We start from the raw sequence: 111303 nt of genomic DNA, 5'->3' as shown, positions 1-111303 counted from the left end.
CTGGGGACCTGGGGCGGGCTGTCCTGGGGGCTGCAGCGCCTGCTCGGCCGGCTGCGGCGGAAGGTGTGACGCGGGACCCAGGGACGGTGCGCGTCCTGACCTGGAACATCCATGGCGGCGTCGGGCTCGACGACCGGTTCGACCTGGAGCGGATCATCGCCACCGTCCGGCACCATGACTCCGAGATCGTCGCCTTGCAGGAAGTCGAAGGGCGTGCGCGTCCCGGTGTCTTTGCCACGCTGTGCGAGGCCTGCGGCCGCCATGCCGCCACCGCCGTGACCATGTGGGAAGGGACGGGCGGCTATGGCCATCTCCTGGCCAGCCGCTGGCCGATCCACGACACGCGGATCCATGACCTGTCGGTGCCGGGGCGGGAGCCGCGCTGCGTGCTCGCGGCCCGGATCGCGACGCCGGTCGGGCCGCTGCACGTGCTGTCGACCCATCTCGGCCTCGCCGCGGCGGAGCGGCGATGCCAGGGCGACATGCTCGCGCGGCTGGCGGCGGCGACGCCGGATCCGTTGCTGCTGCTGGGTGATCTCAATGACTGGATCGGGCGCGGCCCGGTCTGGCGCCGGCTGCGCCGGGTGCTGCCGGCATGGACGCGGGCGCGCACCTTCCCTGCCGCCTTCCCGATCCTGCCGCTCGATCGCATCTTCGCCCGTCCCGCCGGGCTGCTCGCGGGCTGGCAGGTCGACCGTGGCGCCGCCGGCGCCTCCGACCACCTGCCGTTGCTCGGCGAGATCCGCCTTCAGACGTGCTGGCCGCCGTTGATGTGCAGTTCCGCCCCGTTGACGTAGCTTGCCTGCGGCCCGCACAGGAAACGGATGGCCGCCGCCACTTCCTCGGTGCGGCCGAGCCGGCGCATCGGCACCTCGCGCTCGGCGAAGGCGGCGGTGCCCGGCGAGAGAATCGCGGTGTCGATCTCGCCCGGGCTGATCGCGTTGGTCCGCACCCCGCGCGGGGCGAATTCCGCCGCCATCTCGCGCGTTAGCGTCAGCAGCGCCGCCTTGGAGCACGCATAGGCCGCGCCGGCATAGGGGTGCACGCGCGATCCGGCGATCGAGGTGACGTTCACGATCGTGCCCTGGGCCGCCGACAGCGGTTCGATCAGCCCGCGGGCGAGCAGGGCCACGGCGAAGATGTTGACGCTGAAAACGCTGATCCAGCCCGCGAGGTCGGTATCCAGCACGCCCAGCCGCGACCCGTCGGGGCCTTTGGGCGAGATGCCGGCGTTGTTGACCAGCGCGTCCAGCCGCCCGTTGGTCAGCCGCGAGCGGATCTCGGCGATGCCGACGCCGAGCGACACCGGGTCGCCGAGGTCGCATTGCACATGGTCCTGTGGTCCGCCCGCCCACGGACAGCGCGGCGAGAACGGTTGGCGGGAGACGGTGATGACGCGCCAGCCGTCCTCGGCGAAGGCGCGGGCCGTCGCATGCCCGATGCCTCGACTGGCGCCGGTCAGGACGAGGGTTTGTGTCGTTTCCATACTGGGAGTGTCGCCCCCCGCGCCGGGCGGAGCAAGCATCTTGAAGGGGAATGATACCGCGCGATCGAGGGAGGGAGATGCGGCCATGGCGCAACCTGCCCGTTGGGGTGCAACATGCCCGCCATCGTCGGCGTCCCGTCATGGAAGCGCCGCCGCACGCCAGGGGAGACGCCATGCTTCAGGTCGTGGAAACCCTCGCCGTCGCCACGCACGGCCGCGGCTTCTTCGAGATCACCGCGGCGTTGCGCCGTTTTGCCGGCGGGCGCGGCATCGCCACCGGCTTGCTCACGATCTGGTGCCGGCACACCTCCTGCTCGCTGCTGGTGCAGGAGAATGCCGATCCCGACGTGCGCGCCGATCTCGAAAGCTTCTTCGCCCGTCTCGCCCCCGACGGGCGTGGACGCTACGTGCATGACGTTGAGGGGCCGGACGACATGCCGGCCCATATCCGCGCCGCCCTGACCCAGACCCAGCTTTCGGTTCCCATTGTCGAGGGGGAACTGGTGCTTGGCACGTGGCAGGGCGTCTATCTCTGGGAACATCGCACCACGCCGCACCAGCGCGAGGTGGTGTTGCATCTGATCGGCGAATAGCTGGCCCCGGGGCGGCCGGTCTGGCGCCTGCCAACGGTTGCTGCTTTGCTATGGTTTTACTGCCGTGAGTTGCCCCATGCTGTACGCGCCCCTGCACCCCGATCCTGCCCTGCCGCCGGTTCGCATCAATCTTTATTCCGATACGCAGACCCGGCCGACCGCGGCCATGAAGGCGGCGATGGTGGAGGCGGAGGTCGGCGACGAGCAGGCCGGCCTCGATCCCACGGTGAACGCGCTGTGCGAGCGCATGGCGTCGTTGCTGGGCAAGGAAGCGGCGATGTTCCTGCCCAGCGGCACCATGTGCAACCAGATTGCCATCATCACGCATTGCCGGCCGGGCGACGAGATCCTCGCGCACGGAACCTCCCATATCCTCACCAGCGAAGGCGGCGGTGCGGCCGCGCTGGCGGGGGCGCAGATCACGCCGCTGCCCGGGCCGGGCGGGCAGTTCGACGCCGCCGCGGTGCGGGCGGCGCTGCGGCCGCGCACCCGCAACGCCCCGCCGCAGGCATTGCTGGAAGTCGAGCAGACCGCCAATGCCGGCGGCGGCACGATCTGGCCGCTCGCCGTGCTGAACGAGGTTGCCGCGATCGCGCAGGAAGCGGGGCTGGCCACCCACATGGACGGCGCGCGGCTGATGAACGCGGTGGTCGCCACCGGCATTCCGGCGCGGGAGATGGCGGCCGGCTACGACAGCGTCTGGCTCGACTTCACCAAGGGGCTCGGGGCCCCGCTCGGCGCCGTGCTGGCCGGCAGCCGCGACTTCATCGACGCGGCCTGGAAATGGAAGCAGCGCATGGGCGGGGCGATGCGCCAGGCCGGCATCTGCGCCGCCGCCTGCCTGTATGCGCTCGACCACCATGTCGACCGCCTGGCCGAGGACCATGACAACGCGAAGGCGCTGGCCCGTGGCCTCGCGCAGATTCCCGGCCTGACCGTCGAGGCGCCGGAGACCAATCTGGTGTTCTTCGACACCCGGGGTACCGGGCTGACCGCCGCGGAATTGTACGCGCGGGTGCGGTCGCACGGGGTGAACTTCTCGATCAGCAGCACCCATCGGGGCCGCGCCTGCACGCATCTGGACGTGACGCGCGCGCAGATCGACGAGGCCCTGCAGGTGATCCGCGCCGCGCTCGCCTGAGCGCGGCGGCCGCGGGATCAGTGCGCGGACGAGGTGGAGAACAGGTTGATCGTCAGCACGCCCGCGACGATCAACCCCATCCCGAGCAGCGCCGGGCGGTCGAGCGTCTGGCCGAACATTGCCCAGGCGATCACCGAGATCAGCACGATGCCCGCGCCCGACCACACGGCATAGGCGATGCCGACGGGAATGCTGTCCAGCGTGCGGGACAGGAAGAAGAAGGCGCCGCCATAGCCCAGGACGACCAGCAGCGAAGGCAGCAGCCGGGTGAACCCCGCGGTCGCGCGCAGGGCGGAGGTGGCGATGACTTCGAAGACGATCGCGATCGCAAGCCAGAGCCAGGCCATGTCTGCGTCTCCATTCGGGAGCGGGGGATGTCCTAGCGCGCCGGTGGGGCGAAGGCGCGCAGCCAGGTCTCTACCGCCGCCGCCACGGTTGTGTCGATCTCGGCATCGTCGGGCAGCGGCGGCACGGCGAGGCTCGCGCGCAGGAACACATCGGCCCGCAGCAGCGCGGTGAACTGGTGGGCCGCCACCAATGGATCCGCCGTCGCCACCATCCCGCGCGTCGCCAGCATGTCCAGCCAGGCGGCGAAGCGCTGGCAGAAGCGCTGCGGACCGCCCTCGTACAGCGCCCGGCCAAGCTCGGGGAAGCGGCCGCTCTCGGCGATGGCGACGCGGTAGATCGCCAGGGTCGGGGGCTGCAGCAGGAAGCGCAGCAGGCGCTGGCCGATCGCCTGCAGCACCGCGGGCAGGTCGCTGACCTCGTCGGGAAAAAGCGCTTCCTCCACCGCGCTTTCGCGCTTCCGCTCGGCGACGATGCTGGCGAACAGGCGCTCCTTGGATTCGAAATGCGCGTACAGCGTCGCCTTGGAAACGCCGGCGGTGCGGGCGATCTGGTCCATGCTGACCGCGCCGTAGCCCTGGGCGAGGAACAACGCCTCGGCGGCCCGCTCGATCTGCTGGCGCTTGGGGGAAGGGGTCTCGGGGGGCGGAGGGGGGCGATCCATGCGCCCACTCTGCCAGAGCCGGTCCGGGGGTCAATCAGTAACTGAACTGAACGGTTCAGTTTACCCTTGACGGAACGATGGTGCATCGTCAGTGTCGCCAGTCTCCGAAGCTCCGCTGCACCGCGGGATCCCGCCATGAACGCCGTCTCCGAGAAGCCTGCCGCCGTGCCGGATGCCCGCAGCGCGGCCGCTGTCCCGTCTGCCGTGCCGTCTTCCTCCCGGTTGCGTCGCCGCCTGTTGCGGGGTGGCCTGATGCTGGCCGCGCTGGTCGCGGCCGGGCTCGCCGGACGCTGGTGGCTGGTCGAGGGGCGCTGGATCGAGGCCACCGACAACGCCTATGTGCAGGGCGACATCGCGGTGCTGTCCTCGCGCATCGAGGGCGAGGTCATCGCCATCCCGGTGACCGACAACCAGGCGGTGCGGGCGGGGGATCCGCTGGTGCTGCTCGATCCCCGCGACTGGGCGGCGAAGCTGGACCAGGCGCGCGGGACGGCGGCCGAGGCGGTGGCGGCGGTCGCCACCACCCGCCGGCAGGTCGAGCAGAGCCGCGCGGCGATCGCCCAGTCCGAGGCGCTGATGGCCCAGGCCACCGCCGAGCGCACCCGTGCCGCCGCCGAGGCGAACCGCGCCGCCGCCCTGGTCGGGCCGGGATGGACATCCCGACAGGCCAACGACCAGGCGGTCGCCGACCTGCGCAAGGCCGAGGCGGCGCAGGCTTCGGCGCGGGCGCAGAATGCCGCCGCCACTCATGCGCTGGCGGTGGCCGAGGCGCAGGTGACGCAGGCGGAGGCGCGCCGGGTCGGCGCCGAGGCCGCCTTGCGGCTGGCCGAGAACAACCTGTCCTACACCGCGATCCGCGCGCCCTTCGATGGCGTGGTCGGCAATCGCGCGGCCCAGCTCGGCCAGCATGTCGCGCCCGGGCAATTGCTGATCGCCCTGGCGCCGCCGCCGGCGCGGCTGTTCGTGGTCGCCAATTTCAAGGAGACCCAGCTTCGCGCCATGCGGTCCGGGCAGGTGGTGCGGCTGGTGCCGGACATCGACAGCGCCGCCGCGGTCACCGGCCGGGTGGACAGCCTCGCCCCCGCGACCGGGGCGCTGTTCTCGCTGCTGCCGCCGGAGAACGCCACCGGCAATTTCACCAAGGTGGTGCAGCGCGTGCCGGTGAAGATCGTGCTGGCGCCGGGCGAGGCGGAGCGGGTGAGCTGGCTGCGCGCGGGGCTGTCGGTTACCGCCGAGGTGGACACGCGCGCCGGCGGCACCGGCCCGGTGGGGCTGATCGGGGTCGCCGCCGCGACGCTGGGGGTGCGGCGGGGCGACTGACCCATGGCCCCGGGCATGCCGCATGCGCTGACCTGGCGCGACAATCTCGGCTTCATGTGCATGGTCGTCGGCATGTTCATGGCGATCCTGGACATCCAGATCGTCAGCGCCTCGATCGCCGAGATCCAGGCCGGGCTGTCGGCCAGCCCCGACGAGGCCGCCTGGGTGCAGACCAGCTACCTGATCGCCGAGATCGTGATGATCCCGCTGTCGGGGTTCCTCTCGCGGGCGCTGTCCACGCGGGTCTTCTACGTGCTCAGCGCGCTTGGCTTCACCCTGGCCTCGGCGCTGTGCGCCACCGCCACCTCGCTGGAGGCGATGATCGCCTTCCGCGCGCTGCAGGGTTTCCTCGGCGGTGGCATGATCCCCACGGTGTTCGCCACCGCCTTCCTGATGTTCCCGCCGGCACGGCGGGCGCAGATGTCGGTGCTGATCGGGCTGACGGCGACGCTGGCGCCGACCATCGGTCCCACGCTCGGCGGCTGGTTGACCCAGGCGATGTCCTGGCACTGGCTGTTCCTGATCAACCTGCCGGTCGGGCTGGCCGTCGCCGCCGGCGTCTGGGCCCTGATCGACATCGACCGCCCGGAGCCCGGCCTGCTGCGCCGCTTCGACTATACCGGCCTCGCGCTGATGGCGGCTTTCCTCGGCAGCCTCGAATACGTGCTGGAGGAAGGCGAGCGGAACGACTGGTTCGAGGACGACGCGATCACCGGCTTCAGCGTGGTCGCCGCGGTGGCGGCGGTGCTGTTCTTCCACCGCATGCTGACCCACCGCGAGCCGCTGGTGCAGTTGCGCGCCTTCCACGACCGCAATTTCGCCTTCGGCTGCCTGTTCTCGGCAGTGATCGGCATTGGCCTCTATGGAGCGGTCTATGTGGTGCCGCTGTTCCTGGGGCGGGTGCGCGGCTACGACAGCATGCAGATCGGCGCCACCGTCTTCGTCACCGGCGTTGCCCAGTTCCTGACCGCGCCGCTGGCCGGGCGGCTGGTGCGGGTGCTCGATTTGCGGGTGATGCTGGCCTTCGGGCTGGCGACCTGCGGCGCCTCCTTCTGGTGGCTGGCGCATCTGACCAACCAGTCGGCGTTCTGGGAATTGTTCGGGCCACAGGCGTTGCGCGGCTTCGCGCTGATGTTCCTGTTCGTGCCGACCAATGCGCTCGCGCTCGGCACGCTGCCGCCGGCCGCGCTCAAGAACGCGTCCGGGCTCTATAACCTGATGCGCAACCTTGGCGGGGCCGTCGGCATCGCCATGATCGGCACGCTGGCCACCACGCGCACGGCGCTGCACACGCTGCACCTGCATGAACAGGTGAGCTGGGTGCGGCCGGTGGCCACCCAGGCCCTGGCCGGACTGAGCCAGACCTTCGCCCATGCCCGGGACGGGGCGGCGCTGCAGAAGCTGGCCCTGCTGGTGCGACGGGAAGCGCTGACGCTTGCATACAATGATGTGTTGCTGGTGATGGCGCTTTGCTTCTTCCTGGCAGTGCCTCTCACGTTGCTGCTGGCACGGCCGCGTCCCGCAAGCTGACGCGGCAAGTCCGGAACCGTAACATGTCCCGGATCGTGATGAAATTTATGTTCGATTTCGATTCTGTATAAATATCAAAATAGTTTTGAAATCGTAAATTTCTGATTCAATATTCACGCTCCCGTGAGCCCGATGATATGGTTTGCCCGCACGGCGCGGTGGCACGCGTGCCGGCGACCAGGAGGGCTTGCCAAATGACCAGCTCTGTCGTTCTCGCCGGGCCCGGCAATGTTGTCACGCTGGCCGCGTTCCGCCGGCCCGCCGACCCGGTGGCCGCCGAGCAACGCCCCCCGGCGGCCGACGCCTATGATCGTCGCCAGGCCATCGAGCGGCTGCGCCATGCCTTGCCGCCGGGCAGCCTGGTCTATGTCGTGCGGCGCTGGTTCCATCCGGACAATGACTGGCTGGTCTGCGACTTCTTCCGCATCGACGCCCACGAGGTAATCTGCATCACCCAGGACGTGGCGCTCGCGACCGAGCGGTTCGATCCGGCGCGCGAGGTCGGCCTCAAGCTGCACCGGTCGCAGCGCCTGGATCCGCTGACCACGCTGATCGACGGCACGCTCGCCCGCCTGCTGCATGGCGAGCCGGGGGCGGTCCAGCACGTGGTGATCGCGTAGTGCCGGGCAGGCGCGCAACGCCGGCGGAAGCCGCGGCGCAACCGGAGATCGGCGAGTCGGCCGCCTGTCAGGCCCAGGACATCCCGCCGGGCCACGAGGCCAGACGGGATGGCGGATCCAGGTCCGGTGCCGTCGCCGCGCCGGTCTGCCAGCGTCCCCATGCCATGCTCGCCCGCGGCCGCGGCGGCTGGGCGCGGCCGGGACGCTGCATCACCTGGTGAGGGCGGCCGGATCAGCCGCGCTGGGCCTCGTAGACCTGCAGATGCGCATAGGCGGCCCGCAGCAGCGTCGCCGGCAGTCCCGCCGCCTTCGCCCGCGCCAGCATGTCGCCGACGATATGGTCGGCCTCCACCCGCCCACCGCGCTGCAGGTCGCGCAGCATCGAGGCGGCGAACGGTGCCGAGGTGTCGGTCAGCATCCGGCGCGTCGCGGCCAGGAAACGCTCGCGCGGCGGGAAGCCGGCGGTGGTGGCCACGGCGAGGCAGGTGTCCAGCAATTCGAGCGTGAGGGCGGCGCCGTCCTCGGTGCAGGCGATCACGTTGGTGCCGGCGCGCATCAGGCAGCAGATGCCGGCGAGCGTGCACAGGAAGGCGAATTTCTCCCACATGTCCTGCATGATCACGTCCGACAGCCGCGGCCCGAAGCCGCCGCGCTCGAGCTCGGCGTGCAGCGCCGCGACCCGCTGTTGCTGGGCGGGGTGGCGGGCGCCGATCACGAAGCCCTGCATGCCGCTGAGATGGCGGATGGCACCGCCCTCGTCGAGGGTGACGGCGATCTGGGCCACCCCGCCGGTGACGGCCTCGGCGCCGAAGGCGGCGTCGAGCGTGTCGAGGTGCCGCAGGCCGTTGAGCTGCGGCACGATCAGCGCCCCCGGTGCGGCGGGCCGGACCGCCTCGATCGCGTCTTCAAGGTCGTAGGACTTGCAGGCGATGATGATGGCATCCCAGCCGGGCTGGACGTGTTCGCGCAGGATGGTCTTCACCGGCACCTGGGCGTCGCCGAGCGGGCTGCGGATGACCAGCCCGTCCTTCATCAACTGCTCGGCCCGCCGCGGCCGGACCAGGAAGGTCACATCCCCTCCCGCTGCCGCCAGCCGCCCGCCGTAGTAGCCGCCGATCCCGCCGGCCCCAAGCACGAGTATACGCAACGTACCGTCTCCTTCCCCCAGGGGGAGTACAGACTGCTCCGGGGGCGCGGGATTGCCAACTCGCATGGCCGGAATGATCCCGGCAGGGCGGCACGCCCAATTCCCCCCCGGCGCGGTGGGTGCTAGACACCCGCGGCCATGGACACACAAACCCTGCCCGTGATTGCGCTCGGCAGCGACCATGCCGGGTTCGCCCTCAAGCTGGTGATCGCCAACGCCCTGCGCGCGGCCGGCCACGAGGTGCACGACCTCGGCCCGGACAGCCCCGAGCGGGTCGACTACCCCGATTACGCCCATGCCGTCTGCCGCGTCGTGCAGGCCGGGCAGGCGCGGTTCGGGGTGCTGATCTGCGGCAGCGGGGTGGGGATGTCGATCGCCGCCAACCGCCATTCCGGGATACGCTGCGTGCTCGCCGCCGAACCGGTGACGGCGCGGCTGTCGCGTGCCCATAACGACGCCAACGTGCTCGCCCTCGGCGCCAGGCTGACCGGGGAGGACATGGCGCTGGAAATCCTGCGCGCCTTCCTCGGCGGCAGCTACGAGGGCGGCCGCCACGACCAACGCCTGGCCAAGCTCGCCCCGGCCTGAAGGGAATTCCGTGATGACCGACGCCGCGCTGCAGCGCTTCTTCAATGCCCCGCTCGCCGAAACCGATCCCGAACTTGCCGCCGCCATCGGCCGCGAGCTGCACCGCCAGCAGGACGGCATCGAGCTGATCGCCAGCGAGAACATCGTCTCCCGCGCCGTACTGGAAGCGCAGGGCTCCGTACTCACCAATAAGTACGCGGAAGGCTATCCGGGCCGGCGCTACTACGGCGGCTGCGTCGAGGTGGACGTCGCCGAGCAGCTCGCCATTGACCGCGCGAAACGCCTGTTCGGCGCCGAGTTCGCCAATGTGCAGCCGCATTCCGGCGCGCAGGCGAACCAGACGGTGTTCCTGGCCCTGGTGCAGCCCGGCGACACCATCCTGGGCATGAGCCTCGCCGCCGGCGGGCACCTGACCCATGGCGCCGCGCCGAACCTGTCGGGCAAGTGGTTCCGCGCCATCCAGTACGGCGTGCGCCGCGAGGACGGCCTGATCGACTATGACGAGGTCGAGCGCCTCGCCCGCACCGAGAAGCCGAAGCTGATCATCGCCGGCGGCTCCGCCTATCCGCGGGTGATCGACTTCGCCCGCTTCCGCCGCATTGCCGACGAGGTCGGTGCCTATTTCATGGTGGACATGGCGCATTTCGCCGGTCTGGTGGCCGCCGGGGTGCACCCGAGCCCGCTGCCGCATGCGCACGTGGTCACCACCACCACCCACAAGACCCTGCGCGGCCCGCGCGGCGGCATGGTGCTGACCAACGACCTGGAACTCGGCAAGAAGATCAATTCCGCCCTGTTCCCCGGCCTGCAGGGCGGCCCGCTGATGCACGTGATCGCCGCCAAGGCCGCCGCCTTCGGCGAGGCGCTGACCGAGGAATTCCGCGCCTACCAGCGCGCCGTCGCGGCCAATGCCAAGGCGCTGGCGGCGACTCTGGTGGACCAGGGGCTGGCCATCGTCACCGGCGGCACCGACACCCACCTGATGCTGGTCGACCTGCGGCCCAAGAACGTCACCGGCAAGGCGGCGGAGGCAAGCCTCGACCGCGCCCACATCACCGCCAACAAGAACGCCATCCCGTTCGATCCGCAGAAGCCGGCGATCACCTCCGGCCTGCGCCTCGGCACCCCCGCCGCCACCACCCGCGGCTTCGGCGTCGCCGAGTTCCAGGAAATCGGGCGCTGCATCGGCGAGGTGCTGGACGGGCTGTCGAAGTCCAATGACGGCAGCAACGCCGCGGCCGAGCAGGCGGTGGGAGAGCGGATCCTTGCACTCTGCAAGCGATTCCCGATCTACACCCGGTAACGCGAGTGCCGGCCCTCTCTCATCCGGCGCGCGGCCTTCCGTCCCCGCTCGAGGCGAGCCGCGCGGCGGGCCGGGGAGGGGGCCGCGCGAGGATGAGGGCCCGTCCGGGGGCGGTACGGTAAAGGCCCGTTTCATGCACTGCCCCTTCTGCGGCCACGACGACACCCAGGTGAAGGACAGCCGCCCGACCGATGACGGGTCGGCGATCCGCCGCCGCCGCTTCTGCACCGCCTGCAGCCAGCGCTTCACCACCATCGAGCGGGTGCAGTTGCGCGAGCTGACGGTGATCAAGACCGACGGGCGCCGCGTGCCGTTCGACCGCGACAAGCTCGCCCGCTCGGTGCGCATCGCGCTGCGCAAGCGCCCGGTGCAGGAGGAGCGGATCGAGCGGATCGTCAACGGCATCGTCCGCCAGCTGGAGGCATCCGGCGACAGCGACATCACCAGCAAGCAGATCGGTGAGCTGGTGATGGAGACGCTGAAGGAGGTCGATCCGGTTGCCTATGTCCGTTTCGCCTCGGTCTATCGTAATTTCCGGGAGGCCAAGGATTTCGAGACCTTCCTGGGGGAGCTGGGCGCGCCCACATAGCCGGACGGATGGATGATCTTTCACATATGCGGGCGGCCCTGGCGCTCGCGCGGCGGGGCCTGGGGGCCGTCTGGCCGAATCCGGCGGTTGGTTGCGTCATCGTACGTGACGGCCGGGTGGTCGGTCGCGCCCTGACCGCCCCGGGCGGGCGCCCGCATGCCGAGCCGCAGGCACTGGCCATGGCCGGCGAGGCCGCGCGCGGCGCCACCGCCTACGTGACGCTGGAACCCTGCTGCCATCACGGCCGCACCCCGCCCTGCACCGACGCCCTGATCGCCGCCGGCATCGCCCGGGTGGTGATCGCCGCGCGCGACTGCGACCCGCGGGTGGACGGTGGCGGCATCGCCCGGCTGCGCGCCGCCGGCATCGTGGTCGAGGAAGGGCTGCTGGCCGCCGAGGCCGAGGAGATCAATGCCGGCTTCTTCTCCCGCCTGCGCCTGGGCCGGCCGCTGGTCACGCTCAAGCTGGCCTCCACCCTCGACGGCCGCATCGCCACCCGCACCGGGGAAAGCCGCTGGATCACCGGCGAGCCGGCGCGCCGCCTGGTGCACGGGCTGCGCGGGCGGCACGACGCGGTGATGGTGGGGGTCGGCACGGTGCTGGCCGACGACCCGGACCTGACCTGCCGCCTGCCCGGCTACCGGCCGGGCAATCCGGTGCGCGTGGTGGCCGACACGCATCTGCGCACCCGCCTGACCTCACGGCTGGTGGCGACGGCGGCGCATGCCCCGACCTGGCTGCTGTGCTGCGCCGGCGCCGATTCCGCGCGGCGGGTCGCGCTGGAGGAAGCCGGGGCGGCGGTGCTGTCGGTGCCGGCCGGGTCACCGGGCATCGACCTGGCGGCCGGGTTGCGTATGCTGGCCGGGCGCGGGCTGACCCGCGTGCTGGTCGAGGGCGGCGCCAAGCTGGCCGCCGCCCTGCTGCGGGCCGATCTGGTGGACCGTATCGTCTGGTTCCATGCCCCCGCGGTCATGGGCGGCGACGGTTGGCCGGCCGCGGCCGCCTTCGGGGCCGGGCGGCTGGCCGAGATGCCGCGCTTCGTTCGTACCTCGGTCACCCCGGTGGGCGAGGACATGCTGACCGAATTGAAAAGGGCTGCCTGACAATGTTCACCGGGATCGTCACCGGCATCGGAAGCGTTCGCGAGATCACGCCGATCGGGGCTGGCGCCGACATGCGGCTGGTCATCGCCGCCCCATGGGCCGACACGGCCGCGATCCCGACCGGCGCCTCGATCGCCTGCGCGGGATGCTGCCTGACCGCGATCGAGGTCGGACCGGACTGGTTCGCGGTCAACGCCTCGGCCGAGACGCTGTCGCGGACCACGCTCGGCACCTGGACCGTGGGCACGAAGATGAACCTCGAACGCCCGTTGCGCGTCGGCGACGAACTCGGCGGGCACATCGTCGCCGGCCACGTGGACGGGGTGGGCGAGGTGCTGGCGGTGGCGCCGGAGAACGGCTCGCATCGCTGGACCTTCCGCGTGCCCGAGCCGCTGGCCCGCTTCATCGCCCCCAAGGGCAGCGTCGCCATCGACGGCGTGTCGCTGACCGTCAACGAGGTGCAGGGCGCCACCTTCGGCGTCAACATCATTCCCCATACCGCCATCGCCACGACCTTCGGCGTCCGCCGGCCCGGCGAGGCGGTGAACATCGAAATCGACACGGTGGCGCGCTACGTCGCCCGTTTGCAGGAGTGGCGATGATGGATCACGTGCTGACCCGGTCGCTGTCGGACTATCTCAGCTCGGCCGAGGACCTGATCGAGGAGGCCCGCAACGGCCGCATGTTCATCCTGGTCGACGACGAGGACCGGGAGAATGAAGGCGACCTGATCATCCCGGCGCAGTTCGCTACCCCGGATGCGGTGAACTTCATGGCCCGCCATGCCCGCGGCCTGATCTGCCTGGCGCTGGCCGGCCAGCGCGTGGCCCAGCTCGGCCTGCCGCTGATGAGCCAGTCCAACGGCACCCGCCACCAGACCGCCTTCACCGTCTCGATCGAGGCGCGCGACGGCGTCACCACCGGCATCTCGGCGCATGACCGGGCGCATACCATCGCGGTGGCGATCAACCCGGAATGCGGCCCCTCCGACATCGTCACCCCCGGCCATGTCTTCCCGCTGATGGCGCGCGAGGGCGGCACGCTGGTGCGCGCGGGCCATACCGAGGCCGCGGTGGACATCGCCCGGCTGGCCGGGCTCAACCCGTCGGGCGTGATCTGCGAGATCATGAACGACGACGGCACCATGGCGCGGCTGCCCGACCTGGTGGCCTTCGCTCAGCACCACAACCTCAAGCTGGGCACCATCGCCGACCTGATCCACCACCGCCGCCGCACCGAGCGGCTGGTGCGGCTGGTCGACCAGGGCAGCATCACCCATGCGGTCGGCGGCGAGTGGAACCTGCATGTCTACGCCAACACCGTTGAATATGCGGAACACTTGGTGCTGACCAAGGGTGATCTCTCCGCGCCCGGTCCGGTGATGGTGCGCATGCACGGGGTGGACCTGCTGAACGACGTGCTGGGCGGCTCGTCGTGGAACGCCCTGCACGGGGCGATGAAGATGATCGCCGAGGCCGGGCGCGGCGCGGTGGTGCTGATCCGCGAGACCCGCCCGACCGCGCTGTCGGAGCGCGTGCGCGGCCTGGTCGGGGCGACGCGCCCGCAGAACGAATTGCGGGATTACGGCATCGGCGCGCAGATCCTGCTCGACCTGGGGATCAAGGACGTGGTTCTGCTGTCCAACACGCAGAAGAAGACCATCATCGGCATCGAAGGCTACGACCTCAGCATCGTCGAGCGCCGGCCGATCGAGGAGGCGTAACGCCGCCATGAGTACCGCCGACGCCAAGCTGCCCACCGCCCCCCGGATCGAGGGACGGAAGCCTCACCTGCTGGTGGTGCGGGCCCCCTATTATACCGACGTGGTCGACGGGCTGCGCGACGGGGCCACGCGCCTGCTGGCCGAGGCCGGTGCCGCCTTCGACGTGCTCGACGTGTCCGGCGCGCTGGAACTGTCCGGCGCGATCCGGCTCGCGGTCCGCGGCACAAGGCCGTTCGACGGCTACGTGGCGCTCGGCTGCGTGGTGCGCGGCGAGACCGACCATTACGATCATGTCTGCCGCGAGGCGATGTCCGGGCTGACGCAGGTGACGCTGCAGTTCGGCCTCTGCCTCGGCAACGGGCTGCTGACCGTGCACACCGTCGAGCAGGCGGTGGCACGCTCCCGTCTCGACGGACACAACAAAGGGGCCGAGGCGGCCGCAGCCGCCCTGGTGCAAATCCGCGCATCGCGCTGGTTGGGGGTGGTCTGAATGTCTGGTCCGCATAAGCAGGAGGCCGGGCGAAAGCCGCAGGGGCGGCCTCGCACCGGCTCGCGCATCGCCGCCGTGCAGGCGCTGTTCCAGGCCGAACAGGCGCAGGTCAGCCCCGAAACCGTGATCGACGAGTTCGTCCGCCATCGCCTCGGCGACCTGCCGGGGGCCGATGGTTTCGAGGACGGCCGCGTGCCGGTGGCGCACGTGCCGCTGTTCACCCAGATCGTGCGCATCGCCACCCGCCAGCAGGATACCATCGACCCGCTGCTGGCCGAGGCCCTGGCCGAGGATTGGCCGCTGGCGCGACTCGACCCGGTGCTGCGCGCATTGCTGCGCGCCGGGGCGGCCGAACTGTGCATGCCGGACGGGCCGCCGGCCCGTGTGGTGATCAACGAATACCTCGACGTGGCGCACGGGTTCTTCGACGGCGAGGAACCCCGCATGGCCAACGGCGTGCTCGACCGGCTGGCACGCCAACTGCGCCCGGCCGAGTTCGCGGCCGCGACGTAGCGCGGGGCGCTGCCCCGCCCCCGCCAGGAGGCTCCGCCTCCTGGACCTCCGGCAGGGGCCAGAGGCCCCTGCACCCCGGGTGTCTGGTTCCTGGGAGGGGGGCATCCTCGCCGGTGACGGGTCCGTGCCGGTTCGCCTCCCTCCCAGGAACCAGACATGGGATCCAAGGGCCTTCGGCCCTTGGCCAGGTCCAGGGGCGGAGCCCCTGGCAGGGCCGGGGCAGCGCCCCGGGCAGCGTTGGGGGCCAGCACGATGAGTGATCTTCCCGCCGAGTTCGCCCTGATCGCCCGCCATTTCCGTCCGCTTGCCGGCCCTGGCGCGCTCGATCTCGGCGACGATGCCGCCGTGGTCGCGCCGCCGCCCGGCCGGGAACTGGTCATTGCCGCCGATGCCATGGTCGCGGGCGTGCATTTCCTGCCCGATGATCCGCCGGACCTGATCGGGCGGAAGCTGCTGCGCACCAATCTTTCCGATCTCGCCGCGATGGGGGCCGAGCCGTTCGGCTACCTGATGACCGTTTCGGTGCCGCGCGGCACGCCGGATGGCTGGTTCGCCGGCTTTGCCGCCGGCCTTGACGCCGACCAGCGCGAATTCGGCATCGCCTTGCTGGGGGGGGACACCACCTCGACTCCCGGGCCGGTCAGCCTGTCGCTGACGGTGCTGGGCCATGTGGCGCCCGGTGCTGCCTTGCGGCGGGTGGGGGCGCAGCCCGGCCATGCGCTGTACGTTTCGGGCACGATCGGCGATGCCGCGCTCGGGCTGCTGGCCTTGCGCGGCGAGGTGGCGGATGCGGACGGGGTCCTGGCCGACCGGTATCGCCTGCCGCGGCCGCGCCTGGCCCTGGGGCGGCGCCTGCATGGGATCGCCGCCGCCTGCATGGACGTCTCCGACGGGCTGGTGCAGGACGCCGGGCATCTGTGCCGGGCCGGGGGCCTCGGCTGCACCATCCTGGCGGCGGAGCTGCCGTTATCGGCCGCGGCGCGGCGGGTCGGGCGGCTGGAAACCTGCCTGACCGGCGGCGACGACTATGAATTGCTGTTCGCGGTGCCGCCGGAGCGCGAGGCGGCGCTGGCCGATGCGCCGGTCACTCGCATCGGCCATTTCCATGCCGGTCCGGCCCGCGTCGCCGTGCTGGGTCCGGACGGCGCGCCGATGCCGCTTGCCGGCGGTGGCTGGAGCCATTTCGGCTGAGGGCGGCGGGGATCAGAAATTGCCCGGGTTGGTCGCCCCGCCCTGGCGGCTGCGGGAGGTGTCGGTCTGGGTCGGGCTGAACTTGCCGACGTTGCCGATCAACTGCTGCAGGAACGAGGCGTCGTTGCCCGGGGCCGGGGTGGCGCGGGAGACCACCGCGACCGGCACCGAATCGTCCTGGTTCTTGCGTTCGACGGTGCGCAGCACGCCGCTGCCGTCGAAGGTCAGCACCACCACCTGCTGGTCGAGCACGGTATTGGTGGCGGCGATCACCGGACGGGTCACCTCGCCGATATAGAGCCAGGTGTTGTCGTCGAAGGTGGCCTTGGCGGTCGGCGAGCCGATCAGTGCGATGACGTCGGCGCGGCTGGAGGTGCCGGGCACGAGTTGCGCCAGCAGGTCCGGGTCGACCTTGTTGCCGCGCACCTGCGGCGGGAAGGCCATCCAGGCCGGCAGGCTACACCCGCCGAGCGTCCCCAGGGCGAGCAGGGCGAGAAGCGAAGCGGCGGGCAGGCGGGCAGTCAGCGGGCGCAAACGGGTCGTCCTCCTGGGGGGGCGCCGGGACGCGCGCGGGGGGCGCGCATGGCGGTGGCGCGCGTCGACGCGTTGACCGCCGGCGCGGTCGCGCTAGGTGTATCGGGTGTCACGACGGCCCGGCCGTGTCAATGAAAGCCGATCGGGCGGATCCGGTCGGAGATGCCGGCCGGGGTGGGCAAGGATCGGAAAATGGGCGTGTTCGGCTTCTTCCGTCGCAACCGGTATGAGCAGCTCGGCTATGAACTTTATGGGGCGGCCGTGGCGGCGGCGCGCGACCCTTGGCTCTATGCCTCGCTGGGCGTGCCGGACACGCTGGACGGTCGCTTCGACCTGGTGGGGCTGCACACCTTCCTGGTGATCCGCCGCCTGCAGCGCGACCCCGCGCCCGGGCCGGCGTTGGCGCAGGCGGTGTTCGACGCCATGTTCACCGACATGGACGTGAATCTGCGCGAGATGGGCGTCGGCGACCTGTCCGTCGGCAAGAAGGTCAAGATCATGTGGGAGGCGTTCCATGGCCGGGCGCAGGCCTACGGGCGTGCGCTGGACCAGGAGGACGAGGCGGAGCTGGCCGCGGCGCTGGCCCGCAATGTCTGGCGCGGCCAGCCGGATGCGGGCGGCGCGGCGCGGCTTGCGGTGCTGGCGCGGGCGCAGGATCGCCATCTGGCCGGGCAGGACCTGACCGGGGGACGTGTCGCCTTCCTGCCGGCGGCCGAGGCGGCCGGGGCGGCGCCGGCATGACCGCTCCCGTGGAGTTGCATCGTCCGGTGGCGCTCGACCGCATTCCGGCCACCGGGCTGGACGTGACGATCGAAGCCAGCCCGGCCGAGTGCGAGGCGCTGGCCGGCCGCATGGCCATTCCCGGCGTCCGGTCCCTGGCCTGTCGCTTCAGCCTGCGGCCGGAGACGGCCGGCGTGGTGGTGGCGGAGGGGCAGTTGCGGGCGGAGGTGGTGCGCAGTTGCGTGGTCTCGCTCGAGGACTTCGCCATGGCGGTGGAGGAGCGGTTTCGCGTGCGCTTCGTCCCGGCGGGGCACGAGAGCGAGGACGACGACCCGGACGCCGACGACGAGATCCCTTACGAGGGCGGCGTGCTGGATATCGGCGAGGCGACGGCCGAGCAACTGGCGCTGGCGCTCGATCCCTATCCGCGCAAGCCGGACGCGGCTTTGCCCGAGTCCGCGGGAAATGTCCCGGAATCACCTTTTGCGGCACTGGCACGGCTGCAACGTCGGGGCTAGGATAGGTGACATGCGTGGCGCAGCTTGCAGGGGGCATTGCCCTCTGCTAGACGGCGCCCCTCGCGCTATTGCCATTTTGTGACTGCGTCTGTCCGGTGGCCTCGATCGCCGCGCCGGAGGATGGGTCACACAGACCGGAGGGCTTCGTCCCATGGCTGTTCCCAAGAGAAAGACCTCGCCCTCACGGCGGGGCATGCGTCGCAGCCATCACGCGCTGACGGCCGAGGCTCATGCCGAGTGCCCGAATTGCGGCGAGCTGAAGCGCCCGCATCATGTCTGCAGCCATTGCGGCCATTACGACGGTCGTGAGGTGGTGGCTGCCGGGAAGGCCCTGAAGGGGGCCGTCCGGGTCTGATCCGGCGCGGCCGCGGACGGATCCAGACAATGTCTGAGAAGTCTTCCTCTCGGCCGCTGGCCTGGTGGGCCCGGCCTTGAACCAGCCCAATCCTCCGGTTCCCTTCACCCTCGCGATCGATGCGATGGGAGGGGACCGCGCACCCGAGATCGTCGTGCACGGCATGGCGATCGCGGCGGAGCGTCATCCGTCGGCGCGCTTCCTGCTGGTCGGCGACGAGGCGAAGCTCGCCCCGCTGCTGAAGCAGCACAAGCGCGCGGCGAATGCCTGCACCGTGCTGCACACGCCCGATGCGATCGCGGGCGATCTCAAGCCCACCGCGGCCCTGCGCATGCGGCGCGCCTCCATGCGCATCGCCATCGATACCGTGGCGGCGGGCAATGCCGCGGGGGTCGTTTCGGCGGGCAATACCGGCGCGCTGATGGCGCTGGCCAAGATCGTCATCAAGACCATGCCGGGCATCGACCGCCCGGCCATGGCCGCCATCGCGCCCTCGGTGCGTGGCGACGTGGTCATGCTCGACCTTGGCGCCAACGTTGCCTGCGACACCCGCAACCTGGTGGAATTCGCGGTGATGGGCGACGTGTTCGCCCGTACCGTGCTCGGCCTGACCGCACCATCGATCGGGCTGCTGAATGTCGGCTCGGAGGAGCTGAAGGGCGACGACCGCATCCGCGCCGCCGCCGAGGTGTTGCGCGAGACGCATATCGGTCCCCAGTTCCACGGCTTCGTCGAAGGCCACGACATCACCGCGGGCACCACCGACGTGGTGGTGACCGACGGCTTCACCGGCAATGTCGCGCTGAAGACGCTCGAGGGCACGGCCAAGCTGGTGCTGCAGTTGCTGCGCCAGGCTTTCACCGCCTCGACGCAGGCCAAGCTCGGCTACCTGCTGGCGCGCGGTGAGCTCGATCGTCTGCGCGAGGTGGTGGACCCGCGGCGCTACAACGGCGCGGTGCTGCTCGGCCTCAACGGCGTGGTGGTGAAGTCGCACGGCGGCACCGACGCGCAGGGCTTCGCCCATGCGGTCGATGTGGGGATGGACATGGTGGTCCATCGCTTCAATGAACGGATCCGCGAAGGGCTGGGTCGCATCCCGGCGCAGCCGAAGCGGCAGAACGGCCAGTCCGCGCCGGGCGGGGTGGCGGGCATGGGAGCGAAGAATGGATCAGCTGGTGGAGACGACGGCGAGCGCCTCGCGGCAGCCCGCTGAGCCTGGACCCGCTCCGGCGCCTTCCGGCTGCATCCGCGCGATGCTGGCCGGCATCGGCGCCTATCTGCCCGAAACCGTGGTGACCAACGCGGATCTCGCCACCCGCGTCGACACCTCCGACGAATGGATTCGAGAGCGTTCCGGTATCCGGCAGCGCCACATCGCCCAACCCCACGAAACCTGCACTTACATGGCGGTCCGCGCCGCCCGGGCGGCGCTGGCTGATGCCGGCGAGACCCCTGACCAGGTGGACGTGATCATCGTCGCCACCGCGACCCCCGACCAGGCGTTCCCGGCGACGGCGGTGCGGGTACAGGGCGAACTGGGCGCGGGAGGTTTCGCCTTCGACATCTCGGCGGCCTGCAGCGGCTTCGTCTATGCCCTGTCGCTGGCGGATTCGCTGATCCGCAGCGGGCAGGCACAGAATGCGCTGGTGATCGGGGCGGAGGTCTTTTCGCGGCTGCTGAACTGGCAGGATCGCGGCACCTGCGTGCTGTTCGGCGACGGCGCCGGCGCGGTGTTCCTGCGCAGCGGCCGCGGCCGCGGCCATGGCACCGATCGCGGCATCCTCTCCACCCATCTGCACAGCGACGGGCGCCTGGGCGACCTCCTGTATGTCGATGGCGCGGTTGGCCGGCCGGACCGGCCGGGCCATCTGGTGATGAACGGGCGCGAGGTGTTCCGCCACGCCGTCACCCACCTGTCCGGAGCGGTGACCGAGGCGCTGGCGGCGAACGGCCTGACCGCCGCCGATGTCGACTGGCTGGTGCCGCATCAGGCCAATGCCCGCATCATCGACGGCGTCGGCCGCAAGCTCGGCCTGCCGGCCGAGCGCGTGGTGGTCACGGTGGACCGCCATGCCAATACCTCGGCGGCGTCGATCCCGCTCGCCCTGGCCGATGCCTATGCCGCCGGCCGCATCCGGCGGGGCGACCTGGTGCTGATGGAGGCGCTGGGCGGCGGCCTGACCTGGGGCTCGGCGCTGGTACGACTGTAGCCGAAAGGCGACGTTTCTGCGGGAAAGTGAAGCCGCCCCAAAGGCTTGATCCCCAAACTTTGTTGACGAGTTGCGCCGGTATTTCTAGCGTCCGCGCATGAACACAGTGACGCGCGCGCAACTCGCCGAAAGCATCTATACCCAGGTCGGCCTGTCCCGGAACGAATCCGCCGAGCTGCTGGAGACGGTGCTCGAGCGCATGGCGAGCGCCCTCGAAGGGGGCGAGTCGGTGAAGATCAGTGGCTTCGGTACGTTCTCGGTTCGCCAGAAGGGACGCCGCATCGGCCGCAATCCAAAGACGGGGGTGGAGGTGCCGATCCTGCCGCGCCGGGTGCTGGTGTTCCGTCCCAGCCAGGTGCTGAAGGCCCACGTCAATCACACGACGCCGCCCAGGCATGGCGGAGAGGACGAATGAGTGAGGCGTCCGACCCCGAGCCCGGCGCCTCCGTGACCGAGGAAGGCGGCGAGGGTGGGGCAGCGGACGGAGGTCGTCTGAAACCAAAGAAGGCTCCCAATGCCTTCCGGACCATCAGCGAAGTCGCCGACGAGCTTCATATTCCCCAGCACGTCCTGCGTTTCTGGGAAACCAAATTTCCGCAGGTGAAGCCGCTCAAGCGTGGCGGCGGGCGACGCTATTACCGCCCCGACGACATCGCGCTGCTGCGGCGTATTTCCGATCTTCTTTATATCCAGGGCTACACCATCAAGGGTGTGCAGCGGCTGTTGCGCGAGGGAGGGGGCAAGCTGTCCGACGACATTCCACCCGCCTCTCCTGACGAGCGGGCCGAGGCGGAATCCGAACGCGGCGTGGCCGTGCCCGCGGTCGAGGACGAGGAGACGCATCTCCACGCCTCCATGGCCGGTGCCCCCGCGCCAGGGGCGGCGGTGCGGCTGGCACGCCCGAAGGCAGAGGGTGAGGCGACCCGGCTGCGGGCCGTGCTGGCGGAGATCCTGGCCGAGTTGGAAGCGCTGCGCGCATTGCTGCCCTGAGCGGCGCGGCGCGATCGGCGGCGAGCGGCGTATTCCGCGCCGATTTCTCGCATGAATCCTTGCCAAGGTGCGTTGCGTCCGGCCCGGCGCGCTGCTACATGAAGCGCCCCTGCCGCAAGGCGTGTCGGAGCGTAGCGCAGCCTGGTAGCGCATCAGTCTGGGGGACTGGGGGTCGTGGGTTCGAATCCCGCCGCTCCGACCATTTTCCACCATCATCGGTGACAATCGTCGTCTGGCCCTCGCGGGAGGGCCAGGGGCCTTTGTGGCGTCTCCACATCTGCCATGCTGACAACGCTGCCGAGGGCCCGCCGGGCAGCGATGCTGCCGCCTGGGGTCCCCCGCAGCGGTGTTCCCAGCTCTGTGCAGCAACATCTTGCATCATTCTGTAAATCAAAGACGTATGTTTTTTAACAAAATCCCAGAAGAATATTTACGTTCTCAGTAGAAATCTACATTCACAGACAGGCATAATAGCATTTAATGCGAACCACATCAGAAAACACAGCTTTTTGTTGGTAAATTACCACCCGGTGCCGTGGCCTTGGGCTAGTCTCCGGCCGAATTGATGATCCTGGCGCCGCTTCCTGGCAGTTGCGAAGCGCGGGTTTCGTCCAATTCTTCTGAAACTGGCTCATCGACTGAGCGCATCGTGAGACTGAGCAAATGCAAACGACTGCTTCTCGTAGCGAGTTCATTGGCATGCCCCGCCGTCCCGACATGAGCCATACCTTGGCCGCCGAGGCGCACGAACACGCCGCGCGAGCCCATCGTCTTGCTGCGCAAAGCCATGAGCAGGGCAATTACGCGGCGGCGGTGGAGTTCGCCGGACAGGCGGCGCAGCAGGCACGCAGCGCCGAGGAGTTGTCCCGCAATGCCCATAACTGGACCTGCGAAACGCCCGAGGTCAGCCAATAGGACGGAGCAGGGGTATGCGCCAGTCAGCCCTGCAGGCCGGTCGCTGACCGCAGCATCCGGCGTGCCGGCAGGCGGTCGCCAGGGATGGCGGGGCGCAATCCCGGGATAAAGCAAAAGCGGGCCGCGCGCTCATCGCTGCGCGGCCCGCTCCGGTTTTTGTGGCCTGGTTTTTGGTGGCGCGGAGGCTGGGGGTCAGGCCGCGGCGGGCAGGGGCATCAGCTTCGCCAGGGCGGCGGCCTTGTCGATGCCATGCACGGCGGCGAGCTCGCTTGCCAGCCGGTCGAGCGCGAGTTCGTAGACGCGTCGTTCGCTGAAGCTCTGGTCGGATTCGCCGCCCTTGCGGGTGTCGCGGGCCACCTCGGCCAGGGCGATCGGGTCACCCGTGCCGATCTTGTCGGCGAAGTCCTTTGCCTTGCGGCTCCACATGCCGCGGATGATCTTCGGCTTGCCGGTCACGACGGCGATGGCCTGCTGCAGGGTCTCGCGACTCGCGAGCGCGCGCAGCCCGGATTTCGCCGCCTTCGTTACCGGGACACGCAGCGTCATCCGGCTCTCGTCGAAGGTGATATGGATCAGCTCGAGGCATTCGCCTGCGACTGTCTCGGTCGTGATGTCGCTGACGGTCCCGACGCCATGCGCCGGATAGACGACACGCTGTCCAGGAACGAAAGGCAGCCTGGCCTGATCCGGTCGAGCCGCCGCGACCGGCGCCGCATGGGAAACCGCCTCGGACTTCATCACCAGCCTCCATGCAATGACGACAACGCAGCGGGCCTGACACCGGTGCAGGGTTGCACGTCGGTCACGGTCCGCCGCGATTGGAAGAGGAAGCATGATACCTAAAACGCCGGCCCGGCAGATACAAGAAGAACCAACACGGCGCACGGCAGCTTTGCCGCCTCCGCCGAACCGGTGAGCACGATCGCAGGCGTTCAGGCCGGGGTCAGGGGGCCTCGACCAGTTTCAACCCGATGATGCCGGCGACGATCAGGCCGATGCAGGCCACTCGCAGCACGGTTGCCGCTTCCCCGAACAGCACCATGCCGAGCAGGGCGGTGCCGACCGTTCCCACGCCGGTCCAGACGGCATAGGCGGTGCCGAGCGGCAGGTTGCGCAGCGCCAGCCCGAGCAGCAGCAGGCTGGCGACCATCGCTCCCACGGTTCCGACCGAAGGCCAGAAGCGGGTGAAGCCCTGCGTGTATTTCAGGCCGACGGCCCAGCCGATTTCGAACAATCCGGCGATGATCAGATAGACCCAGGCCATATTTCCTTCCCACAGCAAGGTTGGCGGCGGTTCCCACAGGGGGAGCGGCGAGGCAAGGCCGGATTTGGCGCGCCGCAGGGGCGGTCGCTCTGCCGCGCCGTGGGGGCGTGCAGCCGCCGGTGGCTACAGGGACGCGCGAAGAACTCGCTTTTAAATCGAAGTACAGAGTATGTATATCTCGATTGAAGCGAGAATTTCGATGCATTTCCTTAAAATTTATGGGCGTGTTCTTGGTCTGCTGCGCGCCGATGCCGGGGTGGCTGCCGTGCTCGCCCTGGCCAATCTTGCCATTGCCGGGTTGCAGTTCCTCGATCCCCTCCTGTTCGGCCGGGTGATCGATCTGTTGTCGCGGTCCGCGACGCTGCCGGGCGAGGTGCTCTGGCACGATTCCACCCGGCTGCTGGGCACCTGGGCCGGACTCGGCCTGCTGGCCATTCTCACCAGCATCCTGGTGGCGCTGTTCGCGGACCGGCTGGCGCATCGTCGCCGCCTGGAGGTGATGAGCCGCCTGCACGCGCATGTACTGGCGCTGCCGCTGGCCTTTCACGGCGCGCGGCACACCGGCCAGATCCTGCGGGTGATGCTCGGCGGCGCCGACACCCTGTTCGGGTTGTGGCTCGGTTTCTTCCGCGAACAGCTCTCGGCCATCGTTGCCGCCCTGGTCCTGTTGCCGCTGACGCTGGCGATGAACTGGCGGCTTGGCCTGGTGCTGCTGGCGCTGGTGGTGGCGTTCTGCGCCATGACCTCCTTCGTGATCCGCCGCACCGAGGGGCGGCAGCGGCTGGCGGAGCGCTATCACAACGAACTGGCCGGCACGGTGCAGGATGGCCTGGCCAATGTGCCGGTGGTGCAGTCCTTCACCCAGATCGGCCAGGAGCGGCTGCGCTTCGGCGAGGCGGCGGCCCGGTTGGTCGCCAACCAGTTCCCGGTGCTCGGCTGGTGGGCGTTCGTGACCGTCATGGGGCGGGCGGCCAGCACGCTCGCGGTGCTGGCCATCATCGTGGTGGGCACGCTGCTGCATCTGCGCGGGCAGGCCGGCGTGGGGGAGATCGTCACCTTCATGGGGCTGGCGACCCTGCTGATCGGCCGGCTGGAATCGACCATGTGGTTCGTCGCGAAGCTGTTCTCGACCGTGCCGATGCTCGACGAGTTCTTCGGCATCCTCGACACGCCCAGCAGCGTCCCGGAACGGCCAGGCGCCCCCGCGCTCGTCGTTCCGGCCGGGGAGGTCCGCTTCGAGGCGGTCCGCTTCGCCTATCCGGGCGGCCCCGAGATCCTCCGGGGTATCGACCTGGTCGTCCATCCCGGGCAGTGCGTCGCCCTGGTCGGCCAGACCGGTGCGGGCAAGTCCACCGCCATGGCCCTGCTGCAGCGGCTATGGGACCCGACCGACGGGCGGGTGCTGATCGACGGCCAGGATATCCGCGGCGTGACCCTGGACAGCCTGCGCCGCGGCATCGGCGTCGTGTTCCAGGACAGCATGCTGTTCAACCGCTCGATTCGCGAGAACCTGCTGGTCGGCAGGCCCGATGCGACGCAGGCGGAGATCGAGCGGGCCTGCGGGCTGGCCGAGGCGCATGATTTCATTCTGCGCCAGCCCGAGGGCTACGACACGATGGTGGGCGAGCGCGGCGCCACGCTCTCGGGCGGGCAGAAGCAGCGCCTGGCCATCGCGCGTGCCCTGCTGAAGGCGCCGCCCATCCTGATCCTGGACGAGGCGACCAGTGCCCTGGATGCGGCGACCGAGGCGCGGGTCGCGCAGGGATTGCGCGCCCTGATGGCCGGCCGGACCACCTTCGTCATCGCCCACCGGCTCTCGACCGTGCGCGAGGCCGACGAAATCCTGGTGTTCGAGGGGGGTGGCATCGTCGAGCGCGGTCGTTTCGAAGACCTGGTCGCCGCGGGGGGGCGTTTCGCGGCGCTGGTCGCGACCCAGCTCGGGGTCGTGCCGCCGGCCGGGCTGGCCGAGGCGGCGGATTGACCGGGGCCGGGGCGGCGAGGACGGAAGGCGGTTGGTGAAACCGGCAGGCCCTGCGGGCTGCCGATATCAATCCAGCGTCCAGGATGCCACGCCCCGCCAGCAATGCGGATCCACGGGGGCCGGGAAGTGCAGCACTTCGCACCATTCCTTGTCCCGCGGCAGGCTGGTCATGCGGGCCGCGAACCAGCGTCCCGCGCCTTCGGTCGCCATCGTGCCCAGGCCCGCGACGATCGTCACCGGAATCCGGCCCAGGAAATGCAGGTGGGCGATCAGGCCGTAGTCGCCGCCGTCACGATAGGAGTCCGCGCCGCTTCGCTGCGGGTCGGGGATGGCGAAACGGTTGCCGGAAGGATCGCGGATCGCCAGTTCCCATCCCGAGCCGATATCGAGGATGCCGCGCTGGCCGCGCATTTCCAGCAGCTTGCCCGTCGCGGTGTTGGAACGTCCGCCGAAGACGAACCCTTCGGTGATCTCGCCCGAATGCAGTGCCGCGATGAAGTAATCAGGCGTCTTGATTTCGCTGTCATGACCAAGTTTATCCATGACCGCGAAGGCAGAACGAAGTTCCCGAAGGCCAAGACCCCCCATGTAGGGGAGACAAAATACAGCACCCATGTCCGAAATACCCTCCGCTACGCGCGGGACATTAAGCGCACGCCAATGTGATGTCACGGAAAATTGAACGATGACTTGGGTAATTCTTAGAATAATTAGAATCTTACTTTCAATTGCGTAATCGCGCGGTGGGCGTGTTGTCCCACCGAATGTCCCGTGGCCCGGCGCCAGGGACGTCGACGGCTTCCGCACTTCCCGGATCGGATCTCAATACCACATTCGTGTTGTCGGCCGGGGGACCGCGGCGCCGTCCTGCACGTTGATTGCAGATGAAAATCCCCGTGCGACCCGAGTCTGGTCGTGACGGAAACCCAACGGATGCAGGATGCCCAGGAACCGGCTTTCGGCGACCGACCACGCGTTGATCGACAGGGCTGCCCGGGCCTTGCTCGCCGAGATCGTCAGGCGTCGGATCGGCCTGTTCCGTCAGGCCGTGTCCCCGCCTGTCCGGGGCGAGCCGCGGCGGCCTGGGATTCCAGTCCTCGCAGCCATGACGCGAGCAGGCAGCATATTGTTCCGGGGGCCTGCGGATCGAGCTTGTCGGCCACGGCGCCGGGGTCGAGCTGCCCCCGCTCGTGGAGATGCTGGATGACCGCGAGCAGGGCGTGCGACATGCCTTCCAGCTCCTCCAGCACGGCGTGGAGTGTCGCGTTCGGCATCGTCTGATTCGGGTCCATCACGGCCTCCGATCACGGGTCCTGGTACGATGGTGGCGTGATGGATCGCCACAGGCAACCAAATCCGGGACGTGACGGTCCCGCGGCGCCGTGCGCCCATCAGCCCGGTTCAGGGCGTGTTGAATACTGTCCTAATCATGCATGATCCCGCGATTGCCATGACCGGCATACGGGCAAGGCGCGCTTGCATGTGTTACATATTGGGGTTGTTGTAATGGTGAGCGGGTGAAAATTTTGGTTGCCCGTTCAATTCATCAGTCGCATTCCGGTTCGATATGCGGCACGATGCATTCTTCGTTCGGAAAATAACACCATTTGGTCGGTCTTGCCGACGCATGGAAACGAAATAGGGCGCAGGTGAGGGTCATCGACGAGGCGGTGCCGTTCCGCCGCGTACTCGCGGCCGCTCTGCTCGCCCTGACGGTGATGGCTGGCGCAACCGCGGAATATCTCGGGGCGCGTGCCATTGCCGCACGCGCGGCGGAAACGATGGCGCTCGCCAATGCCGCAGTCGTTGCGCCGGCGCGGGAAGTCCAGCGCCTGCTTGATACCGTTCGCTGGGTGCAGGATCTGCTCCGCCTGCGCGCCGATCTGCGCGCCGCCGGTGATGTCGCCGCGGCCGTGCGGCTCGAGGAGGAGCTGCGCCGGGCCAACCAGTCCAATCTGATGGGCATCGCGCGCATCGCCGTTGCCACCGAGGCAGGGCATATCGCCTGGGCGTCCTTCCCCGAGGTCTGTGAGGAAATGGGGGGCGCTTCCTATTTCCAGGCGTTGCGGCACGGCGGATCGGGCCAGGTCATCGCCGGGCCGGTGCCCGGTCCCTGTTCCGGCCAGCTCGTGATCATCTTCGCCCGTTCGCTGCGCCACGCCGATGGCAGCTTCGCCGGTGTGGCAATGGTTTCGATTCCGGCATTGACCCTGTCGGGCCTGCTCGGGCAGCCGGAGGGCAAGGTCGCTGTCAATCTCTACCGGCTTTCCGACGGCCGCCTGCTGGCCCGCAGCAAGGAGCCGGAAGAGGTGCTGCAGCGCGGGCTGCTCATGGCCCCGGCCCATCTGGAGTCGGCCCGCCGTGATCCCGCCGCGCTGCCCCGCGGCCCGAACTCGATCGATGGCCGCGACACTTTCTTCGCACGCCGGGTCGTGGCGGAAGGCGGCCTGCTGGTGAGCGCCAACCTCGATGCCGAAAGCGAACTCCAGCCCGCCTGTCTGTTGCGCTGGCTGTTCCGCGCCATCGCCGGCTTCGTCGTGCTCACCTACATGGCCGGGGCCGGGGTGCTGCTGGTCATGGTCTCGCGTGCCCGCGTGGCCTCGGCGCAGCGCGAGCTGGAACGGCTGATCGCGGGGCTGCCGGCGGTGGTCTATCATGGCGCCATCGCCGGCGATGGCACTTACACCCGCCTCTACCTGTCGCGGAACACCATGCTTGCCATCGGCTGCACGCCCGCCGAGGTGGCAGCCCCGTCGGACTGGTTCGCGCGCATCCATCCGGGGGACCACGACACGGCGCGGGCGCTGCGCCGGCGCCTGCTGGAAACCGGCAATGCCACGGCCGACTACCGCTTCGCCCGCTCGGACGGGCGCCATGCCTGGCTGCGCGACAGTGCCCGGCTGGTGGTGCAGAATCCGGATGGCAGCGGCGAGATCATCGGCACCGTGATCGATGTCACCGAGGAACGGGATCTCGCGGCGCAGGCCGTCATGGCGGGCAAGCTCGCCAGCCTCGGCGAGCTTGCCACCGTGATCGGGCACGAGCTCAACCAGCCGCTGACGGCGATGCGGCTGCTGGCCGATGGCATCGGCATCAGCCTCAAGACCGGGGCGATCGAGCGCACCGGGCCGATGCTGACGGAACTGGTCGGGCAGGTGGCGCGGGCTGCCGAGATCGCCGGCGAGCTGCGCCGCTTCGGGCGCAAGGACGGCGATGAGGTGATGCCGGTGCCGCTCTCCGAGGTGGTGCGGGGGGTGATGGTCCTGGCCGAGGCGCCGTTGCGGGCGGCGCAGGTGGCGGTGGAGATCGACGTGCCCGCCGATCTGCCGCGGGCCCTGGGCCGGCGCACCCCGATCGAGCAGGTCCTGCTCAACCTGGTGGTGAATGCCTGCCATGCGCTGGAGGAAATGCCATCGGACCGGCGGCGGTTGAGCATCCAGGCCTCCGCCACCGCGACCGATATCGTGCTGGAAGTTTCGGATACCGGCCCCGGCATTCCGCCGGACCTGCTGGCCCGGGTGTTCGACCCGTTCTTCACCACCAAGCAGGAAGGCAGCGGCACCGGCCTTGGCCTGTCGATCTGCCGCACCATCCTGGGGGGGCTGGGCGGCCGGATCGAGGCCTCGAGCGATCCCGGCGGCAGCTGCTTCATCGTCACGCTGCGCCGGGCGCCCGAAGGTGGGTCAGCCTACAACCAATGGGCCGGCACCCAGCGCCATCCGCCGCTGTCGCTCGCCCAGTAGCCGTCCTGCCACTGGGTGCCGTGGCCGGCCCGCTTCACCCATTGCCCCGCCGTCCAGTTGTAGCCCGTTCCGGTCCACACCCAGTGCCCCGGCTGCCAGATCAGCGGTTCCTCGGAAACGGGGGGCTTCGGCACCACCTCGGGCGGAACGGCCGGCGGCGGCGGATAGGGGGGATTGTAGGCCACTTCCCGCGTGGCGCTCACGCAGCCCGCCAGCAGCAGCAGCATGCCGCCGGCCAGCAGCGGCCGGTGACGCCTGACCAGGGAAGCCAAACGCATCTGTGGTTACCTCCAATGCCATCATTGCGCGTGCGACGCGCGATCAGGCCACGAGTTCCGTGCCGGTCAGGCCCGCGCTCGGCGTCACGGTCGCCGCGCCAAATGCCATCGTACGTGGAAGCACCTGATCGAGGAACACCGAAGCGGCCGTCCGCGCCGCCACCGGGGCATCGGGCCGGGCGAGGGTACGGGCACACAGCCAGCCCGCGGCGAGGGTGCCGACCAGGTTGAGGAACGGCGTGGCGCCGGCCTCGGCTGCGCGTGGCTCGGCCTGGCGCAGCCATGCGGCGGCGCTGCGGGTCGCCTCCGCCGCCTCGCGCAGCGCCGGGGTGACGCCCTCGGCGGCCACGATCTCGTCGAGCAGCGCGCCGAGCGCAGCGCCCTGGTCGCGCAGCAGGCCGCGCCGCAGCAGGGTCAGCGCCTGGATGCCGTTGGTGCCCTCGTAGATCGGCGTGATGCGGGAATCGCGCAGGTGCTGGGCCGCCCCGGTTTCCTCGATATAGCCCATGCCGCCATGTACCTGTACCCCAAGCGAGGCGGCCTCCACCCCGGCATCCGAGGCCCAGGATTTCGCCACCGGGATCAGCAGGGCGGCGCGGACGGGATCGCGGTGCTGCTGCTCGGCCGCGTACAGCGTCAGCAGCCGCCCGCCGAGGGCCAGCGCGCGCATGGTCCAGAGGGTGCGCCGCACATCCGGATGGATGACGATCGGTCCGCCGCTCTGCTCGCGCGTGGTGGCGAACTCGGCGGCGCGGCGGAAGGCGCGCTCGGCCACCGCCACGCCCTGCATCGCCACCCCGAGCCGGGCGGCGTTCATCATGCTGAACATGCTGGGCAGGCCGCGATGCGGCGGGCCGACGATCTCGCCGAGTGCGTCCTCGAAGGCCAGCACGCAGGTCGGGCTGGCATGGATGCCGAGCTTGTGCTCGATCGAGACGCAGCGCACCGGGTTGCGGCTGCCATCGGGCAGGAACTTGGGCACGGCGAACAGGCTGATGCCGGCGCTGCCCGCGGGCGCGTCCGGCAGGCGGGCCAGCACCATGTGCAGGATGTTCGCGGTCCAGTCGTGCTCGCCATAGGTGATGAAGATCTTCTGGCCGGTGATGCGATACAGGCCGTTGCCGTCCGGCTCGGCCTTGCTGCGCACCGCGCCGAGATCAGAGCCCGCCTGCGGCTCGGTCAGGCACATCGTGCCGGTCCAGCTGCCTGCCACCAGCGGGGCCAGCAGCCGTTCCTTCTGGTCGGCGCTGCCGTGGGTCGCCAGCAACTGGATCGCGTCCTGGGTCAGCATCGGGCACAGGCCGAAGCCCATGTTGGCCGAGGACACCGGCTCGAAGGCGGCCAGCGCCAGCACGTCCGGCAGACCCTGGCCCCCGCTTTCCTCCGGGGCGGCGGTGCCGATCCAGCCGCCCTCGGCATAGGCCTGGAACGCTTCCTTGAAGCCGGGGGGGGTGATCACCCGTCCATCGACCAGCTTCGCGCCGATGCGGTCGCCGTCGCGTTCGAGCGGCGCGAGCACGCCCTCGGCGAAGCGGGTGGCTTCCACCAGGATGGCAGCGGTGTCGCCCGGGTCGAGGGCATCGAAGCCGACCACATGGTGCAACAACCAGGCGGTCTCTTCAGGGGGCACGGTGACGGGCATGTCGGGCTCGCTGAACAAGAGGGCTTGGGCACGTGGGGCTGGTGTAGCGTAGCGGCAGCGGAATGGGGAGGGCCGGACGGCGCGGCCGGGGGGAGGGCGCAGGCATCAACACCATTTTGATGCTGTGATGTTCCCCCGCGCCCGCGGACCCCGGGGGTGTGGGCTTTCCGCTCGTTCGGGCCGGCCGATCCGGCTAAGCAGAAGGCGCGCCGTCGGCCGGATCGGGACGGACATCATGCCGGCGTGACAGGGCACACGTTTCAGGAAACTGCGCTCACGTTTCAGTAACACGTGACGTTTTGAGTACTGGCCGGATCCGAGGAGGCACCGCGGGATGTACCACATGACATGCAGGGAAACGCCGGAACCGGCAGTCCTCCGGCATCTTCCTGCGATCATCCTCCTCAGGCCATGTCGCCGATGACTTCCCGATCTGCCCCGGACGAGATCCTGATCGCCTATGTCACCTGCGCCGACCTGGAGCAGGCGCGGCGGATCGGGCGGGCCCTGGTCGAGGAACGCCTCGCCGCCTGTGTGAACATTCGCGTGCATGAAGCGATCTATCGCTGGCAGGGTGCCGTCGAGCAGGCCCCGGAGGCGGCGTTCCTGGCCAAGACGACCCGTGCCGCCTGGCCGGCGCTGCAGGCCCGGGTGCGCGCGCTGCATTCCTACGAGCTGCCCTGCATCGTGGCCTGGCCCCTCGCCGAGGGCCTGCCGGAGTATCTTGGCTGGATCGCCGGGGCCGTGACGACGCCATGACCGAAGGTCCGGCCAATCCCGCCGCGCTCAAGGAAGTGCTGATCGTGCTCGGCGCGGCCGGGGTGGTGATCCCGCTGTTCCATCGCCTGCGCGTCAGCCCGGTGCTGGGTTTCATGCTGGTCGGCATGGTGGTCGGACCGTTCGGGCTCGGCCGCGTCGCCGACCTCGCGCCCTGGGTGGGCTGGGTCACCATCGCCAATGCCGAGGCGATCGCGCCGATTGCCGGCTTCGGCGTGGTGCTGCTGCTGTTCATGATCGGGCTCGAACTGTCCTTCGAGCGGCTATGGGTGATGCGCCGGCTGGTGTTCGGCCTGGGCGCGGCGCAGGTGGCCATGAGCACGACCTTGCTGGCGGGGGTCGGCCTGCTGGCGGGGATGGACCCGGCCGGGGCCGTCGTGGTCGGGCTGGCCGGGGCGATGTCCTCCACCGCCGTGGTGATCCAGGTGCTCTCCGAGGAGCGGCGGCTCGCCACCCTGCTCGGCCGGCTCTGCTTCTCCGTGCTGCTGTTCCAGGACATCGCCGTGGTGCCGATCCTGGTGGCGCTGGGCCTGCAGGGGACGGGGCCGGAGGGCGGGCCGGGGATGAGCCTGTGGCTGGCCGTAACCAAGGCGGTGCTTTCGCTCGGGGCGATCGTCGGGCTGGGGCGGCTGGGGCTGCGTCCATTGTTCCGCAGCGTCGCCCGCACCCGTAGCCCCGAGTTTTTCATGGCGGCCTGCCTGCTGGTGGTGATCGCGACCGCCCTGGCTGCCTCCGCCGCCGGGCTCTCGCCCGCGCTTGGCGCGCTGGTGGCGGGGTTGCTGCTGGCCGGCACAGAATTCCGCCGCGAGATCGAGGTCACCATCGATCCGTTCAAGGGCCTCGCGCTCGGGGTGTTCCTGATCTCGGTCGGCCTGCAGTTCGATCCCGTCCGGCTGGTGTCCGATCCGCTGGGGACGCTCGGGGGGGCGGCCACGCTGGTGCTGCTCAACGGCCTGCTGATCGCGCCGCTGACCCGGCTGTTCGGCGCGCCCTGGTCGGTCGCGCTGCAGGCGGGGCTGCTGCTGGGGCCGGGGGGCGAGTTCAGCCTGGTGCTGCTCGGCATCGCCGCGGGGGAGGGGCTGGTGGAACGGGCCGCCGCCGAGCAGGCGCTGCTGGCGGTGGCGCTGTCGATGGCGGCGATCCCGCTGCTCTCGGCGGTCGGGCGGCGACAGGTGCAGCGCCTGGTCGCCACGCCGAAGGTGATCGATCCGGCGCTGCTGCCGCCCGACACCGTGGCGAGCGGGCCGCGCGTCATCGTCGCCGGCTTCGGTCGGGTCGGGCAGATGGTGGCGTCGATGCTGCAGGCGCATGCGGTGCCCTATGTCGCCATCGACCGCGATCCGGACCGCGTCGCCCGCGAGCGGCATGCCGGCCAGCCGGTCTACTGGGGCGATATCGGCCAGCCGGCCCTGATGCGCCGCCTGGGCATCGGCACCGCGCGGGCGCTGGTGGTCACCATGGATGAGCGCAGCGCGGTCGACACCGTCGTGGCGGTGGCGCGCGCCGAGCGGCCGGACCTGCTGATCGTCGCGCGCGCCCGCGATGCCGCGCATGCCGCCCATCTCTATCATGGCGGCGTTTCCGATGCGGTGCCGGAAACGGTGGAGGCCAGCCTGCAGCTCTCGGAGGCCGTGCTGGTGGATATCGGCGTGCCGATGGGGCCGGTGATCGCCTCCATTCACGAAAAGCGCGCGGAAATCCAGGCCGTCATCAAGGCCGCCGCGCCGCAGGCCGAAATCCGCACGCTCGGCCGTCGCCGCCTGCGCGATGCCAGGCGGCGGGAAGAGGCGCGGGAAGGGTAGGCCGGGGGCGGTTGAGCTCCCTGGACTTGCAGTCGTTGCCCCGGTAAACCGCTCAGCCCGGGGATAAGACTGCGCGATGCTCCGGGGCCGCCAAGGGGGGTCTGCCGCATGCAGTTCGATATCGTCGTCGTCGGGGCCGGTCCCGCCGGGCTATCCTTCGCCTGCTCGCTCAAGGGCTCCGGGCTGCGCGTGGCGCTGATCGAAAAGCAGTCGGCGCCGGCCCTGGCCGATCCGGCCTTCGATGGCCGCGAGATCGCGCTGACGCATCTGTCGATGGCGCTGCTGCGCGCGCTCGGCGTCTGGGACCGCATCCCGCCGGCCGAGATCGCCTCGCTGCGTCGGGCCCGCGTGCTGAACGGTCGTTCGGCCTTCGCGCTGAATTTCGAGCCGCCGCCGCGCGGCGAGGACCGGCTCGGCGTGCTCATCCCCAATCACCTGATCCGCCGCGCCCTTTATGAAGAAGTCGCGGGCATGGAGCATGTGCGCCTGATCACCGGCGCCACCGTCACCGCCCTGCGCACCGACCGGCAGGGCGCCACCGTCACGCTCGGCGACGGCACGGAGATCGGCGCGGGGCTGGTGGTGGCCGCCGACACCCGTTTCTCCGAGACCCGGCGGCGCATGGGCATTCCGGCGCAGATGCAGGATTTCGGCAAGATCATGCTGGTCTGCCGCATGGCGCACGAGAAGCCGCATGACGGCGTCGCCACCGAATGGTTCGACTACGGCCAGACCTTCGCCATCTTGCCGCTGAACGGCGATGTGTCCGGGGCCGTGCTGACCCTGCCGGCGCGCGAGATGGACGGGCTGCTGGCGCTGCCGGAGCCGGCGTTCAACGCCGAGATCACCCGTCGCTACCGCAACCGCCTCGGCGCGATGCACCTGGTGTCGACCAAGCATGTCTATCCGCTGGTGGGCGTCTACGCGCAGCGTTTCACCGACCGGCGCTATGTGCTGCTCGGGGACGCGGCGGTGGGCATGCATCCGGTGACGGCGCATGGCTTCAACCTGGGCCTGCGCGGCGCGCATGTCCTGGCCTCCGAGATCCGCGCCGCGGTCGAGCGGGGGCGCGACGTGGCGGATGCGCATGCGTTGCGCCGGTACGCCTTCGAGCACCGCCGCGCGAGCTGGCCGCTGTACTTGGCGACCAACGCGACCGCGCTGTTCTATACCGACGACCGGCTGCCGGTGCGGCTGATGCGCAGCGCTGCGCTGCGCCTGGGGCAGTTCCTGCCGCCGGTGCGCCGGACGGTGGTGCGCAACCTGATGGACGACGCGCCGGTCTCCCGGATGTCTTGATCTCGCATCTTTCCATCGCCGTCGCCGATTACGCCCGCGCCCGCGCCTTCTACGACGCGGCGCTGGCGCCGCTCGGCCTGCGGGTGCGGTTGGAACTGCCGCAGGCGGCCGGCTACGGGCCCGCGGAGATCGAGGCCTGGGATGATCCGGGGGGCGCCTTCTGGATCACCAGCTCAGGCGATCCCGCCGAGCGGATCGCCGGGGCGCGCGGCTTCCACATCGCCTTCACCGCCCGCACGCGCCGCATGGTGGACGGGTTCCACGCCGCCGCCCTGGCGGCGGGCGGGCGCGACAACGGCGCGCCCGGGCTGCGCGCACAGTATCATCCACAGTATTATGCCGCCTTCGTGATCGACCCGGATGGCTGGCGCCTGGAAGCGGTGTGCCATCGCCCGGAGCCGTGACCCGGCGCCGGTCAGCCCGGCACCAGCACCGTCACCGCCGCCTGCGCCGCGATCCCTTCCATCCGCCCGGTGAAACCGAGCTTCTCGGTGGTGGTCGCCTTCACCGAGATCCGGCCGGGATCGACCTCCAGCAGTTCGGCAAGGCGGGCGATCATGCGCGGGGCGTGCGGTGTGATCTTCGGCCGCTCGCAGATCAGCGTCACGTCGGCATTGGCCAGCACCCCGCCGCGCGCGGCGATGCGCCCGGCGGCATGGCGCAGGAACCGCGCCGAATCCGCGTCCTTCCAGGTCGCCTCGCTCGGCGGGAAATGGCGGCCGATATCGCCCTCGGCCAGCGCGCCATAGATCGCGTCGCACAAGGCGTGGATGCCGACATCGGCATCGGAATGACCGGCGAGCCCACGGTCATGCGGCACCTCGATGCCGCAGAGGATGAGCTTGCGCGCCTCCGCCATGGCATGGACGTCGTAGCCCGTGCCCACGCGCGGGATCATCGTCCCCAGCAGCACCCGCTCCAGCCGCACCAGATCCTCCTTGTAGGTCAGCTTGATGTTCTGCTCGTCGCCGGGCACCAGGGCAACCGCGTGGCCTGCCTCTTCCAGGATGGCGGCATCGTCGGTGGCGCCTTCGGGGGCGGCGCGGTGCAGTTCCAGCAACAGCGGGAAGCGGAAGGCCTGCGGCGTCTGCGCGCGGAACAACCCGGCACGCGGCACCGTTCCGGTGATCCGGCCGGCCTCGCCACGCTTGAGCGTGTCGGCGACCGGCACCGCCGGAATGGCACCGGGGACCTCCCGCAGCGCCGCGAGCAGCGCCGCCACGGTGCCGGCCGGGATGAAGGGGCGGGCGGCATCGTGCACCAGCACCACCTCCGGCGCGTGCGGCGCCAGCGCCTCGAGCCCGGCGCGCACGCTCTGCTGGCGGGAAGCGCCACCGGGCACCGGCGGCAGATGCGGGATGTCGCCGAGTGCCGCGACAATCGGGGCGGCGTCTCCGACAGGCTGGATCAGGTCCACCTCCGGCGCGAGCCGCGCGGCGGCATGGCGCATCACCGGCTGGCCGGCGAGCGGGAGGAACTGCTTGGGCGTCTCGGCGCCGAGTCGGCTGCCAGTGCCGGCGGCGACGAGGAGAAGGGCGGTGCGGGGACGGCTCATGGCGCACCCATAACGTGATCGCCGGCGGCGTCAACGGAGCATGACAAGGAATAAGGGTAAGGCAAGGGCTTCGCCCTTGACCCAGCAGGGGTCAGGGGACCCCTGCACCCCAATTCGTGCTGCGCGGCAAAGAATGGGATCCAAGGGCCTCTGGCCCTTGGTGGAGGTCCAGGAGGCAAAGCCTCCTGGTGGGGTGCGGGGCAACGCCCCGCCACTCTTGCATGCAAATGCATGCCAAGGCTGCATCTCCGGTGGAGGTCAAAGCGGCCGGCACGCGACCTCCCGCATTGCGTCGGCGCAGGGCGCAGTCTAACTTGCCTAAATCATGGGCAGCCCCTTGCAACACATGCCGCGTCTGCGGCCGATTGAACTTGGCAATGGCGTGCGCCTGGACATGCCGGTCATTCTCGCACCGATGTCCGGCGTGACGGATTTGCCGTTTCGCCGGCTCGCCCGTGCCCTTGGCGCGGGCCTGGTGGTTTCCGAGATGATCGCTTCCTGGGCGATGGTGCGCGAGAATCGGGCGACCTTGCGCATGGCCGAACTGGACGGAAAGCCGTCCTCCATCCAGCTTGCCGGCTGTGATCCGGTGGCGATGGCCGAGGCCGCGCGGATCGCGGTCGGCCGCGGCGCGGACATCGTCGACATCAATTTCGGGTGCCCGGTGAAGAAGGTGGCGGTCGGACAGATGGCCGGCAGCGCGCTGATGCGCGACGAGCTTGCCGCCGCCCGCATCCTGGAGGCGACGGTGCGCGCGGTCGACGCCCCGGTCACGCTGAAGATGCGCATGGGCTGGGACCACGCCAGCCTGAACGCGCCGCGCCTGGCCCGCATTGCCCGGGAGAGCGGCATCCGCATGGTCACCGTGCACGGCCGCACCCGCCAGATGTTCTATACCGGCACCGCCGACTGGGACTTCATCGCCGAGGTGAAGGCGGCGGTGGACATCCCCGTCATTGCCAATGGCGACATCGTCACCGAGGACGACGCCGCCGAGGCGCTGCGGCGCTCGGGGGCGGACGGGGTGATGATCGGCCGCGGCTGCTACGGCCGCCCCTGGTTCCCCGCCCAGGTCGCCCATTTCCTGCAGACCGGCCAGCGGCGGCCCGAGCCGTCGCTGGCCGAGCAGAAGCGCATCATGCTCGAGCATTACCACGCCATCCTGGCGCATTTCGGCACCGAGGCCGGGGTGCGGCTCGCCCGCAAGCACCTATCTTGGTATTCGCGCGGCCTGCCGGGCTCGGCGGAGTTCCGGTCCACCGTCAACCGCCTGCCCGACGCCGCCGCGGTCGAGGCGCTGATCGGGCGCTTCTACGATCCGCTGATCGCCCGTGGCGTCACTCGCGTGGCCTTGCGCGAGGCCATGCTCGCGGAGGCGGCATGAGGTTCGGCCGTCGCGCGGCCCTGGCCGTGGTAGAGCGGGGCGAGCACCGGCGTCCACCCGAGGCGGCGGCGCTGATGTCGGCGCTGCCGCTGCCGGTGGTGGTGCTGGACCGGGAAAACCGTTTCACCTACGTCAACCACGCCGCCGAGCAGTTCCTGGGGGTGTCCGCCTCGCAACTGGCGCAGATGGCGCTGGTGGACCTGCTGCCGCAGGACAACCCGGTGTTCCTGCTGATCGACCAGGTACGCCAGGGCGATGTCATCGTCGCCGACTACGACATGAGCTTCGAGAGCCCGCGGCTGAAGAAATCCGGCATCGCCGTGCAGGGCACGCCGTTGCCGGATGATCCGGGGGCGGTGCTGCTGGTGATGCAGGACGTCTCGGCCGCGCGCACGCTCGACCGGCAACTGACCTTCCGCAGTGCCGCCCGCAGCGTCACCGGCATGGCGGCGATCCTCGCGCACGAGGTGAAGAACCCGCTGTCCGGCATCCGCGGCGCGGCGCAATTGCTCGAGAGCAGCGTCGGGCCGGCCGACCAGGAACTGACCATCCTGATCCGTGACGAGGCCGACCGGATCCGTGCCCTGGTCGACCGCATGGAGATGTTCAACGAGAAGCCGATCGAGCGCGGCGCGGTCAACATTCACCGCGTGCTGGAGCATGTCCGGCGGCTCGCGCAGAGCGGCTTCGCCGCCGGCATCCGCTTCCACGAGGTCTACGATCCCAGCCTGCCGCCGGTGCACGGCAACCGCGACCAGTTGGTGCAGGTTCTGCTCAACCTGGTGAAGAACGCCGCCGAGGCGATCGTCGGCGGCAACGTCGCCAATGGCGAGATCACCCTGGTCACGGCCTTCCAGCATGGCGTGCGGCTCGCCATCCCCGGCACCGACCGGCGGATGCACCTGCCCATGGTGGTGATCGTGCGCGACAACGGGCCGGGCATCTCCGAGGACATCCGGCCGCATCTGTTTGATCCCTTCGTCACCTCCAAGCCTGCCGGCAGCGGCCTCGGCCTCGCTTTGGTCGCGAAGATCGTCAATGACCACGGCGGGCTGGTGGAGGTGGAAAGCCGGCCGGGACGCACCGAGGTGCGCATGCACCTGCCGATGCTCATCGACGAGACACCCCCGCTGGTGTGACTGCCTCCCTCTTTCGTGACGCCCTCGTCTTTGACACGCCTTTGTTCACACCCTTGCCTGTGACGCCCGCGAATTGACCGGACCTGACCTGATGTTGCCACTGATGCCTGCCACGCGCCGGGGGGTTGCCCCGGTTTTCCCGCCGCGGGCCGCACGCTGCCGCGTGACGGCTTCGTCCGGGGGTTGCCGGGGGCGGGACGCATGCGCATGTCGCCGGCCCGCGCGGGTGGGCCGGCCATGACCCCGCCCACCGTCCTGATCGCCGATGACGACCGCTCCATCCGGACCGTGCTGACCCAGGCGCTCGGGCGTTCCGGCTACCAGGTGCGCAGCACCTCCAACGCCGCGACGCTGTGGCGCTGGGTGGAGGATGGCGAGGGCGACCTGGTGATCACCGATGTCGTCATGCCCGACGAGAACGGGCTCGACCTGATCCCGCGCATCAAGCGCGTGCGCCCCGACCTGCGCGTGGTGGTGATGAGCGCGCAGTCGACGCTGATAACCGCGGTGAAGGCGGCACAGCGCGGCGCCTTCGAATACCTGCCCAAGCCCTTCGACCTGAAGGAGCTGCTGGCCGTGGTCGGGCGCGCCCTGGCCGCCCCGGCGCCCGAGCCGGTCGCCGCCGAGACGCCGCGCGAGGCGGAGGAGCGGCTGCCGCTGATCGGCCGCAGCCCGGCGATGCAGGAGATCTACCGGACCATCGCCCGCCTCACTACCGCCGACCTGACGGTGATGATCAACGGCGAGAGCGGCACCGGCAAGGAACTGGTCGCGCGCGCCCTGCACGATTACGGCCGCCGCCGCGGCGGTCCCTTCATCGCCATCAACATGGCGGCGATCCCGCGCGAGCTGATCGAAAGCGAGCTGTTCGGCCACGAGCGCGGCGCCTTCACCGGGGCGATGAACCGCAATGTCGGCCGCTTCGAGCAGGCCAATGGCGGCACGCTGTTCCTCGACGAGATCGGCGACATGCCGCCCGAGGCGCAGACGCGGCTGCTGCGGGTGCTGCAGGAAGGAGAGTTCACCACGGTCGGCGGCCGCCAGCCGGTGCGCGCCAATGTGCGCATCATCGCCGCCACCCATCGCGACCTGCGCGCGGCGATCCGGGCCGGCGCCTTCCGCGAGGACCTGTTCTATCGCCTCAACGTCGTGCCGATCCGCCTGCCGCCGCTGCGCGAGCGCACCGAGGACGTGCCCGACCTCGCCCGCCATTTCCTCGAGCGCGCGCGGGCCGATGGCCTGCCCACGAAGTCGCTCGACGCCGGTGCGATGGAGGCGCTCAGGGCGTGGCGCTGGCCGGGCAACGTGCGCGAGCTCGAGAACCTGATGCGCCGGCTGGCCGCGCTCTGCCCCGACGAGGTGATCACCGCCGAGACCGTGCGCGCGGAACTGGCCGAGGCCGAGCCGATGGCGCTGCCCGGCGCGCCCGCCGCCGTGGCGGAGGGGCCCGAGCCGCTGTCGGCCGCGGTGGAGCGCCATATCCGGGCCTTCCTGGCCGCCCATCGCGACGGCATGGCCCCCTCCGACATCTATGACCGCGTGCTGGCCGAGGTGGAGCGGCCGCTGATCCAGTTGACGCTGGCGGCGACCAGGGGCAACCAGATCAAGGCGGCTGCCATGCTGGGCCTGAACCGCAACACGCTGCGCAAGAAGATCCGTGATCTCGACATCCCCGTCGTCCGGGGCATTGCCTGATCGCGGCCAGGAGGGAAGGACCGCCGGAGGTGAACGTCGCGCCGTCCCGTGACGCGCTTGCCGCCCGCGAGCGGCTGCCGGCCGACCCGCCGCCGCGCTCGCGGCTGCGGCGGGTCGTCGACATCCTGCTCGGCAAGATCGTCACGCTGGTGCTCGCCGCCTTCGCGCTGGCGCTGGGCATCGCCACCTTCGTGGCGATCGCGCAGGGCGTGCCCGGGCCGAACCTCGTGTTCGCCATGGTGCTGGCGAACCTGGTCGTGGTGCTGCTGCTCGGCGCGGTGCTGCTCGGGCGGCTCACCCGCGTCTGGGTGGAGCGCCGGCGCGGCTCGGCGGGTTCGCGGCTGCATATCCGGCTGGTGCTGCTGTTCTCCGGCGTCGCGGTGGCGCCGGCCATCGTGGTGGCGGTGTTCGCCACCGCCTTCTTCCATCTCGGCGTCCAGGCCTGGTTCAACGAGCCGGTGCGCACCGCGCTGCAGGAAAGCCTGCAGGCCAGCCGGGGGTACCTGGAAGAGCACCGCAACAACATCCGCGCCGACGCGCTGGGCATGGCCAACGACCTGGTGCGGGCCAGCGACTTCCTCGGCAACAGCGCCGGCGCCTTCGCCCAGGTGCTCGGGGCGCAGACCGCCCTGCGCGGGCTGACCGAGGCGGTGATCTTCGAGCCAGTCACCGGGCAGGTGATGGCCTCGGTCGGGCCACCCGCCGATCCGCCGCCGCTCTGGGCCACCGAACTCGCGCGCAGCGGCGAGGTCGGCGTGCTCGGCAGCGAGGATTCGAACCGGGTGCGCGCGGTGGTGAAGCTCGACATCACCCCCACCCTGATGCTGCTGATCGGCCGCCCGGTCGATCCCGCCATCCTCGAGCACATGCAGCGCACCGAGCAGGCGGTCAGCGAATATCACCGGCTCGACGACAGCCGTTCCGGGTTGCAGATCACCTTCGCCCTGATCTTCGCGCTGATCGCGCTGCTGATCCTGTGCGCGGCGGGGCTGATCGGCCTGGTGATGGCCAACTCGATCGCCCGCCCGGTGGGGCGGCTGATCACCGCCTCCGAGCGCGTGCGCGCCGGCGACCTCTCGGTGCGGGTGCCCGAGGAAGTGACGGGCGACGAGGTCGCCGGGCTGTCGCGCGCCTTCAACCGCATGATCGGGCAGCTTTCCGCGCAACGCCGCGAGCTGATGGATGCCTACAGCCAGCTCGACGCGCGGCGCCGCTTCACCGAGGCGGTGCTGTCCGGCGTTTCCGCCGGGGTGATCGGCCTGGACGCCGAGGGGCGGATCGAACTGCCCAACCGCGTCGCCAGCGCCTTGCTCGATGTCGACCTGCTGGGTGCGATCGGCCGCGATCTCGGCGAGATGGTGCCGGAATTCGCCCCGCTGCTGGCCGAGGTGCGGGCCGCCCCCGACCGGACCCGCACCGCGGAGCTGCAGATCGGTCCGCCGGCACGGCGGCGCATGCTGCTGGTGCGCATCTCCGCCGATCCCCCGCGCGAGGGCGGCCCGGACGGCGCGCGCGGCTTCGTCGCCACCTTCGATGACATCACCGAACTGCAATCGGCCCAGCGCAAGGCGGCCTGGGCGGACGTGGCCCGGCGCATCGCCCACGAGATCAAGAACCCGCTCACCCCCATTCAGCTTTCGGCCGAGCGGCTGAAGCGCCGTTTTGCCCGGGAGATCACCTCCGATCCCGAGACTTTCACCCAGTGCGCCGATACGATCGTGCGCCAGGTTGGCGATATCAGGCGCATGGTCGACGAGTTCTCCGCCTTTGCCCGCATGCCGCATCCGGTGATCCGGCCGGAGGATGTCGGGCGCGTCGCCCGCGAGGCGCTGGTGCTGCAGAAACAGGCGCATCCGCAGATCCATTGGGACACCGATATCCCCGAACGCGGGCCGGTGGCGCCGTGCGACCGCCGGCTGGTCGGCCAGGCCCTGACCAACCTGCTGCAGAATGCCGCCGATGCGGTGGCGATGCGCCCGCGCGCGCCGGACGAGCCGGTGGGGCGGATTGCCGTGCAGGTGGCGCTGGCGGGCGATGACGTGGTGATCCGGGTCGCCGATGACGGCATCGGCCTTCCCGAGGAGGATCGCGCCCGCCTGACCGAGCCCTACGTGACCCACAAGCCCAAAGGCACGGGGCTTGGGCTTGCCATCGTCAAGAAGATCATGGAGGACCATGGTGGCCGGGTCGCGCTGGAGGATCGTCCCGACGGTCCGGGGGCGATCGCCATCCTGAAGCTTCCCTTGCAGACCGAGTCGTGAGTTTCCGTGATGGCGCATGACATCCTGATCGTCGACGACGAGCCGGACATCCGGATGCTGGTGGACGGCATCCTGCGCGATGAAGGCTACGAGACCCGCGGGGCCGGTGACTCGGATTCGGCCATCGCCGCTTTCCGCCTGCGCCGGCCATCGCTGGTGATCCTGGACGTGTGGCTGCAGGGCTCGCGCCTGGACGGGCTGGGGCTGCTGCAGACCTTCCACGGCGAGGAGCCGCAGGTGCCGGTGGTGATGATCTCCGGCCACGGCACCATCGAGACCGCGGTGCAGGCGATCCAGCAGGGCGCCTATGACTTCATCGAGAAGCCGTTCCAGTCCGACCGCCTGTTGCTGGTGGTGCGGCGCGCGCTGGAAGCGGCCCAGCTCGCCCGCGAGAACGCCGAGCTGCGGCTGCGCGCCGGCCCCGAGACCGAGCTGACCGGCGACAGCCCGGCGGTCTCGATGCTGCGGGCGGCGGTGGAGAAGGTGGCGCCGACCGGGTCGCGCGTGTTGATCAGCGGGCCGGCCGGGTCGGGCAAGGAAGTGGTGGCGCGCATGATCCATGCGCGGTCGCGCCGGACCTCCGGCCCCTTCGTGGCGCTGAACTGCGCCATCCTCAACCCCGCCCGCTTCGAGGAGGAGCTGTTCGGCGTGGAGGCCGGCGCCGATCCGCTGCTGCAGCCGCGCCGGGCCGGCGTGCTGGAGCGGGCGCATGGCGGCACGCTGCTGCTGGACGAGGTGTCGGACATGCCGCTGGAGACCCAGGGCAAGATCGTCCGCGCCCTGCAGGACCAGACCTTCGAGCGCATCGGCGGGTCGCAGCGGGTGAAGGTGGATGTGCGGGTGCTGTCCACCACCAACAAGGACCTGCATGCCGAGATCGCGTCCGGGCGGTTCCGCGAGGACCTGTACTACCGGCTGGCGGTGGTGCCGCTGCGGGTGCCGGCGCTGAAGGAGCGGCGGGAGGATATTCCCGCGCTCGCCAGGTTGTTCCTGCTGCGCTCGGCCGAGGCCGCGGGCATGCCCTCGCGCGAGCTGTCCACCGATGCGGTGACGGCGCTGCAGGCGTACGACTGGCCGGGCAATGTGCGGCAGTTGCGCAACCTGGTGGACTGGCTGCTGATCATGGCGCCGGGGGGGCATGCCGACCCGATCCGCGCGGACATGCTGCCGCCGGAGATCGGCTCGGCGGCGCCGGCCTTGTTCAACGCCGACCCGAGCGCCGATGTGATGGGGCTGCCGCTGCGCGAGGCCCGCGACCTGTTCGAAACCCAGTACCTGCAGGCGCAGTTGTTGCGCTTTGGCGGCAACATTTCCCGGACGGCGCAGTTCGTGGGCATGGAGCGCAGCGCCCTGCACCGCAAGCTCAAGCAACTGGGCGTGGGCGGAGAGGACCGGGGCGGCGGCTGACCGGCGCCTCTCCCGACCCACATATCTACGTTTATTTACGGTATATTATTATATATAGCATACGCCGATGTGAATATCGTCGGCCGGATTGCTTCGCTAGCATCAGGGTGTCTCGGTCCGCCATCCGGTGATGGGCGGCCGGTGCTCTGGACAGCCACGCGAAACAAAAGAGTCGGGTGATGCTGACATTATGCTGTCCATGCTGTCCGTAAGAAGCGCGGACAGAAGATGAGCGGGCAGGCGCTGTAGCGCCCCGCGGCACATCCAGCGACTGATTTTTGCCCGGGGATTTCGGGGCGTCTGCCCTTGTCCGTTATTTCCGGGCGCATGCTGCGGCCCGCGCCCAATGTGCATTGGATTGGCTGCAATAAAACGAGTTGTTCAAATAAATCGTATCGAATAGGCCGATATTTAAGCGGGCTGAAGAGTGCATTAACGAAAATATAGTGCTGATTTTTGCTATAATTATAAATCATTAACACTAAACGCAATGTTTAATTTGCAATCAAGTGACATGAATTGCACGAAGAAAGAATATTATCATGATAAAATTATCGATAATTTGCTATTGGTTATTTAATAACAAACGGTTCGATTCCAAAATATGAATAGTTTTGACTATAGTAATCAAGATTAATTTATAAGTATTATAACAGAGACGTTGCTATATTCATGCTGCCATGTGCCAAATAATGGCAAATAGTTCTGACCAAGAATAGCAACATTGACAGGAAGGAAGGCGCAAATGTCAGGAAACATACTTGGGAATGCTTTCGGCGGAATTGGCGGTCAAGGCTTTGGCGGCCAGGGCCTTACGGGGACGGGGGGAGGCCAGCAGCAATTCGGCAATCCCCAGAACCTGACGGATATTGCCGGAAGGGTGGCGCAGCTCGCCGTTCCCGTCATCCTTTCGGCCCTGCAGAACAATCCGCAGATCGCGCAGCAGGCCGGAGGTTTCCAGGGCTACCCTGGTGCCCAGGCCCAGGGATTGCAGGGACACCAGGGATTGCAGGGATTGCAGGGATTGCAGGGACAGTTGAACCCGCAGCTCAATCCGTTCGCGGCGACCCTGCAGCAACAGAACGGAGGCGCGGATATCAACCGCCTGCTGGCCGGGGTGGGGCAGCAGGGACTGCAGGCCCAGCATGCGCAGCAACTGGCGATCGCCCTCAGCCAGCATATCACCCAGCAGCTTCCCCACATCATCGCCAACCTGATCGCCACTCTCGCGGCCACCCAGCAATTCCGGGCCCAGCAGAGCGGCCTGGGCGGTCAGTTCGCGTCGCAGGGGACGGGCGGCGAGTTCGGCGTGTGGCTTGGCGGGGCCGCGCAGGTGATCGGCCAGGCGGCAGCCCAGCAGATCACCCAGCAACTGCCGCAGGTCATTGGCGGGGTTCTCTCGGCCCTGCAGCAGGCCCAGGCGCAGCAATTCGGCGCACAGCCCTTCGGGGCGCAGGGGCTCAACAATCCCTGGCTGTCCGTGCCGCAATCCGCCCAGAGCAACTACGCCTATCACTGACCATCCGGCCCGGCCGGGGGGACCCGGCCGGGCGCCCATCTCGCGCAGCTCCGTGCCGCCGAGGCGCGGGGCCCTCTGTCGTGCCGTACGCCACGGTCACACATGCAATGCCCCCGCACAGAAGGCAGGTCCCCATGAGCGAAACCAAGGAAAGAGATGGTGCGAACAAGGACAGCGCCACCCGGAAGGCAGGCTCCGGACCGGCCCCGCAGCATCCCGAGACCGCTTCGCCACACCCCCTGGCCGCGGAGGCCCTGTCGCCGGGTGGGGTCGCGTCCCGCAGGGTCGAAATCCTGATCGCGCACCGCGAGGGGGCGTTGCACCCCCAGAGTACGGACCAGATCGCCCAGGCCCTGGCGGCGCTGCCCGATTTCAAGGTCAGGAAAGCCCTGCGCCCGAGCGGCCTTGCCGTGCTGGCGGCCGATGCCGCGGGGGCATCGGATGTGCTGGTGGCGGAAACCTCCTTATCGCAGGAACTGGAACTGCGCCTGAACGCCGGCCCCGCCCTCATTGTCGAGCGTAACCTCGACCTCGAGCATTTCGGCGGCATCACCCTGCCCGGGCCCCAGCCCGTTGCCGGGCCGGTCGTGGCGACGGCGACATCCGCCATCACCGTGCCGGTGAAGGTGCAGGACACGCAGGGACGACCGGTCGGCAAGGCCCTGGTCACGGTGGTCGGGCACGGGCTCACCCAGGCCGTCACCAATGCCCAGGGGCTGGCGACCTTGTCGATCTTCGGCACCGCCGTGACCGGCATCACCGGTCTGCATGTCAAGCCTTCCGCGGAGTACTGGGACATCTGGATCCCCAATCCCGAGCTGAGGCAGGCCGGGCCGAATACCGTCACCCTCGAACCCCTCAAGGCCTTCCAGCCGGCCGGCTTCAACGAGCAGCACTTCATTGGCTGGGGGCAGCGCCTGATCGGGCTCGGCGAAGGGGCGACGGAGCTGACCGGGCAGGGGGCCAGGGTGGCCATCATCGATTCCGGGGCGGACAACACCCATCCCAGCCTGACCCATCTGCGCATCGGCCGCGATTTCACCAATCCCGACGCCGATCCGCAGGGCTGGACCCAGGACACGCTGGGGCTCGGCACCCATCTCGCCGGCATCGTCGCCGGCAATGGTCACGGCATCCGCGGCTTCGCGCCGCAGGCCGAGCTGCATGTGCTGAAGCTGTTTCCCGGCGGTCGGCTCGACGGGCTCATTTCGGCCCTGGCCTATGCGGTCGACAATCGCATCGACGTGGTGCTGCTGTCGCTGGGGACCAGCCAGGTGTCCGAGGCGGTGGCACGACGGCTGGACCAGGCCCGCAAGGCCGGGGTCGCCGTGGTCGTGGGCGCGGGCAACACCGCTGGTCCGTCCCTGTTCCCGGCGAACCTGCCGGGTGTCTTCGCGGTCTCGGCCATCGGCCAGCGCAACATCGCCCCGGACCACACCACGCATGCGCGCGCGCAGGCCGGCCCGGGGGGCATCAACGGGATCTTCGCGGCCGGGTTCACCTCCGGCGGCCCGCTGATCCGGGTGGCGGCACCGGGGGTTGCGATCATCAGTTCGGTGCCGGGGGGCGGCTACGGCGCCTGGGACGGCACCGGCCCGGCCGCGGCGCATGTCGCCGGCCTGCTGGCCTTGATCGCCGCCCATCATCCCGCCCTGGGCGAGCGTGGGCTCCCGCGCAATGCCGCCCGGGTCGAGCGCCTGTTCCAGATCCTGACCCAGGCCACGGTGCCGCTCGGGCTCGATCCGATCTATGGCGGGGCGGGGCTGCCTTTGCTCGCCAGGCTGCTGCAGCCTTCAGCCCTGCCGCCAGGCCCATGGGCGGAGCCCGTCGCCCCGGCCGGACAGGACGTCGATGCGATCATCCGCCAGCAGGTCTATACGGCCGTGCAGCAGCAGGGGCTGGCGCCCGGCGGGTTCCACGGGCCTGGTCCCGCCGGGTTACCCTGGGTCGTGCGTCCATAGGGGGCGTCCAACCAGGGGCTCCCGGTTGAGTGCGGCGGGGTGGCCTGTGCCACCCTATGCCGTTGGTTGCGTGCGCATTTCCGCCAGGAACCGCCCCATTTCCTGGCGCAGGGCGTTCGCCGAGCCCGACAGCTTCCCGGCGGTGCCGAGCACCACCGTCGCGGTGGTGTTCACGGTGCCGGACGTGTCCTGCAGCGCGGTCACGCTGTCCGAGACCACGCCGGTCGCCTGGGCCGCCCGGCTGACATTGCCGGCGATCTCGCGGGTGGCGGCGCCCTGTTCCTCGACCGCGGCGGCGATGGTGGTGGAGATGCCGTCGACCTCGGTGACGGCTTCGGCAATGCCCTCGACCGCCGCCACGGCACGTTCGGTCGACGACTGGATGCGCTCGATCTGGCCGCGGATGTCCTCGGTCGCGCGGGCGGTCTGCGCCGCCAGCGCTTTCACTTCGTTGGCCACCACCGCGAAGCCGCGGCCGGCTTCCCCGGCGCGGGCGGCCTCGATGGTCGCATTCAGCGCCAGCAGATTGGTCTGGCCGGCGATGGTCTGGATCAGTTCCACCACCCGGCCGATCTCGCCGGCCGCCCCGGCGAGTTCGGCGACCTGCGTGCTGGTGGTCGAAACCCGGCCGGACGCCTTGCGCGCCACCGCCGCGGCCAGGGCCACGCGCTGCGAGATCTCGTCGATCGAGCGGCTGAGTTCCTCGGCGGCGGCCGCCACGGCCTGGACGTTGCCGGTGGCCTCGCCCGCGCCCTGGGCGGCGGTATTGACCCGCGTGTTCACCTCGCCGGCGGTCCGTGACAGCAGGCCCGCCGCCGATTCCATCTCGGTGGCCTCGCTTTGCAGTTCCCGCAGCACGCCGCCCACCGCGCGCTCCAGCGCGTCCGCGAGGCCGGACAGGGCCGCCATGCGATCCGCCTCGGCCCGTTGCTTCAGCGCCTCGCGCTCGCCGCGCAGCCGGTCGGCTTCGGCCGCCCCCTGCCGGACCACCTCCAGCGCCCGGGCCATCGCGCCGATTTCGTCGCCGCGCCCGGTCTGCGCCACGGGGCTCGCGTGATCGCCCTCGGCCAGGCGTTGCAGCCGTTCCTGGGTGCGCCGCATCGAACCGGTGATGTCGCGTCCGATCACCACCGCCATCGCCCCGGCCAGTGCCAGCCCGCCGAGCAGGATCAGGCCGACCAGCCGCAGATAGGCGGCGAACTCGGTGTCGATGTCATCGATGTAGACGCCGGTGCCGATCATGATCTGCCAGGGGGCGAAGGCCGTCGCGTAGCTGCGCTTGGGCAAGGGATCGCCGCCGTTGCCGCGGGGATACCAGTATTCGACCACTCCGCCGCCGCTGCGGGCCACGGCGATCAGGTCGCGGATGAGATAGGTTCCCCTCGCATCCTGGACCTGCAGCCGGTTCTGCCCTTCCGCCTGCTGATGCGGCCCGGACGCAACCATGCGCCCGTCGAAATCATAGGCGAACAGATACTCGTCTTTTTCATATCGCGTGGCGTAGATCAGCTTGCGGAAGCGGCTGAGTGCCTCCGCCCGGTCGATGCGCCCGGCCACCACCTCGGCTTCCAGTTGCGATGCCGCGCTGACCGCAACATCGACCAGGGCCCGCAGCTTGGCGGTGCGGTCGTTGATCATGCGCTCGTGGGTCAGCCGTGCGGAGACAGCGAGAACGACAACCGTCGCCAGCACCAGGATGCCGAGCAGCAGCATGAGCTTGGTTGGCAAACGACGGTTGTGGAGGAAATGCATCTCGGAACTTCCGGCTGGTGCCGCGGTCAGTCAATAGCTCAAAAGTTGATAAATGGTCAACGGAAGAACCGGACTATCGCAAGTCGTCATTTATTAATCATTCAACCAAATACTGCTTCCGCATCCATGCCCAGGCTGCCGTCGCTGCGCTGGGCCCACAACGCCGCTTTCTCACCTTCCACCCGGCCGCACGTCGTGAAGGGGGCGATGTCGAAGACCGGGTTCTGCGCCCGGAAGCGAAAGCCCGTGATCGGGCGCGGATCATTCCGTCGCGCCAGGTCCACCAGCAGTGTCGCCAGCAGCGGGCCGTGCACGACCAGCCCCGGATAGCCTTCTGCCTCGGTCCCGTAGCGACGGTCGTAATGGATCCGGTGGCTGTTGAACGTCAGGGCCGAGTAGCGGAACAGCAGCACCGGGTCGGGCAGGATGTCACGGTGCCAGCCGGCTCCGGACGGCGCCGGTCGCGCCGGCGGCGGCGCGTCCCCGGGCCTTGCCGCGTCGCGATAGACGATGTCCTGCTCCTCGGTGATGGCGAGCCCGCCGGGGCCGGCGATCTCGTGGCGCACCAGCACGAACACCAGCGCGCCGCTGCGGCCTTCCTTGAAGGTCACGTCGGCGATGGTGGAGGTGCGGGTGATGGTATCGCCGATGCGCAACGTGCCCGGGAAGGTCAGTCGCCCGCCGGCCCACATGCGTCGCGGCAGGCTGACCGGTGGCAGGAAGCCGCCCCGCCGGGGATGCCCGTCCGGGCCGATCTGCGACTGCGGCGCGCGCGGGAGGAAATACAGCCAATGCCACAGGGGCGGCAGCGGATCGCCGTCCCGTGGCGCGGGGTCGTCGCGATCCAGCGTGGCGGCCAGGGCGGCGACCGGGAAAGGCGTGACGATGTCGGTCAGCGTCTCCTGCCGGCCGATCCAGCCGCGCAACTGCGCGATGTCGATGTCCATTGCAGCTTCCCTCCCGCCTGTCCGTGGCGCAACGACAGCATGTTCCGGCGCAACCGGTTCATGCAATCGGATGAGGTTCCCGCCGCTGTCAGACCGTCTGGCGGACGCTGTCGGCGTTCAGCGTCAGCGCGATGCGCCGGCGCAGCGGCGTGCCGCGTGCCAGCGCCTCGGCCATCGCCGCCGCCTGCTGCAGCGTCACCTTGGGCGGCATCGGCGGTTCATTGGGATCGACGACCGCCTCGATCAGCACCGGGCCGGGGGTGGCGAGCGCGCGCTCGATCACCTCGCCGCATTCCTCCGGCTGGTCGGCGGTGAAGGCCGGCATGCCGAAGGCCCGGGCGACCGCGGCGAAATCCACCGGCTGCAGCGCGCAGCCATATTCGGGCGTGCCCGCGAACACCATCTGCTCCCAGCGCACCGCGCCCAGCGTATCGTTGCGCAGGACCAGGAGCTTCACCTCGAGCGCATGGCGCACGCAGGTGGCGAGCTCGCCGAGCGACATGGTCAGCGCGCCGTCGCCGCTCACCGCCACCACCATCCGCCCGGGATGGGCGAGGGCGGCGGCGATCGCGTAGGGCAGGGCACAGCCCGCCGTCGCCATCGTGCCGGAGGTGGTGAAGCGACGGCGGTCCAGCATGCGCAGGTAGCGGGCGGCCCAGGTGGTGCAGGTGCCGCAATCCGCCACCAGGATCGCATCCTCGGGGGCCAGGCGGTCCAGCTCGCGCAGCACCACCTGCGGCTTCATCGGCGAATCCCCCCGCGTCGCCTGTTTGTCGAGTTCCTCGCGCCATTCCACCATGGTTGCCTGCGCGCCTTCGAGGAAGCCCGGCTCCTGCTGCTGCGCGAGCAGCGGCAGCAAGGCCCGCAACACCGCGGCGGCATCGCCGGTCAGCGCCGCTTCCACCGGCACGCGCAGGCCGATCCGCCGTGCATTGGCATCGATCTGCACCACCCGCGCCTGGCCGGGACGCGGATAGTACTCAAGGTAGGGGAAGCCGCTGCCGACGATCAGCAGCGTGTCGCAGCTCTCCAGCGCATCCTGGCTCGGGCGCGTGCCGAGCAGGCCGGCCCCGCCAATACCATAGGGGCTGTGATCGGGCAGCACCCCCTTGCCGAGCAGCGTCTCGGTCACCGGCGCGGCCAGCCGTTCGGCGATGGCGGTGAGCTCCGCCCGGGCCCCGAGCGCCCCGCGTCCGGCCAGGATGCAGATCCGGCGCCCCGCATTCAGCACGGCGGCCGCGCGGGCGAGCGCATCCTCGGCCGGCAGCAGCGCCGGCGGCGCCGGCAGCGATGCTGCTACCGTTCCGTTGCGTCCGGCGCGCAGGTTGCGCCCGAGCGTGGCGGACTGGATATCGGACGGGATGGTCAGATGCGTCGCCGTCGCGTCGGCGAGCGCGATCCGGCACGCCTGGTTCACCGCCGCCTCGGCATGGGCGGGCCCCTGCACCTGGATGCTGAAGCCGCAGGCATCGGCGAAGACACGGTCGAGCGGCACGTCCTGCTGGCCCGCGGTGCCGATCAGGTCATGGGGCGGCAGCCCGGTCAGGGCCAGCACCGGCGCGCCGTCCGCCCGGGCGTCATACAGGCCGGCCAGCAATTGCAGCCCGCCCGGTCCGGCACTGGCCAGGCACACGCCGAGCCGCCCGGTCAGCCGGGCATGACCGCTGGCCATCAGCGCGGCGGTCGATCCCTGGCGGGTCTGCACGAAACGGATGCGGTCGGCGCGGCGGCGCAGCGCCTCGACGATGCCGGCCACGCCATCACCGGGAAGGCCGAACACGGTGTCGGTTCCCCAGTCGAGCAATCCCTGCACGAGCACATCGCCTGTCGTTTCGGCCATCACTGCCTCCTGGACACGGAACAGGAACAAGGCGTCCCTGCGACAGTTCCGGGCTCAGTCGCCACGGGACGCGGTGGAAAGCCCCGTAAGCGTGGGCCCCGGGGAACGTTCGTCACCTTGCATCTTCCCGCATGCAGGCGTCTTTCTCCAGGGAGTCATGCCGCTGTCGCGACCATGACGTTGCCTGTTCTGATGGTCGTACCGCCCTGCATGACTGATCTGATCCAGGCAAACGGGACCGGGTCGGGGGCGGATTTGTTTGTCGTGTCAATCGAAACACCGGAAAACCGCTTCGACATACGCCCGCGCTTCGGCGTGGAGCGGACGCGACGGCTATGGTAAGAACGTGATACGGCGCCAGAAGCGCTGGCGCGGTTGTCCCTGTGGCCGTGCCGGGTTTGCCGAGGGTGGCGTGGCTTGCCTGCGGGATCGTGGGGTGTTCCCGGACCCGTCGGTCGCCGGTATCCCTCGCTGGCGGTACACGGTACCGCCTTCAGGGGGAAGGTGACTGGTCATCTGACGCCGTGCGCGGCCGAGCCACGCCCGCGCGGCGGCGCCTGAATCGGGTTCCGGAGCAATCCGGGACCAGCAACAACAAGAAGGATCACGTCGTGGCCAACGAGAAATCGCAGAATGTTCAGGATGTCTTCCTGAACCATGTGCGCAAGAACAAGACCCCTGTCACCGTCTTCCTGGTGAACGGCGTCAAGCTGCAGGGCATCATCACCTGGTTCGATAATTTTTCCGTCCTGCTGCGCCGCGACGGGCATACGCAGCTCGTCTACAAGCACGCCATCAGCACCGTGATGCCGGGGGCGCCGATCCAGCTGTTCGATGCCACGAGCGCCGGCGCCGGGGCCTCTGCCAAGGAGCCCTCCAGTACTACGCTGACCATGCCGCAACGCGATCGGGAGACGGTCTCTGCCCGCGGAGACTGAGCGGCAAGCCAACGGGCTTATGCCGCCGACCCGCGCCGCCGTCATTCTCCCCTGGGAGAAGCCGGCGAGCGGCGCGGAGGCGACCCGTGCCGCCGAGGCGCGCCTGGCCGAGGCGGTCGGGCTCGCCGCCGCCATCGGCCTGGTGGTGCTGCATACCGCCATCCTGCCACTGCGGGCCCGCCGGCCTGCGACCCTGCTGGGCGAAGGCCAGGTCGCACAACAAGGCCAGGAGCTCGCCGCGTCCCAGGTGACGGTGGCGGTGGTCGACGCCCAGCTTTCCCCGGTGCAGCAGCGCAACCTGGAAAAAGCCTGGAACTGCAAGGTCATCGATCGCACCGGACTGATCCTGGACATCTTCGGCGAGCGGGCCGCCACCCGCGAAGGCACGCTGCAGGTCGAACTTGCGCATCTCGAGTACCAGCGCTCGCGGCTGGTGCGATCCTGGACTCACCTGGAACGCCAGCGCGGCGGCTTCGGCTTCCTCGGCGGCCCCGGCGAGACGCAGATCGAGGCCGACCGCCGCCTGATCGGCGAGCGCATCGTCCGGCTCAAGCGTGAACTGGAGCAGGTCCGCCGCACCCGCGGGCTGCACCGCAGCGCGCGCAAGCGCGTGCCGTTCCCGGTGGTGGCGCTGGTCGGCTACACCAATGCCGGCAAGTCGACGCTGTTCAACACCATGACCGGTGCCGGCGTGCTCTCGCGCGACCAGCTTTTCGCCACGCTCGATCCGACCATGCGCGGGCTGCGCCTGCCCTCCGGCCGGCGCGCCATCCTCTCCGACACGGTCGGCTTCATCAGCGAACTGCCGACCGAACTGGTCGCCGCCTTCCGCGCCACGTTGGAGGAAGTGGCGGAAGCCGACGTCATCCTGCACGTGCGCGATGCCGCCCATCCCGATTCGGCGGCACAGCGCGCCGACGTGCTCGCGGTGCTCGATGGCATGGTGGCCGACGGCACGCTGGACGAGGACTGGCGCACCCGCACCATCGAGGTGCTGAACAAGGCCGACCTGCTCGGCGGCGTTGCGCAAGTGCCCTCCCGGGAGGGCGCGGTCGCCGTTTCCGCCGTCACCGGCGAGGGATTGTCCGAACTGGCCGCGGCGATCGACCTGCGCATCGCCGCGGGGATGGAGATCGCCGACTACGCCATCCCGCCGGCCGATGGCGCGCGCCTGGCCTGGCTCTATGAACATGGCGAGGTGATCGGCCGCGCCGACGACGAGGACGCCATCCACGTGACAGTCCGCCTGCTGCCTGCCGACCGCGCCCGGTTCGAACGCCCGGATTTCTCACGCTGATGCGCCTGTCCCTGCACGAGCTGACTGTCCTCGGGACGGTGCTGCGCGACGCGGCCGCGCGCGAGGTGATGCCGCGCTTCCGCCGTCTTCCTGCCTCCGGGGTGCGCACCAAGTCGGGGCCGCTCGACCTGGTCACCGAAGCCGACGAGGCCGCCGAACGCGTCATCACCGCGGGACTGCAGCGCGCCTTCCCCGGCTGCGTCGTGATCGGCGAGGAAGCGACCGCCGCCGACCCCTCGCTGCTGGAGCGGGTGGGGGAGGCGGAGCTCGCCTTCGTGGTCGATCCGGTGGACGGCACCGCCAATTTCGCCGCCGGTCTGCCGCTGTTCGCCACCATGGCGGCGGCGATCGTGCGCGGCGAGGTGGTGGCGGCGGTGATCCACGACCCGGTCGGCGATGACAGCGCCTTCGCCCTGCGCGGCGAGGGCGCCTGGATCGCCGCCCCGGACGGGCGCCGCCAGGAGCTGCGTGTCGCCACCCCGGCACCGGTGGCGTCCATGACCGGCACCACCTCCTGGCGCTTCCTGCCGGCGGAGCTGAAGGCCACCGTCTGCCGCAACCTGCCGCGGATCGCGGCAAGCTGGGATTACCGCTGCGCCGGCCATGAATACCGGCTGCTCGCCAGCGGCCAGTGCCACTTCCTGCTGTTCAACCGGCTGATGCCCTGGGACCATGCCCCCGGCTGGCTGCTGCACCAGGAAGCCGGGGGATACTCGGCCCGGTTCGACGGATCTCCGTACCGGCCGGCCCTGCACGGCGGCGGACTGATCTGCACCCCCGACGCCGCAAGCTGGCACGCCCTGCACACGGCGCTGCTGCAGCCCTGACAGCGCGGGGCGTTGCCCCGCCCCCACCAGGAGGCTCCGCCTCCTGGACCTCTGCCAAGGGCCGAAGGCCCTTGGATCCCATGTTTGGTTCCTGGGAGGGGGGCGTCCTCGCTGATGACGGGTTCGTGCCGGTTCGCCCCCCTCCCAGGAACCAAACACATGGGGTGCAGGGGCCTCTGGCCCCTGCCGGAGTCCAGAGGCGGAGCCTCTGGCGGGGCCGGGGCAGCGCCCCGGGCTATCCGCGCAGCAGCTTCGCCGCGGCCGGGGCGAAGTAGGTCAGCACGCCGGCGGCGCCGGCGCGCTTGAACGCGAGCAGGCTTTCCAGCATGGCCTTGTCATGGTCGAGCCAGCCGTTGCGGATGGCGGCCATGATCATCGCGTATTCGCCCGACACCTGGTAGACGAAGGTGGGCACGTGGAAGCGTTCGTGCACGCGGCGGACGATATCCAGGTAGGGCATGCCCGGCTTGACCATCACGGAATCCGCGCCTTCCTGCAGGTCGAAGGCCACTTCGCGCAGGGCTTCGTCGGTGTTGGCCGGATCCATCTGGTAGGTTTTCTTGTCGCCCTTCAGCGACCCGCCGGAGCCGAGCGCGTCGCGGAACGGGCCGTAGAAGGCCGAGGCGTATTTCGCCGCGTAGCTCATCAGCCGGACATGGATGAAGCCTTCGGCGTCGAGCCCGGCGCGGATCGCGCCGATGCGCCCGTCCATCATGTCCGAGGGGGCCATCACGTCGATGCCCGCGCGCGCCTGGTTGATCGACTGGCGCACCAGGACTTCCACCGATGCGTCGTTGGCGACGTAGCCTTCGCGCAGCACGCCGTCATGGCCGTGGTTGGTGTAGGGATCGAGCGCGACGTCGCCGATCAGCCCCATCTGCGGGAATTCGCGCTTGAGCAGCCGGGCGGCCTGGCAGATCAGGTTGTCCGGGTTGCCGGATTCGGTGCCCTCGGCGTCCTTCTTCTCGTTCGGCGTCACCGGGAACAGGGCCAGCGCCGGGATGCCCAGGCGCGCGGCCGGCTCCACATGGGCGGCCAGGCGGTCGACGGTGACGCGCTGCACGCCCGGCATGGAGGCGACGTCGGTGACGGCATTGCTGCCATCCATGACGAAGATCGGCCAGATCAGGTCATCGATCGAAAGCCGGGTCTCGGCAACCAGGCGGCGCGTCCAGGCGTCGGTGCGGTTGCGGCGCAAACGGGTGGTGGGGAAGCGGCCAAGCGACGTGGCGTCGTTCATTTCGCCCTCCTGCGATTGCCGGCAGCGTATGCACCCGGCGCAAAAGGGTGCAAAGCCGGCAGCCAGGAGATTACGGTTTCCTCATGCGCATTGGTGCTTTGCTTTTCCTGATGGTTGTGGTGGCGGGGGGCGTTCGCGCCGAAACCGTGCGGTTCGCGGGCGGTGGGGGCGCGTTGCTGGAGGCCGTGCTGTTCCGGCCGGAGGGGCCGCCGCGTGCCCCGGCCGTGGTGGCGCTGCACGGCTGCGCCGGGCCGCTGCCGGCGCGCGATCACGCCTGGGCGCGGCATCTGGCCGGGCTTGGCCATCTCGTGCTGTTGCCCGACAGCTTCGGCAGCCGTGGACTCGGGTCGCAGTGCCGTACGGGGAATCGGTCGGTGACGGCGTCTGGATTGCGGCGCGATGATGCCCTGGCCGCCGCGCGCTGGCTTGCTGATCAGCCCGGCACCCCGGCCGGCGGCGTTGCCGTGCTCGGCTGGTCGGACGGGGGCAGCACGGTGCTGGCGACGGCGGCGTGGCGGCAGGATAACCCGCCCGGATTGTTGCGTGGCTTCGTTGCCTTTTATCCGGGGTGCCGGCAGGCCGCGTTGAACCGGGGGGCCAGACCGGTGGCCCCGGTGCTGCTGCTGATCGGCGAGGCGGATGACTGGACGCCGGCCGCACCTTGCCGGGATCTGGCCGGGCGCGTCGGGCCGCGCATCACCCTGGTAACGTATCCAGGCGCCTGGCACGACTTCGATGCGGCCGCGCCGCTGCACCGGATGCGTGACATTCCACGCAGCCAGAACCCCGACCACGGCGTCCATGCCGGCCAGGATCCCGCGGCGCGGGAAGATGCATTCCAGCGCGTGCCGGCGTTTCTCGACGCGTTGCCGCCGGCCCCCTGAGTCGCCCGACGGGGCCTGGGGCGCCAGCTTCAGTATTTTCATAACGCACTACCAGCATGCGTAGCGTCATGGTAAGTACCTGACTGCCACAGCGTGATCTGATCAATGACACGCAGGCAGAGGGAGGACGTCGAAATGAAGAAATCAACCATTGCGCTTGCCGCAAGTCTGTCGCTGTTGGTCCTGCCGGCGCTGGCTGCCGACAACGGCACGGCCCCTGAAGCCAAGGCCATGCTGGAAAAGGCCGTCACCGCGGTGAAGACCGACAAGACGAAGGCGCTCGGCCAATTCTCCAGTGGCGAGGGCGGCTTCAAGGACCGCGACCTTTATGTCTTCTGCATCGGCAGCGACGGCACCTTCAACGCGCATCCCAACAAGGCGCTGCTGGGCAAGGACGCCCGCGGCCTGAAGGACAGCACCGGCAAGGCCTTCGCCGTCGAGATGATCAGCGTCGCCAGCGAGGGCAGCTTCAGCCAGGTGGACTACACCTTCCCCCGGCCCGGCGGCACCGATCCGGCGCCGAAATCGTCCTATGTGACGAAGATCTCCGACGAGGTCTGTGGCGTCGGATACTACAAGTAAAGACGGGCCGGGCCGCGCTCGTCGTCCGTGTCGCGCGGCCCGGCGTGCCAGGGGCCATGGTGCCCCTGGTGCGTCCGGGCCTTGCCGCCTACACCGGCAGTGCCGCGATCCCGAAGATGCGTTGGTGGAAGATCAGCATCTCCACCCAGATCGCCAGCCCGATGGCCGGAACCAGCCAGCCGATTTCGGAGAAGACCAGACGGTTCCGTCGCGTCAGGATGGCCATGAACGGCACGATGGAGGTGGTGGCGGACAACTGTGCCCAGGCGGCGGCGTCGCGTTCCTTCGTCTTGATGTCGACCGAGGGCATGCCGACCACGCAGGTGATCAGGAACGCGCCGAAGAACAGCAGGCTGGCGACATCGCCGCGACCGATGCAGTGCACCGCCGCCCAGATCGTGTAGGACACCATCATCGGATGGCGGGTGATGCGCTGGATGCCGGTGATGTCCTGGCCGAGGTATTTCTCGCCTCCCGCGGCCGTCGGATTGCGCACGAAGGACGCCACGAACAGCACGAAGGCCGGCAGCATCACCAGCGCGAGCACCCAGTGCAGCCAGGCCGGCGCCGTCCATAGTTGCACCGTGGGGGCGGCGTTGTAGCTCAGCACCAGCCAGATGATCGCGGCGATCGAGGCGATCGAGAAGATGCCGCGGAAGCCGTTCACGCCGATGCGCGTCACGATGACGCGGCGCAACGTGGTGCCGGCGATGCCGAGATGCACCGCCAGCCAGAGGATGGCCGCGAGGCTGAGCTGGATCATGCCGCCGGCTCCGCGACGACGGCACGGTGGGTGGACGCCCGGATACAGGGCGCAGGGCAGGGGCCGGGCACGGGCAGGCCGGGCGTCTGCGGCAGGGCATGGGCAGAGGGTGGCATGATGGTGCACTCCAGCACGAAGGCTCCGAGATCGGGTCGTTTCACACCAGCTTCCGTCCTGCGTCCAGAACCTCTCCGGGCAATTGCGGCGCGCGGGGCGGGAGGAGAGACTGGCCCGGCACGCCCGACCGAGGAGATGCCCCATGACGAACCGCCCCTTCACCGCGGCTGATCTCGAGACATTGCGGCAATGGGATACCCCGACCATCTGCAACGGCCTGGAGCTGCTGGTGCCGGAGCGGCGCGCGGTGGGCTTCACGGTCGAGCCGATGGTGCCGGTGGACCGCAGGTTCCCGCCGATCGTCGGCCTCGCCCGCTCCGGCCTGATCCGCGCCCGGGAAAAGCCCTGCGGCGCCATTCCGCCGCGCGAGGACTGGTACGAGTACGTCGAGGCGCAGGGCCTGCCGACCATCGCGGTGCTGCAGGACATCGACGACCGGCCCGGCTTCGGCGCCTTCTGGGGCGAGGTGCAGACCACCGTGCACAAGGCCCTGGGCTGCATCGGCTGCGTGACCAATGGCTCCTTCCGTGACCTGGACATGCTGGCGCCGGGTTTTCAGATCATCGGCGGGCGGGTGGGGCCGAGCCATGCCCATGTGCACATGGTGCAGATGAACTGCCAGGTGAACGTGTTCGGGATGCTGGCCGGACATGACGACGTGATCCATGCCGACCATCATGGCGCCGTCGTCGTGCCGGACGATTGCGTCACGAAATTGCCGGCGGCGATCGAGCTGGTGTCGCGGCGCGAGCGGGTGATCCTCGACATGGCCCGCAGCCCGGGCTTCACCGCGGCGAAGATGCGCGAGGCGTTGCGGGTGGCCGGCGAGATTCATTAGGGCATCATCCGAACGGACCAGGAGGCGTTTGCATCGACGGGGCCGGTATGGTTGGTTCCGCGCCCCGTTGCCGAGGCCAGGAATGTCCACCGCCGTCACCCTCATTGTCCCGGGCTTCGCGCAGGAGGCGCGGGCCACGCTTCGGCTCGCCCTGCCGCTGGTGGCGGGGCAGGTCGCGCAGATGGGGGCGGGCGTGATCGAGTCCATGCTGGCCGGTCATCTCGGGGCGCAGGTGCTCGGTGCCGTCGCGGTGGGCAATTCGGTCTGGGCGCTGGCCTTCATGGCGCTGGTGGGCGTGATGATGGCGCTGTCGCCCTCGGTCGCGCAGCTCGACGGGGCGCGGCGCCGGCGCGAGGTCGCGCCGGTGTTCGTGCAGGCGGTCTGGCTGGGCCTGGGCCTCGGCGTGGTGCTGGGGGCGGCCACCTATCTGTTCGGGCCGTCGCTGGCGGTCCTGACCGGTGTCGATTCCGCTCTGCTGCCGGATATCCGGCGCTTCCTGCACGCGGTGGCGTTCGGCGCGCCCGGGCTCGGCCTGTTCCTGGCCTGTCGCGGCCTGTCGGACGGGCTGTCGCTGACCCGCGCGAGCATGGTGTTTTCCTCGATCGGCCTGCTGGTGCTGGCGCCGCTCGGCTGGGCGCTGATGTATGGCCGGCTCGGCCTGCCGGCGCTGGGCGCGCAGGGGGCGGGCATCGCCTGGGCGGTGCTGGGCTGGGTGGAGGGGCTGGCTTTCGCGGCCTGGATCGCGGTTTCGTCGCGCTATGCGGGCCTTGGCTGGCAGGCCGCCCGGGGCCGCCCCGATCCGGCCGGCATCGCGGCGTTGCTGCGGCTGGGGGCGCCGATGGCTGTGTCCGTGCTGCTGGAAGTCGGGTTGTTCAGCGCCGCGGCCCTGGTGATCGGCGGCTTCGGACCGACCATGGTGGCGGGGCACCAGATCGCGCTGAACGTGGCCGGGCTCTGCTTCATGGTGCCGCTCGGGCTGTCGATGGCGATGACGGTTCGCGTCGGCAACGCGGTCGGGCGGGGCGATCCGGTGGGGGTGCGCCTGGCGGCGATGGCGGGGCTCGCCCTGGTGCTGGTGACGCAGGCCCTGTCCTGCACCATGCTGGCCGTGCTGTCGCAGGTGATCGCCGGGCTTTACACCGCTGATGCCGATGTCATCGCCGCCTCCGCCGGGTTGCTGCTGCTGGCCGCCGTCTTCCAGTTCTCCGACGGCATCCAGGTGGCGGCGGCCGGCGCGTTGCGCGGGCTGAAGGACACGCGGGTGCCGATGCTGATCACCGCGTTCAGCTACTGGGGGGTGGGCATGCCGCTGGGGCTGGTGCTGGCGTTTCCGGGGGGATTGGCGGCTCCGGGCGTATGGATGGGCCTGATCGCCGGGTTGACCTGCGCGGCCGTGTTGCTCGGGAGACGCCTGCATCTGCGCACGCGCCTCGGCTGAGGAATGCGTGGCTCTGGTGCTGTGGCACGGCGGGGAGTACCGTCGCGCCACGGGACTCTCGCGTGATCGGGTGTTCCGGCGTGACCTGACAGGCGGGCGCGGCTGCCATGGCCGGACCACGAAGCTGCGGGAGCATGACGGGAGGCGGATGAGCGGGAAGATCGACCTGTTCCGGCAACACGCCGACGAATACCTGGCGCGGCCGGAGCCCTCCGTCGTCGAGGTGGCGCCCGCCAGCTACATCGGCATCCAGGGGGGCGGCGCGCCCGAGGACATGCCGTTCCAGGGCGGGTTGGCGGCCTTGTTCGCGCTGGCCTTCACCCTCAAGTCGGTGGTGCGCGAGGCGGCGGGATATGACTTCGCCGTGGGCAAGCTGGAAGCGCTGTGGTGGACGGATCGTCCGGGGGCGTTCTGGCAGGCGCCGCGCTCCGCCTGGCGGTGGTGCCTGTTGATCCGCGTGCCCGACATGGTCGACCAGCCTGCCATTGAAGCGGCACGGGCCCATCTCGCCGCGCGCCGGCGGGCCCCCGATGCGGCCCGGGCTGCCCGGGTGCGGCTCGAGGAAGGGCGCTGCCTGCAGGTGCTGCATGTCGGCCCCTATGCGACCGAGCCGGAATCCATTGCCCGGCTGGAACAGGCCGCCACCGCCGCCGGCATGGCCTTTGCAGGGCATCATCACGAAATCTACCTGTCCGATCCCCGCCGCACTGTCGCCACCAAGTTGCGTACGATCCTGCGCCGGCCCGTCCGCTGAGTCCGCCAGCCGGCCCGGGGCCTGGACGCAACCGCGTGGAATCCTTTCGCTTTGCCTTCGGTCCGGGGTGTCGCCGGGACGGGCAGGCAATAGGCACTATGCCGCAGTTTACGGGACTCGGGACCGCTCGCTCAGATGGATAAATGGCCTATATTATCAACCGTTCGTGATGTCCTGACCCTTGAATTCTGATGACACATCCTCGCGCCGTGCCTTTTGATGCGAATCGGAAGCGACGGCTCTTCGGCTGACCCGCGTTGGCTCCATGGAGGAGGAATGATGCGACCGCGTTCCTGCACCGTCCTGGGTCTGCTGCTGCTGCTGGCTGCCGCCCCGGTGCGGCCGGCTGCCGCCACCCTGGAGCCCGTGGAGCCGGTGAAGATGTACGTGGCCCAGGCGGAACTCTATTCCCCTGCCCATCGCGTGCTGTCAGGCGTCAAGACGGCGATGGCCTCGCAACGCAGCGCCCTGGCCGCCGAGGCGATGCTGGCGCTGGCCCTGCCGTTGTTCGGGCCTGGCCTGGCGCGGACCATGGCCAACCGGTCGCTGGTCGCGGCCTATGTGCCCGCCCGGGTGCTCGGGCGGCTGCCGACGATCGTCAGCGGGCCCGATCCCACGGTGGCATGGAACCCGTTCTCACCCACCCCGGTGCGGCAGGCGCTGGACCTGCTGGTGGCGCGCCGGCCGGTGCCGGCGATCCTGTTCGGCCAGGATGGCCCGCAGGCCGCCGACCTCAATGTGACCACCCGCCATCCCGACCCCTTCGCCGAGGAAACGGGGGGCGTGTTCGTCGCCGACCTCAACCTCGCCCACCGCAACGCCAGCGGCGAGACGGCGATCGATCCCCGGCCGCTTCGCCTGGTCGGCATGGGGCTGGTCTGCCTTGCACCCGCCCCGCGCCGCAACGGGCGCGTGCGCAGCCGGGGCCATGTTCCGCTCAGTCTGGCACGCCGGCTGCGCCTGCATCAGAGATAGTTTCGATGTAAACGGTTTCGCCCTGGATCTCTTTGCGGGGGCGGACCGGGGTTTCACCAGGGGCGCACCACCAGCCGCTGCTTTTGCCGGCCCGGATCGTTACTTGTCCTTGCCGTGGACCCGCTCGACTACGGCGACCGCCAGGGTGGAAAGCAGGAAGACGATGTGCACGCCCGCCAGCAGCGGCAGCCGTTCGGCCGGCGTATCCATCATGAAGGCCCGCAGCAGGTTGATCGCCGAAACCATCACGATCGACAGCGACACCTTCATCTTGACGTTGGAGGCGTCCATCTTGCCGAGCCATTCCGGCTTCTCACGATCCACGTCGATGCGCGAGACGAAGCTTTCGTAGCTGGAGATCGCCACCATCACCACCAGATTGGCCACCAGCACCAGGTCCAGGATCGAGAGGATGACCAGGACCAGTTCCGCCTCGCTGATCGTGGTCAGGCTGGTGACAAGGTGAAGAAGCTCGCGTCCGACCATGGCGTAGATGCCCAGCACCGATGCCAGCAATCCCAGGTAGAGCGGCACGAGCAGCCAGCGCGTGGCCAGCAGCAGGATCTCGATGTTGCGTTCCATCACCTCTCCGTTGCGTTCCGGGCGCATCTCGACGGCGGTGGTATGCCAGCTTGGATCCGCCGCGCCAATCGATGCGGACCCGCCGGTGACCGGATGACCCCGGCGACGTTCAGGCCGGCATGACCGGGCTGCTTTCGATCGAGGGCCTGCGCACGGTGTTCCCGTCCGGGCGGCAGGATGTCGCCGTGGTCGACGGCGTCTCGCTCGCGGTGGGGAAGGGGCGCACCCTGGGCATCGTCGGCGAGAGCGGCTGCGGCAAGTCGATGCTGTCGCTCTCGCTGCTGCGCCTGGTGCCGCCGCCCGGCCGGATCGCCGGCGGGCGGGTGGTGTTCGACGGGCGCGACCTGCTGGGGCTGCCCCCCGAGCAGATGCGCATGCTGCGCGGCCGGCGCATCGCCATGATCTTCCAGGAGCCGATGACCAGCCTGAACCCGGTGTTCACGGTCGGCGCGCAGATCGTCGAGGCGATGCGGGCGCATGACCGCGGCAGCCCGATGGCCGCCCTGCGCGCGCGCGCGATCGCCGCCCTGGAGCGCGTGCGCATGCCGGCCCCGGAACGGCGCTTCGACGAATACCCGCATCAACTCTCCGGCGGCATGCGCCAGCGGGTCATGATCGCCATGGCCCTGGCCTGCGAGCCCGACCTGCTGATCGCCGACGAGCCCACCACGGCGCTGGATGTCACCGTGCAGGCGCAGATCCTCGACCTGCTGCGCCGGTTGCAGGCGCAGACCGGCATGGCGATCATCCTGATCACCCATGACCTGGGCGTGGTGGCCGAGATGGCCGACGAGGTGGCGGTGATGTATGCCGGCCGCGTGGTCGAGCGCGCCGCCGTCGCCGACATCTTCGCCGATCCGCAGCACCCCTACACGCTGGGGTTGCTCGGCAGCATGCCGCGGCTGGAGGAGACGCGGGCGCGGCTGCTGGCGATCGAGGGCACGGTGCCGGCCCCGGCGGCGCTGCCGCAAGGCTGCCGCTTCCATCCCCGCTGCGTGTTCGCCGCGCCGCGGTGCCGTACGGTCGATCCGCCCTTGCTGGAGGTCGCGCCCGGCCATGGCGCCGCCTGCATCCGCGCCCCGCTGGAGGCGGCCATCCCGTGAGCCCGCTGCTGGAAGTCGAGGATCTCGCCCGGCACTACCCGGTGCGCCGCGGCCTGCTGTGGTCGCGCCGCGTCGGCACCGTGCGCGCGGTCGATGGCATCTCCTTCACCCTGCATCACGGCGAGACACTGGCGCTGGTCGGGGAATCGGGTTGCGGCAAATCCACCACCGCGCGGCTGGTGCTGCGGCTGATCGAACCGAGCGCCGGCACGGTGCGGTTCGAGGGCACCGACATCACCCGCCTGGACGGGCCCGCGCTGCGCCGCCTGCGCCGGCGCATGCAGATCGTCTTCCAGGATCCCTTCGCCAGCCTCAACCCGCGCATGACGGTGGGCGAGATCATCGAGGAGCCGCTGATTGTCCATGCGGCCGGCGACCGCGCCGCGCGCCGGGCCCGGGTGGAGGAACTGCTCGGGCTGGTCGGCCTGGCCGCAGCCCATGCCGGGCGCTACCCGCACGAATTCTCCGGCGGGCAGCGCCAGCGCATCGGCATCGCCCGGGCGCTGGCGTTGTCGCCGGCGCTGGTGGTGTGCGACGAGCCGGTCTCGGCGTTGGACGTGTCGGTGCAGGCACAGGTGGTCAACCTGCTCAAGGACCTGCAGGAGCGGCTGGGCCTGTCCTACCTGTTCATCGCCCACGACCTCGCGGTGGTGAAGCATGCCGCCGACCGGGTCGCGGTGATGTATCTCGGGCAGATCGTCGAACTCGCGCCACGGGCGGCGCTGTTCGACGACCCGCGCCATCCCTACACGCGGACCCTGCTCGCGGCGATCCCGCGCCCCGATCCGCGCCGGCGTGGATCGGGGCGGCCGATCCCCGGGGGCGACGTGCCGAGCCCGATGGCGCCGCCGCCGGGTTGCCGTTTCCACACCCGCTGCGGCTTCGTCACCGAACGCTGCCGCGCCGAGGCACCGCCGCTCCGCGCGGTCGCGGATGGGCATTGGTCCGCCTGCCACTACGCCGAAACCCTGCCGCCGGCCTCCGCCCTGGACGAGGTGCCCGCGCCGTCGCCCGCGGCGGCACGGCGGATGGCATTGTACGCCGGGCGGCGGGCGGGGCAGGCCGTGTCGACGGGGTAACAGGGGCACGGCGCGGGAGATATTCCAGCCACATTGGCAACCGCGCGCAGGGCCGTGCATTCTTCATCGGGTTGTGATCCGCCATCCCGGCTGGTCGGTGGTCACGCATGAGGAGGTGCGGATGGCCTTCACCCTGGTTGCTCCTCGCCTGATCGAGGTGGGCGGTGGCAGCATCGCCCGGATCGCCGCCGTGCTGCAGACATTCGGGCTGTCGCGCCCGCTGGTGGTGACCGATCCGTTCATGGTGTCCTCCGGCCTGGTGCGGTGCTGCCTCGATCCGCTGCGGGCCGCCCGTATGCGGCCGGTGGTGTTCAGCGACACCATCCCCGAACCGACCGACACCGTGGTCGAGGCCGGGCTGCGCGTGCTGCGCCAGGGCGAGTACGACTGCCTGATCGGCTTCGGGGGCGGCTCGCCGATCGACACCGCCAAGGCCATGGCGATCCTGGCGCTCGGGCAGGAGAAGATGCGCGCCTACAAGGTGCCCTTCGTGGCCGATCATGCGGCGCTGCCGGTGATCGCCGTGCCCACCACCGCCGGCACCGGCAGCGAGGCGACCCGCTTCACCGTCATCACCGATGCCGAAGGCGGCGAAAAGATGCTGATCGCCGGCCTCGGTGCCCTGCCGCTCGCCGCCATCGTCGATTACGAGCTGACCTTCTCGGTGCCGCCGCGCACCACCGCCGATACCGGCGTCGATGCGCTCAGCCACGCGCTGGAAGCCTTCGTGTCGCGGCGGGCCAACCCGTTCAGCGATGCGCTGGCGCTGCAGGCGATGGAACGGATCGGCCCCTATCTGCGCACCGTCTATCGCGAGCCGCGCAACGCCGCGGCGCGCGAGGCGATGATGCTGGGCGCCAGCCTCGCCGGCCTCGCCTTTTCCAATGCCTCGGTGGCCCTGGTGCATGGCATGTCGCGGCCGATCGGCGCGCATTTCCATGTGCCGCACGGTCTGTCCAACGCCATGCTGCTGCCGGCGGTGACCCGCTTCGGCCTTGCGGCGGCGCCGGCGCGCTACGCCGAGGCGGCCCGGCGCATCGGCTTCGCCGCGCCCACCGACGACGACGCGGTCGCGTCCGCGCGGCTGGCCGAGGGGCTGGTCGCGCTGAACCAGGAGCTCGGCGTGCCCACGCCGCGGGCCTGGGGCATCGACGCGGCGGCCTGGGAGGAGAAGCTCGAGCTGATGGCCGCGCAGGCGCTGGCATCCGGCAGCCCGGCGAACAATCCGCGCGTGCCGGACCCGGCGGAGATCATCGCGCTGTACCGCGCGGTCTTCACCGGCGACGGGGCCGCATAACGAGAGAACGAGGCACGCAAATCGCGCCGGCGTCATCTGCCGGAGCGATGCTTGGCCGGGCCGTGGTCTCCCTGCACGTTACGGGATCTGATCAGGATCGGTTGAGATGCACGACACCAGGCCCCCGGCGGCGCCGCCGCAATCGGCATTGCAGCTTTTCATCATTTTCAGTCGCATCGGCCTGACGAGTTTCGGCGGTGGGCTCAGCGGCTGGTTCTTCCGGGAATTCGTGCGGGACCGCGGCTGGATGACGGAGGAGGAATTCCTCAACGGGCTCTCGCTGGCGCAGGCGTTGCCCGGCGTCAACGTCACCAACATGGCGATCTGGATCGGCTACCGCCTGCTCGGCGTGCGGGGCGGCGTGGCCGGATTGCTGGGCATCGTCGTGCCGCCCGCCATCCTCATCATCGTCCTCGCGGTTGGCTTCGCCGCGGTGGCGCGGTTCCCGCTGACGCATCTGGCGCTGGACGGCGCGGCGGCGGCGGCGATCGGCCTGTCGCTGTCCATGGGGATCACCGCGGCGTGGCGCGTGCCCCGCCGGGCCTTCCCGCTCGCCACCATGGCGGCGACCTTCGTCGCCGTCGGGCTGCTGCACTGGCCGCTGCCCTGGGTCGTGCTGGTCGGCGGCACGGTGAGCGTGGGCATCACCTATCTCCGCCTGGCGCGGGCCTGAGCCGGTGGTCGGCCTGCTCTGGGCGCTCGCCCTGGTTTTCGTGCCGCTGTCGCTGGTCACCGTCGGCGGCGGACAGGCCGTCGTCGCCGACATCCAGCGGCAGATCGTGGACGTGCATCACTGGATGACGCAGGGCGAGTTCGTGAACGCCTTCGCGATCTCGCGCATGGCGCCGGGGCCGGGCTCGCTGCTGGTGACGCTGGTCGGCTGGCAGGTGGCCGGCGCCTGGGGCGCGGTCGTGGCCACGATCGCCATCTTCGGCCCGACCACCTTCCTGATCTTCGGCATTTCCCATCTGTGGAAACGCTACCGCGGCGCGCTCTGGCAGCAGGCCCTGGAAGCAGGGCTGCGCCCCATCGCCGCCGGCATGATCCTCGCCTCGGTCTACGTGCTGATGCAGGCGCTGGAAGGCGGGTGGCTGGCCCAGGGGGTCGCGCTGGCCTCGACGGCGGCGCTGATGCTCACCCGCGTCAATCCGATGCTGCTGCTGACGATCGGGGCCATGATCTTCGTTGGCTGGGGGCTGGTGTGACAGGAAGGCCAGGGCTCTGGACCCGGCAGGGGCCACAAGGCCCCTGCACCCCATAAGCGCTGCGCGGCAAGGAATGGGATCCAAGGGCCTACGGCCCTTGGTGGAGGTGCAGGAGGCGAAGCCTCCTGCCGGGGCCGGGGCAGCGCCCCGGAACTCAGGGCTGCATGCTGGTCGGTGGCACCCCGGCCTTGGCCAGCGCCTCGGCCTGGCGCCGGGCCAGGGTGTCGGTATCGAAATCCGCGATCAGCTCGCGGAACAGCCGGCTCCAGTTCAGTTCCGCCTTCAGCCGCAGGAACACGCTGCCCAGGCCGATGGCGCTACGGTCCATCAGCACGAACTCGCGCGGCGGCGTGACCCCGCCGGTCTTCTTGAGCCCTTCGTGCACCCGCATGGCGATGGCCCGGCCGTAATTCGGGTCATCGGTGAGCTGGATCGGGCGCACCCTGTCGTCGAGCAGCGGCTCGTAGAGGAAGCGCGCCCACTGGTTCAGCACCTCCATTTTCTCGCGCCCGAGATCGGTGAAGCCCCAGCTCGCATAGGCCTGCTGGGCCTTGTCGAGGTCGTTGTCGCGCACGGACTCGAACAGGTCGATCACGCCGCGCACGAATCGGGGGTGGAACACCCGGATGGTGCCGAAATCGAGCAGGTTCAACGAGCCGTCCGGCCGCGCCTGATAGTTCCCCATATGTGGGTCGCCGTGCAGGATGCCGTAGCGGTACAGCGGCACGTACCAGGCGCGGAACAGCGCCTCGGCGATGCGGTTGCGTTCGTCCTGGGGCGGGTCTTCCTCAAGCCGCTTCAGCAGCGGGCGGCCGTCGAGCCAGGTCATGGTCAGCAGCCGCCGGGTGGACAGTTCCGGGACCGGCTCGGGCAGGTGAACCATGGGCTCGTTGGCCAGCATCGCCCGATAGAGCCGCATCTGCGCGGCTTCCCGGGTGTAGTCGAGTTCTTCCCGCAGGCGCTCGGAGAGTTCCTTGATGATCTCGTCCTGGCGGATGGCGCCGTCCATGCGGTGATAGACCGCCATGGCCAGCTTCACCTGGCGCAGGTCGGCTTCCACCGTGCTTGGCATATCCGGGTATTGCAGCTTGCAGGCGACCACGCGGCCGTCCTTCAGTCGGGCCTTGTGCACCTGCCCGAGCGAGGCGGCGGCGGCGGCTTCCTGGCCGAACTCGGCGAACCGTGACTGCCAGTCCGGCCCAAGCTCGCCCTGCATGCGCCGGCGCACGAAGGCCCAGCCCATCGGCGGGGCGTTGGACTGCAACTGCGCCAGCTCGGCCGCATATTCATCCGGCAGCGCGTCCGGCACGGTGGAGAGGAACTGCGCCACCTTCATCAGCGGGCCCTTGAGCCCGCCGAGGATGACCTTCAGGTCCTCGGCATGGGCCGAGCGGTCGGTCTTCACGCCGAAGGCGCGGGCGCCGACCATGCGGGCGGCGATGCCGCCGACCGCGCCGGAGGTACGGACCATCCGGCGGAACTCGCCGAACAGGGTCGAACGATCCTCGGCGGTAGACATCAGGACGTTGCCTCCAGTTCATCGATGAAGCCCGCGATGACGTCGAGCCCCTTCCGCCAGAAGGCGGGGTCGGAGGCGTCCAGGCCAAACGGTGCCAGCAGCTCGCGGTGGCGCAGGGTACCACCTGCGCGCAGCATGTTGAGATACTTGGCCTGAAAACCGGGATGGCCGGACTGGAACACGCCATACAGGGCGTTCACCAGGCAGTCGCCGAAGGCATAGGCGTAGACGTAGAAGGGCGTGTGCACGAAATGCGGCACATAGGCCCAGAACACGCGGTATTCGGGGGTGAATTCGAAGGCCGGCCCCAGGCTCTCGGTCTGCACCTGCAGCCAGATCTCGCCGATTCGCTCCGCCATCAGTTCGCCGGAGCGGCGCTCGTCGTGCAGCAGGGTTTCGAAGCGGTAGAACGCGGTCTGGCGCACCACCGTGTTCAGCATGTCCTCGACCTTGGAGGCCAGCATGATGCGCCGCCGCCGTGGATCGGTCTCGGCGTCGAGCAGGGCGCGGAAGGTCAGCATTTCCCCGAACACGCTGGCGGTCTCCGCCAGGGTCAGCGGGGTGCCGGCCATCAGGTAGCCCTGCTGCCCGGCCAGCACCTGGTGCACGCCATGGCCGAGTTCGTGGGCCAGCGTCATCACATCGCGGGTACGACCGTGATAATTCAGCAACAGATAAGGATGCGCCGAGGGAACGGTCGGGTGGGCGAAGGCGCCGCCCGCCTTGCCCGGACGCAGCGCGGCGTCGATCCAGGGGCGGTCGAAGAAGCGCTTTCCCACCTCGGCGAGGTCGGGGGAGAAGGCGCCATAGGCCGAGAGCACGCGGTTGCGGGCCTCGGTCCAGGGGATCTCGTGGTCATCGTCGCCGGGCAGGGGGGCGTTGCGGTCCCAGTGCTGCAGCTTCGGCAGGCCGAGCCAGCGTGCCTTCAGCTGGTAGTAGCGGTGCGACAGCCGGGCGTAGTCGGCGGTGACGGCGCCGACCAGCGCGTCCACCACCTCGTCCTCGACCATGTTGGCGCGGTTGCGGTAGCTGCCCGGACGCGGGTAGCGCCGCCAGTTGTCGACGATTTCCTTGTCCTTGATCAGCGTGTTGGTGACCAGGGAGAACAGGCGGATGTTGGTGCCGAAGGCGTCCCCGATGGCACGCCCGGCGGCCTCGCGCAGGTCGCGGTCGCGGTCGGAGAGCTTGTTCAGCGCCGCCGAGACGGTCAGGTCCTCGCCGCGCAGCTTGATGCGCATGCCGGCGATGGTCTCGTCGAACAGACGTGACCAGGCGGAGCGGCCGGTGACTTCCTTTTCATGCAGCAGCTTCTCCACCTCGTCGGAGAGCTGGTGCGGGCGGAAGACCCGCAGGTCGCGCAGCCAGGGGCGCCAGCGGGTCAGCGCCGGGTCGATCAGCTTGTCCTCGAGCACCGCGTCGTCCAGCCGGTTCAGCTCCAGCGTGAAGAACAGCAGGTGGCTGGAGATCGCCGTCACCCGTTCGTTCATCGACTGGTAGAACCGGCCGATCGCGGGATCGTTGGAGTCCGCGCTGAACAGAAGCTGGGCGTAGGACATCGCCCGGCCCAGCACTTCTTCGATACGTTCGTATTCAGAAATCGCGGTGGCCAGCGCGCGGCCGGAATGGCCGGCGAGCCGCCCGGCGTGGCTGGCGGCGAAGTCGCGGGCATCCGCCTCGGCCCGGTCGAGGTCGGTGGCCAGTTCCGGGCTGTCGGGACCGGGATAGAGGTCGCGAAGGTCCCAGCTGGGCAGCCCGGGCTGTGCCGGCAGGGAATGCGCGGGGGAACTGGGCAGCGTGTTGGCGCCAGCCGGAGCGTGGGGCATTGCGGGTCGTTCGTCCTGATATCTGGTCCCAGGGGCAGACATAAGTTATGCGGGGGCGACGTCAAAGGGCTGGACAGGCTCGGGAGGGCAGCCTCCGGCCCAGGCGGTGAGGAAATGCGCTTGGACAGCTACGACCGGTGGCCGAACCTGGCCACGATGATGTTCGATCGTGCCCGGGCGTGGGCCGATCGGCCGATGCTGAGGTGGTTCCGCGACGGGACGTGGCAAGGCATGTCCTGGGGCGTGTTCGCGCGCCAGGCTGCCAGCGTGGCCCGGGCCTTGCGCGCGGCCGGGGTTTCCCCGGGCGATCGCGTGCTGATCGTCAGCGAGAACCGGCCGGAATACCCGATCGCCGAGACCGCGCTGATGGCCATCCGGGCGGTGCCGGTGCCCACGTACATCACCAACACGATCGCCGATCACGCGCATATCCTGCGCGATTCCGGGGCGCGGGTGGCGATCGTTTCCGGCGCGCAGCTGGCGCGCCGGGTCGCGCTGGCGGGTGAGCTTGATCTGCTGGTGACGATGGAGCCCTTCACCCATCCCGGGCTGAAGGTGGCGGCCTGGTCGTCGCTGACCACCGACACGCGCGGCTTCGACGACATCGCCGCCGAGGCGCGGACCATTTCGCGGGATGCGCTGGCCTGCCTGATCTACACCTCCGGCACCGGCGGCAACCCGAAGGGCGTGATGCTGCCGCACCGGGCGATCCTGTCCAACTGCAAGGGGGCGGCCGACCTGCTGCACGCCCTGCCGCGCCAGGACGAGGTCTATCTGTCCTTCCTGCCGTTGTCGCACAGCTATGAGCATACCGCCGGGCAGTTCTTCCTGCTCAGCGAGGGTGCCGAGGTGGTGTACGCGCGCGGGGTGGAAACCCTGGCCGCCGACATGCTGACGGTGCGGCCGACCATCATGACCATGGTGCCGCGCATCCTGGAGGTCATCCGGGCCCGCATCCTCGGCCAGGTCGCGCGCGAGCCGGCCTGGCGGCGGCGCCTGTTCGACCGGGCCATCGAGCTTGGCCGCCGGCGCGTCGACGGGGAACGGCTCTCGGTCCTGGAGCGGCTGCAGGACGTGGTGCTGGAGCGGATGGTGCGCCGCAAGGTGCTCAAGCGCTTCGGCGGGCGCCTGCGCGCGACGATCTCCGGGGGCGCGCGGCTGGAGCCGGAGGTCGGGCGGTTCTATCTCGGGCTCGGGCTGAACCTGTTGCAGGGCTACGGCCAGACCGAGGCGGGGCCGGTGATCGCGGCCAATGCGCCGGGTGCCACCCGGATCGAGACGGTGGGGCGGGCGCTGCGCGGGGTGGAACTGCGCATCGCCGATGACGGCGAGATCCTGGTGCGTGGCGACCTGGTGATGCTGGGCTACTGGGGCCGGCCGGACGAGACCGCGGCGGCGATCCGCGACGGCTGGCTGCACACCGGCGACATCGGGGAGCTGGACGAGGACGGCTACCTGCGCATCACCGACCGCAAGAAGGACATGATCGTGCTGTCGGGGGGCGAGAACGTTTCCCCCGCCCGCATCGAGGGCATGCTGATCGCCGAGCCGGAGATCGCCCAGGCGGTGGTGCTCGGCGAGGGGCAGGCGGGGCTGACCGCCCTGGTCGTGGCGGCGGATGGCTGCGACGAGGTGGCGGTGGCGGCGACGGTCAGCAACGTCAACAAGCGACTGTCCGTGACCGAGCGCATCCGTCGGCATGCGATCGTCAAGCCCTTCACCATCGACAACGGCATGCTGACCGCGACCCAGAAGATTCGCCGCCATGTGGTGACGCGCGAGCACGCCGGCCTGCTGCAGAAGCTGAGTGCCTGATCAGTCGCCGAGCAGCCGGCGGGCCGCTGCGGCGACCTCGGAGGGCAGGTAGGGCTTGGAGATGATGGCGTCGCGCGGCCCCCGGCCCGCGCCCGCCATCGAATCGGGCCGTCCGGTCACGAAGATCACCGGCAGGTCCGGATGACGTTCGCGCGCGCGGTGGGCCAGTTCCATGCCGTCGAGGCCGCCGGGAATCTGGATGTCGGTCAGCAGCAGGTCGATCCCGTTTCCGGCCTGCAGCTTCGTCAGCGCCTCGTCGGACGCCCCGGTCTCGATGACGTCGAATCCCTCGTCGGCGAGGGCCTCCGCCAGGGTGAGGCGGATCAGGAACTCGTCCTCGACGATCAGGATCTTGCGGCCGGGCATGGTTCCCCCCGTAGAAGAGCCGCGCCGGCAGGGCAAGCCACGTCTGCGTGTTCCTGATCCCCGGAGCGTGTTCACCTTATTGGTTGATTGCGGGACCGGTTGATCCGTCGGGGAACGGCGGCCTGAAGCTGCGTGTCCGGTCGCCGGGGGCATTTCATATTAATATCGAATTATTATGAAATCATAAAATTACGTCTTGCGCTTGTATGGAGGCTTTGCGGGAAGGCAAGCAGGTCAATTTTGCCTTTCGCGTCTGGTTGAAATTCGATGCGACATTGTTATTTATATGAAACACTATAATAATAAATCATGATAGATTCCATAATCTTTTCAAGATAATAGCTAGTTAATTATAATATTTTAAATGAATTAGCAGAAAATTAGTGAAATCCTATCCAAAATACGTGAGAATGAAAGATTCTTACAAAAGATTGATACACAAAAGTTACAAAATTACTGCCGGATTAAATCGATGGTGTTTCGGTACGCTCTTGTTCAGTTAGGGCGGGATTTATGGATATCCTCCTCCTCAAATCTTGATCTCATATTTCCGTGAGATCGTCCTGAGCTGGAGCGTGAATGCCATGGCTGCTCTCGACCTTTCAAATTACCAGGTCGTCTTCAATGCTGATTTTCAAAATGCCACCAGCCTCGATCGCACCGTGTTCTCGCATGTATGGGGAAATCCCAGCAGCGATCTTGCCTTCACCAATGGTGGCATCACGCTGACCTCCCGGGCTTCGGAAGGCTGGTCCGATATCGGCTTCGGTACTGCGACGACGGGCGGTCTGGCTGGTTGGACTTACGGATTATTCCAGATCACGGTGTCATTGAATGCCGGCGAGGGGGTGGGACCCTGCATTTGCCTGTGGCCGGCAAACAATGTCTGGCCAGGACCCGAAGTCGACCTGATGGAATCCGTCGATCCAACCCGTCAAACCGGGTGGTACACCATACATTGGAAAGGGGATGACGGCGGTAATTCCTACAGCACCCAAACAATTAACATTGACCTGACACAAAAGCACACATTTGCTGTCGATTGGCAGCCAACACAACTTATCTATTACATCGACGGCGTGCAGGTACATTCGACCACCCAGCATGTTCCGGCCGCGCCTGAAGCCATCGGGGTGGAAGTCGTCGCTGCCGGGACCAACCCGGTCAGCAGCAGCGTCAGCATGACCGTCTACGGCATCAGCGTCTCCGAACGGAAGGATGCCCAGCCACAGCTCATACCGGGGACAACCACGGTGGTGATCCCGGCGGCGCAGGTGAACTACGCCACGGCGGTCGATGGCCAGACGGTGGTCGCCAGTTCCAGTGGCCACGGCTTCACCTTGTCAGGCAACGACCAGATCCTGCGGGCCTCGGGCGGGGTGGATACGGTGACGGCGAGCGGCAACCGGGCCTCCATCACCCTCGGCGCGGATAATGACCAGGTCACGCTCGGCGGCACCGGCAGCGTGGTTGATACCGGTGCCGGGATCAACACGGTCAATGACAACGGCCGTGAAAGCGTCTTCATGCTGGCGCCGGCGGGACAGGGCGTGATGCGGATCTACGGCAACGTGTTCGCCAACGGGGCCCGGTTCGATTTGCGGCCGGCGCTGACCGCGGCGGGATGGAACGGCCAGATGTCGAGTCTGGCGGATTACCTGAGCGTCCGGGCGATCAACAACGGCGCGGACCTGCAGATCGCGGTGCGGCCGACGGGGTGGGGATGGACCGGGGTGGCGACGCTGTACGGCCAGGGAGGGCAGACCCTGGACGCCCTGCTGGCGCGCGCCATGCTGCCGGGCCAGCCCGTGCCGGATCCGGTCTATCCGCCGTCGAACACCGTGACCCTGCTGGCAACGCAGACGAATTTCACCGGCACCACCGATGGCCTGTCGGTGATCGCGACCGCGGGGGACCACACCATCCTGCTGTCGGGCAATGACCAGACGCTGAAGGCCTCGGGCGGCATAGAGACGGTGACGGCAAGCGGCGATCGCGCCCGCATCACCACCGGGGCGGCCAATGATCAGATCACCGTCAGCGGGGCCGGTGACGTGATCGATCCGGGCATCGGCATCAACACCATCACCGACAACGGCTTCGGCAACACCTTCGTGCTGCCCGCGGCCGGACAAGGGGCCAACCGGATCTTCGGGTCGGAGTTCGCCAACGGCGCGAAGTTCGATCTGGGGGCCGCCCTGAAGGCCGCCGGCTGGAACGGCGACATGACGCAGTTGTCGAATTACCTGACCGTGCGGGCCATCAACAACGGGGCCGATCTGCAGGTTGCGCTGCGGCCGACAGGGTGGGGCTGGACCGGGGTGGCGACCCTGTATGGGCAGGGCAGCCAGACCATGAGCAGCTTCCTGGCCCGCGCCCGGCTGTCCCCGCCGCCGGCTTCGCCGCCCACCCCGACGACGGTGACCGTGGCGTCAACCCAGGCGAGCTATACCGCGACCAGCGACTGCCAGACCGTCCTCGCCACCGCCGGTGACCATGGTTTCGTGATGTCGGGCAGCGACCAGGTCCTGACGGCCACCGGAGGCATAGAGACGGTGACGGCGAGCGGTGACCGCGCCCGGATCACCACCGGCGCCGCCAACGACCAGATCACGGTCAGCGGGGCCGGCGACGTGATCGATCCGGGCACCGGCATCAACACCATCACCGACAACGGCTTCGGCAATACCTTCGTGCTGCCCGCGGCCACGACCGGGGCCGACCGGATCTTCGGGGCGGTGTTCACCAACGGGGCGAAGTTCGACCTGCGCACGGCGCTCAAGGGCATCGGCTGGGGCGGGCAGGTGGCCGACCTCGGAACCTATCTCACGGTGCGGCAGATCAATTCCGGCGCCGACCTGCAGGTGGCGGTCAAGCCGGCGGGCTGGGGATCCTGGACCGGGATCGCGACGCTGTATGGGCAGGGCGCGCAGAGCATGACCGCGTTCCTTCAGCACGCCATCCTGCAATAGACGGCGCCGGCCCCGGTCTCCTTCGGGATCCGGGGCGAACCGCCATCCGCGGACGGACAGGCCGGCGTCGGCATGACGCCGGCCTTCGGCTGTCCCGCAGGGGCATGGCCTGGCCCCGGATCGGCACGGGCATCCAGGCAGATGCAAAACCGAATCAGATAACAGTATGAAATTGTCACACGGCATGTAAAATGCGGCGGGGAGCTTTGTTCCTCGTTCAACATTTATTTGTCGCCAGTGCAGAACATGCTTGCTGGTTTTCGGATTTTTGTGCTGATCCTGTCCTGTGTGCTGATCGGCTGTTCCCCGGCGCGGATGATCGGCTGGGACAGCCTGGAGCAGCCTGCCGGGCCCGCCACGCCGGAGGAGCCGATGATTGGCCAGGGGGAGGCTCGCCTTGCTGCCGTCCCGGGCGGCGGCGATGCCGCGCCGGGGGAGTCGGGCGAAGCGGCGGGAGAGGCCGGCGGCACGGGGGGCAATGGCTTCGACCTGCCGAAAGCCGGCCAGGTGCTCGCGGCGATGGGGGCAAGCGGGGCGGGGGCGATGCTGGTGGTGCTGCCGCCTCTGTTCAGGGGCCGGAAGGATCGGCGCGCCCGCGTGCGGCCATGCCGGTTTTATCGCACCAGCAACCGCCGCCAGGCCGCCCGCATCCTGGCCTGTCCGCCGTTCCGGGTCGGCCTGGCCGATATCGGCGGCAAGCCACGCGGCGCACAGGTCGAGAATGTCTCGCTCGGCGGGGCGGCGCTGCACTGGCCGGGCGCACCGCTCCGGCCCGGGACCCGGACCGGCCTGATCCTCGACGGCATGGTGCGGATGGATGCGGTGGTGGTGGCCTGCGAGGACAATGTCCTGCGTCTGCGCTTCTCGCCGGCCGATCGCGCCGCCGAGCTGGGCATCCTGCGTCTGCGACAGCGTTGCCTGGCCCCGGTACGCTGACGGCCGCGGCGCGGGCCGCGGAGACTCCGCTCAGACGATGGCCATTGGTCCGCCCGCCGCCGACTGGCGCGGCGGTGAGTCCGGCGACGCCGGGGCGGGGGTCTGCTCGTCGCCCTGCGTTTCCCGGGAGGCCTCGATATCGGCCAGGAATTCCCGGGTCTTGGCTTCGATGGCGCCCTTCCAGATCTCGAGATCCATGATGCTCCCGATCACCGAGGCGCCATAGGTGACCGGGCTGCCCATCCCGCTCCAGGTCACGCGCTTGCCGAGCAGGCGGCCGATGCAGATCGGCGGGACGATGGTGAACACGAGCACCCCCCGCCGGTTCAGTGCCACGTCGAACAGCGCAATGGGGGCGACGATCCAGATGAGGCAGATATCGTTGTCGTTGCGGGGCTTGCGATAGGCCGGCTGGGGCATCATGCCGAGGCAATCCTTCGCCAGCCCCTCCCGTCCCAGCGCCTCGAGCATCGCCGGCACGATGATGTCACGGGCCTGCACTTCCAATGGATCGACCTGCGCTGCCTGCTCGCTCTCGGTTGCGAAAAGGGCGTGCCAGATTCGCTTCAGAAAAAATGCCATCTCCGTTGCCCCCACGACGGCAGATATCCTGCCATTGCCGTGGGCATACTTCCACATCTAAAAGTTAAAATGCTTACGGGCAACAACATCGATTGGTTAATTGTCGTTCGTGGGGAACCTGTTGTTGCGGCCTGCTATGACGCGAGGCCGCCGGCGCGTTCGATGAAGGCCACGATCTCGTCGATTCCCTCGCCGCCGCGGACATTGCTGAAGACGAAGGGCCGCTGGCCGCGCATCTTCCGCGCGTCGCGGTCCATGACCTCGAGATTCGCGCCGACATAGGGGGCGAGGTCGATCTTGTTGATCACCAGCAGGTCGGAACGGGTGATGCCAGGCCCGCCCTTGCGGGGGATCTTGTCACCGGCGGCCACGTCGATGACGTAGATGGTGATGTCCGCGAGCTCGGGGCTGAAGGTGGCGGCCAGGTTGTCGCCGCCGCTCTCGATCAGGATGACGTCGAGCTCGGGGAAGCGGCGGCGCAACTCGCTCACGCCCGCGAGATTGATCGACGCGTCCTCGCGGATGGCGGTGTGCGGGCAGCCGCCGGTCTCGATGCCGAGGATGCGCTCGGGCGGCAGCGAGCCCGCGCGGGTGAGGAATTCGGCATCTTCCTTGGTGTAGATGTCGTTGGTGATGGCGGCGATGTCGTAGCGCGTGCGCAGCCGCTTGCAGAGCGCGTCCATCAGCGCGGTCTTGCCGGTGCCGACCGGTCCGCCGATGCCGACGCGCAGCGGGCCATGAGGGGATTTCATCGCGGGACCTTTCCTAGGATCGGAACAGGCGAGTGTACTGGGTTTCATGCCGCATGGCCGCAAGGTCGCTGCGGAAGCAGGCGCTGCCGATATCCTCCAGCATCGCATCGCGGGTCTCCGCGGCGACGGCCAGCACCAGCGGCTCCAGCGCTGCCAGCACCGACAGGCCCGCGGACTGGCCGAGCGGCACCAGCCGCACCGCCGCCGAGATCAGGTTGGCGATGCCGGCCTGCAGGGTGGCGGCGCAGGCATCGTCCTCGCCGATGCCGTGCGTGCCGGCGAGCGCCCCGACCGCCACCGGATAGGGCAGCTCGCCCAGCCCGGTCACCGCGTCGATGCCCCAGGGCGTGGCCGCCCGCACGAAGGCGTTGCCCTGGCCCACGGTCTCGGCCAGGCGCTCGCGCGAGGGCTGCACGGCGCGTCCGAGCGCCGCGACCGAGGCCAGCGCCATGCGGTCGCGGCAGGCGCGGTGGGCATGGCGCAGCAGGATGGCGTCGGTGCGGGCGCTGCCATGCGCCAGCAGGTCGGTCAGCCAGCCGCGCAACGAGGAGGTGTCGTGGATGTCCCCCGCCTCGACCGCCCATTCGAGGCCGTGCGACCAGGCGAAGGCCCCCGTGGGGAAGGTCGGCGACAGCCAGGACAGCAGCCGCAGCAGGGCGGTGTCAGCCATGGACGTGGTCGCCGCCCTCGTCGCCGTCCTCGTCATGCAGGTGGTCGTGCCCGCCCGCATAGGCGCCCGATTCGGGGTCGAACGGCGCCTCGATCAGTTCGACATGGCCGCCGAGGCCCTCGACCATCTCCTCGATGACGTGGTCGGCGCGGATGCGGATGCGGTCGCTGCCGTCCTCGGCCTTGAGCAACTGCACCGGCAGATGGCGGTTGCCGAGATGCCAGGCGATGCGCACGAGATCGCCCTCGGCATGGGCATGGATCTCGGCGAGCGGTTCCGGCCGGGCCTCGACGCGGATGCGGCTGCCATCCTCCAGGACCAGCCCGTCGCCATGGCGCAGCCGCACCGCATGCGGCAGGTCCAGCATCACCTCGCGCCCGCCTTCGGTGCGCAGCAGGATGCGGCGGCGGTGGCGGCGATCGAAGTCGACCAGCACATGGTCGGACGCGGCGGCGCTGTCCCAGCTGCCCGCGGGCAGGACCGTATCGGCGCGTGTCATGCGTGCCCGTTTCCTTCCTCGGCCGCCCTCCGCGGGGAGGGCGGCGGCTGCGAAGCGATGCGTCAGAACAGGAAGTAGCGTTGCGCCAGCGGCAGCACGGTGGCGGGCTGGCAGGTCAGCAGCACCCCGTCGGCCCGGACCTCGTAGGTCTCGGGATCGACCTCGATGACCGGGGTCGCGTCGTTGTGCACCATGCTGCGCTTGCCGATGCCGCCACGGGTGTTGCGCACCGCCGCGAGCGGACGCGACAGGCCGTAGCGCGCGCCGATATCGGCCTCCAGCGCCGCGGCCGGGACGAAGGTGATGGCGCTCGCCGTCAGCGCCCGGCCGAAGGCGGCGAACATCGGGCGGTAATGCACCGGCTGCGGCGTCGGGATCGAGGCATTGGGATCGCCCATCGGCGCCAGCAGGATCGAGCCGCCCTTGATCACCAGATCGGGCTTGGCGCCGAAGAAGGCCGGCGACCACAGCACCAGGTCGGCGAGCTTGCCCACCTCCACCGAGCCGATCTCGTGGGCCATGCCCTGCGCGATCGCCGGGTTGATGGTGTATTTGGCAATGTAGCGCTTCACCCGCGCGTTGTCGTGCTTCTCGCCATCGCCCGGCAAGGCGCCGCGCTGCACCTTCATCTTGTGCGCGGTCTGCCAGGTGCGGGTGACCACCTCGCCCACCCGGCCCATCGCCTGGCTGTCCGAGGAGATCATCGAGAGCACGCCGAGATCGTGCAGGATGTCCTCGGCGGCGATCGTCTCCTTGCGGATGCGGCTTTCGGCGAAGGCCAGGTCCTCGGGGATCGAGGCGTCGAGGTGGTGGCAGACCATGAGCATGTCGAGATGCTCGTCGATCGTGTTCGCGGTGTAGGGCCGCGTCGGGTTGGTCGAGCTGGGCAGCACGTTGGGCAGGCCCGCCACCTTGATGATGTCGGGCGCGTGTCCGCCGCCGGCGCCTTCGGTGTGGAAGGCGTGGATGGTGCGGCCGTTGAAGGCGGCGATGGTGTCCTCGACGAAGCCGCTCTCGTTCAGCGTGTCGGTGTGGATCATCACCTGCACGTCGAAGCGGTCGGCGACGGCGAGGCAGCAATCGATCGCCGCCGGCGTGGTGCCCCAGTCCTCGTGCAGCTTCAGCGACGATGCGCCGGCGCGGATCATCTCCTCCAGCGCCGCCGGCCGCGAGGCGTTGCCCTTGCCGGCGAAGGCGAGGTTGACCGGCAGGCCCTCGGCCGCCTGCAGCATGCGCATCATGTGCCACGGCCCGGGCGTGCAGGTGGTGGCCGCGGTGCCGGTGGCCGGGCCGGTGCCGCCGCCCACCAGCGTGGTGATGCCGCCGGCGAGCGCGTCATCGACCTGCTGGGGACAGATGAAATGGATATGGCTGTCGATGCCGCCGGCGGTGAGGATCTTGCCTTCGCCGGCGATGATCTCGGTGCCCGGGCCGATGACGATGGTGACGTCCGGCTGCACGTCGGGATTGCCGGCCTTGCCGATCGCGCTGATGCGGCCATTGGTGATGGCGACGTCGGCCTTGACGATGCCCCAGTGGTCGATGATCAGCGCGTTGGTGATGACGGTGTCGGCCGCGCCCTCGTCATGGCTGTGCTGGGACTGGCCCATGCCGTCGCGGATCACCTTGCCGCCGCCGAACTTCACTTCCTCGCCATAGGTGGTGAAGTCCTTCTCCACCTCGACCCAGAGCTCGGTGTCGGCCAGGCGCACGCGGTCGCCGGTGGTCGGGCCGAACATGTCGGCATAGGCGGCCCGGGTGATGCGGGTCATTCGTCGAGCGCTCCCATGATGGCGGCGCGGAAGCCGAACACCTGCCGCCGCCCCTGCAGCGGCACCAGCGTGACCTCGCGGGTCTGGCCGGGCTCGAAGCGGATGGCGGTGCCGGCGGCGATGTCGAGCCGCTGGCCGCGGGCGAGCTCCCGGTCGAAGTCGAGCGCGGGGTTGGCTTCGGCGAAGTGGTAGTGGCTGCCGACCTGGATCGGCCGGTCGCCGGTATTGGCGACGTTGAGCCGGGTGCGGGGGAGGCCGGCGTTCAGCTCGATGTCGCCGGGGGCGGTTTCGATCTCGCCTGGAATCATGATCGGAAGCTCCGCTCGGGAGTCGGGGGAGGCGCCGGGCGGGACGGGGCGTCCCCGCCACCGGCCGGCGCAGGCAGCGTTACCGGATCGGCTCGTGGACCGTGACCAGCTTGGTGCCGTCGGGGAAGGTGGCCTCGACCTGGACGTCGGGGATCATCTCGGCCACGCCCTCCATCACCTGCTCGCGCGTGAGCACATGCGCCCCCGCCTGCATCAGGTCGGCGACCGAGCGGCCGTCGCGCGCGCCTTCCACGACGAAATCGGTGATCAGCGCCACCGCCTCGGGGTGGTTCAGCTTCACCCCGCGCTCCAGCCGCCGGCGCGCCACCATCGCGGCCATGGCCACCAGCAGCTTGTCCTTCTCGCGCGGCGTCAGGTTCATCGTCGCTTCCTCAGCACATCCAGACGCGCGGCAGACTGCGCCCGCCACGCAAACATTCCAAGCCTGCCACCACCGCGGCCCGCAGCGCGGCGCCATCGGGGGCGAGGATGCGTGCAAGCAGCATGCCGTTCCAGGCGCTGGCTCCGGCCTCGAACGGGGCGAGCGCGGTCCGTAGCGCCTCCAGCCGCGATTCGGCGTCCGGGGCCACCAGCACGAGGGTCGCCACCGCCTGGGCGCCGGCGGCCACGGCGGGGCGGGCCAGAACGGCTTCCACCCGCCCGGACAGGCGGATCGAGTCGTGCAGCACCAGTTGCCCGCCGCGGCGGATGCGGATGGCATCGGCGATGCGGGCGCTGCGCAGCCGCTCGCCCATGGCCGCGCGACCGAACACCAGGCTTTCCACGCCCAGGAAAGCGGCATCTGCCGCCATGGTGACATCCAGCGCCCGGTCGAAGGCGCAGCCGTCGAACAGGATCGCCTCCTGGGGCAGCCATTCCAGCGCGGCGCCAGGGGCCAGGGTGACGGCGGTGCGGATGCGGGCCGGCAGGTCGGAAGGCAGGGTGCGGTAAAACCGCTCGGCGGCCTGGGCGGCGAGGGTGACGCGGGTGGCCTCGTGCAGCGTGATGGCGCTGCGCAGCCCGTCGCCGCCGGCGATGCCGCCGGAGGTGTTCAGCGTCACCGCCTCCAGCCCGTCATGCGGGCGGGGGAAGCGGGCCTTCAGGCAGCCTTCCTGGCGCAGGTCGGCCAGCACCGTCCGCTCGCCGCGGCGGCGGAAGGCGATTTCGAGCACCCCGTGGGAACGTTGGTGCGACGAGGCGCGCGCATGCGTCAAGGCAGGACCGGGCAAGGTGGAACGAAGGGGGATGTCGGCGGGGAAGAACACGGCACCGGATGCGTAGGACAGATTCCGGCTCTCACCTAGCATGATCCGGCAGGGAAGTTAGTCCCGTCACGCATCGGGAGGATTTCCGATGGAACCCGCATCCTTCTCCTGCGCTGATGCTGCGGTGCGGCGAAACAAAGCTTGCGGTGCATGATTGCCGTTCATATGTAGTCAACGACCGCGGGAATTGGATAACCGCAGTTTTACAACGAAAAACAGGGAAGAATACATCATGCCGAGCGATAATAGTAACTTTGCCAGAACGGGTGAGTTCGCCAACAAATCTACCACTAATGTGCTAAATACAGCATTCGGTGCGGGTTTGGCGTGGCTTGATTTGTGGACAAACTTTCAACGTGAGCTGCAGCGTGCCTCTTTTCAGTCTTTCTCGTCCTATAGCCCGACCGCGGGCACCCGCATCAGCGGCAGCGTGCCGCAGCGGTACACCGAGCGCTCCACCGACGGAATCCAGGTCGTGCCGGTCGGCGAGGAGCGGTTGAACGTCGCTACGCGCACCGTGCCCGGCGAGGTCACCCGCGTCCGCCGCCGGGTCGTCTCCCAGCCCGTCGAGCAGCAGGTCACGCTGCGCGACGAGAAGGTGGTGATCGAACGGCGCCGTCCGAGCGCGACCGACGGTCGCAACAACGTGCTGACCGAGACCGTCATCGAACTGAGCGACAGCCGGCAGGTGCCCACCGTCTGGAAGTCGCTGCACGTCGCCGAGGAAGTGGTGCTGCGCAAGCAGGTCACCGAGCGGACCGAGCGGGTGCGCGAGACGGTGCGCCGCGACGTGGTGGATGTCGAGCACGAGAACGGTCCGGCCGAGTTTGCCGCCAAGGAGATCGGCAGCACCCCGGTGACCCTGCTGCACGGGACCGAGGAGCACCGGGGCCCGGCGCCGACACCGGCCGCCAAGCCGGGCGAGGAGGAGCGTCGGTCCCTGGAAGAGGTCGGCGAGAAGAAGGCCGGCCCGGGGCAGCCGCCGCAGCCGCCGCGCAAGCCCTGATCCTGCCAGGGACGAGCTTCGGGCATGCCGGTCGGGGATTTCCCGGCCGGCGTCCCGGCCTCTCCCGCGCGCCGGCGTCGTGACATTCCTCTCCACCGGTCCCGTGAACAAGGGTGCAAACCCCTTCAGCCGACCCTGTCCGGAGAGTCGGGTCAAGCGGGGTTCGGACCCATCGCGCGAAGGTGCGCCGTCCTCATACCGACAGCCGCCGCCGCACCTCCTGCTCGTCGAGCTGGTCGCGCCGGCCGGCCAGCACGATATCGCCCCGCTCCATCACCAGCAGGCGTTGGGCGAGGTCACGGGCGAAGTCGAAATACTGCTCCACCAGCAGGATCGCCATGTCGCCGCGTCCGCGCAGCAGGTCGATGACGCGGCCGATATCCTTGATGATGCTGGGCTGGATGCCCTCGGTCGGTTCATCCAGCACCAGCAGCCGCGGTTTCATCACCAGCGCGCGCGCGATCGCGAGCTGCTGCTGCTGCCCGCCTGAGAGATCGCCGCCGCGGCGCCGCAGCATCGATTTCAGCACCGGGAACAGCTCGAAGATTTCATCGGGCAGGCGGCGCTGGCCGCGCGGCAGCACGGCGAAGCCGGTTTCCAGGTTCTCCCGCACCGTCAGCAGCGGGAAGATGTCGCGCCCCTGCGGCACCCAGGCGATGCCGCGGCGGGCGCGCTCGTAGAGCGGCAGCCGGGTGACCGGCTCGCCGTTCCACAGGATCTCGCCGCGACTGACCGGATGCGCCCCGGTGATCGCCCGCAGCATCGAGGTCTTGCCCACGCCGTTGCGGCCGAGCAGGCAGGTCACCTCACCGATCTCGGCCGTCAGCGACACCCCGCGCAGCGCGATCGCCGCGCCGTAGTGCAGGTCCACGCCTCTCACTTCCAGCATCGCTCAGCGCCCCAGATACACTTCGACCACCCTCGGATCGGCGCTGACATGGTCGATCGAGCCTTCCGACAGCACCGAGCCCTCGTGCAGCACCGTGACCTTCACGCCGAGCGCGCGGACGAAATCCATGTCGTGCTCGACCACCACCACCGAATGGGTCCGGTTGATCGCGCGCAGCAGCTCCGCGGTCTGCGCCGTCTCGGCATCGGTCATGCCGGCGACCGGCTCGTCCACCAGCAGCAATTGCGGGTCCTGCGCCAGCAGCATGCCGATCTCCAGCCATTGCTTCTGGCCGTGGCTGAGATCACCGGCGCGATGGTGACGCACCTCCTGCAGCCGGGTCAGCACCAGCAATTCCTCGATGCGGTCACGTTCCTCGGCGGTTTCGCGCGCCCACAGCGTGAAACGCGGGCGGCGGTCGCCGGCCAGCGCCAGCAGGAAATTGTCCCAGACGCTGTGCGGCTCGAACACCGTCGGCTTCTGGAACTTGCGGCCGATCCCAAGGGCCGCGATCGCCGGCTCGTCGAGCCGGGTGAGATCGACCGTGCGGTCGAACATCACCTCGCCCTCGTCGGGGCGGGTCTTGCCGGTGATGACATCCATCATCGTGGTCTTGCCCGCGCCGTTGGGGCCGATCACCGCGCGCATCTCGCCGTGTTCCAGCACCAGCGACAGGGCATTGAGCGCCCGGAAGCCGTCGAAGCTGACGGTCACGTTGTCGAGATAGAGCAGGGTGTCGCCCAGCTCGGCGGGGCTCTTTCCGCGCGCGATCATTCGGCGGGCTCCGGGGCGGGAACGGTGGCGGGGGTGCGGCGGCGCCGGCGGAGCGCGCCGACGATGCCGGCCGGCAGGAACAGCGTGACCAGGATGAACAGCGCCCCGAGCGCGAACAGCCAGAACTCGGGCAGCGCGCCGGTGAAGTAGGTCTTGCCCCCGCTGACCAGGATGGCGCCGAGCACGGCGCCGACCAGCGTGCCACGGCCGCCGACGGCGACCCAGATCACCGCCTCGATGGAATTGGCCGGGGCGAATTCCGAGGGATTGATGATGCCGACCTGCGGCACGTACAGCGCGCCGCCGATGCCCGCCATGATGGCGGAGATCACCCAGACGAACAGCTTGTAGTTTTCCGGCCGGTAGCCGAGGAAGCGGGTGCGGCTTTCCGCGTCGCGCACGGCGATCAGCACCTTGCCGAAGCGGCTGGTGACGATGCCGTACGAAAGCAGCAGGCAGAGCGCCAGTGCCACCGCGGTGGCCACCAGCAGCCCCGCGCGGGTGGCGTCCGCCTGCAGCGGCAGGCCGAAGATGTCCTTGAAGTCGGTCAGGCCGTTATTGCCGCCGAAGCCCATGTCGTTGCGGAAGAAGGCCAGCAGCAGGGCATAGGTCAGGGCCTGGGTGATGATGGAGAGATAGACGCCGGAGACGCGGCTGCGGAAGGCGAGCCAGCCGAACACCAGCGCGAGCAGGCCCGGCACCGCCACCACCATCAGCATCGCGAACAGCGGGTTGTCGAAGCCGTGCCAGTACCAGGGCAATTCCTGCCAGTTCAGGAACACCATGAAATCGGGCAGCACCGGATTGGCGTAGACGCCGCGCGCGCCGATCTGGCGCATCAGGTACATCCCCATGGCGTAGCCGCCGAGCGCGAAGAAGGCGGCATGGCCCAGGCTGAGGATGCCGGCGAAGCCCCAGACCAGGTCCACCGCCAGCGCCAGGATGGCGTAGCACAGGTATTTGCCGACCAGCGACACCACATAGGGCGGCACGTGCAGGGCCGATCCCGGCGCGGTGGCGAGGTTGAGCGCGGCCAGCGCGACCGCGCCGCCGAGCACCAGGACCAGGCAGATCGCCGTCGATGTGCGGGTCATGCTTCCACCGCCCGTCCCTTGAGCGGGAACAATCCGCGCGGCTTGCGCTGGATGAACAGGATCAGCAGCACCAGCACCAGGATCTTGCCCAGCACGGCACCGGCGACCGGTTCGAGGAACTTGTTGACGATGCCGAGCGTGAGCGCGGAGACGATGGTTCCCCACAGGTTGCCCACGCCGCCGAACACCACGACCATGAAGCTGTCGATGATGTAGCCCTGCCCGAGATTGGGGCTGACATTGTCGATCTGGCTGAGCGCCACGCCGGCGATGCCGGCGACCCCGGAGCCGAGCCCGAAGGTCAGCGCGTCGATCCAGGGGGTGCGGATGCCCATGGCGGCGGCCATGCGGCGGTTCTGCGTGACCGCGCGCATGCGCAGGCCGAGCGCGGTATAGCGCAGCGCCGCCATCAGCGCCGCCACCACCACGATGGCGAAGAGGATGATGGTCAGCCGGTTCCAGGTGATGGTCAGCCCGCCCCATTGCGCCGCCCCGCTCATCCAGTCCGGGGTGGAGACCTCGCGGTTGGAGGCGCCGAACAGGCTGCGCACCGCCTGCTGCAACACGAGGCTCAGCCCCCAGGTGGCCAGCAGCGTTTCCAGCGGCCGCCCATAGAGGAAGCGGATCATGCCGCGCTCGATGGCGATGCCGATGCCGCCCGCGACCAGGAAGGCCAGCGGCACCGAGATCGGCAGGCTCCAGGCGGCGAGGGCCGGGGCGTAGCCGCGCACGGCTTCCTGCACGACGAAGGTGGTGTAGGCGCCGAGCATGACCATCTCGCCATGCGCCATGTTGATCACGCCCATCACCCCGAAGGTGATGGCCAGCCCCGCCGCGGCGAGCAGCAGCACCGACCCGAGCGAAAGGCCGTAGAACACGCTCTGCGCCAGGCTCCAGAGCCGCAGGTGGCGGGCGATCGCCTCGCGGGCCTCGGCGGCGGCGGTGGCAACGGCGGGCGGCTGGTCGTGCAATGCCCCGAGCAGCGCACTGGCTTCGATGTCGCCGCGGGCGCGGAGGGTGGCGACGGCGGCGAGGCGGTCGGCCTCGGGGGCGTCCTCGGCATTGAGCAGGGCGGCGGCGCGGGCCTGTTCCATCACCCGCCGCGCGCCGGCATCGCGTTCCTGCGCCAGCGCGCGCCCGAGCGCGGGCAGGGCGGCGGGATCATGCGAGCGGAACACGTCCTCGGCGGCGCGGGCACGGGCGGAGGCGTCGGCGGCGAACAGGTTCAGGCTGCCGAGCGCGGCATCGACGGCGCGGCGCACCGCGTTGTTGACCCGCACCGGGTTGAGGTCGTCCTCGTTGACGTCCTCGGCCTTGCGGCCGGTGCGGGCGTCGACATAGCCGTCATCGCCGCGGATCAGCAGCGTCCCGTCGGGGGCGGCGAACAGCGCATCGGCTTTCAGCGCGGCGATGGCGGCGCCGGCCTGCGGGTCGCCCGACAGCGCGAGGGCGGAAACCGCGGCCGAGACCGCGGCGAAATCGTCGGAGGCGAGGCCGGCGAAGGGATCATCCTGGGCGCGCGCGGCCGGGCCGGCGAGCAGCGCGAGCAGGACGAGGAAAATGCGGAGGAATGTCATGCGAGGCCCCTGGCCGGAGAAAAGGCAGTCGGGGCACCGGCCCCGCCCGCCCGGCAGCCTCTCCCGCGTGGCGGGAGAGGGGAGGAGACGGAATCTTACTTGGAGGCGCCCCCGCACTTGCCGGTCTTGACGTTGAAGTTCCCGCAGGACAGCGGCGAGCGCCAATCGGCGATCAGGTCCTTCGAGCCTTCCAGGTACGGCGACCATTCGTTGGCGACCACGGTGCCCGGCGTCTGCCAGACCACGTTGAACTGACCGTCGTTCTTCACTTCGCCGATCAGCACCGGCTTGGTGATGTGATGGTTCGGCATCATCGCCGAATAGCCGCCGGTCAGGTTCGGCACGGTGATGCCGATCATGGCGTCGATCACCTTGGCGGGATCGGTGGTGCCGGCCTTCTGCACCGCCTTCACCCACATGTTGAAGCCGATGTAGTGCGCCTCCATCGGGTCGTTGGTGGTGCGCTTCGGATTCTTGGTGAAGTCGTGCCAGTCCTTGATGAACCCGCGGTTCGCGGCAGTGTTGACGCTCTGGAAGTAGTTCCAGGCGGCGAGATGGCCGACCAGCGGCTTGGTGTCGATGCCGGCCAGTTCCTCCTCGCCGACCGAGAAGGCGACCACGGGGATGTCGGTGGCCTTGATGCCCTGGTTGGCGAGTTCCTTGTAGAAGGGCACGTTGGCGTCGCCGTTGATGGTGGACACCACCGCAGTCTTCTTGCCCGCCGAGCCGAACCGCTTGATCTGCGCCACGATGTTCTGCCAGTCGCTGTGGCCGAACGGCGTGTAGTTGATCATGATGTCCTCGTCCTTGACGCCCTTGGACTTCAGGTACGCCTCGAGGATCTTGTTGGTCGTGCGCGGGTAGACGTAGTCGGTGCCGGCGAGCACCCAGCGCTGCACCTTTTCGTTGGCGGCGAGGTAGTCCACCGCCGGAATGGCCTGCTGGTTCGGCGCGGCGCCGGTGTAGAAGACGTTCTTGCTGCTTTCCTCGCCCTCGTACTGGACGGGGTAGAACAGGATCGAGTTCAGTTCCTCGAACACCGGCAGCACCGACTTGCGCGACACCGAGGTCCAGCAACCGAACACCGCCGCCACCTTGTCGACGGTGATGAGCTGGCGGGCCTTCTCGGCAAACAGCGGCCAGTTGGAGGCGGGATCCACCACCACGGCCTCGATCTTGCGGCCGAGCAGGCCACCCTTCTTGTTCTGCTGCTCGATCAGCATCAGCATCACATCCTTCAGCGTGGTCTCGCTGATGGCCATGGTGCCGGAAAGTGAATGCAGGATGCCGACCTTGATCGGCGCGGCGCCCTGGGCGAGGGCGGTCGACGCGGTCGCGGGCGCCAGGCCCAGCACGGCGGCCAGAGCGGCTGCGGCGAGGCCTGCTCCGCGGAGCCAGCGGCGGACAGAAACCATGGGATCTCCCTTGTGCGGTTTTCCCGCGGCGCGGGGGACGCATCGCGGGGCGGCCCTGGCGATGGCCGCGGCCAGGGCATAGCAACGCCCATGCCAGTGCCATCACGCTGCGGAGAGATCGCTCCGGTGGGTTTTCCTGCACCGGTTCTGCCACGAGGACGATCACACCCCGTCCGCAGTGGCGCCGAAACGCGCAGGTCCCGTCCGGGTCATGGGGAGCCCGGCTGCCTGTGCGCCGGCAATATATTCTTGTTGGTAACGAAGGTGCCTGGGGCCGGGATGACTTTGCGGTACCGCATTATTTTCAACGATCGGGGGCAGAAAACCGCCCTGGCATCACTATGTTGGCGGGCGCTGACAACAACATGCTAAGGCACCGGCGTGCAGGTCCCTGATGGATACCGGGTCGGGCACGTTTTCTCTTTTCCGCGAGGCCTCATGACGTGTCTTCGACGGGTTCTGCCTTTTTGCATTGCAGCATTGCTGGCCATGGCCGGCGCACCGGTCCGGGCGGAAGGGACCGCCACGGGCGCGGTGCTGGTGATGAACTCCAACGAGGCGACGTTGAGCGTGATCGACCTGGCGCGCCGGGTGGAACTGCGGCGCCTTCCGGTGCTGCGCGAGCCGCATCACTGGGCGCTGACGCCGGACGGGCAGGACCTGCTGGTCGGCGACACGGTGGCCAATGAGCTGATCGTGCTCGATCCCGCGCGTTTCACGATCCGCCGGCGCGTGCCGGTGGCCGATCCCTACCAGCTCGGCTTCAGCCCGGACGGGAAGCTGCTGGTCGTCAATGCGCTCGCGCGCGCCCAGGTCGATGTCTACGAGGCGGGCAGCTACCGGCTGGTCAAGCGCTTCCCACTGAAATCGATGCCGAGCCACCTGGCATTCTCGCCGGATTCAGGCGTCGTCTATGTCTCGCTGCAGGGCACGGACCGGCTGGCCGCGATCGACCTGCGCCGCATGGAGCCGCTCTGGAACGCTCCTGTCGGGCGCACGCCGGCCGGGGTGATGTGGCTGAACGGCCGCGTGCTGGTGGCCAACATGGGCAGCGACGACGTCAGCGTGGTGGATCCCGCCACCGGCGCGGTGGAACGGCGCATCCGCACCGGCAAGGGGGCGCACCAGTTGTTCCTCTCCCCCGACGGCAGGCTGCTCTATGTCAACAACCGGCTGGATGCGAACGGGGTCAGCGTGCTCGACGCGGCCACGCTGGCGCCGCTGCGCAGCTACCGCCTGCCGGGCGGCCCCGACGACATCGCCTTCGCCCCGGACGGGCATCTCTGGTTCACGCTGCGCTTCGCCAACAAGGTGGCGGTGCTGGATCCGGCCAGCGGCCAGTACGAGACGATCGCAGTGGGGCGCTCGCCGCACGGCATTTTCCTCAATCCGGCGGCGATGGTCGCCACCTCGGTCGCGGCACGCTGAACCATGACGGCGCCGTTCGATTTCCTCGCCGGCTGGCTGCAGGAAAACCTGTTGCTGCCGCTGCTCTACGCGCTCGGGATGATGGAGTGGGAGGACGTTTCCTTCGGCTGGGCGCTGTTCGCCGTCTATGGCATGGCGCAGGTGATCGTCACCTATGCCGTCTGCGTGCCGCTGGAACGCTGGCGGCCGGTGGAGGCATGGCCGGATGCGCGCGCGGTGACGGTCGATGTGCTCTACACGCTGATCGCGCGGGTCGGGTTGCTGCCGCTGATCACCTTCGTGCTGTTCTACAAGATCCAGGTGATGCTGAACGGCTTCCTGGCCGACCAGGGCTGGGTGCCGCCCACGCTCGAGCGCCTGTTTCCCGTCCTGCTCGGCCAGCCGGTGCTGACCTTCTGCCTCTATGTCGTCATTCTCGATTTTTCGGAATACTGGCGGCACCGGCTGAGCCACCGCTTCGACTGGTGGTACTCGCTGCACGCCGTCCACCATGCCCAGCGGCAGATGACCTTCTGGTCGGATGACCGCAACCACCTGCTTGACGAGGTGATCTCCTTCGTCTGGTTCACCGCGGTGGCGCTGCTGATCGGCATCCCGCCGATGCAGTTCCCGCTGCTGGTGCTGCTGCTGCGCCTGATCGAAAGCCTGAGCCATGCCAATACCCGGCTTTGCTTCGGCCGGATCGGCGAGCGGCTGCTGATCTCGCCCCGGTTTCACCGGGCGCATCACGGCACCACCGCGGCCGGGCAGCAATCGGTCAATTACGGCGCGGTGCTGCCGTGGTGGGACATGATCTTCGGCACCGCCGATTTCTCGCGCGCCTACGTGCGCACCGGCGACCCCACCGCCGAGGAAGCGCTGGCGACCGGCAGCTACGCCGCCCAGCAATGGGCCGGGCTGCGCCGCATGCTGCGCGTCCTCGCCGGGGCCGGGGCGACGAAGCCGTCCTGAGCGGCGATCACGATGGCTTCAGCGAAAACCTGCCATGCTGCGTCCTTCCGGGCCGTGCCGCGTTGAGAGGACATGGCAATAATACCGGAAGACATCACGAGCATCGACCTGGGCGCGCTCAGCCTGCCCTCCATCGATTTCGGCAACCCCGGAGCGAATGTCTCCAATGCCGCCGGCCAGCTCGGCACGGCGTTGCAGGCGCTGTGGCTGCGCAACGGCGGCGGCACGGGCGCATCGGTCGAATCACTGCGAGCGGCCTTGCCTGCGGTCGATCCCGCGCCGGTCGCGGGCGCGCGCTATCCCGTTCTCTATGCCTTCGGCGACAGCCTTTCGGATACGGGCAACGACCAGGCAACGACAGGCGGCATCGTGCCGGTCGCGCCGTACGCCGATGGCAATTTCAGCAACGGGCCGGTCTGGGTGGAGTACCTGGCCGGCCAGCTCGGCTTGCCCTTGCCCCAGCCCAGCCTGCAGGGCGGCGGCAATTTCGCCTTCGGCGGCGCCCAGACCGGCGCCACTACCGTGCACCAGGAGACACCGCTCGATCTGCCCTCGCAGTTGTTGCAGTTCCGCGCGCAGGTGCAGGCACCCAACCCGGATGCCCTGTACACGCTCTCGATCGGCGGCAACGACATGTTGGCGGTGGCCGGAATCGCCGGCAGCGATCCGGCCTCGGCGCAGCAGGCCGTGACCCAGGCCGTTGGTAATGTCACCCAGTTCGTCAGCGGCCTGGCCGATAGCGGCGCGCGCAACATCCTGATCCTGAACGTCCCGGACCTCGGGCATACGCCCGATCAGGCAGCGGCCGGGCCGGCGCAGGCGGGAACGGCCTCGTCGCTCGCGGCACAGTTCAACCAGCAACTGCAGCAGGCGCTGGGAGAGCTGGAACAGACACGGCAACTCGACATCGACCTGGTGGACACATACGGCCTGCTCGACCAGGCAGCTACCAACCCCGCGGCTTTCGGTTTCGCCAATGTCGACCAGCCCGTCTACAGCGGCGGCCCGTTCCCCAACAGCGGCGGCACCTTGCAGGCCACCGGCACCGCGCAGAACCAGTACCTGTTTTTCGACACGCTCCATCCGACGACGACGGGACACGCCCTGCTCGCGGGGAATGCCGTGCAGGCGTTGGCGTGATCAAGGGAAGGCCAGGGCGCTGCCCTGGACCCGGCAGGGGCCACAAGGCCCCTGCACCCCATCAGCGCTGCGCGGCACAGAAAAGACCCTAGGCCGACAGCCAGGGGGGGACCGGCAAGCCCTTGCTTTGCAGGAAAGCGGGATTGAACAGCTTGCTCTGGTAGCGGTTGCCACTGTCGCACAACACCGTCACCACCGTGTGGCCCGGGCCGAGATCCTTCGCCACACGGATCGCCGCGGCAACGTTGATGCCGCTCGATCCGCCGACCGAAAGACCCTCGTGGATCAGCAGATCGAAGACCTGCTCCAGCGCTTCCGCATCGGGGATGCGCACGGCATCGTCGATCGGCGCGCCCTCGAGATTGCCGGGAACCCGCGACTGACCGATGCCCTCGGTGATGGAACTGCCGGTGATGCTGAGGTCGCCGGACGTGACCCAGCCATAAAGGCCACTGCCCTCGGGATCGGCGAGCACGATGCGGATCGCGGGGTCCCGATGTTTCAGCGCCAGCGACACCCCCGCCAGCGTGCCACCGGTGCCGCAGGCACAGGTGAAGGCGTCGATCCGCCCATGGCTCTGATGCCAGATCTCCGGGCCGGTGGTCAGGCGATGGGCCTCGCGGTTGGCGAGGTTATCGAACTGGTTGGCCCAGACCGCGTCGGTTTCCTCGGCAAGCCGGCGGGAGACATGGACGTAGTTGCCGGGATCACGGAACGGCTTGGCCGGCACCAGCCGCAGGTCGGCGCCGATCATCCGCAGCGTGTCGATCTTCTCCTGCGACTGGGTCTCAGGCATGACGATGATCGTGCGGTAGCCGCGGGCATTGCCGACCAGGGTCAGCCCGATGCCGGTGTTGCCGGCGGTGCCTTCGACCACCGTGCCGCCGGGCTTCAGCAGGCCCCGGCGCTCCGCATCCCGCAGGATGGCCAGCGCCGCCCGGTCCTTGACCGAACCACCCGGATTCATGAACTCCGCCTTGGCGAGAATGGCGCAGCCCGTCGCCTCGCTGGCCCGGCGCAGCCGGATCAGCGGCGTGTTGCCTATGGCAGCGGCGAGGTCGTCGGCAATGGGCGGGGCAACGGTGATGTGCGGCGACTGTCCCATGGTGACTTCCAGAAGGCTCCCATCCAGAATTGAACACTGCCGATCGCGATGCGATGGCGCCCTATCATCAGCCGGAGGTGGCCCATGATCGAGAACATTCCCCCGCGGGACGTCTGGCAGGCGTTGCGGACCAATCCGGACGCCCGCCTCGTTGATGTACGGACGGATGCGGAATGGGCCTATGTGGGCCTGCCGGACCTGTCGGAAGCGGGGCAGGAGCCGGTGCTGATCCCCTGGCAGATCTTTCCTGCCATGCAGGTCAATGCGGCCTTCGTCGCGCACCTGACCCACGCCGGGCTGCAGCCGACGCAGCATGTCTATTTCATTTGCCGCAGCGGCGTGCGCAGCCTGGCCGCTGCGGAAGCGGCGCGGGAAGCCGGCTTCGCGCATGTCTACAACGTCGCCGACGGGTTCGAAGGGCCGCTCGATCCGTCCGGCCATCGCGGACGCCTCGCCGGCTGGAAAGCCGATGGGCTGCCCTGGCGGCAGCGTTAGGGCCCCGCGCGCGGCGGGCGGCCGCGCGCGGGGCAGGGGATGATTCAGTCGTCGTAGAGGACGCGCAGCGCCACGAACCAGTGATAGCGCGTGTCCAGGGTCATGCCGTCCGGCGTGGCGAGCAGGCCAGCGGCTGTTACCGGGATGTGCTTCATGGTCACGGCATGGGCGACATTGCCGCCGATCACGCGGATCTCGTTGCCCACCCGGTCGATCACGAAGTCGCAATGGCCCGGGAAGCGGCTGCGTGGCAGGTCGCTGAAACGGACGGGTTCGCGGGTGCGCGAGGTGCAGACCAGGTCGCCCGGCTTCGGCGCATAGGACGTGAGCGGCTCGGCCCGCAGCCGTATTCCGGCCGCGCCGGGATTCGCCGCGGCGGTGGCGGCATTGATGTAGGTCGCATGCGCGATCGCATAGGGGAAACCCGCGCCCGCCCCGGCGGTGCGCATGACGTAGCTGATGAAGGCCGCCGACCAGGCAAAGCTGTCTTCCCGCCCGGCCGGGATCGGCCGGCCATCGCCGTCGTATTTGCTGGTCCAGGCCCGGGCGGGGGCGTCGGCATCCTGCCCGAGCCACCAGTATTCGCCGACCCGCTGCCACAGGCCGGGCTGGTGGTCGGGCATCTCCGCCTGGCTCATCTCCGGCCGGTTGTCGGGCGGGTCGTCGCGCACCGGCTGGCCGAAGCTGCGCCATTCCCGCAGCGCGATGGAGAGGACATTGATGCGCGAGAAGCGCTCGAAAGGCTGTTCCGCGAAGGGCGGCACGTGCATCGCGGCGATCTCGGACACGCGTGGCTGTTGCGCCGAGGGCAGTGCTGCCCGTGGCGCCGGCCGGGAGCCACAGGCGGCGAGCAGCAGCAGGGAAGAGAAGGCCACCGCCGCCAGTTGCGGCTGAAGCCTCCGGGGCAAGAGAGGATTGGGCGTCATCACGGGGCGGTATGGAGCACTCCCACCCCTGGAACGTCAATTATTCGTCGTGACTTATCGATTACAGGTTATGGAACTGCCCCCGCCCGTGCCGGAGTCGCGCTGCGCTGGCGGTGGAAGCGCCAGATCAGGCCGATGATCACCGCCAGCCCGACCAGTCCGATCGTCCAGCCCACGCCCTTGGCGCCGAGCCAGCCGGCCAGGAACCAGCCCGCGGTCACGAAGCTGGCCGCCCAGATCCCGGCGGCGATGAAATTCAGCATGGCGAAGCGCAGATGGTTCATGCCCGCCAGCCCGCAGGCCGCCGAGGCGACGTTGCGGATGCCGTAGGCGAAGCGGAAGGTCAGCACGAACAGGTCGCCGTAGCGTTCCAGGAACCGGGTCGCGGCCTCGACCTTCGGCTCGGCGCCGCGAAAACGCCGGAGCGCCTGCTTGCCGTAGCGGCGCCCGAGCGTGAACCAGACCTGGTCGCCGGCGAAGGAACCAAGCCAGACGCAGATCATCAGGATCCAGGGATCGATCAGACCAGTGGTGCGCCCGGCCGCGGCGGCGATCAGGACGAAGGTCTCACCCTCGAAGAATGCCCACCCGGCCGCGCCGAGATAGCCAAGAATGCCCCACTCGGCCCAGAATTCCGCCACTTGCACGCCGCTCCCCAGACGACAGTTTCACGCCGTAGTGTGACGCCTCCGGGACGGATCGCAAGCGAGGAATCATGTCAGATTTGCAAGGTGAGTAAAGGAATATTTTCGACATTGACCCTTGTGCGCCCGGCGATCGTGATTGAGTTTCCCTGAGGGATCTGTATGATCCCGAAATCACAGCTTGGAAATGTGATTTACTGGAAGGTGTCACGATGACCGAAGCAACCGACCGCAAGCCCCTCACCTTCGACCGCCCCTTGCGTGGCCGTATCTACGACAGCATCGCCGAGACGATCGGCAACACCCCGCTGGTGCGGATTCCCCGCATCGCCAGGGAGGACGGCATCAACGCCGATATCGCGTTGAAGCTGGAATTCTTCAACCCGATCGCCAGCGTGAAGGACCGCATCGGCGTCAACCTGATCCTGGCCCTGGAGCGCGAGGGCAAGATCGGCCCCGACACGGTGCTGATCGAGCCGACCTCCGGCAACACCGGCATCGGCCTGGCCTTCGTCGCCGCCGCGCGTGGCTACAAGCTGATCCTGACGATGCCGGAATCGGTGTCGATCGAGCGGCGCAAGATGCTCGGCTATCTCGGCGCCCAGTTGGAACTGACCCCGCGTGAGAAGGGCATGAAGGGGGCGGTCGCCCGCGCCCAGGAACTGCTCGAAAGCACCCCCGGGGCCGTCATTCCCGGCCAGTTCACCAACCCGGCCAACCCCGAGATCCACCGGGTGACCACCGCCGAGGAAATCTGGCACGACACCGACGGCAAGGTGGATATCGTGGTGTCGGGCATCGGCACCGGCGGCACGCTGACCGGCATCGGCCAGGCGCTGAAGCCGCGCAAGCCGGGGCTGCAGTTGATCGCCGTCGAGCCGGAAGTCAGCCCGGTGCTCTCGGGCGGGGCCCCTTCGCCGCATCCGCTGCAGGGCATCGGCGCGGGCTTCGTGCCGGAGGTACTGGATACCAAGCTGATCGACGAGATCGTGCAGGTGGGCAACGAGGAGAGCTTCGTCCAGGCGCGCCGCCTGGCCCGCACCGAAGGCATCCCCGGCGGCATTTCCTCCGGCGCGGCGCTGGCGGCGACGCTGAAGGTGGCGAAGCGGCCGGAGAACGCGGGCAAGCTGATCGTCACGATCATCCCGAGCTTCGCCGAGCGCTACATCACCACCGCCCTGTTCGAAGGGCTCTGATCGGTCCGGCACGGCGGCGGTCCTCCTGCGGGAGTTTCGCCGCCGACCTGTCCGGGGCCTGGCCTATCCAGGCTCGCGGACGGTCCCGGCGGGCGGATCCGCCGCGATGATCTCCGGCCCGATGTAGCGGGCCCGGGGGCGCAGCAGACTGCCATGGGCCACCTGTTCCATGGCGTGCGCCATCCATCCGACGCTGCGCCCGATGGCGAACAGGGCGAAGGCGCTGCCCGGCGGCAGGCGGCACTGCTCGACCAGGGCCGCCAGGGCGACATCGATGGTCGGGCGCAGGCCGGTGAGGCGGGAGACGCATTCCACCACGCTGCGGGTGCTGTGCGAGGGCACGAAGGCCCCCAGCAGATCGGCGGCACGCGGATCGCCGTCCGGATAGAGCGGGTGCCCGAAGCCCGGCAGTGGCAGGCCCCCTGACAGCCAGCGTCGCACCGCTTCCTCCGCCCCGCTGCGCTGGGCGTCATCGAGCAGCGCCTGCACCCGCACCGTCGCATCGCCATGCAGCGGCCCGGAGAGCGTGGCCAGCCCGGCCAGGGCGCAGGCCCCCAGCGATGCGCCGGTGGAGGCGGTGACGCGGGCGGCGAAGGCGGAACTGGTGAGTTCCTGGTCGGCCAGCAGCACCAGGGCGCGGCGCAGCAGCTCCGCGCGGGCTTCGCAGCCCCAGGCGCGGGCCACCCGCCGGTGCAGCGGGGCTTCGTCCCCGGCGATGCCGACGAAGGCGCTGGCCAGCCGCCCGACCAGCGCGGCCGCTTCCTGTTGCATCATCGCCGCCGACAGGGCATGTGCCGGCGATCCTTCCGCGGCGGCGAGACCCAGCGCGCCATAGGCCCGTGCGCGCGGCAGCGACGGCGTCATGTCGCAGGCGCAGGCGGGAAAATGCGGCTGCTTCTCCGCGGCCCACAGCAATTGCGCCGCTTCTTCCAGCGTGGCGGTGGCGGCCAGCGCCACCGCGTCGGTGCCGCGGTAGAACAGCCGGTTGTGGGAAATCGTCGAGATCCGGGTCGGAATGATCGGCTCGCCCCATGACATGGTGCTCGCCGCGATGCTGTCGCGCGTGCGCCCGCGCTCGCGCTTGCGCACCAGCGCCGTGATGTCCTCGGCGCGGTAGAGGCTGCGACGCGGATTGGCGGGGTCGGGGCAGACCTCGATCTGGCCCCGGCTGGCATAGGCATACAGGGTCTGCTGCCGGACCCCGAGCGCCGCGCAGGCTTCCTGCTGTGTGTACCAGGCGGTCATGTTGATCAATTCAATCAATATTGACGATAGGTCGTACCGTCAATGACAGTTGCGGGCAAGACGGTTACACGACGAGGTCAGCAGGGATGGAGAGGGTCGCAGACAAGCCGCGCGTGCTCATCGCGCGGCGCATGCCGGAGGCAACGATCGCGCGGGCACGGGCCGAATTCGACGCCGTCATCGCCGACCGCGATCTGAATGCCGATGCCGTCATCGAAGCCTGTCATGCCAAGGGCATCGAAGCCATCCTGAGCGGCAAGAAGGCCGGCTTCACCGCATCCGACATCGCCCGGCTGCCGGCCTCGGTGAAGATCATCGCCAACCCGAGCGCCGGCTATGACCACATGGATGTCGAAGCGGCGCGCGGGCGCGGCATCATCGTCACCAATGCGCCGGACGCCCTGACCGACTGCGTGGCCGATTTCACGTTGCTGCTGATCCTCGCCGCCTGCCGCCGGGCCGCGGAGTACGAGGCGATCATGCGCGATGGCTGGCGCCGGCCTTTCGGGCTGCCGGACATGCTGGGGCGCAAGATCGGCGGCTGCCGGCTGGGCATTGTCGGCATGGGGCGGATCGGCCGGGCGGTGGCGCATCGCGCGCGCGCCTTCGGCATGACCATCCTGTATCACAACCGCAACCGCCTGCCGCCCGAACTGGAAGCGGGCGCGACCTATTGCGCGACCCTGGCGGCGTTGCTGCCGCAGTCGGACATCCTCTCGCTCAATCTTCCCGGCGGGTCCGATGTGCTGATGACGCGCGAGGCCTTCGCGCGGCTGCCGCGCGGGGCGGTGTTCGTCAACGCCGCGCGCGGTTCGCTGGTGGACGAGGACGCGCTGATCGACGCGCTGCAATCCGGCCAGCTTTTCGCCGCCGGCCTCGACGTGTTCCGTCGTGAGCCGGATTTCGACGAGCGCCTGGCGAAACTGCCCAACGTGTTCCTCACGCCGCACATGGGCAGCGCGACGGTCGCCACCCGCAATCGCATGGGGTTCGACGCGCTCGACAACATCGCGGCCGTGATGGCCGGGAAACCACCGATCAACCCCGTCTGACCCGAAGCCCCGCAGGGGAGGGAACAATGCAAGGAATGGTGCAAGCGATGCCTGCCGAACAAGCGAGGACAGGCACCATCACCCGCGTCCGCTACACGATTCTCGCGGTCATTTTGCTGCTCGCGACGATCGCTTATGCCGACAGGGCAATCCTGTCGATCTCCGCGGCCGGGATCAAAAAGGAATTCGGCCTGTCGGCGATCCAGCTCGGCTATGTCCTGTCGGCCTTCAGTTGGGCCTACGTGGTCGGGCAGATTCCGGGCGGCCTGTTGCTCGATCGTTTCGGTACCAAAAAGGTCTACGGCACCGCCCTGGTGCTGTGGTCGGTGGCGACCTTCCTGATCGGCGTGATCGGCGAGATCACGGCGGAGGTGTCGATCGCGGTCGCGCTGCTCTTTGCCCTGCGCTTCGCCGTCGGCCTGATCGAAGGCCCGAGCTTCCCGGCCAATGCGCGCGTGGCGGTCATGTGGTTCCCCAAGGGGGAACGTGGACTGGCCACCTCGGTGTTCGCCTGCGCGTCCTATGTCGCGGTGGCGATCTTCTCGCCGATTTCCGGCTGGCTGGTGTCGATGTTCGGCTGGCCGGCGCCGTTCTTCGCGCTGGGCGTGCTCGGCGTGTTCGCGGCCGTCGTCTGGGCCGTGGTGATGCGCACGCCGCGCAACCATCCCGGGGTGTCCCAGGCCGAGCTGGACCACATCATCGCCGGTGGCGCGCTGGTCGACATCGATTCGAAAAAGGAATTGCAGGTCCGCCAGCATGCGTCCTGGGCGATCGTGCGTACGCTGCTGGGCAACCGGATGCTGTGGTGCGCCTATATCGGCCAGTATTGTGGCGTCGCGCTGAGCTATTTCTTCATCACCTGGTTCCCGATCTATCTGGTGCAGGGGCGGGGGATGAACATCATGCAGGCGGGCTTCGCCACCTTCGTGCCCTCGGTTGCCGGTTTCCTCGGCGGCATGGTGGGCGGCGCGACTTCCGACGCGCTGATCCGCCACGGCTGGTCGGTGTCCTGGGCGCGCAAGACGCCCTACATCGTCGGCATGATGGTGGGGGCCAGCCTGGTCCTGGCCGCCTTCACCGAGGACAACGCGTTGATCGTGGCGCTGATGGCGCTGGCCTTCTTCGGCAAGGGCGTGGCTGTCGGGGCGGGAACCTGGGCCGTGGTCAGCGACACCGCGCCGAAGGAAGCGGTGGGCCTGGCCGGTTCGATCTTCAACTGCATCGGCAATATCGGCGGCATCGTGACGCCGATCATCTTCGGCTATCTGGTGCAGGCCACCGGAGGCTACAGCGTGGGCCTGTATTTCGTCGCCGCCCACTGCGTGGTGGCAGCTTTGGTCTACCTGCTGGTGATGGGCAGGATCGAGCGCGTCCAGGCGGCATGAGGCCTTGTGCCGCGCAGCGCTTATGGGGTGCAGGGGCCTTATGGCCCCTGCCGGGTCCAGGGCAGAGCCCTGGACTTTTTCGTCGTTCAGGGCGGCTCCATCGCGGTCGCCGTCATCCGCGCGCGACCGGGCCGTGGCGTCGGCACGCAACCGGCCTCGTCGCGCCGCAGCACCCGCAACCCGTCGAAGGAGGCGATCTGCCGGTAGCGGGACCAGGCTTCGGCGAAGTCCGGATCGGAGGCGCTGAGCACCGCCACGTAGTTGATGCCTTCGCGGGTATCCACCACGGCGAGATCCGGGCAGTTGGCCACGAAGTCGCGGGCGATCCAGCGTCGGATCGGCCATGCCTGTGGCGCCGCCCCGTCCTGGCGGGCCCGCCACAGCTCGCCTTTCAGGGCCCACATCGAATCGAACCGGCTCGCCCAGGTCACGCCGGTATCGTTCACCACGGGGAAGCCGAGCGCGATCCATTCGGAGAAGGCGATATAGGTCTTGGCGTGCTCGCGTTTGACCAGCCGCTCGAGCCGGACCTCGGTGGAGAGGTCGGGCTCGACCGCCGCGGTGATCCAGCGTTCCATGCGCTGGTAGTTATCCTGCCCGAACCAGGCCAGCATCGAGAGTGCCAGGGTCGCCGGGACCGCGACGCGCAGGAGGTGTCGCCGGCTTGCCCAGGGCCTCTGCCCCAGCATGGCGGCGCTCCACGCCAGCAGCGCGAGGATGGTCACGGTGGTCGCGGGCAGGCGATGGTAGAACCAGTCCTTGCCCTGCAGCAGGTAGGACAGGGTGGCCGCCGTGGCGAAGACCGCGGCCGCCACCAGCAGGTGGCGCGGCAGCGCTTCCCCTTTGGGCAGGATCGGGCGTGCCAGCAGCGCCAGCATGGTGAGCACGGCCACCCCGGCCATCAGGAGGCGGCCTTCGGTCAGCAGGTCCCACATCGGTGTGTCGGTGCCGCCATACAACGCCAGCGCCAGGGGGACCGCCTTTTCCAGGAAGGCGGGGCAGACCGTCAGCACCACCAGCCCGTACAGCGCCAGTGTCGCCGCGGCGGCCAGGGGCGCGGGGCGTAACAGCCGCAGGCCGTGCAGCCGCCCCATCGCTTCGAGGGCGGCGAAGGCCACCACGTAGCTGGGCTTCAGGGCGCAGCCCAGGGCCGCCACGGCGCCGATCAGCGCGGCCTGGCGCGCAGAGACGCCGGTGCCGGCGCGTTCCCGCGCGAACAGGGCGAGGTAGGGCAGGGCGGTCGCCACCAGAAGATGTTCGCGCTGTCCGAACTCCACGCCCGGCAGCAGCAGCAGCACCGTGCCGATGGCGCCGAACACCGGCAGCCTGCGCGCGAACAGCGCGGCCTGCCCTTTCAACAGCGTGGCGGTCCACCAGGCGCAGCCCATCAGGATGGCCGCGAAGAACGGCGCGGACACGGTCTTCGGCGCCAGGCCGGTCCAGACCGAGACCTGTGCCGGCAGGGCGTAGAGCCAGACGATCAGCGGCGGGTTGACTTCGATGATGTCGTCGTAGAGGCGCTGCCCGCCCAGCCACTTGCGGGCGACGTACAGCAGCCACGCCACGTCGTCTTTCTGTGGCGATCCGGTCGCCGTGATCAGCACCAGGAGCAGCGCGCCGAGCAGGATCGCCATCGACACGAGGCCCGGCAGATCCAGGCGTCGCCGCAGCGCGGCTGGCGGCATCCCATTGATGTCGCTGGGCATGATGGGGTCAGATGGTCCTGCTGGGACGTGTCGTGCCGGCGCCGGCAAACGCCTGAGGTGGCGGCCATGTCCTGTCCGACACGATAACCCTCTGTGGCATGTTGGCCTGCTGTTACGGTACTTCGTCGCTTTCGCCAAGATGCCGTTGCCTGCGCCGCCGTCGCAGCAGAAATGCGCCGGCCGTCATCGACGATGTCATCGCAACGGACATCAGGAAGAATGCTGATATTCCATGAAAAATGATAATCGGAAGCAGAATTTGTATCGTGATTTATACATTGCGCACGTGGATGGTCGTGCCGAAATACAGTCATGGGACAAGGGAAGTGTTACGCTTCCCGCGGGTTGTGCCAGGGACCTTCCCCCATCGCCCGCTGCGGCATCTCGACCATGCTGAGATCTGGCGCAGGCCAGCCAGCCGGCTTTTGTTCGGGCGCCGGACGGCGCGGTGCGATCCTGGATGACATCGTGTCACCCCCACCCGGGTCATCGCACTGACCCGCCACGTTGTCGCGAAACAGGAATAAATTACAATATGTAACACATGGCTGGCTGATTTCTGATGACATAAAATCGACATCACTTCCACGTTACATCTCGGAATCAATACGATATCAGAACACTGATCCCATCGATCCAGGACCCGGAATTCCGTTTCCGGAAACAGCCATGGCGCGTCTGGCCGTCGCCCGTCTGTGGTTTTGCTCCAACAGCTTCAATCCGCGCCGAACGCGGCTGGCGGATCTGCAGCGCTGGGAATGGGTCAAGGGAGGGGACGCGCTGGCGCATCCCCGTCTGCCCGGCAGCGAGTTCCATGCCATCGCTCCCTTCCTGGCCACCCGTCCGGGCTGGGACGTCGCCATGTTGCGCTGTGCCGCCGCGCCTCCCGGTGGCCCGCTCGGCGCGGAGGTCGTCGGGGCCTGGCTCGCCGATGTCGCGGCTGCCTTGCGCCCCGGGCGATTCGACGCGCTTTACCTCTCCTTGCACGGGGCCGCGCAGGCCGAGGGGGATCGGTCGGTCGAAACCACCATCCTGAGATGCCTGCGCATGGTCGCGCGCCGGTTGCCGATCGTTGCGACCCTCGACCCGCGCGCCAGCATCTCCGACGAGATCGCCCTGCTGCTCGACGGGACCACCGTGGTGCAGGCCCCCGGGGAGGGGGGCGCCGCCGCCGCCCGGATGTTCTCGCTGCTTGAGGCGATCCTCGCCGGCCAGGTGCGTCCGGTGGGCGCGATCGCGCGGGCTCCGCCGCCCGCCGGCCCGCTATCCGCCATTCCCCCGTTGCGGCACGGCGGCGACGGGGCGTCCGGCCGGAAATTGCTGGATGCCAGTGCCTTCACCGGCTTTCCCTGGAACGACACACCCTGGGCCATCCCCACCGCCCTGGCCTGGGCCGACCGTGACGCCGGCCTGGCCCGCGAGGCGGCCGCCCGGCTGGCGTCGCGGTTCGCATCGGGCCACGCCGCCAACCTGCCTGTCGCGCCGTTCCCGGCCGAGGCCCTGGTGCGGCTCGGCGCGGGGGGGCGCCGGGTGCTGATGCTCGACCCCGCCGACGCGCCCGAGGCAGGCGGCGTCGGCGACACGACCGCCTTGCTGCGTGCCCTTGCCGGGCTGTCCGGCTTTCCTGGAGCCATGGCGTTCGGCGTACTGGCGGATGCAGATGCCGTTGCGCTCGCCCATGCCGCCGGGGTCGGCGCCAGCTATGAGCAATCGCTGGGCGCCGGGGTCGCCCCGGTCTATGGCCCACCCCTCCATCTGAGGGTCCGGGTCGCCCGCCTGCTGCCGCAAGCCGCCGTGCTGCAGTCCGGCCGGCTCTCGATCCTGCTCGGCGAGCGTCCGACGCCTGCGACGCCGGCGTTGTTCCGGCAGGCCGGCATCGATCTGGAGGCGCAGCGCGTGGTGGCCGTCAAGGGAGATGCCGCCGCCCGTGCCGCCTTCGGCCTGCTTTTTCCCGACATCGTCACCTGTGCCTGTCCGGGCCCGGCCAGTCCTGATGTCCTGGCTCCCTGGCCGGCGCGCCCGGCAGGCGCGCGCCGGAGACCGCTGCCGGATCCGCTGTGTGCCGGGGCTGCCGGCCACAGGCCCGGCCGGCGCTCCCCGCAGGGCATGCGCCTGGGGGGGGCGGCCGGTTCCTGAGCAAACCTTCCCGCTTCTTCGCCGGGGCTTTCCGCTCAGCCGCGGGCGCAGTACCCGCCATCGCAGGGGATCGCCGCCCCGGTCACGAAATCGGAAGCCCTGGCGGCCAGGAACACCGCGATCCCCGCGAGGTCGGCGGGCTCGCCCCAGCGACCCGCCGGCGTGCGGGCCAGCACCGCGTCGTTCAGCCCTTCGACCTGCCTGCGTGCCCCCTGGGTCAGTTCGGTGTCGATCCAGCCGGGCAGCACCGCGTTGCACTGGATGCCATCCTTCGCCCAGGCGGTCGCGATCGCCTTGGTGAACTGCACCAGCCCGCCCTTGCTCGCGGCATAGGGCGCGGTATGCGGTGCGGCGAAGAGCGACATCACCGAGCCGATATTGATCACCTTGCCGCTCCCGGCCTGCAGCAGCGCCGGATAGGCCGCCTGGCACATCAGGAAGGCACTGGTCAGGTTGGTGTCCATCACCTGGTGCCATTCGGCTTCCGTGTAGTCCTGGGGGCTCTTGCGGATCGCCGTGCCGGCGTTGTTGACCAGGATATCCAGCCGCCCGCAGCGCCGCACGGTCTCGGCCACCAGGTGCTCGCAATCGGCCTTGCGGGTCACGTCGGCGCCGATGAAGCCGGCCTCGCCGCCAAGGTCGCGCGCCGCCTGCCCGCCCTTGCCGGCATCGCGGCCGGCCAGCACCACGCGGGCCCCGGCCTCCGCCAGGCCACGCGCCATGCCCAGGCCGATGCCGCCATTGCCACCGGTCACGATGGCAACCTTGCCCGTCAGGTCGAAGAGGTTCATGTCCCCCGTTCCCGTCTTGCCGTTGCGAGGCACTATTCCATCCGTCCGTCGTGCCGGACAAGCCGCACCGCCGCGGCCGGCCGGGACGAAATCTCGACGCGCCGTTGATCTTGAGGCAAACAATGGCGTGGTATCATCCGCACGAGTGCCAGGCATCGCCTCCACTCCCGGGTCGCCTGGCCTTCGGAGGCAGGCATGGCCCCGGTGTTGTCTCCCGTGCCCGCAGGGGAAGGCCAGCCATGTTTCCCGGTCCGATCTCCACGGTCTGCCGGCGCCTGCGCCACGCCACCATGCCGCTGCCGGCCCCGGCCGTGCGCGGCCGACGCCGCCGTGACGTCGGCATCCTCCATTACGTCCTTGTGCTCAGCATCATCCTTGGCATCTGGGCGAGCATCGGCATCTTTCTCCGCCAGGAGCGCCTGCAGCTTGAGCAGGCAGCCCGGCTGGAAGCGAGCAACCTCGCCCGCGCGCTGGCCGATTCCACCTTTGCCACCTTGCAGCAGATCGACGCCCTGCTGCTGTTCGCCCGCGACGCCTATGCCGCCGATCCGGATGCCTTCGACCTGCCCGCCTTCGTGCGCCGGCAATTTCTCACTGCGCCTGACCTTCACCTCAGCCTGGTGGGACCCGATGGCATCGTTCGCCAGTCCAGTTTTTTGATTCCATCCCGAACCGACCTGTCCGACCGCGAACACGTCCGCAGCCAGAAGGAAAGCACCGAGGACCGGCTGTGCGTCGGCGTCCCGGTGATCGGCCGCCTTTCCGGCCGTGCCGCGCTGCATACGTCCCGCCGGATCATCCGTCCCGATGGCGGCTATGGCGGTGCGCTGGTGGTCACGGTCGATCCCAGCCATTTCGAGCGCTTCTTCCGGTCGCTGGAAATCGGCCGGGGCATCGTGCTGCTGGTTGGCGGCGACGGCGTGATCCGGGCCCGCGCCCCCGCTGCCGCCGATCCCGCGTCCGGGCATGTCGTCGGACGGCTGGCCGAGGAAGCCGCGGCCGGGCGGGATAGCGGGGCGTTCCGCGGGATCAGCGAGGTGGACGGCATCGAGCGGGTCATCGGCTTTCGCCGCGTTGCCCTGCCCAGCCTGATGCACCCGCTTTATGTCGTGGTCGGCCGCGACACCACCGAGGCGCTGGCCCCGTATTACCAGGACCGTCGCAAGTACAACGTGGCCGGCGCCTGCCTGACCTTGCTGGTGGCGGCCGCGGCCGCGGCGCTGCTGGTGCAGCGCTGGCGGCTGCTGCAGTCGCAGGCGGCGCTGACCGCCACGCTCGAGAATGTCAGCCAGGGCGTCATCATGATCGATGCCGAGGGGCGGGTGCCGGTGATCAACCGCCGCGCCATCGAGCTGCTCTCCCTGCCGCCCGAACTGCTCGACCGTCACAGGCCCGCCTTTAACGACATCCTGCGCCATCAGCTCGACAGCGGCGAGTTCGGCCCGCCCGAGCACATCGATCCCGATTTCCTGCGCTTCGTCGTCTCCGGTGGCATCAGCATGGAATACGGCATCTACGAGCGCGAGCGCCTCAACGGCACCGTCCTGGAAGTGCGCACCCAGTTGCTGGCCGATGGCGGGGCGGTGCGCACCTATACCGACGTGACCGAGCGCCGCCAGAACGAGCAGGCCCTGGCCACCGCCCGCGATGCCGCCGAGGCCGCCGGGCGCGCCCGCAGCGATTTCCTCGCGGTGATGAGCCACGAGATCCGCACGCCGCTGCATGGCATCATCGGCGTCGCCGGCCTGCTGCTCGAGATGAAGCTCGGCGCCACCGAGCAGCACTATGTGCGTATCGTGCTCGAATCCGGCAATCACCTGCTGCAACTGATCAACGACATCCTCGATTTCTCCCGCCTCGATGCCGCCAGGCTCGAGCTGGATGATACCGCCTTCGACGTGCGCGACGTCGCCGGCAACGCCATCGAGCTGTTGTCGTCCGAGGCCCGCGCCAAGGGGCTTACGCTCGGGCTCGACATTGCCGGGGACGTGCCGCGCCGCGCCTCGGGGGATGCCCGGCGGCTGCGCCAGGTGCTGCTGAACCTGCTTGGCAACGGCATCAAGTTCACCGCGGCGGGCTCGGTGCGCCTGGGGGTTGCCGCGCTGCCGGCCGAGCCCGGCCGCGTGCGGCTTGCCTTCACGGTGACCGATACCGGCATCGGCATCGCCCCGGACGCGCAGGAGCGCCTGTTCACGGCGTTCACCCAGGTCGACAGTTCGATTTCGCGTCGTTTCGGCGGCAGCGGGCTTGGCCTGGCGATCTGCCGGCGACTGGTCGAGCAGATGGGCGGCGGCATCGCCGTCGAGAGCGCGCCGGGAAAGGGCAGCACGTTCCGCTTCGACATCCTGCTGCGGGCCGATGCCGCCGAGCCGGCGCCCGGCGGCATGGCGCCGGCAGCCGATCCGGCCGAGCCGGCGGAACGGCCCCAGGGCCTGCACGTGCTGCTGGCCGAGGACAATGCCACCAATCGCCTGGTTGCCACCCGCATGCTGGAACGGCTCGGCCACCGGGTCACCGCCGTTACCAACGGGCTGGAGGCGTTGCAGGCGGTCAGCGCCGCCATGCCCGACGTGGTGCTGATGGACGTGATGATGCCGGAGATGGACGGGTTGACCGCCACTTCCACGATCCGCCGCCTGCCCGGACCGGAAGCGCGCGTGCCGATCATCGGCCTGACCGCCAATGCCCTGCGCGGCGACGAGGTGGCCTGCCTGTCCGCCGGCATGGACCACTTCGCCACCAAGCCGATCAGCGCCGACCGGCTCGCCGATGCGATCGCCCAGGTGATGACGGGGCGTGGCGGCATCCACCCGCCCGGGGCGGCGGAAGAAAACGCGGCCTGACGTGACGGCTTGTCAGTCGCCCTTGGCCCACGCAATGGCAACGCGGGCGAGCGCGTCGATGGTATCGACCACCGGCACGCCGAGGCTGTCGGCGGGGCCGGCCTGGATCCCGAGCGGAATCTCGGTGCAGCCCAGCACCACCGCCTGCGCGCCACGTCCGGCCAGCGCGCGCACGGCGGCGGCGAGCGGCGCGAAGGCCACTTCCGGCCGGTTGGCCTTCACCTCGGCGATGCCCGGCGACACCAGCCCGTCCATTTCCTCGGGGGTTGGCGTCACGCAGGTCCAGCCCATGCGGTCCAGACGATCCTGATAAAGCCGGGTCTGCAACGTCGCGGCCGTGCCCAGCACCCCCACCGGGCCGGATGGCACCACGGCGCGCAGCGCTGCGGCGGCGGCATCGACGATATGCAGGATGGGCAGGCCTTCCTCCGCCATCCCGTCGATCCAGAGATGGGCGGTGTTGCAGGGAATCGCGACCGCGCCGCAGCCGGCCGCCTTCAGTCCGCGCAGCCCGCGCCGCAACCAGGGCAGCGGATCCTCGCCGCCGCCAAGCCGGGCCGCGGTCCGGTCCGGCACGCGCGGGTCCGACCACAGGATCGCGGGCACGTGGTCCTGGTCGCGGGCCGCCGGCGTGAGCAATGTCAGCCGGGCCATGAACTGCGCGCTCGCCAGCGGACCCATGCCGCCGAGCACGCCGAGAATGCGTTCGCTCATGCGGCCAGCCTCCCGCTAACTTGACCGACGCGCAAGCACGCGCCTAAGCGCCCGGCAGGAGGGTCATGCATGGCACGTCGGTTCGAACTGCAAGGGCATCGCGGCGCACGGGGATTGTTTCCCGAGAACACGCTGGAGGGATTCCGGGCGACCATCGCCCTGGGCGTGGACGCGATCGAGCTCGACATCGGCGTCACCGCCGACGGCGTGCCGGTGGTGTTCCACGATGCGACGCTCAATGGCGACATCGTGCGCGGCCCGGACGGCACCTGGCTGGCCGGCGAGGGGCCGGCGATCCACGCCCTGAGCTTCGCCGAGCTGATGCAGTACGACGTCGGACGATTGCGGCCCGACACCGGTTATGCCGCTGCGCAGGTGGCGCAGGACGGCGCGCGCATTCCCACGCTCGCCGCCACCTTCGGCGCCACCGGTGGCGTGCGCATCGATGCCGAGCTGAAAACGATCGCCGACCGGCCGGAGCTGACCGTGCCCCCTGCCGAGATGGCCGAGCGCGTGCTGGCGGTGGCGGAAGCGGCGGGGGCGCTCGGGCGGCTCGACCTGCGCTCCTTCGACTGGCGCGGCCTGCGCCATGCCCGCGCGCTGCGGCCGGGGCTGAAACTGACCTTCCTCACCAATGCCAGGACGGTGGCCGCGGCGGCATTGTGGTGGGGGGGACCGTCGCCCGCCGATTACGGCGGCTCGGTGCCGCGCGCGGTGGCGGCCGAGGCGGGAGCGGCGTGCTGGGCCCCTTCCCATGTC

Annotated in this window: 107 protein-coding genes, 1 tRNA gene and 2 pseudogenes (2 of these 110 running past the window's edge); 68 read left to right on the top strand and 42 right to left on the bottom strand. The window is 69.3% G+C overall.

Annotation, left to right across the window (positions count from 1 at the left end):
• Both NBY65_RS03450 and NBY65_RS03445 read left to right on the top strand, forming a co-directional pair.
• Positions 1 to 69: the 3' end of a VTT domain-containing protein gene (locus tag NBY65_RS03450; protein ID WP_239003127.1), read on the top strand. The gene continues 1992 nt to the left of window position 1, outside the view; the window shows 69 of its 2061 coding nt (coding positions 1993-2061); its start codon lies off the left edge, out of view; the stop codon is at positions 67 to 69.
• Between the two features lie 17 nt (positions 70 to 86).
• Positions 87 to 797: an endonuclease/exonuclease/phosphatase family protein gene (locus NBY65_RS03445; protein WP_239003133.1), complete on the top strand. Its 711-nt coding sequence runs from the start codon at positions 87 to 89 to the stop codon at positions 795 to 797.
• On the opposite strand, the gene NBY65_RS03440 is transcribed toward NBY65_RS03445, so the two are convergent.
• Complete coding sequence (locus NBY65_RS03440) at positions 749 to 1486, bottom strand: SDR family NAD(P)-dependent oxidoreductase (RefSeq protein WP_150044819.1); 738 nt, start codon at positions 1484 to 1486, stop codon at positions 749 to 751. The genes NBY65_RS03445 and NBY65_RS03440 overlap by 49 nt on opposite strands.
• Positions 1487 to 1659: 173 nt before the next feature.
• Here NBY65_RS03440 and NBY65_RS03435 point away from each other — a divergent pair, with 173 nt between their 5' ends.
• Positions 1660 to 2079 (top strand): secondary thiamine-phosphate synthase enzyme YjbQ, encoded by a 420-nt coding sequence (locus tag NBY65_RS03435; RefSeq protein ID WP_150044821.1) that lies wholly within the window; start codon positions 1660 to 1662, stop codon positions 2077 to 2079.
• Between the two features lie 76 nt (positions 2080 to 2155).
• The gene (locus tag NBY65_RS03430) at positions 2156 to 3220 is read left to right on the top strand and encodes a threonine aldolase family protein (protein ID WP_203330709.1); all 1065 of its coding nucleotides are present in this window, start codon (positions 2156 to 2158) and stop codon (positions 3218 to 3220) included.
• Between the two features lie 17 nt (positions 3221 to 3237).
• Here NBY65_RS03430 and NBY65_RS03425 read toward each other — a convergent pair whose 3' ends face one another.
• Positions 3238 to 3567, bottom strand: coding sequence for a DMT family transporter (locus NBY65_RS03425; protein WP_150044824.1), 330 nt, complete (start codon positions 3565 to 3567; stop codon positions 3238 to 3240).
• Positions 3568 to 3599: 32 nt separating this feature from the next.
• Positions 3600 to 4229: a TetR/AcrR family transcriptional regulator gene (locus NBY65_RS03420; protein ID WP_150044826.1), complete on the bottom strand. Its 630-nt coding sequence runs from the start codon at positions 4227 to 4229 to the stop codon at positions 3600 to 3602.
• A 135-nt stretch (positions 4230 to 4364) separates the two neighbouring features.
• Between NBY65_RS03420 and NBY65_RS03415 the strand changes: the two genes are divergently transcribed.
• The 4 genes from NBY65_RS03415 (at position 4365) to NBY65_RS03400 (ending at position 7920) form a co-directional block, all read left to right on the top strand.
• Positions 4365 to 5549 carry an HlyD family secretion protein gene (locus NBY65_RS03415; protein WP_150044829.1) on the top strand — a complete coding sequence of 395 codons (1185 nt, stop codon included), beginning with the start codon at positions 4365 to 4367 and terminating at the stop codon, positions 5547 to 5549.
• A 3-nt stretch (positions 5550 to 5552) separates the two neighbouring features.
• On the top strand, positions 5553 to 7079 hold the full coding sequence (locus NBY65_RS03410) for a DHA2 family efflux MFS transporter permease subunit (protein ID WP_150044832.1): 1527 nt from the start codon (positions 5553 to 5555) through the stop codon (positions 7077 to 7079).
• A 194-nt stretch (positions 7080 to 7273) separates the two neighbouring features.
• The gene (locus NBY65_RS03405) at positions 7274 to 7699 is read left to right on the top strand and encodes a hypothetical protein (protein ID WP_150044835.1); all 426 of its coding nucleotides are present in this window, start codon (positions 7274 to 7276) and stop codon (positions 7697 to 7699) included.
• Positions 7699 to 7920, top strand: a complete 222-nt coding sequence (locus tag NBY65_RS03400; protein WP_150044838.1) for a hypothetical protein — start codon at positions 7699 to 7701, stop codon at positions 7918 to 7920. The genes NBY65_RS03405 and NBY65_RS03400 overlap by 1 nt, the downstream gene beginning before the upstream one ends.
• Positions 7921 to 7931: 11 nt before the next feature.
• Here the strand turns inward: NBY65_RS03400 and NBY65_RS03395 are convergent, their stop codons facing one another.
• On the bottom strand, positions 7932 to 8846 hold the full coding sequence (locus NBY65_RS03395) for a ketopantoate reductase family protein (RefSeq protein ID WP_203330710.1): 915 nt from the start codon (positions 8844 to 8846) through the stop codon (positions 7932 to 7934).
• A gap of 138 nt (positions 8847 to 8984) precedes the next feature.
• On the opposite strand from NBY65_RS03395, the gene rpiB reads away from it, so the two are divergent.
• From rpiB to thiL, 9 genes are all read left to right on the top strand, one after another.
• Complete coding sequence (gene rpiB / locus NBY65_RS03390) at positions 8985 to 9434, top strand: ribose 5-phosphate isomerase B (protein ID WP_150044843.1); 450 nt, start codon at positions 8985 to 8987, stop codon at positions 9432 to 9434.
• A gap of 13 nt (positions 9435 to 9447) precedes the next feature.
• Complete coding sequence (glyA, locus tag NBY65_RS03385) at positions 9448 to 10737, top strand: serine hydroxymethyltransferase (RefSeq protein WP_150044845.1); 1290 nt, start codon at positions 9448 to 9450, stop codon at positions 10735 to 10737.
• A gap of 133 nt (positions 10738 to 10870) precedes the next feature.
• Positions 10871 to 11326 carry a transcriptional regulator NrdR gene (nrdR, locus tag NBY65_RS03380; RefSeq protein WP_150044847.1) on the top strand — a complete coding sequence of 152 codons (456 nt, stop codon included), beginning with the start codon at positions 10871 to 10873 and terminating at the stop codon, positions 11324 to 11326.
• Between the two features lie 8 nt (positions 11327 to 11334).
• Positions 11335 to 12429, top strand: coding sequence for a bifunctional diaminohydroxyphosphoribosylaminopyrimidine deaminase/5-amino-6-(5-phosphoribosylamino)uracil reductase RibD (gene ribD / locus NBY65_RS03375; protein WP_150044849.1), 1095 nt, complete (start codon positions 11335 to 11337; stop codon positions 12427 to 12429).
• 2 nt (positions 12430 to 12431) lie between these two features.
• Positions 12432 to 13031, top strand: a complete 600-nt coding sequence (locus tag NBY65_RS03370) for a riboflavin synthase (protein WP_150044851.1) — start codon at positions 12432 to 12434, stop codon at positions 13029 to 13031.
• Positions 13031 to 14152, top strand: a complete 1122-nt coding sequence (gene ribB / locus NBY65_RS03365) for a 3,4-dihydroxy-2-butanone-4-phosphate synthase (RefSeq protein ID WP_150044865.1) — start codon at positions 13031 to 13033, stop codon at positions 14150 to 14152. The genes NBY65_RS03370 and ribB overlap by 1 nt, the downstream gene beginning before the upstream one ends.
• Before the next feature lie 7 nt (positions 14153 to 14159).
• On the top strand, positions 14160 to 14642 hold the full coding sequence (gene ribH, locus NBY65_RS03360; protein ID WP_150044853.1) for a 6,7-dimethyl-8-ribityllumazine synthase: 483 nt from the start codon (positions 14160 to 14162) through the stop codon (positions 14640 to 14642).
• A complete protein-coding gene (gene nusB, locus NBY65_RS03355; protein ID WP_150044855.1) occupies positions 14643 to 15155 on the top strand; it encodes a transcription antitermination factor NusB in 513 nt (170 codons plus the stop codon). It begins immediately after the preceding gene.
• A gap of 252 nt (positions 15156 to 15407) precedes the next feature.
• Positions 15408 to 16346 carry a thiamine-phosphate kinase gene (thiL, locus tag NBY65_RS03350; RefSeq protein ID WP_150045320.1) on the top strand — a complete coding sequence of 313 codons (939 nt, stop codon included), beginning with the start codon at positions 15408 to 15410 and terminating at the stop codon, positions 16344 to 16346.
• Between the two features lie 12 nt (positions 16347 to 16358).
• On the opposite strand, the gene NBY65_RS03345 is transcribed toward thiL, so the two are convergent.
• Entirely contained in the window at positions 16359 to 16880 is a 522-nt protein-coding gene (locus NBY65_RS03345; protein ID WP_239003200.1) for an outer membrane protein assembly factor BamE, read from the bottom strand.
• 162 nt (positions 16881 to 17042) lie between these two features.
• On the opposite strand from NBY65_RS03345, the gene NBY65_RS03340 reads away from it, so the two are divergent.
• The 9 genes and pseudogenes from NBY65_RS03340 (at position 17043) to NBY65_RS03300 (ending at position 22588) form a co-directional block, all read left to right on the top strand.
• Entirely contained in the window at positions 17043 to 17621 is a 579-nt protein-coding gene (locus NBY65_RS03340; RefSeq protein WP_239003208.1) for a ubiquinol-cytochrome C chaperone family protein, read from the top strand.
• On the top strand, positions 17618 to 18118 hold the full coding sequence (locus NBY65_RS03335) for a YceD family protein (RefSeq protein WP_150045321.1): 501 nt from the start codon (positions 17618 to 17620) through the stop codon (positions 18116 to 18118). The genes NBY65_RS03340 and NBY65_RS03335 overlap by 4 nt, the downstream gene beginning before the upstream one ends.
• A gap of 151 nt (positions 18119 to 18269) precedes the next feature.
• Complete coding sequence (gene rpmF / locus NBY65_RS03330; protein ID WP_150045322.1) at positions 18270 to 18473, top strand: 50S ribosomal protein L32; 204 nt, start codon at positions 18270 to 18272, stop codon at positions 18471 to 18473.
• A gap of 124 nt (positions 18474 to 18597) precedes the next feature.
• A complete protein-coding gene (gene plsX / locus NBY65_RS03325) occupies positions 18598 to 19686 on the top strand; it encodes a phosphate acyltransferase PlsX (protein WP_150045341.1) in 1089 nt (362 codons plus the stop codon).
• A gap of 40 nt (positions 19687 to 19726) precedes the next feature.
• Positions 19727 to 20683 carry a beta-ketoacyl-ACP synthase III gene (locus tag NBY65_RS03320; RefSeq protein WP_275266340.1) on the top strand — a complete coding sequence of 319 codons (957 nt, stop codon included), beginning with the start codon at positions 19727 to 19729 and terminating at the stop codon, positions 20681 to 20683.
• Positions 20684 to 20780: 97 nt separating this feature from the next.
• Complete coding sequence (locus NBY65_RS03315) at positions 20781 to 21098, top strand: integration host factor subunit alpha (RefSeq protein WP_150045324.1); 318 nt, start codon at positions 20781 to 20783, stop codon at positions 21096 to 21098.
• A gap of 77 nt (positions 21099 to 21175) precedes the next feature.
• Positions 21176 to 21422 (top strand): annotated as a pseudogene (locus NBY65_RS34260) (MerR family transcriptional regulator); the annotation flags it as partial.
• Positions 21423 to 21798: 376 nt separating this feature from the next.
• Positions 21799 to 21875, top strand: a tRNA-Pro gene (locus NBY65_RS03305).
• A 461-nt stretch (positions 21876 to 22336) separates the two neighbouring features.
• Positions 22337 to 22588 (top strand): hypothetical protein, encoded by a 252-nt coding sequence (locus NBY65_RS03300; protein ID WP_250265627.1) that lies wholly within the window; start codon positions 22337 to 22339, stop codon positions 22586 to 22588.
• 192 nt (positions 22589 to 22780) lie between these two features.
• On the opposite strand, the gene NBY65_RS03295 is transcribed toward NBY65_RS03300, so the two are convergent.
• The gene (locus NBY65_RS03295; protein ID WP_150045327.1) at positions 22781 to 23326 is read right to left on the bottom strand and encodes a CarD family transcriptional regulator; all 546 of its coding nucleotides are present in this window, start codon (positions 23324 to 23326) and stop codon (positions 22781 to 22783) included.
• Positions 23327 to 23531: 205 nt separating this feature from the next.
• Positions 23532 to 23852 (bottom strand): quaternary ammonium compound efflux SMR transporter SugE, encoded by a 321-nt coding sequence (sugE, locus tag NBY65_RS03290; protein ID WP_150045328.1) that lies wholly within the window; start codon positions 23850 to 23852, stop codon positions 23532 to 23534.
• Between the two features lie 199 nt (positions 23853 to 24051).
• On the opposite strand from sugE, the gene NBY65_RS03285 reads away from it, so the two are divergent.
• Positions 24052 to 25833, top strand: coding sequence for a glucan ABC transporter ATP-binding protein/ permease (locus NBY65_RS03285; protein WP_150045329.1), 1782 nt, complete (start codon positions 24052 to 24054; stop codon positions 25831 to 25833).
• 66 nt (positions 25834 to 25899) lie between these two features.
• On the opposite strand, the gene NBY65_RS03280 is transcribed toward NBY65_RS03285, so the two are convergent.
• Complete coding sequence (locus NBY65_RS03280; RefSeq protein WP_150045330.1) at positions 25900 to 26376, bottom strand: hypothetical protein; 477 nt, start codon at positions 26374 to 26376, stop codon at positions 25900 to 25902.
• A 473-nt stretch (positions 26377 to 26849) separates the two neighbouring features.
• The gene (locus tag NBY65_RS03275; RefSeq protein WP_150045331.1) at positions 26850 to 27125 is read right to left on the bottom strand and encodes a hypothetical protein; all 276 of its coding nucleotides are present in this window, start codon (positions 27123 to 27125) and stop codon (positions 26850 to 26852) included.
• 357 nt (positions 27126 to 27482) lie between these two features.
• Here NBY65_RS03275 and NBY65_RS03270 point away from each other — a divergent pair, with 357 nt between their 5' ends.
• Positions 27483 to 29576, top strand: a complete 2094-nt coding sequence (locus tag NBY65_RS03270; RefSeq protein WP_150045332.1) for an ATP-binding protein — start codon at positions 27483 to 27485, stop codon at positions 29574 to 29576.
• Here NBY65_RS03270 and NBY65_RS03265 read toward each other — a convergent pair.
• A complete protein-coding gene (locus tag NBY65_RS03265; protein ID WP_150045342.1) occupies positions 29522 to 29854 on the bottom strand; it encodes a YXWGXW repeat-containing protein in 333 nt (110 codons plus the stop codon). The two genes, NBY65_RS03270 and NBY65_RS03265, sit on opposite strands and share 55 nt — an antisense overlap.
• A 43-nt stretch (positions 29855 to 29897) precedes the next feature.
• Entirely contained in the window at positions 29898 to 31496 is a 1599-nt protein-coding gene (locus NBY65_RS03260) for an acyl-CoA dehydrogenase family protein (RefSeq protein ID WP_150045333.1), read from the bottom strand.
• Positions 31497 to 31916: 420 nt separating this feature from the next.
• Between NBY65_RS03260 and cutA the strand changes: the two genes are divergently transcribed.
• From cutA to NBY65_RS03240, 4 genes are all read left to right on the top strand, one after another.
• Positions 31917 to 32255: a divalent-cation tolerance protein CutA gene (gene cutA / locus NBY65_RS03255; protein ID WP_150045334.1), complete on the top strand. Its 339-nt coding sequence runs from the start codon at positions 31917 to 31919 to the stop codon at positions 32253 to 32255.
• Complete coding sequence (locus tag NBY65_RS03250; RefSeq protein WP_150045335.1) at positions 32252 to 34075, top strand: cation:proton antiporter domain-containing protein; 1824 nt, start codon at positions 32252 to 32254, stop codon at positions 34073 to 34075. The genes cutA and NBY65_RS03250 overlap by 4 nt, the downstream gene beginning before the upstream one ends.
• A gap of 108 nt (positions 34076 to 34183) precedes the next feature.
• Positions 34184 to 35374 (top strand): 5-demethoxyubiquinol-8 5-hydroxylase UbiM, encoded by a 1191-nt coding sequence (gene ubiM / locus NBY65_RS03245; protein ID WP_150045336.1) that lies wholly within the window; start codon positions 34184 to 34186, stop codon positions 35372 to 35374.
• Positions 35371 to 35778 carry a VOC family protein gene (locus NBY65_RS03240; RefSeq protein WP_150045337.1) on the top strand — a complete coding sequence of 136 codons (408 nt, stop codon included), beginning with the start codon at positions 35371 to 35373 and terminating at the stop codon, positions 35776 to 35778. The genes ubiM and NBY65_RS03240 overlap by 4 nt, the downstream gene beginning before the upstream one ends.
• Before the next feature lie 11 nt (positions 35779 to 35789).
• Here NBY65_RS03240 and NBY65_RS03235 read toward each other — a convergent pair whose 3' ends face one another.
• Positions 35790 to 36929 carry a bifunctional 2-C-methyl-D-erythritol 4-phosphate cytidylyltransferase/2-C-methyl-D-erythritol 2,4-cyclodiphosphate synthase gene (locus tag NBY65_RS03235; protein ID WP_150045338.1) on the bottom strand — a complete coding sequence of 380 codons (1140 nt, stop codon included), beginning with the start codon at positions 36927 to 36929 and terminating at the stop codon, positions 35790 to 35792.
• A gap of 325 nt (positions 36930 to 37254) precedes the next feature.
• Here NBY65_RS03235 and dusB point away from each other — a divergent pair, with 325 nt between their 5' ends.
• The 5 genes from dusB (at position 37255) to ntrX (ending at position 44815) form a co-directional block, all read left to right on the top strand.
• Positions 37255 to 38313 (top strand): tRNA dihydrouridine synthase DusB, encoded by a 1059-nt coding sequence (dusB, locus tag NBY65_RS03230; protein ID WP_150042806.1) that lies wholly within the window; start codon positions 37255 to 37257, stop codon positions 38311 to 38313.
• Positions 38310 to 39452: a two-component system sensor histidine kinase NtrB gene (locus tag NBY65_RS03225; protein WP_150042805.1), complete on the top strand. Its 1143-nt coding sequence runs from the start codon at positions 38310 to 38312 to the stop codon at positions 39450 to 39452. Before dusB ends, NBY65_RS03225 begins: the two co-directional genes overlap by 4 nt.
• Before the next feature lie 237 nt (positions 39453 to 39689).
• Positions 39690 to 41147, top strand: coding sequence for a nitrogen regulation protein NR(I) (gene ntrC / locus NBY65_RS03220; RefSeq protein ID WP_150042804.1), 1458 nt, complete (start codon positions 39690 to 39692; stop codon positions 41145 to 41147).
• A gap of 29 nt (positions 41148 to 41176) precedes the next feature.
• On the top strand, positions 41177 to 43408 hold the full coding sequence (locus tag NBY65_RS03215; protein WP_408895390.1) for a sensor histidine kinase NtrY-like: 2232 nt from the start codon (positions 41177 to 41179) through the stop codon (positions 43406 to 43408).
• Between the two features lie 9 nt (positions 43409 to 43417).
• Positions 43418 to 44815 (top strand): nitrogen assimilation response regulator NtrX, encoded by a 1398-nt coding sequence (ntrX, locus tag NBY65_RS03210; protein WP_150042803.1) that lies wholly within the window; start codon positions 43418 to 43420, stop codon positions 44813 to 44815.
• A 748-nt stretch (positions 44816 to 45563) separates the two neighbouring features.
• Here ntrX and NBY65_RS03205 read toward each other — a convergent pair.
• Positions 45564 to 45815 carry a hypothetical protein gene (locus tag NBY65_RS03205; RefSeq protein WP_162530708.1) on the bottom strand — a complete coding sequence of 84 codons (252 nt, stop codon included), beginning with the start codon at positions 45813 to 45815 and terminating at the stop codon, positions 45564 to 45566.
• A gap of 6 nt (positions 45816 to 45821) precedes the next feature.
• On the opposite strand from NBY65_RS03205, the gene NBY65_RS03200 reads away from it, so the two are divergent.
• Both NBY65_RS03200 and NBY65_RS03195 read left to right on the top strand, forming a co-directional pair.
• Positions 45822 to 46334 (top strand): hypothetical protein, encoded by a 513-nt coding sequence (locus NBY65_RS03200; RefSeq protein ID WP_162530707.1) that lies wholly within the window; start codon positions 45822 to 45824, stop codon positions 46332 to 46334.
• Positions 46335 to 46468: 134 nt separating this feature from the next.
• Entirely contained in the window at positions 46469 to 48295 is a 1827-nt protein-coding gene (locus tag NBY65_RS03195) for a S8 family serine peptidase (protein WP_162530713.1), read from the top strand.
• Positions 48296 to 48349: 54 nt separating this feature from the next.
• On the opposite strand, the gene NBY65_RS03190 is transcribed toward NBY65_RS03195, so the two are convergent.
• The 3 genes from NBY65_RS03190 to NBY65_RS03180 form a co-directional block, all read right to left on the bottom strand.
• Complete coding sequence (locus NBY65_RS03190) at positions 48350 to 50047, bottom strand: methyl-accepting chemotaxis protein (RefSeq protein WP_150042800.1); 1698 nt, start codon at positions 50045 to 50047, stop codon at positions 48350 to 48352.
• A gap of 101 nt (positions 50048 to 50148) precedes the next feature.
• Positions 50149 to 50994, bottom strand: coding sequence for an FAS1-like dehydratase domain-containing protein (locus tag NBY65_RS03185; protein ID WP_150042799.1), 846 nt, complete (start codon positions 50992 to 50994; stop codon positions 50149 to 50151).
• Positions 50995 to 51082: 88 nt separating this feature from the next.
• Complete coding sequence (locus NBY65_RS03180) at positions 51083 to 52834, bottom strand: thiamine pyrophosphate-dependent enzyme (protein WP_150042798.1); 1752 nt, start codon at positions 52832 to 52834, stop codon at positions 51083 to 51085.
• Between the two features lie 611 nt (positions 52835 to 53445).
• On the opposite strand from NBY65_RS03180, the gene hfq reads away from it, so the two are divergent.
• The 3 genes from hfq to NBY65_RS03165 are packed head-to-tail and all read left to right on the top strand — an operon-like array spanning position 53446 to position 55896.
• Entirely contained in the window at positions 53446 to 53772 is a 327-nt protein-coding gene (hfq, locus tag NBY65_RS03175) for an RNA chaperone Hfq (protein ID WP_150042797.1), read from the top strand.
• Positions 53773 to 53791: 19 nt separating this feature from the next.
• Complete coding sequence (hflX, locus tag NBY65_RS03170) at positions 53792 to 55069, top strand: GTPase HflX (RefSeq protein WP_150042796.1); 1278 nt, start codon at positions 53792 to 53794, stop codon at positions 55067 to 55069.
• Positions 55069 to 55896 (top strand): inositol monophosphatase family protein, encoded by an 828-nt coding sequence (locus NBY65_RS03165; RefSeq protein ID WP_150042795.1) that lies wholly within the window; start codon positions 55069 to 55071, stop codon positions 55894 to 55896. The genes hflX and NBY65_RS03165 overlap by 1 nt, the downstream gene beginning before the upstream one ends.
• A gap of 235 nt (positions 55897 to 56131) precedes the next feature.
• On the opposite strand, the gene hemB is transcribed toward NBY65_RS03165, so the two are convergent.
• Positions 56132 to 57136 (bottom strand): porphobilinogen synthase, encoded by a 1005-nt coding sequence (gene hemB / locus NBY65_RS03160; protein ID WP_150042794.1) that lies wholly within the window; start codon positions 57134 to 57136, stop codon positions 56132 to 56134.
• A gap of 83 nt (positions 57137 to 57219) precedes the next feature.
• Between hemB and NBY65_RS03155 the strand changes: the two genes are divergently transcribed.
• Positions 57220 to 58020: a dienelactone hydrolase family protein gene (locus NBY65_RS03155; RefSeq protein ID WP_150042793.1), complete on the top strand. Its 801-nt coding sequence runs from the start codon at positions 57220 to 57222 to the stop codon at positions 58018 to 58020.
• 135 nt (positions 58021 to 58155) lie between these two features.
• Positions 58156 to 58602, top strand: a complete 447-nt coding sequence (locus NBY65_RS03150; protein ID WP_150042792.1) for a cache domain-containing protein — start codon at positions 58156 to 58158, stop codon at positions 58600 to 58602.
• 88 nt (positions 58603 to 58690) lie between these two features.
• Here NBY65_RS03150 and NBY65_RS03145 read toward each other — a convergent pair whose 3' ends face one another.
• Positions 58691 to 59365: an NnrU family protein gene (locus tag NBY65_RS03145; RefSeq protein WP_150042791.1), complete on the bottom strand. Its 675-nt coding sequence runs from the start codon at positions 59363 to 59365 to the stop codon at positions 58691 to 58693.
• 259 nt (positions 59366 to 59624) lie between these two features.
• On the opposite strand from NBY65_RS03145, the gene NBY65_RS03140 reads away from it, so the two are divergent.
• The 4 genes from NBY65_RS03140 (at position 59625) to NBY65_RS03125 (ending at position 63487) form a co-directional block, all read left to right on the top strand.
• Positions 59625 to 60320 (top strand): RraA family protein, encoded by a 696-nt coding sequence (locus NBY65_RS03140; protein ID WP_150042790.1) that lies wholly within the window; start codon positions 59625 to 59627, stop codon positions 60318 to 60320.
• Positions 60321 to 60402: 82 nt separating this feature from the next.
• Positions 60403 to 61758, top strand: a complete 1356-nt coding sequence (locus NBY65_RS03135) for an MATE family efflux transporter (RefSeq protein ID WP_150042789.1) — start codon at positions 60403 to 60405, stop codon at positions 61756 to 61758.
• Positions 61759 to 61765: 7 nt separating this feature from the next.
• Positions 61766 to 62512: a GyrI-like domain-containing protein gene (locus NBY65_RS03130; protein WP_150042788.1), complete on the top strand. Its 747-nt coding sequence runs from the start codon at positions 61766 to 61768 to the stop codon at positions 62510 to 62512.
• A gap of 276 nt (positions 62513 to 62788) precedes the next feature.
• A complete protein-coding gene (locus tag NBY65_RS03125; RefSeq protein ID WP_150042787.1) occupies positions 62789 to 63487 on the top strand; it encodes a hypothetical protein in 699 nt (232 codons plus the stop codon).
• A gap of 99 nt (positions 63488 to 63586) precedes the next feature.
• On the opposite strand, the gene NBY65_RS03120 is transcribed toward NBY65_RS03125, so the two are convergent.
• Positions 63587 to 64069, bottom strand: coding sequence for a YqhA family protein (locus NBY65_RS03120; protein ID WP_162530712.1), 483 nt, complete (start codon positions 64067 to 64069; stop codon positions 63587 to 63589).
• A gap of 119 nt (positions 64070 to 64188) precedes the next feature.
• Here NBY65_RS03120 and NBY65_RS03115 point away from each other — a divergent pair, with 119 nt between their 5' ends.
• The 5 genes from NBY65_RS03115 (at position 64189) to NBY65_RS03095 (ending at position 68753) form a co-directional block, all read left to right on the top strand.
• Positions 64189 to 65172: an ABC transporter ATP-binding protein gene (locus NBY65_RS03115; RefSeq protein WP_150042785.1), complete on the top strand. Its 984-nt coding sequence runs from the start codon at positions 64189 to 64191 to the stop codon at positions 65170 to 65172.
• Positions 65169 to 66251, top strand: a complete 1083-nt coding sequence (locus NBY65_RS03110; RefSeq protein ID WP_150042784.1) for an ABC transporter ATP-binding protein — start codon at positions 65169 to 65171, stop codon at positions 66249 to 66251. The genes NBY65_RS03115 and NBY65_RS03110 overlap by 4 nt, the downstream gene beginning before the upstream one ends.
• A 121-nt stretch (positions 66252 to 66372) precedes the next feature.
• A complete protein-coding gene (locus NBY65_RS03105) occupies positions 66373 to 67548 on the top strand; it encodes an iron-containing alcohol dehydrogenase (protein ID WP_150042783.1) in 1176 nt (391 codons plus the stop codon).
• A 106-nt stretch (positions 67549 to 67654) separates the two neighbouring features.
• Positions 67655 to 68221: a chromate transporter gene (locus tag NBY65_RS03100; RefSeq protein ID WP_150042782.1), complete on the top strand. Its 567-nt coding sequence runs from the start codon at positions 67655 to 67657 to the stop codon at positions 68219 to 68221.
• Positions 68222 to 68225: 4 nt separating this feature from the next.
• Positions 68226 to 68753, top strand: coding sequence for a chromate transporter (locus NBY65_RS03095; protein WP_150042781.1), 528 nt, complete (start codon positions 68226 to 68228; stop codon positions 68751 to 68753).
• Positions 68754 to 68907: 154 nt separating this feature from the next.
• On the opposite strand, the gene NBY65_RS03090 is transcribed toward NBY65_RS03095, so the two are convergent.
• Together NBY65_RS03090 and NBY65_RS03085 are read right to left on the bottom strand one after the other, a co-directional pair.
• A complete protein-coding gene (locus NBY65_RS03090; RefSeq protein WP_150042780.1) occupies positions 68908 to 70272 on the bottom strand; it encodes an ABC1 kinase family protein in 1365 nt (454 codons plus the stop codon).
• Positions 70272 to 72095: a M3 family oligoendopeptidase gene (locus tag NBY65_RS03085; protein WP_150042779.1), complete on the bottom strand. Its 1824-nt coding sequence runs from the start codon at positions 72093 to 72095 to the stop codon at positions 70272 to 70274. The genes NBY65_RS03090 and NBY65_RS03085 overlap by 1 nt, the downstream gene beginning before the upstream one ends.
• 120 nt (positions 72096 to 72215) lie before the next feature.
• Here NBY65_RS03085 and NBY65_RS03080 point away from each other — a divergent pair, with 120 nt between their 5' ends.
• Complete coding sequence (locus NBY65_RS03080) at positions 72216 to 73910, top strand: AMP-dependent synthetase/ligase (RefSeq protein ID WP_239002925.1); 1695 nt, start codon at positions 72216 to 72218, stop codon at positions 73908 to 73910.
• Here the strand turns inward: NBY65_RS03080 and NBY65_RS03075 are convergent, their stop codons facing one another.
• On the bottom strand, positions 73911 to 74276 hold the full coding sequence (locus NBY65_RS03075; protein ID WP_162530711.1) for a response regulator: 366 nt from the start codon (positions 74274 to 74276) through the stop codon (positions 73911 to 73913).
• A gap of 584 nt (positions 74277 to 74860) precedes the next feature.
• Between NBY65_RS03075 and NBY65_RS34040 the strand changes: the two are divergent.
• The 3 genes and pseudogenes from NBY65_RS34040 to NBY65_RS33780 all read left to right on the top strand — a co-directional run.
• A pseudogene (locus tag NBY65_RS34040) lies at positions 74861 to 75373 on the top strand (glycoside hydrolase family 16 protein); the annotation flags it as partial.
• Between the two features lie 36 nt (positions 75374 to 75409).
• Entirely contained in the window at positions 75410 to 77248 is a 1839-nt protein-coding gene (locus tag NBY65_RS03070; RefSeq protein ID WP_239002924.1) for a DUF3060 domain-containing protein, read from the top strand.
• A 246-nt stretch (positions 77249 to 77494) separates the two neighbouring features.
• On the top strand, positions 77495 to 78184 hold the full coding sequence (locus tag NBY65_RS33780) for a PilZ domain-containing protein (protein WP_162530710.1): 690 nt from the start codon (positions 77495 to 77497) through the stop codon (positions 78182 to 78184).
• A gap of 30 nt (positions 78185 to 78214) precedes the next feature.
• On the opposite strand, the gene NBY65_RS03055 is transcribed toward NBY65_RS33780, so the two are convergent.
• The 8 genes from NBY65_RS03055 to NBY65_RS03020 form a co-directional block, all read right to left on the bottom strand.
• A complete protein-coding gene (locus tag NBY65_RS03055) occupies positions 78215 to 78766 on the bottom strand; it encodes a hypothetical protein (protein ID WP_150042774.1) in 552 nt (183 codons plus the stop codon).
• Between the two features lie 134 nt (positions 78767 to 78900).
• On the bottom strand, positions 78901 to 79518 hold the full coding sequence (gene ureG / locus NBY65_RS03050; RefSeq protein WP_150042773.1) for an urease accessory protein UreG: 618 nt from the start codon (positions 79516 to 79518) through the stop codon (positions 78901 to 78903).
• A gap of 13 nt (positions 79519 to 79531) precedes the next feature.
• Positions 79532 to 80188 carry an urease accessory protein UreF gene (locus tag NBY65_RS03045; protein WP_203330605.1) on the bottom strand — a complete coding sequence of 219 codons (657 nt, stop codon included), beginning with the start codon at positions 80186 to 80188 and terminating at the stop codon, positions 79532 to 79534.
• Entirely contained in the window at positions 80181 to 80687 is a 507-nt protein-coding gene (locus NBY65_RS03040) for an urease accessory protein UreE (RefSeq protein WP_150042771.1), read from the bottom strand. Before NBY65_RS03040 ends, NBY65_RS03045 begins: the two co-directional genes overlap by 8 nt.
• 62 nt (positions 80688 to 80749) lie before the next feature.
• On the bottom strand, positions 80750 to 82459 hold the full coding sequence (gene ureC, locus NBY65_RS03035) for an urease subunit alpha (protein WP_150042770.1): 1710 nt from the start codon (positions 82457 to 82459) through the stop codon (positions 80750 to 80752).
• The gene (locus NBY65_RS03030; protein WP_150042769.1) at positions 82456 to 82767 is read right to left on the bottom strand and encodes an urease subunit beta; all 312 of its coding nucleotides are present in this window, start codon (positions 82765 to 82767) and stop codon (positions 82456 to 82458) included. The genes ureC and NBY65_RS03030 overlap by 4 nt, the downstream gene beginning before the upstream one ends.
• A gap of 79 nt (positions 82768 to 82846) precedes the next feature.
• On the bottom strand, positions 82847 to 83149 hold the full coding sequence (locus tag NBY65_RS03025) for an urease subunit gamma (RefSeq protein ID WP_150042768.1): 303 nt from the start codon (positions 83147 to 83149) through the stop codon (positions 82847 to 82849).
• Between the two features lie 10 nt (positions 83150 to 83159).
• Entirely contained in the window at positions 83160 to 84032 is an 873-nt protein-coding gene (locus NBY65_RS03020; protein ID WP_250265626.1) for an urease accessory protein UreD, read from the bottom strand.
• A gap of 430 nt (positions 84033 to 84462) precedes the next feature.
• On the opposite strand from NBY65_RS03020, the gene NBY65_RS33775 reads away from it, so the two are divergent.
• Positions 84463 to 85038: a YsnF/AvaK domain-containing protein gene (locus NBY65_RS33775; RefSeq protein ID WP_162530709.1), complete on the top strand. Its 576-nt coding sequence runs from the start codon at positions 84463 to 84465 to the stop codon at positions 85036 to 85038.
• 193 nt (positions 85039 to 85231) lie between these two features.
• Here the strand turns inward: NBY65_RS33775 and urtE are convergent, their stop codons facing one another.
• The 5 genes from urtE to urtA form a co-directional block, all read right to left on the bottom strand.
• Positions 85232 to 85927 (bottom strand): urea ABC transporter ATP-binding subunit UrtE, encoded by a 696-nt coding sequence (urtE, locus tag NBY65_RS03010; RefSeq protein WP_150042765.1) that lies wholly within the window; start codon positions 85925 to 85927, stop codon positions 85232 to 85234.
• A gap of 3 nt (positions 85928 to 85930) precedes the next feature.
• Positions 85931 to 86701 carry an urea ABC transporter ATP-binding protein UrtD gene (gene urtD / locus NBY65_RS03005; protein ID WP_150042764.1) on the bottom strand — a complete coding sequence of 257 codons (771 nt, stop codon included), beginning with the start codon at positions 86699 to 86701 and terminating at the stop codon, positions 85931 to 85933.
• A complete protein-coding gene (gene urtC / locus NBY65_RS03000; RefSeq protein ID WP_150042763.1) occupies positions 86698 to 87795 on the bottom strand; it encodes an urea ABC transporter permease subunit UrtC in 1098 nt (365 codons plus the stop codon). Before urtC ends, urtD begins: the two co-directional genes overlap by 4 nt.
• On the bottom strand, positions 87792 to 89372 hold the full coding sequence (urtB, locus tag NBY65_RS02995) for an urea ABC transporter permease subunit UrtB (protein ID WP_150042762.1): 1581 nt from the start codon (positions 89370 to 89372) through the stop codon (positions 87792 to 87794). Before urtB ends, urtC begins: the two co-directional genes overlap by 4 nt.
• Positions 89373 to 89467: 95 nt before the next feature.
• Positions 89468 to 90787, bottom strand: coding sequence for an urea ABC transporter substrate-binding protein (urtA, locus tag NBY65_RS02990; RefSeq protein ID WP_150042761.1), 1320 nt, complete (start codon positions 90785 to 90787; stop codon positions 89468 to 89470).
• A gap of 438 nt (positions 90788 to 91225) precedes the next feature.
• On the opposite strand from urtA, the gene NBY65_RS02985 reads away from it, so the two are divergent.
• From NBY65_RS02985 to NBY65_RS02975, 3 genes are all read left to right on the top strand, one after another.
• A complete protein-coding gene (locus NBY65_RS02985) occupies positions 91226 to 92215 on the top strand; it encodes a YVTN family beta-propeller repeat protein (RefSeq protein WP_203330603.1) in 990 nt (329 codons plus the stop codon).
• 3 nt (positions 92216 to 92218) lie between these two features.
• Positions 92219 to 93166, top strand: a complete 948-nt coding sequence (locus NBY65_RS02980; protein WP_150042760.1) for a sterol desaturase family protein — start codon at positions 92219 to 92221, stop codon at positions 93164 to 93166.
• 72 nt (positions 93167 to 93238) lie between these two features.
• Positions 93239 to 94306 (top strand): SGNH/GDSL hydrolase family protein, encoded by a 1068-nt coding sequence (locus tag NBY65_RS02975; RefSeq protein WP_150042759.1) that lies wholly within the window; start codon positions 93239 to 93241, stop codon positions 94304 to 94306.
• Between the two features lie 88 nt (positions 94307 to 94394).
• On the opposite strand, the gene NBY65_RS02970 is transcribed toward NBY65_RS02975, so the two are convergent.
• Positions 94395 to 95411 carry a cysteine synthase A gene (locus tag NBY65_RS02970; protein WP_150042758.1) on the bottom strand — a complete coding sequence of 339 codons (1017 nt, stop codon included), beginning with the start codon at positions 95409 to 95411 and terminating at the stop codon, positions 94395 to 94397.
• 84 nt (positions 95412 to 95495) lie between these two features.
• Here NBY65_RS02970 and NBY65_RS02965 point away from each other — a divergent pair, with 84 nt between their 5' ends.
• Entirely contained in the window at positions 95496 to 95906 is a 411-nt protein-coding gene (locus NBY65_RS02965) for a rhodanese-like domain-containing protein (RefSeq protein ID WP_150042757.1), read from the top strand.
• Positions 95907 to 95950: 44 nt separating this feature from the next.
• Here NBY65_RS02965 and NBY65_RS02960 read toward each other — a convergent pair whose 3' ends face one another.
• Positions 95951 to 96781: a DUF2272 domain-containing protein gene (locus NBY65_RS02960; RefSeq protein ID WP_250265625.1), complete on the bottom strand. Its 831-nt coding sequence runs from the start codon at positions 96779 to 96781 to the stop codon at positions 95951 to 95953.
• A 119-nt stretch (positions 96782 to 96900) separates the two neighbouring features.
• On the bottom strand, positions 96901 to 97473 hold the full coding sequence (locus NBY65_RS02955; RefSeq protein ID WP_150042755.1) for a DedA family protein: 573 nt from the start codon (positions 97471 to 97473) through the stop codon (positions 96901 to 96903).
• 215 nt (positions 97474 to 97688) lie between these two features.
• Between NBY65_RS02955 and cysK the strand changes: the two genes are divergently transcribed.
• On the top strand, positions 97689 to 98672 hold the full coding sequence (cysK, locus tag NBY65_RS02950) for a cysteine synthase A (RefSeq protein ID WP_150042754.1): 984 nt from the start codon (positions 97689 to 97691) through the stop codon (positions 98670 to 98672).
• 63 nt (positions 98673 to 98735) lie between these two features.
• Here the strand turns inward: cysK and NBY65_RS02945 are convergent, their stop codons facing one another.
• Complete coding sequence (locus tag NBY65_RS02945) at positions 98736 to 99917, bottom strand: citrate synthase family protein (protein WP_150042753.1); 1182 nt, start codon at positions 99915 to 99917, stop codon at positions 98736 to 98738.
• An 86-nt stretch (positions 99918 to 100003) separates the two neighbouring features.
• On the opposite strand from NBY65_RS02945, the gene NBY65_RS02940 reads away from it, so the two are divergent.
• Both NBY65_RS02940 and NBY65_RS02935 read left to right on the top strand, forming a co-directional pair.
• Positions 100004 to 100969: a 2-hydroxyacid dehydrogenase gene (locus tag NBY65_RS02940; protein ID WP_150042752.1), complete on the top strand. Its 966-nt coding sequence runs from the start codon at positions 100004 to 100006 to the stop codon at positions 100967 to 100969.
• A gap of 47 nt (positions 100970 to 101016) precedes the next feature.
• Positions 101017 to 102354: an MFS transporter gene (locus NBY65_RS02935; protein ID WP_150042751.1), complete on the top strand. Its 1338-nt coding sequence runs from the start codon at positions 101017 to 101019 to the stop codon at positions 102352 to 102354.
• Between the two features lie 86 nt (positions 102355 to 102440).
• Here the strand turns inward: NBY65_RS02935 and NBY65_RS02930 are convergent, their stop codons facing one another.
• A complete protein-coding gene (locus NBY65_RS02930) occupies positions 102441 to 104060 on the bottom strand; it encodes a hypothetical protein (protein ID WP_150041883.1) in 1620 nt (539 codons plus the stop codon).
• 669 nt (positions 104061 to 104729) lie between these two features.
• Between NBY65_RS02930 and NBY65_RS02925 the strand changes: the two genes are divergently transcribed.
• The gene (locus NBY65_RS02925) at positions 104730 to 106196 is read left to right on the top strand and encodes a M81 family metallopeptidase (protein WP_150041882.1); all 1467 of its coding nucleotides are present in this window, start codon (positions 104730 to 104732) and stop codon (positions 106194 to 106196) included.
• Between the two features lie 35 nt (positions 106197 to 106231).
• On the opposite strand, the gene NBY65_RS02920 is transcribed toward NBY65_RS02925, so the two are convergent.
• Entirely contained in the window at positions 106232 to 106987 is a 756-nt protein-coding gene (locus NBY65_RS02920) for an SDR family NAD(P)-dependent oxidoreductase (RefSeq protein ID WP_150041881.1), read from the bottom strand.
• A gap of 239 nt (positions 106988 to 107226) precedes the next feature.
• On the opposite strand from NBY65_RS02920, the gene NBY65_RS02915 reads away from it, so the two are divergent.
• A complete protein-coding gene (locus NBY65_RS02915; protein WP_162530635.1) occupies positions 107227 to 109830 on the top strand; it encodes an ATP-binding protein in 2604 nt (867 codons plus the stop codon).
• Positions 109831 to 109842: 12 nt separating this feature from the next.
• Here the strand turns inward: NBY65_RS02915 and cuyB are convergent, their stop codons facing one another.
• Positions 109843 to 110544 (bottom strand): cysteate racemase, encoded by a 702-nt coding sequence (gene cuyB / locus NBY65_RS02910; protein WP_150041879.1) that lies wholly within the window; start codon positions 110542 to 110544, stop codon positions 109843 to 109845.
• A 69-nt stretch (positions 110545 to 110613) separates the two neighbouring features.
• Between cuyB and NBY65_RS02905 the strand changes: the two genes are divergently transcribed.
• Positions 110614 to 111303: the 5' portion of a glycerophosphodiester phosphodiesterase family protein gene (locus NBY65_RS02905; RefSeq protein WP_150041878.1), read on the top strand. It continues 186 nt past the right edge of the window; the window shows 690 of its 876 coding nt (coding positions 1-690); it begins with the start codon at positions 110614 to 110616; its stop codon lies beyond the right edge, outside the window.

This window comes from Rhodovastum atsumiense (assembly GCF_937425535.1).
Classification (GTDB): domain Bacteria; phylum Pseudomonadota; class Alphaproteobacteria; order Acetobacterales; family Acetobacteraceae; genus Rhodovastum; species Rhodovastum atsumiense.
The sequence above is the reverse complement of the archived record's forward strand: the minus strand, read 5'-3'. Positions and strand labels throughout refer to the sequence as shown.

Bases quoted from the DNA above. Each gene is read 5' to 3' on its own strand.
- rpiB (WP_150044843.1), top strand. From the start codon at position 8,985: ATGGACACACAAACCCTGCCCGTGATTGCGCTCGGCAGCGACCATGCC.
- sugE (WP_150045328.1), bottom strand. From the start codon at position 23,852: ATGGCCTGGGTCTATCTGATCATCGCCGGATTGTTCGAAATCGGCTGG.
- NBY65_RS02935 (WP_150042751.1), top strand. From the start codon at position 101,017: ATGCCTGCCGAACAAGCGAGGACAGGCACCATCACCCGCGTCCGCTAC.
- NBY65_RS03040 (WP_150042771.1), bottom strand. From the start codon at position 80,687: ATGACACGCGCCGATACGGTCCTGCCCGCGGGCAGCTGGGACAGCGCC.
- hemB (WP_150042794.1), bottom strand. From the start codon at position 57,136: ATGAACGACGCCACGTCGCTTGGCCGCTTCCCCACCACCCGTTTGCGC.
- NBY65_RS03190 (WP_150042800.1), bottom strand. From the start codon at position 50,047: ATGCATTTCCTCCACAACCGTCGTTTGCCAACCAAGCTCATGCTGCTG.
- NBY65_RS03140 (WP_150042790.1), top strand. From the start codon at position 59,625: ATGACGAACCGCCCCTTCACCGCGGCTGATCTCGAGACATTGCGGCAA.
- NBY65_RS03335 (WP_150045321.1), top strand. From the start codon at position 17,618: ATGACCGCTCCCGTGGAGTTGCATCGTCCGGTGGCGCTCGACCGCATT.
- NBY65_RS02945 (WP_150042753.1), bottom strand. From the start codon at position 99,917: ATGACCGCCTGGTACACACAGCAGGAAGCCTGCGCGGCGCTCGGGGTC.
- NBY65_RS03275 (WP_150045331.1), bottom strand. From the start codon at position 27,125: ATGGACCCGAATCAGACGATGCCGAACGCGACACTCCACGCCGTGCTG.
- NBY65_RS03225 (WP_150042805.1), top strand. From the start codon at position 38,310: ATGAGGTTCGGCCGTCGCGCGGCCCTGGCCGTGGTAGAGCGGGGCGAG.
- NBY65_RS03100 (WP_150042782.1), top strand. From the start codon at position 67,655: ATGCACGACACCAGGCCCCCGGCGGCGCCGCCGCAATCGGCATTGCAG.
- NBY65_RS03075 (WP_162530711.1), bottom strand. From the start codon at position 74,276: ATGCCCGGCCGCAAGATCCTGATCGTCGAGGACGAGTTCCTGATCCGC.
- NBY65_RS02915 (WP_162530635.1), top strand. From the start codon at position 107,227: ATGTTTCCCGGTCCGATCTCCACGGTCTGCCGGCGCCTGCGCCACGCC.
- cuyB (WP_150041879.1), bottom strand. From the start codon at position 110,544: ATGAGCGAACGCATTCTCGGCGTGCTCGGCGGCATGGGTCCGCTGGCG.
- plsX (WP_150045341.1), top strand. From the start codon at position 18,598: ATGGGAGGGGACCGCGCACCCGAGATCGTCGTGCACGGCATGGCGATC.
- ntrX (WP_150042803.1), top strand. From the start codon at position 43,418: ATGGCGCATGACATCCTGATCGTCGACGACGAGCCGGACATCCGGATG.
- glyA (WP_150044845.1), top strand. From the start codon at position 9,448: ATGACCGACGCCGCGCTGCAGCGCTTCTTCAATGCCCCGCTCGCCGAA.
- urtD (WP_150042764.1), bottom strand. From the start codon at position 86,701: ATGATCGCGCGCGGAAAGAGCCCCGCCGAGCTGGGCGACACCCTGCTC.
- NBY65_RS03155 (WP_150042793.1), top strand. From the start codon at position 57,220: ATGCGCATTGGTGCTTTGCTTTTCCTGATGGTTGTGGTGGCGGGGGGC.
- ntrC (WP_150042804.1), top strand. From the start codon at position 39,690: ATGACCCCGCCCACCGTCCTGATCGCCGATGACGACCGCTCCATCCGG.
- NBY65_RS03415 (WP_150044829.1), top strand. From the start codon at position 4,365: ATGAACGCCGTCTCCGAGAAGCCTGCCGCCGTGCCGGATGCCCGCAGC.
- ureC (WP_150042770.1), bottom strand. From the start codon at position 82,459: ATGACCCGCATCACCCGGGCCGCCTATGCCGACATGTTCGGCCCGACC.
- urtA (WP_150042761.1), bottom strand. From the start codon at position 90,787: ATGGTTTCTGTCCGCCGCTGGCTCCGCGGAGCAGGCCTCGCCGCAGCC.
- NBY65_RS02970 (WP_150042758.1), bottom strand. From the start codon at position 95,411: ATGGGACAGTCGCCGCACATCACCGTTGCCCCGCCCATTGCCGACGAC.
- NBY65_RS03370 (WP_150044851.1), top strand. From the start codon at position 12,432: ATGTTCACCGGGATCGTCACCGGCATCGGAAGCGTTCGCGAGATCACG.
- NBY65_RS03425 (WP_150044824.1), bottom strand. From the start codon at position 3,567: ATGGCCTGGCTCTGGCTTGCGATCGCGATCGTCTTCGAAGTCATCGCC.
- ribB (WP_150044865.1), top strand. From the start codon at position 13,031: ATGGATCACGTGCTGACCCGGTCGCTGTCGGACTATCTCAGCTCGGCC.
- NBY65_RS03165 (WP_150042795.1), top strand. From the start codon at position 55,069: ATGCGCCTGTCCCTGCACGAGCTGACTGTCCTCGGGACGGTGCTGCGC.
- NBY65_RS02975 (WP_150042759.1), top strand. From the start codon at position 93,239: ATGGCAATAATACCGGAAGACATCACGAGCATCGACCTGGGCGCGCTC.
- urtB (WP_150042762.1), bottom strand. From the start codon at position 89,372: ATGACATTCCTCCGCATTTTCCTCGTCCTGCTCGCGCTGCTCGCCGGC.
- NBY65_RS02980 (WP_150042760.1), top strand. From the start codon at position 92,219: ATGACGGCGCCGTTCGATTTCCTCGCCGGCTGGCTGCAGGAAAACCTG.
- nrdR (WP_150044847.1), top strand. From the start codon at position 10,871: ATGCACTGCCCCTTCTGCGGCCACGACGACACCCAGGTGAAGGACAGC.
- NBY65_RS03410 (WP_150044832.1), top strand. From the start codon at position 5,553: ATGGCCCCGGGCATGCCGCATGCGCTGACCTGGCGCGACAATCTCGGC.
- NBY65_RS03055 (WP_150042774.1), bottom strand. From the start codon at position 78,766: ATGGCATTTTTTCTGAAGCGAATCTGGCACGCCCTTTTCGCAACCGAG.
- NBY65_RS03250 (WP_150045335.1), top strand. From the start codon at position 32,252: ATGACCGAAGGTCCGGCCAATCCCGCCGCGCTCAAGGAAGTGCTGATC.
- NBY65_RS03085 (WP_150042779.1), bottom strand. From the start codon at position 72,095: ATGCCCCACGCTCCGGCTGGCGCCAACACGCTGCCCAGTTCCCCCGCG.
- cutA (WP_150045334.1), top strand. From the start codon at position 31,917: ATGACTTCCCGATCTGCCCCGGACGAGATCCTGATCGCCTATGTCACC.
- thiL (WP_150045320.1), top strand. From the start codon at position 15,408: ATGAGTGATCTTCCCGCCGAGTTCGCCCTGATCGCCCGCCATTTCCGT.
- NBY65_RS03105 (WP_150042783.1), top strand. From the start codon at position 66,373: ATGGCCTTCACCCTGGTTGCTCCTCGCCTGATCGAGGTGGGCGGTGGC.
- NBY65_RS03295 (WP_150045327.1), bottom strand. From the start codon at position 23,326: ATGAAGTCCGAGGCGGTTTCCCATGCGGCGCCGGTCGCGGCGGCTCGA.
- NBY65_RS02940 (WP_150042752.1), top strand. From the start codon at position 100,004: ATGGAGAGGGTCGCAGACAAGCCGCGCGTGCTCATCGCGCGGCGCATG.
- NBY65_RS03285 (WP_150045329.1), top strand. From the start codon at position 24,052: ATGCATTTCCTTAAAATTTATGGGCGTGTTCTTGGTCTGCTGCGCGCC.
- rpmF (WP_150045322.1), top strand. From the start codon at position 18,270: ATGGCTGTTCCCAAGAGAAAGACCTCGCCCTCACGGCGGGGCATGCGT.
- NBY65_RS03320 (WP_275266340.1), top strand. From the start codon at position 19,727: ATGCTGGCCGGCATCGGCGCCTATCTGCCCGAAACCGTGGTGACCAAC.
- ureG (WP_150042773.1), bottom strand. From the start codon at position 79,518: ATGAAATCCCCTCATGGCCCGCTGCGCGTCGGCATCGGCGGACCGGTC.
- nusB (WP_150044855.1), top strand. From the start codon at position 14,643: ATGTCTGGTCCGCATAAGCAGGAGGCCGGGCGAAAGCCGCAGGGGCGG.
- NBY65_RS03125 (WP_150042787.1), top strand. From the start codon at position 62,789: ATGATGCGACCGCGTTCCTGCACCGTCCTGGGTCTGCTGCTGCTGCTG.
- cysK (WP_150042754.1), top strand. From the start codon at position 97,689: ATGACCGAAGCAACCGACCGCAAGCCCCTCACCTTCGACCGCCCCTTG.
- NBY65_RS03265 (WP_150045342.1), bottom strand. From the start codon at position 29,854: ATGCGTTTGGCTTCCCTGGTCAGGCGTCACCGGCCGCTGCTGGCCGGC.
- NBY65_RS03420 (WP_150044826.1), bottom strand. From the start codon at position 4,229: ATGGATCGCCCCCCTCCGCCCCCCGAGACCCCTTCCCCCAAGCGCCAG.
- NBY65_RS03145 (WP_150042791.1), bottom strand. From the start codon at position 59,365: ATGATCCAGCTCAGCCTCGCGGCCATCCTCTGGCTGGCGGTGCATCTC.
- hflX (WP_150042796.1), top strand. From the start codon at position 53,792: ATGCCGCCGACCCGCGCCGCCGTCATTCTCCCCTGGGAGAAGCCGGCG.
- ubiM (WP_150045336.1), top strand. From the start codon at position 34,184: ATGCAGTTCGATATCGTCGTCGTCGGGGCCGGTCCCGCCGGGCTATCC.
- ribH (WP_150044853.1), top strand. From the start codon at position 14,160: ATGAGTACCGCCGACGCCAAGCTGCCCACCGCCCCCCGGATCGAGGGA.
- NBY65_RS02965 (WP_150042757.1), top strand. From the start codon at position 95,496: ATGATCGAGAACATTCCCCCGCGGGACGTCTGGCAGGCGTTGCGGACC.
- NBY65_RS02925 (WP_150041882.1), top strand. From the start codon at position 104,730: ATGGCGCGTCTGGCCGTCGCCCGTCTGTGGTTTTGCTCCAACAGCTTC.
- NBY65_RS03260 (WP_150045333.1), bottom strand. From the start codon at position 31,496: ATGCCCGTCACCGTGCCCCCTGAAGAGACCGCCTGGTTGTTGCACCAT.
- urtC (WP_150042763.1), bottom strand. From the start codon at position 87,795: ATGACCCGCACATCGACGGCGATCTGCCTGGTCCTGGTGCTCGGCGGC.
- NBY65_RS02920 (WP_150041881.1), bottom strand. From the start codon at position 106,987: ATGAACCTCTTCGACCTGACGGGCAAGGTTGCCATCGTGACCGGTGGC.
- NBY65_RS03115 (WP_150042785.1), top strand. From the start codon at position 64,189: ATGACCGGGCTGCTTTCGATCGAGGGCCTGCGCACGGTGTTCCCGTCC.
- NBY65_RS02930 (WP_150041883.1), bottom strand. From the start codon at position 104,060: ATGCCCAGCGACATCAATGGGATGCCGCCAGCCGCGCTGCGGCGACGC.
- dusB (WP_150042806.1), top strand. From the start codon at position 37,255: ATGGGCAGCCCCTTGCAACACATGCCGCGTCTGCGGCCGATTGAACTT.
- NBY65_RS03280 (WP_150045330.1), bottom strand. From the start codon at position 26,376: ATGGATAAACTTGGTCATGACAGCGAAATCAAGACGCCTGATTACTTC.
- NBY65_RS03440 (WP_150044819.1), bottom strand. From the start codon at position 1,486: ATGGAAACGACACAAACCCTCGTCCTGACCGGCGCCAGTCGAGGCATC.
- NBY65_RS03315 (WP_150045324.1), top strand. From the start codon at position 20,781: ATGAACACAGTGACGCGCGCGCAACTCGCCGAAAGCATCTATACCCAG.
- NBY65_RS03150 (WP_150042792.1), top strand. From the start codon at position 58,156: ATGAAGAAATCAACCATTGCGCTTGCCGCAAGTCTGTCGCTGTTGGTC.
- urtE (WP_150042765.1), bottom strand. From the start codon at position 85,927: ATGCTGGAAGTGAGAGGCGTGGACCTGCACTACGGCGCGGCGATCGCG.
- NBY65_RS03185 (WP_150042799.1), bottom strand. From the start codon at position 50,994: ATGGACATCGACATCGCGCAGTTGCGCGGCTGGATCGGCCGGCAGGAG.
- NBY65_RS03030 (WP_150042769.1), bottom strand. From the start codon at position 82,767: ATGATTCCAGGCGAGATCGAAACCGCCCCCGGCGACATCGAGCTGAAC.
- NBY65_RS03120 (WP_162530712.1), bottom strand. From the start codon at position 64,069: ATGGAACGCAACATCGAGATCCTGCTGCTGGCCACGCGCTGGCTGCTC.
- NBY65_RS03135 (WP_150042789.1), top strand. From the start codon at position 60,403: ATGTCCACCGCCGTCACCCTCATTGTCCCGGGCTTCGCGCAGGAGGCG.
- NBY65_RS03025 (WP_150042768.1), bottom strand. From the start codon at position 83,149: ATGAACCTGACGCCGCGCGAGAAGGACAAGCTGCTGGTGGCCATGGCC.
- NBY65_RS03430 (WP_203330709.1), top strand. From the start codon at position 2,156: ATGCTGTACGCGCCCCTGCACCCCGATCCTGCCCTGCCGCCGGTTCGC.
- NBY65_RS03340 (WP_239003208.1), top strand. From the start codon at position 17,043: ATGCCGGCCGGGGTGGGCAAGGATCGGAAAATGGGCGTGTTCGGCTTC.
- NBY65_RS03300 (WP_250265627.1), top strand. From the start codon at position 22,337: ATGCAAACGACTGCTTCTCGTAGCGAGTTCATTGGCATGCCCCGCCGT.
- NBY65_RS03045 (WP_203330605.1), bottom strand. From the start codon at position 80,188: ATGGCTGACACCGCCCTGCTGCGGCTGCTGTCCTGGCTGTCGCCGACC.
- NBY65_RS03090 (WP_150042780.1), bottom strand. From the start codon at position 70,272: ATGTCTACCGCCGAGGATCGTTCGACCCTGTTCGGCGAGTTCCGCCGG.
- NBY65_RS03435 (WP_150044821.1), top strand. From the start codon at position 1,660: ATGCTTCAGGTCGTGGAAACCCTCGCCGTCGCCACGCACGGCCGCGGC.
- ribD (WP_150044849.1), top strand. From the start codon at position 11,335: ATGGATGATCTTTCACATATGCGGGCGGCCCTGGCGCTCGCGCGGCGG.
- NBY65_RS03195 (WP_162530713.1), top strand. From the start codon at position 46,469: ATGAGCGAAACCAAGGAAAGAGATGGTGCGAACAAGGACAGCGCCACC.
- NBY65_RS03235 (WP_150045338.1), bottom strand. From the start codon at position 36,929: ATGAGCCGTCCCCGCACCGCCCTTCTCCTCGTCGCCGCCGGCACTGGC.
- NBY65_RS03405 (WP_150044835.1), top strand. From the start codon at position 7,274: ATGACCAGCTCTGTCGTTCTCGCCGGGCCCGGCAATGTTGTCACGCTG.
- NBY65_RS02985 (WP_203330603.1), top strand. From the start codon at position 91,226: ATGACGTGTCTTCGACGGGTTCTGCCTTTTTGCATTGCAGCATTGCTG.
- NBY65_RS33780 (WP_162530710.1), top strand. From the start codon at position 77,495: ATGCTTGCTGGTTTTCGGATTTTTGTGCTGATCCTGTCCTGTGTGCTG.
- NBY65_RS03180 (WP_150042798.1), bottom strand. From the start codon at position 52,834: ATGGCCGAAACGACAGGCGATGTGCTCGTGCAGGGATTGCTCGACTGG.